Origin of the sequence: Mesorhizobium sp. LNHC209A00 (assembly GCF_000502915.1) — a bacterium.
GTDB lineage: Bacteria > Pseudomonadota > Alphaproteobacteria > Rhizobiales > Rhizobiaceae > Mesorhizobium.
Genome location: NZ_AYWT01000002.1, coordinates 793,205 through 886,153, shown reverse-complemented (window position 1 = coordinate 886,153; position 92,949 = coordinate 793,205). Strand labels below are relative to the sequence as shown.

The 92,949-nt window shown below is 64.3% G+C and carries 100 protein-coding genes, 1 tRNA gene and 4 pseudogenes (1 of these 105 running past the window's edge); 47 read left to right on the top strand and 58 right to left on the bottom strand.

Annotation, left to right across the window (positions count from 1 at the left end; genetic code table 11):
- The 6 genes and pseudogenes from X739_RS1000000167055 to X739_RS158305 form a co-directional block, all read right to left on the bottom strand.
- Positions 1 to 480: pseudogene (locus tag X739_RS1000000167055) on the bottom strand (signal recognition particle-docking protein FtsY); the annotation flags it as partial.
- A 12-nt stretch (positions 481 to 492) separates the two neighbouring features.
- A complete protein-coding gene (gene mtaB, locus X739_RS158290) occupies positions 493 to 1,818 on the bottom strand; it encodes a tRNA (N(6)-L-threonylcarbamoyladenosine(37)-C(2))-methylthiotransferase MtaB (RefSeq protein WP_023793615.1) in 1,326 nt (441 codons plus the stop codon).
- Positions 1,818 to 2,702 carry a diaminopimelate epimerase gene (gene dapF / locus X739_RS158295; protein ID WP_023782135.1) on the bottom strand — a complete coding sequence of 295 codons (885 nt, stop codon included), beginning with the start codon at positions 2,700 to 2,702 and terminating at the stop codon, positions 1,818 to 1,820. Before dapF ends, mtaB begins: the two co-directional genes overlap by 1 nt.
- A gap of 93 nt (positions 2,703 to 2,795) precedes the next feature.
- Positions 2,796 to 2,957 (bottom strand): DUF1328 family protein, encoded by a 162-nt coding sequence (locus X739_RS1000000167730; protein ID WP_015315001.1) that lies wholly within the window; start codon positions 2,955 to 2,957, stop codon positions 2,796 to 2,798.
- 232 nt (positions 2,958 to 3,189) lie between these two features.
- Positions 3,190 to 3,777: a hypothetical protein gene (locus tag X739_RS0133885; protein WP_051410566.1), complete on the bottom strand. Its 588-nt coding sequence runs from the start codon at positions 3,775 to 3,777 to the stop codon at positions 3,190 to 3,192.
- 80 nt (positions 3,778 to 3,857) lie between these two features.
- Positions 3,858 to 4,868, bottom strand: a complete 1,011-nt coding sequence (locus X739_RS158305) for an MBL fold metallo-hydrolase (protein ID WP_023793612.1) — start codon at positions 4,866 to 4,868, stop codon at positions 3,858 to 3,860.
- A 206-nt stretch (positions 4,869 to 5,074) separates the two neighbouring features.
- Here X739_RS158305 and X739_RS158310 point away from each other — a divergent pair, with 206 nt between their 5' ends.
- From X739_RS158310 to zapE, 3 genes are all read left to right on the top strand, one after another.
- Positions 5,075 to 5,518, top strand: a complete 444-nt coding sequence (locus tag X739_RS158310) for a hypothetical protein (RefSeq protein WP_023774511.1) — start codon at positions 5,075 to 5,077, stop codon at positions 5,516 to 5,518.
- 138 nt (positions 5,519 to 5,656) lie between these two features.
- Entirely contained in the window at positions 5,657 to 6,196 is a 540-nt protein-coding gene (locus X739_RS158315) for a protease inhibitor Inh/omp19 family protein (RefSeq protein WP_023774510.1), read from the top strand.
- 91 nt (positions 6,197 to 6,287) lie between these two features.
- Positions 6,288 to 7,496, top strand: coding sequence for a cell division protein ZapE (gene zapE, locus X739_RS158320; RefSeq protein WP_023774509.1), 1,209 nt, complete (start codon positions 6,288 to 6,290; stop codon positions 7,494 to 7,496).
- 38 nt (positions 7,497 to 7,534) lie between these two features.
- Here the strand turns inward: zapE and X739_RS158325 are convergent, their stop codons facing one another.
- Positions 7,535 to 7,744, bottom strand: a complete 210-nt coding sequence (locus X739_RS158325) for a 4-oxalocrotonate tautomerase family protein (protein ID WP_023774508.1) — start codon at positions 7,742 to 7,744, stop codon at positions 7,535 to 7,537.
- Between the two features lie 162 nt (positions 7,745 to 7,906).
- On the bottom strand, positions 7,907 to 8,827 hold the full coding sequence (locus tag X739_RS158330; protein WP_023774507.1) for an SMP-30/gluconolactonase/LRE family protein: 921 nt from the start codon (positions 8,825 to 8,827) through the stop codon (positions 7,907 to 7,909).
- A 281-nt stretch (positions 8,828 to 9,108) separates the two neighbouring features.
- Between X739_RS158330 and X739_RS1000000167725 the strand changes: the two genes are divergently transcribed.
- The gene (locus tag X739_RS1000000167725; protein ID WP_023774506.1) at positions 9,109 to 9,276 is read left to right on the top strand and encodes a hypothetical protein; all 168 of its coding nucleotides are present in this window, start codon (positions 9,109 to 9,111) and stop codon (positions 9,274 to 9,276) included.
- Between the two features lie 84 nt (positions 9,277 to 9,360).
- Here X739_RS1000000167725 and X739_RS158335 read toward each other — a convergent pair whose 3' ends face one another.
- Genes X739_RS158335 through X739_RS1000000170300 form a run of 3 tightly spaced genes read right to left on the bottom strand, consistent with a single transcriptional unit; the run spans position 9,361 to position 15,156 of the window.
- Positions 9,361 to 12,696, bottom strand: a complete 3,336-nt coding sequence (locus tag X739_RS158335) for an error-prone DNA polymerase (RefSeq protein ID WP_023774505.1) — start codon at positions 12,694 to 12,696, stop codon at positions 9,361 to 9,363.
- Positions 12,693 to 14,171, bottom strand: a complete 1,479-nt coding sequence (locus X739_RS158340) for a DUF6504 family protein (protein WP_023774504.1) — start codon at positions 14,169 to 14,171, stop codon at positions 12,693 to 12,695. Before X739_RS158340 ends, X739_RS158335 begins: the two co-directional genes overlap by 4 nt.
- Positions 14,113 to 15,156, bottom strand: coding sequence for a RecA protein (locus X739_RS1000000170300; protein ID WP_023774503.1), 1,044 nt, complete (start codon positions 15,154 to 15,156; stop codon positions 14,113 to 14,115). Before X739_RS1000000170300 ends, X739_RS158340 begins: the two co-directional genes overlap by 59 nt.
- Positions 15,157 to 15,333: 177 nt before the next feature.
- On the opposite strand from X739_RS1000000170300, the gene X739_RS158350 reads away from it, so the two are divergent.
- Positions 15,334 to 15,756, top strand: a complete 423-nt coding sequence (locus X739_RS158350; RefSeq protein WP_023774502.1) for a metallopeptidase family protein — start codon at positions 15,334 to 15,336, stop codon at positions 15,754 to 15,756.
- A 16-nt stretch (positions 15,757 to 15,772) separates the two neighbouring features.
- On the opposite strand, the gene X739_RS158355 is transcribed toward X739_RS158350, so the two are convergent.
- On the bottom strand, positions 15,773 to 15,979 hold the full coding sequence (locus X739_RS158355; RefSeq protein ID WP_015314987.1) for a DUF1737 domain-containing protein: 207 nt from the start codon (positions 15,977 to 15,979) through the stop codon (positions 15,773 to 15,775).
- Between the two features lie 37 nt (positions 15,980 to 16,016).
- A complete protein-coding gene (locus X739_RS158360) occupies positions 16,017 to 16,904 on the bottom strand; it encodes a CoA ester lyase (RefSeq protein WP_023774501.1) in 888 nt (295 codons plus the stop codon).
- A gap of 282 nt (positions 16,905 to 17,186) precedes the next feature.
- Here X739_RS158360 and X739_RS158365 point away from each other — a divergent pair, with 282 nt between their 5' ends.
- Genes X739_RS158365 through X739_RS158380 form a run of 4 tightly spaced genes read left to right on the top strand, consistent with a single transcriptional unit; the run spans position 17,187 to position 22,219 of the window.
- On the top strand, positions 17,187 to 18,722 hold the full coding sequence (locus tag X739_RS158365; protein ID WP_023782128.1) for a DUF4173 domain-containing protein: 1,536 nt from the start codon (positions 17,187 to 17,189) through the stop codon (positions 18,720 to 18,722).
- 3 nt (positions 18,723 to 18,725) lie between these two features.
- Complete coding sequence (locus X739_RS158370; protein ID WP_023774499.1) at positions 18,726 to 19,418, top strand: response regulator transcription factor; 693 nt, start codon at positions 18,726 to 18,728, stop codon at positions 19,416 to 19,418.
- On the top strand, positions 19,409 to 21,025 hold the full coding sequence (locus X739_RS158375) for an ATP-binding protein (protein WP_023774498.1): 1,617 nt from the start codon (positions 19,409 to 19,411) through the stop codon (positions 21,023 to 21,025). Before X739_RS158370 ends, X739_RS158375 begins: the two co-directional genes overlap by 10 nt.
- A 27-nt stretch (positions 21,026 to 21,052) precedes the next feature.
- Positions 21,053 to 22,219 (top strand): FAD-binding oxidoreductase, encoded by a 1,167-nt coding sequence (locus X739_RS158380; protein ID WP_023774497.1) that lies wholly within the window; start codon positions 21,053 to 21,055, stop codon positions 22,217 to 22,219.
- Positions 22,220 to 22,258: 39 nt separating this feature from the next.
- On the opposite strand, the gene X739_RS158385 is transcribed toward X739_RS158380, so the two are convergent.
- The 5 genes from X739_RS158385 to X739_RS158400 form a co-directional block, all read right to left on the bottom strand.
- Positions 22,259 to 22,990, bottom strand: a complete 732-nt coding sequence (locus tag X739_RS158385) for a DUF72 domain-containing protein (protein WP_023793606.1) — start codon at positions 22,988 to 22,990, stop codon at positions 22,259 to 22,261.
- A gap of 73 nt (positions 22,991 to 23,063) precedes the next feature.
- Complete coding sequence (locus tag X739_RS01000000165855) at positions 23,064 to 23,396, bottom strand: SRPBCC domain-containing protein (RefSeq protein ID WP_023774494.1); 333 nt, start codon at positions 23,394 to 23,396, stop codon at positions 23,064 to 23,066.
- Positions 23,397 to 23,593: 197 nt separating this feature from the next.
- Positions 23,594 to 24,040 carry an SRPBCC family protein gene (locus X739_RS158390; RefSeq protein ID WP_023774493.1) on the bottom strand — a complete coding sequence of 149 codons (447 nt, stop codon included), beginning with the start codon at positions 24,038 to 24,040 and terminating at the stop codon, positions 23,594 to 23,596.
- Complete coding sequence (locus X739_RS158395; protein ID WP_015314978.1) at positions 24,040 to 24,357, bottom strand: metalloregulator ArsR/SmtB family transcription factor; 318 nt, start codon at positions 24,355 to 24,357, stop codon at positions 24,040 to 24,042. The genes X739_RS158390 and X739_RS158395 overlap by 1 nt, the downstream gene beginning before the upstream one ends.
- An 80-nt stretch (positions 24,358 to 24,437) precedes the next feature.
- Positions 24,438 to 24,893 (bottom strand): GNAT family N-acetyltransferase, encoded by a 456-nt coding sequence (locus X739_RS158400; RefSeq protein WP_023793601.1) that lies wholly within the window; start codon positions 24,891 to 24,893, stop codon positions 24,438 to 24,440.
- Between the two features lie 152 nt (positions 24,894 to 25,045).
- Here X739_RS158400 and leuD point away from each other — a divergent pair, with 152 nt between their 5' ends.
- The 6 genes from leuD (at position 25,046) to leuB (ending at position 30,006) form a co-directional block, all read left to right on the top strand.
- The gene (gene leuD / locus X739_RS158405) at positions 25,046 to 25,651 is read left to right on the top strand and encodes a 3-isopropylmalate dehydratase small subunit (protein ID WP_015314976.1); all 606 of its coding nucleotides are present in this window, start codon (positions 25,046 to 25,048) and stop codon (positions 25,649 to 25,651) included.
- A gap of 51 nt (positions 25,652 to 25,702) precedes the next feature.
- Positions 25,703 to 26,638 (top strand): hypothetical protein, encoded by a 936-nt coding sequence (locus tag X739_RS158410; protein ID WP_023774490.1) that lies wholly within the window; start codon positions 25,703 to 25,705, stop codon positions 26,636 to 26,638.
- A 156-nt stretch (positions 26,639 to 26,794) separates the two neighbouring features.
- Positions 26,795 to 27,799 (top strand): L,D-transpeptidase, encoded by a 1,005-nt coding sequence (locus X739_RS158415; protein WP_023793598.1) that lies wholly within the window; start codon positions 26,795 to 26,797, stop codon positions 27,797 to 27,799.
- Between the two features lie 125 nt (positions 27,800 to 27,924).
- The gene (locus tag X739_RS158420; protein ID WP_023774488.1) at positions 27,925 to 28,308 is read left to right on the top strand and encodes a RidA family protein; all 384 of its coding nucleotides are present in this window, start codon (positions 27,925 to 27,927) and stop codon (positions 28,306 to 28,308) included.
- A gap of 13 nt (positions 28,309 to 28,321) precedes the next feature.
- Complete coding sequence (locus X739_RS158425) at positions 28,322 to 28,672, top strand: VOC family protein (protein WP_023774487.1); 351 nt, start codon at positions 28,322 to 28,324, stop codon at positions 28,670 to 28,672.
- 230 nt (positions 28,673 to 28,902) lie between these two features.
- The gene (leuB, locus tag X739_RS158430; RefSeq protein ID WP_023793595.1) at positions 28,903 to 30,006 is read left to right on the top strand and encodes a 3-isopropylmalate dehydrogenase; all 1,104 of its coding nucleotides are present in this window, start codon (positions 28,903 to 28,905) and stop codon (positions 30,004 to 30,006) included.
- Here the strand turns inward: leuB and X739_RS158435 are convergent, their stop codons facing one another.
- The 3 genes from X739_RS158435 to X739_RS158445 form a co-directional block, all read right to left on the bottom strand.
- Complete coding sequence (locus X739_RS158435; protein ID WP_023774485.1) at positions 30,007 to 30,456, bottom strand: MarR family winged helix-turn-helix transcriptional regulator; 450 nt, start codon at positions 30,454 to 30,456, stop codon at positions 30,007 to 30,009.
- The gene (locus X739_RS158440; RefSeq protein WP_023774484.1) at positions 30,449 to 30,877 is read right to left on the bottom strand and encodes a polyketide cyclase; all 429 of its coding nucleotides are present in this window, start codon (positions 30,875 to 30,877) and stop codon (positions 30,449 to 30,451) included. The genes X739_RS158435 and X739_RS158440 overlap by 8 nt, the downstream gene beginning before the upstream one ends.
- Before the next feature lie 136 nt (positions 30,878 to 31,013).
- Positions 31,014 to 31,742 carry a DUF805 domain-containing protein gene (locus tag X739_RS158445; RefSeq protein ID WP_023774483.1) on the bottom strand — a complete coding sequence of 243 codons (729 nt, stop codon included), beginning with the start codon at positions 31,740 to 31,742 and terminating at the stop codon, positions 31,014 to 31,016.
- Between the two features lie 316 nt (positions 31,743 to 32,058).
- Between X739_RS158445 and X739_RS158455 the strand changes: the two genes are divergently transcribed.
- Together X739_RS158455 and X739_RS158460 are read left to right on the top strand one after the other, a co-directional pair.
- The gene (locus tag X739_RS158455) at positions 32,059 to 32,799 is read left to right on the top strand and encodes a glycosyltransferase (RefSeq protein WP_023793589.1); all 741 of its coding nucleotides are present in this window, start codon (positions 32,059 to 32,061) and stop codon (positions 32,797 to 32,799) included.
- The gene (locus X739_RS158460) at positions 32,774 to 32,962 is read left to right on the top strand and encodes a hypothetical protein (RefSeq protein WP_023793587.1); all 189 of its coding nucleotides are present in this window, start codon (positions 32,774 to 32,776) and stop codon (positions 32,960 to 32,962) included. The genes X739_RS158455 and X739_RS158460 overlap by 26 nt, the downstream gene beginning before the upstream one ends.
- A gap of 3 nt (positions 32,963 to 32,965) precedes the next feature.
- Here the strand turns inward: X739_RS158460 and X739_RS158465 are convergent, their stop codons facing one another.
- Complete coding sequence (locus tag X739_RS158465) at positions 32,966 to 34,930, bottom strand: DEAD/DEAH box helicase (protein WP_023793585.1); 1,965 nt, start codon at positions 34,928 to 34,930, stop codon at positions 32,966 to 32,968.
- A gap of 149 nt (positions 34,931 to 35,079) precedes the next feature.
- On the opposite strand from X739_RS158465, the gene X739_RS1000000169160 reads away from it, so the two are divergent.
- From X739_RS1000000169160 to X739_RS158475, 3 genes are all read left to right on the top strand, one after another.
- Positions 35,080 to 35,283, top strand: a complete 204-nt coding sequence (locus X739_RS1000000169160) for a hypothetical protein (protein ID WP_156939825.1) — start codon at positions 35,080 to 35,082, stop codon at positions 35,281 to 35,283.
- A gap of 108 nt (positions 35,284 to 35,391) precedes the next feature.
- The gene (locus X739_RS158470) at positions 35,392 to 36,426 is read left to right on the top strand and encodes an aspartate-semialdehyde dehydrogenase (protein ID WP_023774477.1); all 1,035 of its coding nucleotides are present in this window, start codon (positions 35,392 to 35,394) and stop codon (positions 36,424 to 36,426) included.
- Positions 36,427 to 36,603: 177 nt separating this feature from the next.
- Positions 36,604 to 37,056, top strand: coding sequence for a GNAT family N-acetyltransferase (locus tag X739_RS158475; RefSeq protein ID WP_023774476.1), 453 nt, complete (start codon positions 36,604 to 36,606; stop codon positions 37,054 to 37,056).
- Positions 37,057 to 37,058: 2 nt separating this feature from the next.
- Here the strand turns inward: X739_RS158475 and X739_RS158480 are convergent, their stop codons facing one another.
- Positions 37,059 to 37,466: an ACT domain-containing protein gene (locus tag X739_RS158480; RefSeq protein WP_023782110.1), complete on the bottom strand. Its 408-nt coding sequence runs from the start codon at positions 37,464 to 37,466 to the stop codon at positions 37,059 to 37,061.
- Positions 37,467 to 37,655: 189 nt separating this feature from the next.
- On the opposite strand from X739_RS158480, the gene X739_RS158485 reads away from it, so the two are divergent.
- Entirely contained in the window at positions 37,656 to 38,066 is a 411-nt protein-coding gene (locus X739_RS158485; protein ID WP_023782109.1) for a DoxX family protein, read from the top strand.
- A 166-nt stretch (positions 38,067 to 38,232) separates the two neighbouring features.
- The gene (locus X739_RS158490; RefSeq protein WP_023774473.1) at positions 38,233 to 38,496 is read left to right on the top strand and encodes a YMGG-like glycine zipper-containing protein; all 264 of its coding nucleotides are present in this window, start codon (positions 38,233 to 38,235) and stop codon (positions 38,494 to 38,496) included.
- Positions 38,497 to 38,595: 99 nt separating this feature from the next.
- On the opposite strand, the gene X739_RS158495 is transcribed toward X739_RS158490, so the two are convergent.
- From X739_RS158495 to X739_RS158525, 7 genes are all read right to left on the bottom strand, one after another.
- On the bottom strand, positions 38,596 to 39,441 hold the full coding sequence (locus X739_RS158495) for an acyl-CoA thioester hydrolase/BAAT C-terminal domain-containing protein (protein ID WP_023782108.1): 846 nt from the start codon (positions 39,439 to 39,441) through the stop codon (positions 38,596 to 38,598).
- A 126-nt stretch (positions 39,442 to 39,567) separates the two neighbouring features.
- Positions 39,568 to 39,969, bottom strand: coding sequence for a 30S ribosomal protein S16 (gene rpsP / locus X739_RS158500; protein ID WP_023774471.1), 402 nt, complete (start codon positions 39,967 to 39,969; stop codon positions 39,568 to 39,570).
- A gap of 48 nt (positions 39,970 to 40,017) precedes the next feature.
- A complete protein-coding gene (locus X739_RS158505) occupies positions 40,018 to 40,344 on the bottom strand; it encodes a chorismate mutase (protein WP_023782107.1) in 327 nt (108 codons plus the stop codon).
- A gap of 7 nt (positions 40,345 to 40,351) precedes the next feature.
- On the bottom strand, positions 40,352 to 41,941 hold the full coding sequence (ffh, locus tag X739_RS158510; protein ID WP_023782106.1) for a signal recognition particle protein: 1,590 nt from the start codon (positions 41,939 to 41,941) through the stop codon (positions 40,352 to 40,354).
- A 331-nt stretch (positions 41,942 to 42,272) separates the two neighbouring features.
- A complete protein-coding gene (locus X739_RS158515; RefSeq protein ID WP_023793578.1) occupies positions 42,273 to 43,307 on the bottom strand; it encodes a type II CAAX endopeptidase family protein in 1,035 nt (344 codons plus the stop codon).
- A 175-nt stretch (positions 43,308 to 43,482) separates the two neighbouring features.
- Positions 43,483 to 44,082: a DUF1236 domain-containing protein gene (locus X739_RS158520; RefSeq protein ID WP_023782104.1), complete on the bottom strand. Its 600-nt coding sequence runs from the start codon at positions 44,080 to 44,082 to the stop codon at positions 43,483 to 43,485.
- A 62-nt stretch (positions 44,083 to 44,144) separates the two neighbouring features.
- Positions 44,145 to 45,242, bottom strand: a complete 1,098-nt coding sequence (locus X739_RS158525) for a putative zinc-binding metallopeptidase (RefSeq protein ID WP_023774467.1) — start codon at positions 45,240 to 45,242, stop codon at positions 44,145 to 44,147.
- A 287-nt stretch (positions 45,243 to 45,529) separates the two neighbouring features.
- On the opposite strand from X739_RS158525, the gene X739_RS158530 reads away from it, so the two are divergent.
- Positions 45,530 to 46,327, top strand: coding sequence for a lytic transglycosylase domain-containing protein (locus X739_RS158530; RefSeq protein ID WP_023793574.1), 798 nt, complete (start codon positions 45,530 to 45,532; stop codon positions 46,325 to 46,327).
- Positions 46,328 to 46,376: 49 nt separating this feature from the next.
- On the opposite strand, the gene X739_RS158535 is transcribed toward X739_RS158530, so the two are convergent.
- The 3 genes from X739_RS158535 to X739_RS158545 all read right to left on the bottom strand — a co-directional run bounded on the left by X739_RS158535 (position 46,377) and on the right by X739_RS158545 (position 48,750).
- Positions 46,377 to 46,913, bottom strand: a complete 537-nt coding sequence (locus X739_RS158535) for a hypothetical protein (protein WP_245273789.1) — start codon at positions 46,911 to 46,913, stop codon at positions 46,377 to 46,379.
- Positions 46,914 to 46,920: 7 nt separating this feature from the next.
- A complete protein-coding gene (locus X739_RS158540; RefSeq protein WP_023793570.1) occupies positions 46,921 to 47,355 on the bottom strand; it encodes a hypothetical protein in 435 nt (144 codons plus the stop codon).
- Between the two features lie 171 nt (positions 47,356 to 47,526).
- Entirely contained in the window at positions 47,527 to 48,750 is a 1,224-nt protein-coding gene (locus X739_RS158545) for an argininosuccinate synthase (RefSeq protein ID WP_023774462.1), read from the bottom strand.
- Positions 48,751 to 49,064: 314 nt separating this feature from the next.
- On the opposite strand from X739_RS158545, the gene X739_RS158550 reads away from it, so the two are divergent.
- Positions 49,065 to 49,706 (top strand): LysE family translocator, encoded by a 642-nt coding sequence (locus X739_RS158550; protein WP_023793567.1) that lies wholly within the window; start codon positions 49,065 to 49,067, stop codon positions 49,704 to 49,706.
- Here the strand turns inward: X739_RS158550 and X739_RS1000000167720 are convergent.
- From X739_RS1000000167720 to rlmN, 3 genes and pseudogenes are all read right to left on the bottom strand, one after another.
- A pseudogene (locus X739_RS1000000167720) lies at positions 49,678 to 50,227 on the bottom strand (hypothetical protein). The gene X739_RS158550 and the pseudogene X739_RS1000000167720 sit on opposite strands and share 29 nt — an antisense overlap.
- The gene (locus X739_RS158555; protein WP_023782097.1) at positions 50,224 to 50,673 is read right to left on the bottom strand and encodes a hypothetical protein; all 450 of its coding nucleotides are present in this window, start codon (positions 50,671 to 50,673) and stop codon (positions 50,224 to 50,226) included. The pseudogene X739_RS1000000167720 and the gene X739_RS158555 overlap by 4 nt, the downstream one beginning before the upstream one ends.
- The gene (rlmN, locus tag X739_RS158560) at positions 50,670 to 51,905 is read right to left on the bottom strand and encodes a 23S rRNA (adenine(2503)-C(2))-methyltransferase RlmN (protein WP_023793562.1); all 1,236 of its coding nucleotides are present in this window, start codon (positions 51,903 to 51,905) and stop codon (positions 50,670 to 50,672) included. Before rlmN ends, X739_RS158555 begins: the two co-directional genes overlap by 4 nt.
- Before the next feature lie 277 nt (positions 51,906 to 52,182).
- Here rlmN and X739_RS158565 point away from each other — a divergent pair, with 277 nt between their 5' ends.
- Entirely contained in the window at positions 52,183 to 52,482 is a 300-nt protein-coding gene (locus X739_RS158565; protein ID WP_023774457.1) for a hypothetical protein, read from the top strand.
- A gap of 82 nt (positions 52,483 to 52,564) precedes the next feature.
- Here X739_RS158565 and X739_RS01000000165850 read toward each other — a convergent pair whose 3' ends face one another.
- Entirely contained in the window at positions 52,565 to 53,062 is a 498-nt protein-coding gene (locus X739_RS01000000165850) for a DUF305 domain-containing protein (RefSeq protein ID WP_051410565.1), read from the bottom strand.
- A 182-nt stretch (positions 53,063 to 53,244) separates the two neighbouring features.
- On the opposite strand from X739_RS01000000165850, the gene X739_RS158570 reads away from it, so the two are divergent.
- Positions 53,245 to 54,600: a chloride channel protein gene (locus X739_RS158570; RefSeq protein WP_023793559.1), complete on the top strand. Its 1,356-nt coding sequence runs from the start codon at positions 53,245 to 53,247 to the stop codon at positions 54,598 to 54,600.
- A gap of 53 nt (positions 54,601 to 54,653) precedes the next feature.
- Here the strand turns inward: X739_RS158570 and X739_RS158575 are convergent, their stop codons facing one another.
- The 3 genes from X739_RS158575 to X739_RS158585 form a co-directional block, all read right to left on the bottom strand.
- Complete coding sequence (locus tag X739_RS158575) at positions 54,654 to 55,157, bottom strand: invasion associated locus B family protein (protein ID WP_015314944.1); 504 nt, start codon at positions 55,155 to 55,157, stop codon at positions 54,654 to 54,656.
- Between the two features lie 286 nt (positions 55,158 to 55,443).
- Positions 55,444 to 55,806 carry a YkvA family protein gene (locus X739_RS158580; protein ID WP_023793556.1) on the bottom strand — a complete coding sequence of 121 codons (363 nt, stop codon included), beginning with the start codon at positions 55,804 to 55,806 and terminating at the stop codon, positions 55,444 to 55,446.
- 138 nt (positions 55,807 to 55,944) lie between these two features.
- Complete coding sequence (locus X739_RS158585) at positions 55,945 to 56,241, bottom strand: 4a-hydroxytetrahydrobiopterin dehydratase (RefSeq protein WP_023793554.1); 297 nt, start codon at positions 56,239 to 56,241, stop codon at positions 55,945 to 55,947.
- Between the two features lie 50 nt (positions 56,242 to 56,291).
- Here X739_RS158585 and X739_RS158590 point away from each other — a divergent pair, with 50 nt between their 5' ends.
- Positions 56,292 to 56,810 (top strand): low molecular weight protein-tyrosine-phosphatase, encoded by a 519-nt coding sequence (locus tag X739_RS158590; RefSeq protein ID WP_023793552.1) that lies wholly within the window; start codon positions 56,292 to 56,294, stop codon positions 56,808 to 56,810.
- Here the strand turns inward: X739_RS158590 and thpR are convergent.
- Positions 56,714 to 57,215, bottom strand: a pseudogene (thpR, locus tag X739_RS1000000167715) (RNA 2',3'-cyclic phosphodiesterase). The gene X739_RS158590 and the pseudogene thpR overlap by 97 nt on opposite strands.
- 128 nt (positions 57,216 to 57,343) lie before the next feature.
- Positions 57,344 to 57,979: an arylesterase gene (locus X739_RS158600; RefSeq protein WP_023793547.1), complete on the bottom strand. Its 636-nt coding sequence runs from the start codon at positions 57,977 to 57,979 to the stop codon at positions 57,344 to 57,346.
- A gap of 83 nt (positions 57,980 to 58,062) precedes the next feature.
- On the opposite strand from X739_RS158600, the gene X739_RS158605 reads away from it, so the two are divergent.
- The 4 genes from X739_RS158605 to X739_RS158620 all read left to right on the top strand — a co-directional run bounded on the left by X739_RS158605 (position 58,063) and on the right by X739_RS158620 (position 62,992).
- Positions 58,063 to 58,758: an ABC transporter ATP-binding protein gene (locus X739_RS158605; RefSeq protein WP_023774450.1), complete on the top strand. Its 696-nt coding sequence runs from the start codon at positions 58,063 to 58,065 to the stop codon at positions 58,756 to 58,758.
- A complete protein-coding gene (locus tag X739_RS158610) occupies positions 58,758 to 61,307 on the top strand; it encodes an ABC transporter permease (protein ID WP_023793544.1) in 2,550 nt (849 codons plus the stop codon). Before X739_RS158605 ends, X739_RS158610 begins: the two co-directional genes overlap by 1 nt.
- A 227-nt stretch (positions 61,308 to 61,534) precedes the next feature.
- The gene (locus tag X739_RS158615; protein ID WP_023774447.1) at positions 61,535 to 62,308 is read left to right on the top strand and encodes a Bax inhibitor-1/YccA family protein; all 774 of its coding nucleotides are present in this window, start codon (positions 61,535 to 61,537) and stop codon (positions 62,306 to 62,308) included.
- Positions 62,309 to 62,413: 105 nt separating this feature from the next.
- Complete coding sequence (locus X739_RS158620; protein ID WP_023782087.1) at positions 62,414 to 62,992, top strand: GNAT family N-acetyltransferase; 579 nt, start codon at positions 62,414 to 62,416, stop codon at positions 62,990 to 62,992.
- 75 nt (positions 62,993 to 63,067) lie between these two features.
- Here the strand turns inward: X739_RS158620 and X739_RS158625 are convergent, their stop codons facing one another.
- Positions 63,068 to 63,448 carry a DUF2794 domain-containing protein gene (locus tag X739_RS158625; protein ID WP_023782086.1) on the bottom strand — a complete coding sequence of 127 codons (381 nt, stop codon included), beginning with the start codon at positions 63,446 to 63,448 and terminating at the stop codon, positions 63,068 to 63,070.
- 525 nt (positions 63,449 to 63,973) lie between these two features.
- Between X739_RS158625 and X739_RS158630 the strand changes: the two genes are divergently transcribed.
- The 6 genes from X739_RS158630 to X739_RS158655 are packed head-to-tail and all read left to right on the top strand — an operon-like array spanning position 63,974 to position 69,939.
- Positions 63,974 to 64,633: an XRE family transcriptional regulator gene (locus X739_RS158630; RefSeq protein ID WP_023793541.1), complete on the top strand. Its 660-nt coding sequence runs from the start codon at positions 63,974 to 63,976 to the stop codon at positions 64,631 to 64,633.
- A gap of 35 nt (positions 64,634 to 64,668) precedes the next feature.
- Entirely contained in the window at positions 64,669 to 65,739 is a 1,071-nt protein-coding gene (locus X739_RS158635) for an extracellular solute-binding protein (protein WP_031248376.1), read from the top strand.
- 22 nt (positions 65,740 to 65,761) lie between these two features.
- On the top strand, positions 65,762 to 66,625 hold the full coding sequence (locus X739_RS158640; RefSeq protein ID WP_023793536.1) for an ABC transporter permease: 864 nt from the start codon (positions 65,762 to 65,764) through the stop codon (positions 66,623 to 66,625).
- Positions 66,625 to 67,422, top strand: coding sequence for an ABC transporter permease (locus X739_RS158645; RefSeq protein WP_023782082.1), 798 nt, complete (start codon positions 66,625 to 66,627; stop codon positions 67,420 to 67,422). The genes X739_RS158640 and X739_RS158645 overlap by 1 nt, the downstream gene beginning before the upstream one ends.
- The gene (locus X739_RS158650; RefSeq protein ID WP_023782081.1) at positions 67,419 to 68,531 is read left to right on the top strand and encodes an ABC transporter ATP-binding protein; all 1,113 of its coding nucleotides are present in this window, start codon (positions 67,419 to 67,421) and stop codon (positions 68,529 to 68,531) included. The genes X739_RS158645 and X739_RS158650 overlap by 4 nt, the downstream gene beginning before the upstream one ends.
- Before the next feature lie 22 nt (positions 68,532 to 68,553).
- Entirely contained in the window at positions 68,554 to 69,939 is a 1,386-nt protein-coding gene (locus tag X739_RS158655) for an FAD-binding oxidoreductase (protein ID WP_023782080.1), read from the top strand.
- 54 nt (positions 69,940 to 69,993) lie between these two features.
- Here the strand turns inward: X739_RS158655 and X739_RS158660 are convergent, their stop codons facing one another.
- Entirely contained in the window at positions 69,994 to 70,803 is an 810-nt protein-coding gene (locus tag X739_RS158660; protein WP_023774438.1) for a thioredoxin family protein, read from the bottom strand.
- Between the two features lie 392 nt (positions 70,804 to 71,195).
- Entirely contained in the window at positions 71,196 to 73,886 is a 2,691-nt protein-coding gene (acnA, locus tag X739_RS158665; RefSeq protein ID WP_023774437.1) for an aconitate hydratase AcnA, read from the bottom strand.
- 284 nt (positions 73,887 to 74,170) lie between these two features.
- On the opposite strand from acnA, the gene ccmA reads away from it, so the two are divergent.
- The 4 genes from ccmA to X739_RS158685 all read left to right on the top strand — a co-directional run bounded on the left by ccmA (position 74,171) and on the right by X739_RS158685 (position 76,364).
- Positions 74,171 to 74,779 (top strand): heme ABC exporter ATP-binding protein CcmA, encoded by a 609-nt coding sequence (gene ccmA / locus X739_RS158670; protein ID WP_023793531.1) that lies wholly within the window; start codon positions 74,171 to 74,173, stop codon positions 74,777 to 74,779.
- Positions 74,780 to 74,828: 49 nt separating this feature from the next.
- A complete protein-coding gene (gene ccmB, locus X739_RS158675; RefSeq protein ID WP_023782077.1) occupies positions 74,829 to 75,494 on the top strand; it encodes a heme exporter protein CcmB in 666 nt (221 codons plus the stop codon).
- 124 nt (positions 75,495 to 75,618) lie between these two features.
- Entirely contained in the window at positions 75,619 to 75,786 is a 168-nt protein-coding gene (ccmD, locus tag X739_RS158680; protein ID WP_023774434.1) for a heme exporter protein CcmD, read from the top strand.
- Entirely contained in the window at positions 75,783 to 76,364 is a 582-nt protein-coding gene (locus X739_RS158685) for a DsbE family thiol:disulfide interchange protein (protein WP_023793528.1), read from the top strand. The genes ccmD and X739_RS158685 overlap by 4 nt, the downstream gene beginning before the upstream one ends.
- An 81-nt stretch (positions 76,365 to 76,445) precedes the next feature.
- Here the strand turns inward: X739_RS158685 and X739_RS158690 are convergent, their stop codons facing one another.
- From X739_RS158690 to X739_RS158700, 4 genes and pseudogenes are all read right to left on the bottom strand, one after another.
- Positions 76,446 to 76,685, bottom strand: coding sequence for a Trm112 family protein (locus tag X739_RS158690; RefSeq protein ID WP_023793525.1), 240 nt, complete (start codon positions 76,683 to 76,685; stop codon positions 76,446 to 76,448).
- A gap of 84 nt (positions 76,686 to 76,769) precedes the next feature.
- The gene (locus tag X739_RS158695; RefSeq protein WP_023782074.1) at positions 76,770 to 77,441 is read right to left on the bottom strand and encodes an LON peptidase substrate-binding domain-containing protein; all 672 of its coding nucleotides are present in this window, start codon (positions 77,439 to 77,441) and stop codon (positions 76,770 to 76,772) included.
- 106 nt (positions 77,442 to 77,547) lie between these two features.
- Positions 77,548 to 78,517: pseudogene (locus X739_RS01000000165845) on the bottom strand (co-chaperone YbbN).
- An 84-nt stretch (positions 78,518 to 78,601) separates the two neighbouring features.
- On the bottom strand, positions 78,602 to 79,099 hold the full coding sequence (locus X739_RS158700) for a prolyl-tRNA synthetase associated domain-containing protein (protein WP_023771907.1): 498 nt from the start codon (positions 79,097 to 79,099) through the stop codon (positions 78,602 to 78,604).
- Positions 79,100 to 79,310: 211 nt separating this feature from the next.
- On the opposite strand from X739_RS158700, the gene X739_RS158705 reads away from it, so the two are divergent.
- Positions 79,311 to 79,385: transfer RNA gene (locus tag X739_RS158705), tRNA-Gly, on the top strand.
- Between the two features lie 94 nt (positions 79,386 to 79,479).
- Here X739_RS158705 and X739_RS158710 read toward each other — a convergent pair.
- From X739_RS158710 to X739_RS158720, 3 genes are all read right to left on the bottom strand, one after another.
- A complete protein-coding gene (locus X739_RS158710; protein WP_198026130.1) occupies positions 79,480 to 79,773 on the bottom strand; it encodes an adenylate cyclase in 294 nt (97 codons plus the stop codon).
- A gap of 200 nt (positions 79,774 to 79,973) precedes the next feature.
- Positions 79,974 to 80,519, bottom strand: a complete 546-nt coding sequence (locus X739_RS158715; RefSeq protein WP_023793520.1) for an outer membrane beta-barrel protein — start codon at positions 80,517 to 80,519, stop codon at positions 79,974 to 79,976.
- 79 nt (positions 80,520 to 80,598) lie between these two features.
- On the bottom strand, positions 80,599 to 80,799 hold the full coding sequence (locus tag X739_RS158720) for a DUF2934 domain-containing protein (protein ID WP_031240359.1): 201 nt from the start codon (positions 80,797 to 80,799) through the stop codon (positions 80,599 to 80,601).
- Between the two features lie 176 nt (positions 80,800 to 80,975).
- On the opposite strand from X739_RS158720, the gene X739_RS158725 reads away from it, so the two are divergent.
- Positions 80,976 to 81,191, top strand: a complete 216-nt coding sequence (locus X739_RS158725; protein ID WP_023782066.1) for an invasion associated locus B family protein — start codon at positions 80,976 to 80,978, stop codon at positions 81,189 to 81,191.
- A gap of 69 nt (positions 81,192 to 81,260) precedes the next feature.
- Positions 81,261 to 82,505 carry a Xaa-Pro peptidase family protein gene (locus tag X739_RS158730; protein WP_023793516.1) on the top strand — a complete coding sequence of 415 codons (1,245 nt, stop codon included), beginning with the start codon at positions 81,261 to 81,263 and terminating at the stop codon, positions 82,503 to 82,505.
- A gap of 41 nt (positions 82,506 to 82,546) precedes the next feature.
- Here the strand turns inward: X739_RS158730 and X739_RS158735 are convergent, their stop codons facing one another.
- From X739_RS158735 to X739_RS158755, 5 genes are all read right to left on the bottom strand, one after another.
- On the bottom strand, positions 82,547 to 83,983 hold the full coding sequence (locus X739_RS158735; RefSeq protein ID WP_023793514.1) for an amidase: 1,437 nt from the start codon (positions 83,981 to 83,983) through the stop codon (positions 82,547 to 82,549).
- Between the two features lie 359 nt (positions 83,984 to 84,342).
- The gene (locus tag X739_RS158740; protein WP_023771914.1) at positions 84,343 to 85,434 is read right to left on the bottom strand and encodes a Gfo/Idh/MocA family oxidoreductase; all 1,092 of its coding nucleotides are present in this window, start codon (positions 85,432 to 85,434) and stop codon (positions 84,343 to 84,345) included.
- A 288-nt stretch (positions 85,435 to 85,722) separates the two neighbouring features.
- Positions 85,723 to 86,886: an ABC transporter substrate-binding protein gene (locus X739_RS158745; protein ID WP_023793511.1), complete on the bottom strand. Its 1,164-nt coding sequence runs from the start codon at positions 86,884 to 86,886 to the stop codon at positions 85,723 to 85,725.
- 63 nt (positions 86,887 to 86,949) lie between these two features.
- Positions 86,950 to 87,792, bottom strand: coding sequence for an ABC transporter permease (locus X739_RS158750; protein WP_023771916.1), 843 nt, complete (start codon positions 87,790 to 87,792; stop codon positions 86,950 to 86,952).
- A complete protein-coding gene (locus X739_RS158755; RefSeq protein WP_023793508.1) occupies positions 87,789 to 88,616 on the bottom strand; it encodes an ABC transporter ATP-binding protein in 828 nt (275 codons plus the stop codon). Before X739_RS158755 ends, X739_RS158750 begins: the two co-directional genes overlap by 4 nt.
- 313 nt (positions 88,617 to 88,929) lie before the next feature.
- Between X739_RS158755 and X739_RS158760 the strand changes: the two genes are divergently transcribed.
- The 3 genes from X739_RS158760 (at position 88,930) to X739_RS1000000171130 (ending at position 92,450) form a co-directional block, all read left to right on the top strand.
- Complete coding sequence (locus X739_RS158760; RefSeq protein WP_023782060.1) at positions 88,930 to 89,868, top strand: MurR/RpiR family transcriptional regulator; 939 nt, start codon at positions 88,930 to 88,932, stop codon at positions 89,866 to 89,868.
- Between the two features lie 79 nt (positions 89,869 to 89,947).
- On the top strand, positions 89,948 to 91,732 hold the full coding sequence (locus X739_RS158765) for an NAD(P)/FAD-dependent oxidoreductase (protein ID WP_023793506.1): 1,785 nt from the start codon (positions 89,948 to 89,950) through the stop codon (positions 91,730 to 91,732).
- Between the two features lie 106 nt (positions 91,733 to 91,838).
- The gene (locus X739_RS1000000171130) at positions 91,839 to 92,450 is read left to right on the top strand and encodes a CatB-related O-acetyltransferase (RefSeq protein WP_280940057.1); all 612 of its coding nucleotides are present in this window, start codon (positions 91,839 to 91,841) and stop codon (positions 92,448 to 92,450) included.
- Positions 92,451 to 92,464: 14 nt separating this feature from the next.
- Here X739_RS1000000171130 and X739_RS158775 read toward each other — a convergent pair whose 3' ends face one another.
- Positions 92,465 to 92,949, bottom strand: partial view of an amidohydrolase/deacetylase family metallohydrolase gene (locus tag X739_RS158775; RefSeq protein WP_023793501.1) — the 3' portion only. 751 nt of this gene lie beyond the right edge of the window; the window shows 485 of its 1,236 coding nt (coding positions 752-1,236); the start codon falls outside the window, past its right edge; its stop codon occupies positions 92,465 to 92,467.

Below are 92,949 nucleotides of genomic sequence, written 5' to 3'. Positions count from 1 at the left end.
TCGCCTCTCGGGACGCGAAGGAACGATCTCCGGCTCCGACGGCGCCGGCGGGATCTCCGGCGGCCGCGGCTCGGGCGTGGGCTCCGGAACCACGGCCGGCGGGACCTCGTCCGGCGCAGGCGGCTCGGCAGGCGCCTCGGGCGCGGGTTCTTCGTGCGGCTGGGGTTCTGGCAAAGGTTCCGGCTCAGCTGGAACGGTCGGCTCCGGCGTAGGCGGAATGGTCGGGGCAGGCTCTGGCGTCGGCTCCTCGGCGGGCGCTGGCCTTACCTCCTCACGGGGAGGGTGGGGCACGGTCGCCGGCGCGGCTTCCGCCGCAGGCTGCTCGCGCTTCAAAAACTCCGGCACGGCCTGCTCGGCCGCCGGTTTCAGCGCGTCGAGTTGGTCCCATTTGATCGGGGGCAGCGGAGCGGTCTCGTCGATGCGCTCCTCGACGACCTCCTTCTTGCCGAACGAAAATATCTTCTTGAAAAAACCAGCCATGCTTTTGTGTTCTCAGGCGGCGCGGGCGGGAAGGGGGGCGGCTAACAGCCTGATCCCGTCGTGGCCGGTTATATCAGCCTCGACAATCTCTCCGGGCGCGCCGGTGCCGAGTGCGGCAAGCGTGAACCCTTCGGTGCGGCCAAGGCCGTCGCGCTCGATCAGGACCGACTGACGGCTGCCGGCGAGCGAGGATAGGTGGCGCTGGTAGGCCGCTTCGCCGGCGGCGCGCAGCCGGGCGGCGCGCTGCTTGACCAGCTCTCGACGCAGCTGCGGCATGCGCGCGGCGGGGGNGCCTTCGCGCGGCGAAAACGGGAAGACGTGGAGATGGGTCAGGCCGCACTCCTCGACGATTTTTTCCGAGTTCTCGAACATGGCGTCGGTCTCGGTCGGGAAACCCGCGATAATGTCGGCGCCGAAAACAATGCCGGGCCGCAGTTTGCGCACATCCTCGCAAAAGCGGATCGACTGATCGCGCAGATGCCGGCGCTTCATGCGCTTTAGGATCATGTCGTCGCCCGACTGCAGCGACAGATGCAGATGCGGCATCAGCCTGGGTTCTGTGGCCAGCGCATCGAGCAAGTCGTCGTCGGCCTCGATCGAATCGATGGAGGACAGCCTGAGCCGCTGTACGTCGGGCACCTGACGCAGGATGGTCTTCACCAGCTTGCCGAGCTTCGGCGCGCCTGGGAGGTCGGCGCCGAAAGACGTCATGTCGACGCCGGTCAGCACGATCTCGGCGTAGCCATTGCCCGCCAGTCGCTTGACCTGCTCGACCACGGCGCCCATCGGCACCGAACGAGAATTGCCGCGGCCATAGGGGATGATGCAGAAGGTGCAGCGGTGGTCGCAGCCATTCTGCACCTGCACGAACGCACGGGCCCGGCCCTCGATGGCGTCGACCATGTGGCCGGCGGTCTCACGCACCGAGAAGATGTCGTTGACGCGCGCCTTCTCGGTGTCGTTGACGCCGAAATCCGGCAGCGCGCGATAGGAATTGGCCTTCAGCTTCTCCTCATTGCCAAGCACGAGATCGACCTCGTCCATGGCGGCGAATCTTTCGGGCTCGGTCTGCGCGGCACAGCCGGTGACGATGATGCGCGCGGCCGGGTTGTCGCGGCGCGCCTTGCGGATCGCCTGCCTGGCCTGGCGCACCGCTTCGCCGGTGACGGCGCAGGTGTTGAAGATGACGGCGCCGCCGCCCAGTGCGCTGAGGCCCGCATTTTCGGCCTCGCGCCGCATCACTTCGGACTCGTAGGTGTTGAGACGGCAGCCGAAAGTCACCACGTCGATGCGGCCGGGCTGCTTCGCCACGTCGACGTCCTTGGCCAGAGCTGACATCACGCCGCGCTTTCGGTGTCGCGGGCCCATTGTCCGGTCGACGGATCGAAGCTGCCGGAGAATTCCCACTCGGCCGCGCCGGTCAGGATGACGTGGTCGTCCTCGCGCCACTCGACATGCAGCGTCCCGCCGCCGGGGGTCAAAAGGTTGACGCTGCGGCCCGTGCGCCTGGTGCGCGCGGCGGCAACGACAGCCGCGCAGGAGGCGGAGCCGCAGGCCTTGGTCAGGCCGGCGCCACGCTCCCAGGTGCGGATGATCATGCTGTCGGGCGAGGTCACCTGCGCGATGGTTATGTTGGCGCGCTCGGGAAAGATCGGATGGTTTTCGAGCAGCGGGCCGAAACGGTCGAGTTCATAGGTCCAGACATCGGCGTCGACCCAGAAGATGGCGTGTGGGTTGCCCATCGAGACGGCCGAAGGCGAATGCAGCACCGGAGCGTCGATCGGGCCGACCTGCAATTCGATCATGCGGGTGTCGCGGAACTCCTCGGCCAGCGGAATGTCGCGCCAGCCGAAGCGCGGCGTGCCCATGTCGACCGAAATCGAGCCGTCCGCGTGTTCGCGGGCATTCAAGATCCCGGCCACGGTTTCGAAGGTGAAGGTCTTCTCGCCGGTCTCGGCGGCCAGCGCCTGGACGACACAGCGCATGCCGTTGCCGCAGGCCTGCGCACCCGAGCCGTCGGAATTCAGGATGTCGACGAAATAGGCGGTGCCCGGCGTCCTGGCGTCGTGGATCGCCATGATCTGGTCGAACCGCGTCGAGGCATCGGCATTGAGCGCGACGGCAGCCGCGGCCGTCACCCGATCCGCACGGCCACGCATGTCGGCAACGATGATCTCGTTGCCGATGCCGTTCATCTTGGCGAAAGGGGCCGTGCCTGCCATTGCTCCGAAATTTCCATGTCCGTTCGGCGCTATATGGCGGAAACGGGCAGGAATTACCAGTGCGCAGCCTCTTTCACGACGAAGGCGACGGACTTACGTCACCGCAAAGACCCCAAGCAAGATCAACAGGAAGATGATGAGCACGATGCCGATGAGAATGCGCGCGCCCGTGGCGGCCGCGCCCGCCAGCGCCGGCATGCCGAGCAGGCTCGCCGCGGCGGCGATGATCAGGAGAATGATGATCCATTTGAGCATGGGAACGCCTCGCAAGCCGGACACATTGAAACCGATTGAAAAACGCGGCTGTCGTGCTTTGGGTTCCCGGGGCCGGGAGATAGCGCTTGCAGGTGTGGTTTCAGTCGGCGCCAATCGAACGTATGACCCCGCGCCGGAGCCGTCTCCATTGGACATCGTGGTTTTCCCGGCATCGCCTCAGCCGGCGATCTCGATATCCGTGTTGAAGGGAGCCGTCTTGCTCGAATTCTCGTCATGCATGACGAAGTCGCACCGGTATTTGCCGGCCGGCAGGCCGTCGAGGGAGAGGNGTCTTGCTCGAATTCTCGTCATGCATGACGAAGTCGCACCGGTATTTGCCGGCCGGCAGGCCGTCGAGGGAGAGGTCGAGTTTGAAGAACAGTTCGCGATTGTGCGAGCGAGAGGCGATCTGAACACGGCCGACCTTCTCCATTGTGCCGAGCTTTTCGCCGGCTGCCGACACGACGGTGATGTCGACAGAAAGCGCGATCATGCTGTTGCCGAGGCCGTCCTTGCCGTAGCCGTAGCCGACCGGCTCCATGTACAGCACGATTTTCTCCCCGGGCTTGTATATGTGGTTTGCGCGCTCGCTGTAGATACCGAAGCCAGAGGCGGTGTCGACCTGCTTGACGTTCAGGACGCCAAGCGGCATCGCTTGCCAGAGCGCTTCCTGGGCGCTGCTGAATTTCTCCAGCGCACCGGCGCCATCACCCGACTGGAGCAGCTTCTCGGCCTCGGCCGCCCGATCGCTGATCTCGCCCGCGAAAGCCGCCGGCACCGAGACCGCCAGCGCCAAAAGACCTGCCATGATTGACTTCATCTGATTCCCCTATCCTGTCCGGGGATGACCATCAGCGAAAACCATGGCAGCGTAAACGGTCATTCCAGCCATCGAGGCGATCATATCCGGGGCACTTCCCAGATCTCGCCGGGCCGCAAGGCGCGAAAGCGCTCCTGTGGGATGCCTCGGCCGTCCAGCGCCTCGGCCAGCTTCCGGGCAGGCTCGTCGAACGGCTCGTCGGTGAGCTGGAACGTGCCCCAATGGCAGCCGGCGGCGAAGGCCGCGTTGCACAACGCCATGCCCTGGACCGCTTCCTCGGGGTTCTGGTGCTGCGGCGCCATGAACCAGCGCGGCTCGTAGGCGCCGATCGGCAGTATGGCGAAGCGGAAGCCGCCATGCCTGTCCGCCATCAGCCGGTAGTTGATGCCGCCGTGGAAGCCTGTATCGCCGGCGAAATAGATTTTTCCACCCGGCGTCTCGATGACGAAGCCTGCCCACAGCGCCATGCGCCGGTCGCGAGCCCCGCGCGCCGACCAGTGATGCGCTGGTTCGACGTGGATCGCGGTGCCGTTGGAGACATCGACCCTGTCGCCCCAGTCATGCGCGGAAAGCCGCGTGCCGGGCACCGCGGCGGCGATGATGGCATCATTGCCGAGCGGCGTCACCACCAGCGGATCGTGCTTCTCCTGCAACTGCCTCAGCGTGGCAAGGTCGAGATGGTCATAGTGGTTGTGGCTGACCAGCACGAGGTCGATCGCCGGCAGATCGCCAAGGGCGATACCCGGCGGATTGACGCGCCTGGGTCCGGCAAAGGAGAACGGCGACGTGCGCTCCGACCAAACCGGATCGGTAAGGATGTTCAGCCCGGCGGTCTGGATCAGCAAGGTCGAATGGCCGACCATGGTCACGCTCAGATCGGCGCCTTCGACAGTCGCGGCCGGCTTTGCCTGCGCAAAGGGGCTCGGGCTGGCAGCAGGCCATTTCGAGCGTTGGCCGCTGAACTGCCATTTCAGCAGATCCTTGAAGGGGCCGGGCATCCGGCCGCCGGGATTGAAGAACAGGCTGCCGTCGAAATGGTCGCTAGGCGGGCCACTGTAGTAGCGGTTGGCGGCTTTCTTTCTGGCGGCCAAGGTCTGCGCTCCGGGGGGTTTCGGTGAATTCTTTGTTTTCACGCAATTCCCAGGGGAAAGGGCTGCGCGTTTTTCCCGGTAAACACCTTTCCGGGAATTGGCCATAGACATAAGCGCTGACGCGGCTGGCGCAAGCGTTTGCCGGCCGAAGGCCAAGGGCGGCAAGGCGGTCTCGGCTAGGATCGCGGCATCAGGAGGAAGACGCCATGGCGATGAAGCGGACGAAGACACCCTGGATGAAGGCCGAGGATTTCGGTCGCTCGCTGCCGCGCGGCATCGGCGTCAATCTGCTGGTATCGGACATGGCGGCGATGGTAGCCTTCTGCGGTGACGTGCTTGGCGCCCGCATCGTCTATGCCGACGAGGATTTCGCCGCGATCGAGCTTCTGGGATCTGTGTTCATGCTGCATGCGGACCATTCTTATCTCGACAATCCCATGACGGGCTCCATCGCGGGTGCGGAGACGCGCGGTGCCGGCATCGAACTGCGTCTCCATGGCGCGGAGCCCGACGCGATCGAGGCGGCGGCGCTGGAGCATGGCCACATCGTGCTGGCCGGCGCGATCGACAAGCCGCATGGTCTGCGCGAGTGCTATATCGTCGGACCGGACGGATATGTGTTCGTGCCAAGCGCGCCGCTCGCCGGGTGAGTGCGACAAATTTGCAACAATTCATACCGCAAACCCTATTTTAACCATATCGGGTTGAAATTTCGCCACCTTCTCCATCTTGGTGGAGGTGAGATTGCGCGGACGGCTTCCCCCCAGCCGGATCCGACGGAGGTTGTAATGAATTTTTCGAAAGGCGGCCTGGTGGCCGTATCCCTGGCGGCAATCGTTGCGAGCGGCTGCTCAACCTCACGCTTCTCGTCGATGGACGACCAGCAACCGGCGCCGCTGCAGCCAGCCCCCGCTGGCCAGGTGAGTTCCAACCAGCTGCCGCCGCCGGCCTCGCCCGGCACCACCGACCCGTCGCAGTTCCCGACCGCGCCGGCCAACACGCAGGTTGCTTCGCTGCCGCCGGACGGCGCGGCGCCAGCGGGTGCCGCCGATCTCAGCGCGGCGGCCGTCGCCGGTGTCTGGAATGTCAGCGTCTCCGGCCAGAGCTGCAAGGTGGCGACGCCGCAGACCAAGTTCGGCGCCGGTTTCCGCGCCGGGCCGCTGCATTGCCCGGCGCCGATCGACGGCATCAAGTCGTGGAACGTCGCCGGCAAGCAGCTGACGCTTTATGACGAGAATGGCGGTTCGCTGGCGCGGCTTTATTCGTCGGGCGGCTCGAAATTCGACGGCCAGACTTCCAACGGGCAACCGATCTCGCTTACGAGGTAGGACATGCCGATATCCAGGTGATGCCGGCGGCGTGACCTCAATCTCGGCACCCCCTTCCCTGGGTATCCTGCTCTGAATAATGACGTGATCGATGCATCTGCGTGACGGCCTCCAGACCCATCCGACCGTCCGGCAGCGCTACGACCATCTGGTGGTATCAGGCGCGATCGAGCGCGATGCCGCGCAGGAAGAGATCGCCGCCGCGCTCGACCGGCTGACCGTCGAGATCTCGGCCAAGCGGCTGGCGCACAAGTCCAGTGCACTGGGCTGGCTGTTTGCCCGCAAGCGCGAGACGCACGAAGCGGTCAAGGGCCTCTACATCCACGGCGGCGTCGGCCGCGGCAAGACCATGCTGATGGACATGTTCTTCGAGCTCCTGCCGGTCAGGCGCAAGCGCCGTGTGCATTTCAACGACTTCATGGCCGACGTGCAGGACCGTATCCAGAAACACCGGCAGGCACGCAAGGAAGGCACGGTCAGGGAAGACGATCCGATCCCGCCGGTGGCCAAGGCGCTCGCCGAGCAGGCCTGGGTGCTGTGTTTCGACGAGTTCTCGGTCACCGACATAGCCGACGCCATGATCCTGTCCAGGCTGTTCTCGGCACTGTTTGCCAATGGGGTCGTACTGGTCGCCACCTCGAACGTGGCGCCGCAAGATCTTTACCGTGACGGGTTGAACCGCCAGCTTTTCCTACCGTTCATCGCCATATTGGAACGCCACGCGCAGGTGCTGTCGCTGGACGGGGACAAGGATTACCGGCTGGAAAAGCTCGCCCGTACGCCGGTCTATGTCACGCCGGCCGATGCGGCGGCCGACCAGGCGCTCAACGAGGCCTGGCAGGCGATGACGCGCGGGGCGCCGACGGCCGAGACCTCGCTGACGCTGAAGGGACGCAAGGTGGTGGTGCCGGCCGCCGCTGGTGACGCGGCGCGTTTCACCTTCGCCGACCTCTGCGAAAAGCCGCTCGGCGCGCGCGATTACCTGGCGATCGCCGGGCGGTTTTCAACTGTTTTCATCGACCGTGTGCCGGTGCTGGGCGAAGGCAAGCGCAACGAGGCCAAACGCTTCATCCTGTTGATCGACACGCTCTACGACCATCATACGCGGCTGGTGGTGAGCGCCGACGCGCTACCGCACGCGCTTTATGTGGCCAAGCGCGGCGTCGAGGTGTTCGAATTCGAGCGAACCGCATCGCGGCTGATCGAGATGCAAAGCCGCGACTGGCTGGAGAGCTGGGCGAAGCGCCGGACGGGTGAAAGTAGGGTCGGCGGAGGCACGGCCGCACCTTCACCTTCCTGAGCAGAGCCCAGGATTTGCAGCGCTCATCGCGCCTTGGATTACTTCTTGGCTCTCAACGTCTCGACGTCGGTCTTGCCGACGTACCAGTCGCGGGCGTTGACCTCCTCGAAGACGACCCAAACGTCGTCATTGCCCAGCCCGGTGGCGTCCATGATGGCCGCCGTGACTTTCCTGGCGATGTCAGCCTTCTTGCCTGCCGGATCGGCGGCGATCACTTCCTTGACGATGCGGATGTTGACGAATGGCATGACGCCCTCCTCTTGAATTGTGTCTGATACCGCCGAGAGCCGGCTTCGAACTCCGCTCCGGTGAACCGCAGGATGGTGGCTCCGGAAGCCGCGGCGAAGCGGGCGCAGCGGCTAGCCGCAAAACGGCCAATAAGGGCCGCCAGAGAAGCGTTTCCAGCAGGCTCAATAGGTCTTGGCCCCGTTCACCATCAGCCGCACCGAATAAAGCGAGGTGGTGCCGGCGATGTAGAGACAGTTCAGCTTGGCGCCGCCGAAAACGCAATTGGCGGTCACCTCCGGTACCTTGACCTTGCCGATCAGCGTGCCGTCGGGATCGTAGCAATGGATGCCATCGGCGGCACTCGTCCAGATACGTCCATCGGCGTCGAGCCGGAAGCCGTCGAACAGTCCGGCCGTGCAGTCGGCGAACACCTTGCCTCCGGAAACCTTCTTGCCGTGCTTGCCGACGTTGAACACCCGCATATGTGCCGGGTTCTCGGCGCCATGCGTGCGGCCGGTGTCGACGACATAGAGCAGGCTTTCGTCGAGCGAGAAGGCAAGGCCGTTCGGCCTGACCATGTCGGTGATGACAGCCTCGATATCGCCCGTGTCGGGATCGACCCGGTAGACATGGCAGGCACCGATTTCACTCTCGGCTTTATCACCCTCATAGTCGGTGTCGATGCCGTAGGTCGGATCGGTGAACCAGATCGAGCCGTCGGACTTCACCACCGCGTCGTTGGGCGAGTTCAGCGGCTTGCCCTTCCATTTGGCGGCGATGGTGGTGATCGAGCCGTCATGCTCCGTGCGGCTGACGCGGCGGCCCGAATGCTCGCAGGTGACCAGCCGGCCTTGCCGGTCGACGGTGTTGCCGTTGGAATTGCCGGACGGCTGCCGGAAGACACTGACGCTGCCGTCCGTCTCGTCGTAACGCAGCATGCGGTTGTTCGGAATGTCCGACCAGACGACATAGCGGCCGGCGGCGAACCAGGCCGGCCCTTCCGCCCACCGGCAGCCGGTGAACAGCTTCTCCACCTGCGCGTTGCCGTTGAACAGGCGCCCGAAACGTGGATCGAGAACCTCATAATAGTCTGCGGCCGCCATGCATTTCCTCCCAGTCATCGGTGACACCGGATCAAGCCAGCCCGCAATCGATCTGGCAAGACAGGGTAACGCTAATTTGTAAGACAAAACGGAAGGCGGCTCGCCGGCCGGCCAGGCCGCGTCTTGCCAGACCTTAGGGAGCCATTAACCGGCTATGCGCTGGCTGCAATGGTGCATTGCAACATCTTCTTTTTGCAACGCACCATTCCTATGTCATGATCCGTACCGATCAAGGGAGGAATAAACGGCCGCGCCGAATGCGGCACAGAAGGAACCTTGCTATGATCTTCAACGACCTCATGACCCGCGCTCGCAGCAGCATCGCCAAGCGCAAGCACTACAATCGTCTCGTCGCCGAAATCGACAGCTTCTCCAGCCGCGATCTGGCCGATATGCGCGCCGACCGCTCGGAAATGCTCTACCAGATCCACAAGCAGATCTACGGCTGAGCAACCCATAGCGTTTGTCGTCTCGGGTAGCCGCCACGGAGCTTCGCTCCTGCTTTGCCCGTGGATGACGAAGGTGGGTCGGGCCTACTGAAAATTACGCCCTTTGGGCATGACCCTCTCCGCCTCTTCGGACAGCATTGCGAGATCCTGTCCGTCTTTCAGCATCGCGGGCCGTATTTCGGGTTGGCCGGAGCGGTCTGAAGGATCGGCGGCCGGCAGTGCGGTCGCACCGACCTTTTCCAGCAGCACGGTCAGCCAGGGCGTCAGGTCCTCGATCTTTTCGGCGACGATATGGACGACACCTGATTCCGACTGCAGTTTCCCGGTGACCTTCACAAACCGGGCACCCATGACGATGGGCCGGAAACGGATGAAGGTCCTTTCCCAGAAGATGACATTGGCGACGGCCTTGTCGTCTTCGAGCGTGAGAAAGATCGCGTTGCCCTTGCCGGGGCGCTGGCGCACCAGCACCAGTCCGGCAACGCAGACCCGCCTGCCGTCGCGCACGGAAGGCAGGCTCGCATTGGGAGTGATGCCGGCGTGGTCGAGCCGCTCGCGCAGGAAGGCGACCGGATGCGCCTTCAGCGACAGGCCGAGCGAGCGGTAGTCATGGATGACATGCTCGCCGAGAGGCATTTTCGGCAGCCTCGTTTCAGGCTCCAACTCGCGCAGGCTGAGCGCCGGCTGGTCGAACAGCGGCAGCTTCTCGGCGGCACTCCTGCCGTCGAGCGCGCGGACCTCCCAAAGTGCCGCGCGGCGGTCGAGGCCGATGGAGCGGAAGGCGTCGGCCTGCGCCAATTTCTCGATCTCGTCGACATTGAGGCCGGAGCGCAGCCAGACATCCCGGACCGTCGAGTAGCCGGCGCCGCGCCGCTCGACGAAAATCTCCATGCGTTCCCTGGAAAGTCCCTTGATCTGCCGGAAGCCGAGCCGCACCGCATGCCTCGTCTCGATGACACCGCGCATTTCCGCATGGCGCGGCAGGATGCGGGCCGGGTCGAAAAGCGCCTTTTCCAAAGTGCAGTCCCAGACGGAGAAATTGACGTCGACCTCGCGGATGTCGACGCCATGGTCGCGGGCGTCGCGCACCAGCTGCGCCGGCTGATAGAAGCCCATCGGCTGCGAATTCAGGATCGCGGCGCAGAACACGTCCGGATAGAAGGTCTTGAACCAGCAGGAGGCGTAGACGAGCAGCGCGAAGGAAGCGGCGTGGCTTTCGGGAAAGCCATACTCGCCAAAGCCCTCGATCTGCTTGAAACAGCGCTCGGCGAAGTCCTTTTCGTAGCCTCGACCTGTCATGCCGTCGATCATCTGCTGGCGATAATTGCCGATCGTGCCGGTGCGCTTGAAGGTGGCCATGGCACGGCGCAGTTCATCGGCCTTGCCCGGCTTGAAGCCGCCGGCGACGATGGCGATCTTCATCGCCTGCTCCTGAAACAGCGGCACGCCCAGCGTCTTGCCGAGAATCTCTTTCAGCTCCGCCTTGGGATATTCGGGCTTTTCCTTGCCCTGCCGCCGGCGCAGATAGGGGTGCACCATGTCGCCCTGGATCGGGCCCGGTCGTACGATCGCCACCTCGATGACGAGGTCGTAGAATTCGCGCGGCTTGAGACGCGGTAGCATCGACATCTGAGCACGCGATTCGATCTGGAAGACGCCGAGCGTATCGGCACGGCAGATCATGTCGTAGACACGGGAATCCTCCTTGGCGATCGTATCCAGGGTCAATGGCCTGCCATAATCGTCTCTCACGCCGTAATGGGTCTCGAGCAAGGTGAAAGCGCGCTGGAGGCAGGTCAGCATGCCGAGCGCCAGAATATCCACCTTGAGGATTTTCACCGAATCGAGATCGTCCTTGTCCCATTCGACCATCTTGCGCTCGTCCATCGCCGTCTTGACGATGGGGACGATCTCGTCGAGCCGGTCCTTGGTGATGACGAAGCCGCCGACATGCTGGGAGAGGTGGCGGGGAAAGCCCATGATCTCGTTGGCGCGTTCCATCACATGCCGTGATACCGGATCCCTGCTGTCGAGGCCGCCGGCCCTGGCTTCCTTCTCGCCGAGTTCCGAGGTCGACCAGCCCCAGATCGAGCCGGAGAGAGACGCCCTGACATCCTCCGAAAGGCCCATCGCTTTCGACACTTCGCGCAGCGCCGAGCGGCCGCGATAGCTGATGACGGCGGCGGCGAGTGCCGTGCGCTTGGAGCTGTATTTTGTATAGATGTACTGCATCACCTCTTCGCGCCGTTCATGCTCGAAGTCGACGTCGATATCCGGCGGCTCGTTGCGTTCCTCGGAAATGAAACGCTCGAACAGCGTGTCGATCTTGTCCGGCCCGACCTCGGTAATGCCAATGCAGAAGCAGATGATCGAATTGGCCGCGGAGCCGCGGCCCTGGCAGAGAATGCCTTCGCCTCGGGCGAATTTGATGATGTCATGGACGGTCAGGAAATAACGGGCGTAATTCAGCCGCTCGATCAGGACGAGCTCTTCCTGGATTCGTTTTATCACGCTGGCGGGGATACCGCCGGGAAAGCGCCGGGCTGCACCTTCCCGAGCCAGCCGCTCCAGCTCCGCCTGCGGCCCGAGACCCGATTCCGTCGGCTCGTCGGGATAATTGTACTGAAGATCGCCGAGCGAGAAGGTCAGCTCTTCGCCGAAACGCAGCGTCTCCGCCAGCGCTTGCGGATACCGGCGGAACAGGCGCGCCATTTCCTGCGGCGGCTTCAGATGGCGTTCGGCATTGGCGGACAGCTCCAGCCCCACCTCGGCGACCGGAACATTGAGGCGGATCGCGGTCAGCACATCCTGCAGCGGGCGCCGTTCGGCCGTGTGGTAGAGCACATCGTTGGTCGCCATCAGCGGGATGCCGCTGCTCTCGGCGAACGCCGCCGCCTGCTCGATCCGGAAGCGATCATGGCCGGCATAACAGGGTGAGACGCCGAGCCGCGGGGCCCTGCCGAAGCGATCCTTGAGTTCACGGAGCAAAGCCAGACTGTCTTGCGCGCCGGCCGCCAGATCGGGCAGGACCGCCAGCGACATCCGGTCCCCCCATTCGAGCAGGTCGTCGCGCCGGAGCAGGGTGGCGCCCTTTTCGGTCTCGTCACGCAGATTGGCCTGGGTGAGCATGCGGCACAGATGGCCCCAGCCCGCGCGGTCCCTGGGATAGGCGAGAATGTCCGGCGTGCCGTCGCCAAAAACCAGCCGGCAGCCGGGATGGTAGGCAAGCTTTTCGACCTTGGCCTGCTGCCAGGCGCGCACCACGCCGGCGACGCTATTGCGGTCGGCGAGCCCGATCGCGGAGAAGCCCATGAGCTTGGCCGCGACCACCAGCTCCTCGGGCTTGGAGGCGCCCCGCAGGAAGGAGAAATTCGACTGGATGCCGAACTCGGCATAGGGGATGACGGTCAGCGCGTTCATGCGAAGACCCCATGCATGAACCAGCGCGGCGGGATCTGCGAGACGCCGCCGTAAAGGCCTTGCCGGTACAGCCAGTAGCGGCGGCCACCGGCATCCTCGATGCGGAAATAGTCGCGTGTCGATGCCGCCGCATCGCCCGGCGCCTCGCGCCACCATTCGGCGGCGATGCGCTCCGGACCTTCGGCGCGCGTCACACGATAAAGCGCGCGGCGCCAGCGGAAATGCAGCGGCGGTCCCTCCGGCATTTCGGTGGTCGGCACCTCGATGGGCTCGGGCGAACGGAACAGCCGGATCGGTCGTTCCGGCGGGAAGATGGTCATCGGCGCCTGCATCCTGTCCGGCTTCTTGGGTGGCGTGGTCCGGCGCGGGGCTTCGGTGAAGGGAATGATGGCGACGGCGCGTTCCGGCAGATGGCTTTCCACGGGAACCTGCTGCAGAACCGCGCCCTCACCGAGGCGGGCGCGGATACGGTCGGCGAACAAGGCGATGTCGGCGCCGTCATCGGCCGCTTCGCCGGTCAGATCGGCCTGCTGCATGTCGAAAGCGGCGACGGCCAGCACCGAGAGGCGCACCAGGTCGAAGCCATATCCGGCATCGATATGCTGCTCGAGTGCCGCCAGCCTTTCATGGAACAATTTCCGGACCAGCAAGGGTTCGCGCATCGGCCGCGAGGTGCCGAGCGCGATGCGGCTGACGGCGCCGTCGACGCGAAAAAGCAGCAGTGCCAGGCTCCTTGCGCCTTCGCCGCGGCGTTCGAGGTCGGTCTTCAAGGTCGTCGCCAGCATGCCCACCAGCCGTTCTATTTCCTCCGTCAGCGTGACGGGCTCGGCGAGATGACGTTCGACCGAAAGCGGCGCGACGGGAAGACGCGGTGAGATCGCCTCGTCGAGACGGCCAAGCGCCTGGTCGAGGCGCTGGAGCAGCAGGGCGCCGAACCGGCGGGCGAGCGGCGCGCGCGGCGCCGCCATGACGGCGCCCGCCGTGCGCAGCCCCACACTTTCCAGGCTGGTACGGGTTTCCGGCGCTATGCGAACGGCGGCCAGCGGCAAGGGGGCAAGCAAGGCTTCCTCCTCGCCTGATGGAACGATGCGGTCGCCGCAAAACCGGGCCGCCGCCCAGGCCGCTCCGGGCGTGCCGGCAAGCCCGCCGCGGACGTCGAAACCCTGCTGGAAGAAGCGCGACAGGATTTCGTCCAGCATGGCGCGTTCGCCGCCGAACAGATGGGTGCAGCCGGTGACGTCGAGGAACAGGCCGTCGATGCCGTCCAGCGCCACCAGCGGCGTGTAGCGGTCGCACCAGTCGGCGAGGCCCTCGAGCAGGCGCCGGTCGGCCTCCGGATCGGCTTCGACGATGTCGATCGACGGATGCATGGCGCGCGCATCGGCAATCCCCATGTCGCGCTTCAGGTGCAGCGCCTCAGCCCGCGCGTCGAGGGCCGAGATGCGCTGCGCGTTGCCCTGGCGATGGCTGATCACGAGCGGTGGGTGAGATAGCTGCGGATGATCCGACGGCCGGGAACGCCAGGATTTCCCCAGACGCTGCCGCAGGATCCTTTCTGTCGCGAGATAGGGAAACCATAGGGACAGGATTCTCTGCCCATTCGTTGCTCGCCCTGCGCCTTTCCTCGCCCCTTCTTTCATCGAATTTGCGTTCATCGGGGTTCCACTCCAGTGTGAATTGTCCAGGCAGGGCCGTGCGGCTCTTGCCGATGCTGATGGTGAAGGCCGGGTGGCCGATCGAGCCGGCGAGCGGCCCGGCGACTGTTTCGCGCGGCACGGCCGGCGCCGACGCGACAATCAGACGAACAGGCGCCGCCGTCGGTTCGGGCTCGGCCGCTTGCCGCAGCAGGAACACCGGCCGGCCGGCACCTTGCGCCCGCGCATGCAGGCGGCGTGTCGCGGTCAGGTCCAGCCGCTGCGGATTGCCGCGGATCTCTAGGATGACGGCGGCAAGCGCGGTCATCCGGGCCGCCTCCTCGGCGATCCACAGCGCATCGACAAGCCGGGGCGCCTCGGAAAACAGCAATTGCCCGGGCTCGATGCCGAACGAGGCATGCAGCCCCCTGGCATAGGGAAAGCCGGCCTCGTGGAAAATTTCCGATGTCCCGATCCACAGGATGGGCAGCCCCTGCGCCTGGTTGAGGATCAGGCTGACGATCGACAGGGCGAAACCGGCGACGGCTCCTGCATCGCGGGTTTCCAGGCCATGGATTTCGGTCAGGGCGGCTTTCGGCAGGCCGCCGCTGAGCGCGGCATCGAGCCGCTCGATGCCAATGGGCAGGAAAGCATCCGGCAAGGCCGCGGCAAGGCCGCGCCGGACGATCGTCAGATCGCTGCCGGCGTCAGCATCAAGGGGCGCGCCAGCCGGTGCCTGCAGGCGCTCGGGCAGTGTTCCCTCGATCTTCGCGATCTGGCGGCGCAGGGCAAAAACAGTCTCCCGCGCCACGGCGGTCATCGCCATGACGGTCAGCTTTCACTCACAATTGTTCCTGTTATGTTCCTATAGATTCCAGAGGGGATCGGAAGAGTCAAGCAGAGTCATCAAGGAATTTATTCCTCTTCCTGCGCGACACCGGCGTACAGGCGTCATTTGCCTCGACCAGCGCGAACGCCTATATCCGGGATCAAAGGACAAAGCATGGCCCGCATCTACAAGACCCGCACCTGGCATGGTGAACTTGCGCCCTCGATGGAGGAATTGGAGTTCCTGGCCCTGGAGGCCTATGCCCACCTGCCGGAGGATTTTCGCAAGCTGACCGGCGAGATCGTCATCCAGATCGCTGAGTTCCCGACCGACGAGATCATGGACGACCTGTCGCTGGAAACGCCGTTCGACCTGCTCGGCCTGTTCGAGGGGCGCGGCATCGCCGAACGCTGGAACCCACAAACAGGCGAAGGCCCGAACCGCATCACGCTCTACCGCCGCGCCATGCTCGACTACTGGGCCGAAAACGAGGAAACGCTGGGCGACATCGTCACCCACGTGCTGATCCACGAGATCGGCCACCATTTCGGCCTGTCGGACGATGATATGGAGAAGATCGAAGAGGCGGCGGAGTAGCTCTCGGCGTTTTCCCCTACCAGTCGCTGAGCTTCGTATCCGGTCCGTATTCCTGGCCATCGACATCCTTCACCACGGCCTGGCCGCAGCGCATGGTCTTGGTCTTCTTGTCGTAGGCGTAGGTCGGCGAGCCGAACAGGTGCCAGCCCTTGTTCAGCGCCGCCGTCACCTTATGGCAGAAGCTGGCGTCGTCCGGGGCGGTGAGAAAGCGGTAGAGTTTCATCGTCCAATTCCTGTCGTGTATCCCAAATCGGCGAATATCATGCGCCGATGGCGGCCGCTTTCGCCAGAAGTTTTTCGGCCTGCGCCAAGTGCAACCGCTCGACCATCCTGCCATTCAGCGCGATGACGCCCTTGCCGCTGTTTTGAGCAAGCGCGAAGGCATCCTTCACCGCGCGCGCCTCGGCCAGCGCCTGCGCCGACGGGGCGAAGGCACGGTTGGCGGCCTCAATCTGCGATGGATGGATCAGCGTCTTGCCGTCAAAGCCCATGGCGGCGGCCTGCGTGCACTCACGCGCGAACGCGTCCGGGTCGCGAAAATCGTTGAACACGCCATCGAGCATGTCGATCCCGCCGGCGCGTGCCGCCAGCAGCATCTGCATCAGCCATGGCAGAAGATAGGCGCGATCCGGCGTCGCCAGCACGCCGGTATCCTTGATCAGGTCATTTGTTCCGGCGATGAAACAATCCAGGCGCGAGGCGGGGTCGCGGCCGAGTTCGGCAATGGCGCCGATGTTGAGCATGGCCTTGGGTGTCTCGATCATCGCCCATAGTTTCACGCTGTCCGGGGCAAAATTATCGTCCAGCACATCGCCAACTTCGAGCACGTCACGCGGCGTGTCGACCTTTGGCAGCAGGATGCCGTCCGGCTCCGCCTTGGCCACGGCCGCAAGATCGTCAGTGCCCCATTCGCTGGACAGCGCATTGACGCGCACCACCATCTCGCAGCGCCGGCCATTGGCATCAGGGCGGTTGGCGAAAATGCCGGTCAGTTTTTCGCGCGCGGCGATCTTGTCGGCGGGGGCGACGGCGTCCTCGAGGTCGATGATGACCGCGTCGCAGGCAAGCTGCGCGATCTTGGCCAGCGCCTTGTCGTTGGAGGCCGGGACATAGAGCACGGAGCGGCGCGGGCGGTAGGTTTCAGTCATGCCAGATCTATGCCGTGTGTGGTCGGGCGAGGCAAGCCGATAGCCCTGCACGAAAACTGCACGCGCCTGCGGAAAACCTCCTCCGATCCGCCGCATCGCTTTCCTGCATGCCTGCGAGACAGTCGGCATGCACAAGCGAGCAAAACCCCGTCTACCTTACCGGCTGCGCAGCGAAGGCTGGTGGCTGGTCGACCCGCAACGCGCCAACCCCGCTGCAATTCCCCGGTTTGTCCGCAAGAGTCCGCCGCCATGGCGATGGGACGCCATCAGGAAAATCAGGCCGTGACCTCCTTCTTCCGCGCCGCGCCAAGCTATTGCAGCCGCTTGGGCGTCGCCGTGCTGCTGGTCGCGCTCGCCGATTTCCTGTTCTACGGCCAGCCCGCCGGGATCACGGTTCTGCTGTTCGCCATCCTGATTGCCGCCGCTGTGGTTGCCGTGCATCCCGCCGCCTTCAGCGACGGCAAGGTATGGCTCAAGTCGGCCGCCTTGCTTGTCGCGCTGTTGCCGCTCGCCGAGACTGTCAGTCCCTTGTCCGTCTCGATCGCCCTTGCCGCGCTGGTGGCGTTCGCGCTTTCGCTGAGCGGCCGGCTGCGACACCGCACGGCGCGCGTTGCAGGCCAGATCGTGCTGTTCGCACTGGCGGCGCCGGTCCGGTTCCTCAGCGATTTTCTCAAGTGGCGAAGAGTGGCGCGGCGGTTCGGCGGGCATCGCATAAGGCTGGCGGCGATCGCGGTCTGGGTGATGCCGCTGACGCTGGGCGCGGTCTTCGTCGCCCTTTTCGGCGCCGCCAATCCGGTCATCGAATACTGGCTGTCGCTGATCGATCTGATGAAGCTGCTCGACCTCGTCCAGTTGACGCGGATTGCCTTCTGGCTGTTCGTGCTTGCCGGCGTCTGGGCCTTTCTACGGCCGCGCCTGCCGCGCTTTCAGCGCCGCATCGCCAGGCCAAATCACCCTGCTGCCGATGCCCAGCCAGCGGCGGACAGGCACGCCGTCGAGGACATCGTCTTCGGCAAGGCCGCCATCCTGCGCGCGTTGATCGTCTTCAACGTTTTGTTTTCGCTGCAGAGCGGGCTCGACGCCACCTATCTGTGGGGCGGGGTCGCGCTTCCCGATGGTTTGAGCTACGCCGCCTACGCGCATCGCGGCGCCTATCCCTTGATCGTCACCGCGCTGCTAGCCGCCGGTTTTGTCCTTGCGGCGTTGAGGCCCGGCAGCGAGACATCGGCCGACCCGCTCATCCGCCGGCTGGTCTATGCCTGGGTGGCGCAGAACATCATGCTGGTCGTCTCATCGATCCTGCGGCTCGATCTCTATGTCGGCATCTATGCGCTGACCTACTGGCGCGTCGCGGCTTTCGTCTGGATGGGACTGGTGGCGGCCGGCCTTGCGCTGATCATCGCCCGTATCGCGCTCGGAAAATCCAGTGAATGGCTGCTCTCCGCCAATCTTCTGACGTTATCCCTGGCGCTTTATGTCTGCTGTTTCATCAACTTCGCAGCAACGATCGCCGATTACAATGTCGACCACTCTCTTGAAATGACCGGCCAGGGCATTCCCCTCGACGCCTGGTATCTCCGCTCGCTCGGGCCGGACGCGTTTCCAGCGCTCGATCGCTTCCTCGACCGTCGGCGCGGGACGGCCAATGCCGGTGCCGTCGGCGAACTGGCAAGGTTGCGCGGTGTCGATGAAGGCTGGTATCGCAGCCTGCAGGAAAACTGGCGAAGCTGGAGCTTTCGCGACTGGCGCCTGCTTCGCTATCTCGACAAAAGGCGGCCTATTGTTCCCAGCGTCGCAGAACCCGTGCCGGATCGCTAATCCATGCCGCATCACATCCTCGTCGCCGACGATGACCCGCATATCCGCGAAGTGATCTGCTTCGCGCTGGAAAAGGCCGGCATGAAAACGGCCGCCGTGTCCGATGGCGCCGCCGCTCTGCAGGCAATCGAACGGCGCACGCCCGACCTTGTCGTGCTCGACATCGGCATGCCAGAGATGGACGGGCTGGAGGTCTGCCGGCGGCTGCGTCACACATCAGACGTGCCGGTGTTGTTCCTGTCCGCGCGCGACGAGGAGATAGACCGCATCCTCGGGCTCGAAATGGGTGGGGACGACTACGTCACCAAACCGTTCAGCCCGCGCGAACTCGTCGCCCGCGTCAACGTCATCCTGCGCCGCGCCCGTCCGGCGGCGCTCGAACCGGCCGACGACAGGCAGTTCGCGCAGGGAAAACTCACCCTGGCGCCGGCCAGCCACGCGGCCGCCTTCGACGGCAAGCCGCTCGCCCTGACGGCGATCGAGTTCTCGATCCTGAAAGGGTTTCTGGCGCGGCCCACCCATGTGCTCGATCGCGACGCGGTGATGGCCAATGCCTATGCCGGCAAGATCCATGTGGCCGACCGCACCGTCGACAGCCATATCCGCAACATCCGCGCCAAGCTGGCGGCGATGGGTTGCCCGGAGGTCATCGAAACCGTGCACGGCGTCGGCTTCCGGCTCGGCCGATGCGGCTGACGACATCAAGCAAGTCGATTGGCAGCAAGTGGATCGGCCGCAAATGGCGGCCGCGCCTTGCCACGGTCGTCGTCGCCATCCTGATCCTGGTGATGTCCCTGCCGCTGGTCGGCCTGTTCTTCTTCCGCCTCTATGAGAACCAGCTGATCCGTCAGACCGAAGCGGAACTGATCGCACAGGGCGCCGCCATCGCCGCTATCTATGCCCAGGAGGTGCGCGACGCCGGCATTTCACCGGAAAAGCTTGGCGTGGCGATGCCGCTGGCGAATGGCACCAGGAGCCGAGGCGCCAATCTCGATTCGCCCTATCGGCCGATCGAGCCGCAGCTCGATCTCGCCTCGGATTACGTGCTTCAGACCAGGCCGGTAGGGATTCCTGCCACGGTCGATCCAGCTTTCGCCGCGATCGGCGCGCGGCTGGCTGGGATTCTCGATGCGACGCAGAAGACCACGCTGGCCGGCTTCCGGCTGCTCGATCCCAGGGGCGTCGTGATTGCCGGGCGCGACGAGATCGGCCAGTCGCTCGCCGAGGTCGAGGAGGTGCGTGAGGCACTCGCCGGGCGCTATGCCAGCGCGCTCAGGCTGCGCATCCCCAACCAGCCGCCGCCGCCGCTCTATTCGGTCAGCCGCGGCACCAGGGTGCGCGTGTTCGTCGCCCTGCCGGTGGCCGTCGACGGCAAGGTCGCCGGCGTGGTCTTTGTCTCGCGGACGCCTAACAACATCATAAAACATCTCTATGGCGAGCGCGGCAAGGTGACGGCGGCAGCGATCGCCATTCTCGGCGGCACGCTGCTCATCGGCCTCGTTTTCCTGCGCACCGTCAGCCGGCCGATCTACGCGCTCATCGACCGCACCCAGCGCATCGCCGCCGGTGAGCGCAGCGCGATCCGGCCTCTCGACCACCATGGCACGCGCGAAATGGCGGAGCTTTCCGCCGCCTTTCTCGATATGGCCGAAAGACTACAGGCGCGCTCGGACGCCATCCAGACCTTCGCCACCCATGTCTCGCATGAACTCAAATCGCCGCTGACGGCGATCCAGGGTGCGGCCGAATTGCTGCGCGATTCAGGCAGCGGGATGGCCGATGAAGAGCGGCGGCGCTTCTCCGACAATATCGTCACAGATGCAGGGCGGCTCAACCTTTTGGTCCGGCGGCTTCTCGACCTGGCGCGGGCCGAAAACCTCGCGCCCAGCGGCGAAAGCACCTCGGTCGGCGCCGCGCTGGCGCTGCTCCCCGTCGACGCGAGGCTGGCGGTTGAGGTCGAGGCCGGCGGCGACCTGGCCTTCCGCATCTCGTCCGAGAACGCTGCCATCGTGCTTGCCAATCTCATCGACAATTCGGCCAGGCACGGCGCGACCCTAATTTCCATCACCGCCGCAAGCGCGAGCGGCAGGGTTTCCGTTCTGGTCAGCGACGACGGCGCCGGCATTTCGCCGAGCAACCAAGGGCGGATCTTTGAGCCGTTCTTCACCACGCGGCGCTCTACCGGCGGCACCGGCATGGGTCTGGGCATCGTGCTGGCCCTCCTGAAAGCGCATGATGGTACGATCCGGCTGGTTGACTCCGAGCGCGGCACGCGCTTCGAGATCACTTTGCCGGTCGCGTAGATTGCGGACGGGGGATCGGAGAAAAAAGTGCGCTACGACATCGTCATCATCGGCGGGGCCATCGTCGGATCCTCGGTCGCCTACTATCTGCGCGAGGAAGGGTTTTCCGGCTCGATCGCGCTGATCGAGCGCGACCCGCAATTCGCCCATTCGGCGACGACGCTGTCCATGGCCTCGATCCGCCAGCAATTCTCCATTCCGCAAAACATCCGCCTGTCGCAGTTCACGCTAAAACTGTTTCGGCGGCTGAAGGAAGAATTCGGCACCGACGCCGATATCGGTTTTCGCGAGGGCGGCTATCTCATCCTTGCCGGCGAGGCCGGGCTGCCGATCCTGAAAGCCAACCACGAAGCGCAGGTCGCCGAGGGCGCTGACATCCTGCTTGAGGACGCCGAACAGCTGACGCGCCGCTTCCCCTGGCTGTCGGCCGAAGGCATCACCGCCGGCGCCTATGGCCGGACCGGCGAGGGCTGGTTCGACGCGCATGCGATGCTGATGCTGTTTCGCAAGGCGCTGCGGCAGAAGAAGATCGACTTTATCAGCGCGTCGGTCACCGGCGTCGAGCGGCAGGGTGACCGCGTCACCGGCGTCAGCCTCGACAATGGCGATCGGCTCGAGGCCGATACCGTCATCAATGCCGCCGGGCCGAATGCCGGCAAGGTCGCTGCCCTTGCCCAGCTTTCGCTGCCGGTCGAGCCACGCAAGCGCAACGTCTTCGTCTTCGAGGCGCGCGAGAAATATGCCGACATGCCGCTGCTGGTCGATCCCTCCGGCATCTATGTCAGGCCGGAAGGCTCGGTCTACCTCACCGGCGGTGCCGAGCCGGAGGAGGGCGACGGCCCGGCCGATCCCGGGGATTTCGACGTCGACTGGCCGCTGTTCGAAGAGGTGATCTGGCCGGTGCTGGCAACCCGCATCCCGGCCTTCGAAGCGATCAAGCCGACGCGCGCCTGGGCGGGGCATTACGACTACAACACGCTCGACCAGAACGCCGTCATCGGCCCCCACCCCGAGGTGACGAATTTCCTGTTCGCCAACGGATTCTCCGGCCATGGGCTGCAACAGGCGCCGGCGGTCGGCAAGGCGCTGGCCGAACTGATCGTGCATGGCGGCTACCGGACGATCGACTGCTCGGCATTTGGCTACGCGCGTGTCGCCGAAGGGCGGGCCTTCCGGGAATTGAATGTGATTTGAGGCGGCAAGAACGATCGACGTTAGCTGCCTCTCCAGGGTCTATGCCATCATCGCGTCAATCTTGAGCGCGTTGCCCAGCGCATTGCCTCCGGCCGTGTTGTCGAAAATTCCCCAGACCTCGGCACCCGAAGCGGCCGCTGCCTCGACTTGCCGGCTGAAGCGGTCGAGACTTTCGGCATCGTAATCGGAATAATAGACGCGCGGCGCGCCATGCCAACGGAAATAGGCGAGGCCGGGCCAGCCGCCCGGCACCGCGGCAGGTGGCGCCGGAGCCGGATCGGCGGCAACGCGCGCGATCCGGCGAGCCGCCAGAAGTGCTTCAGCCTCTGCATCGAACCAGCTGGGATGGCGCGGCTCGCAGACCAGCCTGGCTTGCGTTCGCTCGCCCAGCATGTCGAAGAAATCGCTCGCGACATCTGGCTCGAACGACAGGCTCGGCGGCAACTGCACCAGAAGCACGCTCAGCTTTCCACCGAGACCTTCGACCTCTTGGAGAAAGCTTTGCAAAAGATCGTTGCAGTCCACGAGACGGCGCTCATGGGTGATCGCCTTCGGCATCTTGGCGGCGAAGCGGAAGTGCTCCGGCACGGCGCGTGCCCAGCGCTCATAGGTCTCGCGGCGGTGCGGCTTGTAGAAGGACGTGTCGATCTCGACGATCGGAAAGTGCCTGGAATAGCGCTCTAGATGCGATCCGGGTTGCGGGAAATTATCCTTGTATCGTGTCGGAATGCCCCAGCCAGCCGTGCCTATGAAGCATGCCTGTTTTCCCATGCATGGGGATGTGGACCAGAACAGACGTGGGTCAAGGCGTGCGGAGGGCGCGTGACGACGCTCCACACGCCGATCAGGCCCCGGCCAGCTTTCCAGTCTCGATATGAGCTTGCAGCCAGGCCAGCACTCGTGCCCAGCCCTTGGCATGTTCAGCCGCCGCCTCTCGCAGCCCGCCAAAGCCGGCATGGCAGATGGTGACGCGCGTGCCGTCGGCGATAGGCTCCAGCAGCCATGCGACCCTGGTTTGCCGCCGGCCAAGCGTGGGATGGTCCCGACCATATGCCCACGTCTGCACGATCCGGCGCGGTGTTTCGATTTCGAGGAATTCGCCGCTGGCCGGCAGGTCCCTACCGCCGGCCAGCGCACGACCACGGTCCAGCGGCCGCCGACGCGAAGGTCGGCCCACCAGCCGACCATCCTGTAGGTATCGGCTGACCCCCACCATTGCTCGACTTCCTTGCAGACCAGCGCCCCGAAGACGCGTTCGGGAGGCGCGCCAATCTCGGCCGATGCCATGATCGTCTCGCCATTGGTCATGCTCCGCACCCTGAGAGCTTGCATGATCTATGCCTCCATGGAATTTGTTCCGCCAGCGAAACGAGCTCAAGCTTTCGACGGCGGACGCTCGAATCCCTTGCCCGTCTCGAGCAGGCTCTTCAGGCTGGCCAGCACCAGCGGCCAGCCCTTGGCGACATTGTCGATCAGCCTGTGCGGGCCGTCCGCCTCATGGGTCACGGCAAGTTTCATCAGCTCGCCGTCGGGCTCGATGGTGAAGGTGCAGCGCGTGTAGCCGTCCTCCCTGATCTCGGGCATCCATTCATTGCGCCATTTGATGACCAGGCGGCGTGGCGGGTCGATCTCGAGAATCTCGCCACTGTCGGCGACACGGCCGTCCGGGAAGATCAGCTTCCAGCTGGAGCCCACCTTCCACTCGCTCTCCTGATAGGAGCAGAGGAAGAACTGCCGGTTGAACCCCGGGTCGGTCAACGCCTCCCAGAGTTTCTCCGGCGTGGTGCGGATGTAGGTTACATAAACGAAGCTGTTGCTCATCAGTCTTCCCTTTCGAGGCGTTTCTTCAGGTCACTCAACGCATCAAGCCGATGGCGCTCGAACTTGCCGATCCAGCGCTCGGCGATCTCGTTGATTGGAACCGGGTTGAGGTAGTGCTCCTTCTCTCGGCCCCGGCGGATGGTGGTAACGAGGTTCGCTTCTTCCAGGATCGCCAGGTGCTTGGTCACCGCCTGGCGGGTCATGGCCATCTCTGCGCAAAGCGCATTCAGCGTCTGTCCGTTCCTGGCATGGAGGCTGTCCAGCAATTGCCGGCGTGTCGGGTCGGCCAGGGCGCGAAAAACGGCATCCATGCTCATGGCTTAATATGCAACCATTTAGTTGCATGTCAAGCGGCAAGATCGCGCACCATTGACGATGGATAGATCACAGAAGAAAGTCAGCGCTTGCGGGAGATCCAGAAGGCGTCGGGTATGCGCTTCATGCCGATGCGTTCATGGAATCCGACAGCGTCGGGCATGGAAACCAGGCTGATGGCGACCGACGGTCCGAGCTGCCGGGCCACCTCGTCCATCAGCCCCTTGCCGATACCCAGGCCTTGCGCCTTGGCCGAGACGGCAAGATCGCTGATGTAGCAGACCCAGGAAAAGTCGGTCAGGCAGCGGGCAACGCCAATCAGCGGCGTGGCTTCCATGTCGAGATGGGCCATGTCGAGGCGGGCCATGTCGAGACGGGCGGTCACGATCAGGTTGGCGCCCTCCAACATCGCCTTCAGCCTTGCCTCGTCATCGACAGGCCGGACTTCGCCGAGACCGGACTCCACCAGCACGCGGCGGAATTCGGAAATGCCGAGCGCCGGTTCACGCGTATAGAGGACGTGGGAGTTTTCCGCCATGGGACCAGACTGCACCATCGGGCGGTGAATTCGAAGCTGTTTTGCGCAGCGCCCTTATGCGTGCGCGCACGAACAGTGCCTTTTATTTGCCCCCGGCTTTGTGTAAACCGGGCCCCAGCAAATCCCCCCCAACGAAAACACGGGCCAAAGCCATGGAAAAATTCACCAAGCTCACCGGCGTCGCCGCTCCCATGCCGATCGTCAATGTCGACACCGACATGATCATCCCGAAGGATTATCTCAAGACGATCAAGCGCACCGGGCTTGGCACCGGCCTGTTCGCCGAGATGCGCTACAAGGACGACGGCTCCGAAAATCCGGATTTCGTGCTCAACAAGCCCGCCTACCGCAAGGCGCAGATCCTCGTCGCCGGCGACAATTTCGGCTGCGGCTCGAGCAGGGAACACGCGCCATGGGCGCTGCTCGATTTCGGCATACGCTGCGTCATCTCGACCTCGTTCGCCGACATCTTCTACAACAACTGCTTCAAGAACGGCGTGCTGCCGATCACCGTCAGCCCCGAGGACCTGGAGAAGCTGATGGATGACGCATCGCGCGGCTCCAACGCCACCCTGTCGGTCGATCTCGAAGCCAAGGAAATCCGTGGTCCGGACGGCGGCGTGGTCACCTTCGACCTCGACGACTTCAAGCGGCACTGCCTGCTCAATGGGCTCGACGACATCGGCCTGACCATGGAAAAGGCAGGCGCCATCGCCTCGTTCGAGAAGAAGAACGCCGAACTGCGCCCCTGGGCCTGAGCGGCCGCCAGGACCGGCCCCTTTCCGGGCTGGGTCGAGGGAGGGACAGTCATGAGACATCAGCTTCTTGCCGGCGTTTGCGGGCTGGCCTTGTTGCTGGGGCCCGCCGCGAGCGTGCTCGCGCAGACTCAGACGCCCGCCGCGCAACAGCCGCCGGCGGTGGAAAAGCCGGCCACCGATCAGGATGCGGGAACCGACGCCGCCGACGCCGCTGACGACGACAAACAGGCGCCGGTGCCGTTCGAAGGCGGCCACCTCACCATCACGCAGCCGGAGCAGGACGGCGAGAAGGTGCTTGCTTATGACGGTAAGCAGCTGGCCAGCAATTACGATGTCTTCTTCGACAAAATTGTGGAAGTTGGCGGCGTCAAGGTGGCCCTGTTCGATGTTGGCGATGGCGGCAATCAATGCGGCCCGGCGACGGTGATCGTCTGGAAGCCGGAAGGCGGCGCCATCCAGAGCACCAAGGTCGAGCAGGACGATTGCGGAGCGCCGCCCGCGGGAGTGTCCGACAGCGCCATCTATTTCGTGCCCTATCTCCTGCCGGGGGACCAGAAGCCGGCCCTGCAGTGGTCGCCGACGGATGGGCTGACGATTTCGGGCAATCTCACCTACATGCCGGAACCCGGCACCGACTGGAAAGACATCGATCCGGAAAAGTACCAGAACATCATCGACGCCTTCCACAATGAGGCTGTCTACAAGGAAGCCGAAAAGCTGCTGGGCAAGGACATGCCCGACATGGCGACCAGCCTGCTGGTTGGCGGCGGCACGGAAAAGACCGCGTCCGGCGCCTTCTTCGCCAGCGGCTGCGTGCCGCACGATTGTGGCGGCAATGACGGCTTCATGGCCGTCGACCCGGCCAAGCACCAGATCTATTTCGCCCGCCGCGGCGACAATGGCCAACCGAACGCCTGGCCGGCGCTGGCGACATGGCCGGCCGATGTGAAGGAAGCGCTGGACAAGGCGCTGGGGTCGGCGAACTAGCCAGGGCATTTCCGGCGAAAGGGCGGCGCCTCCAGGGCTCTGCCCCTTTTTCACGCAGGACCGCGTCAACGGCGATATTCGCCGGGACAATGGAACCAGATGGGCCGCGCGGCGTCATAGAAGCAGTTTCGCTCGGCAGTGCCTGGAGTAACATCGATGGTCAGGCTCGTTCTTCTGGCGCTTGTTCTGTTCGCCCTCTCAACTGGCGCCACAGAGGCGGCAAAGCTGGACGCAGCCGCCGTCAACAACGCCCAATTCACCGACGCCGCAACGAAGGGCGTCGACGCGACCGTGTTGAAGGCACAGGTCCTTTTGGATCGGGCGCGCTTCTCGCCTGGCCTGATTGACGGCCGCCAGGCGGCGAACTTCACCAAGGCGGTCCGGGCATTCCAGGCGGCCAACGCTCTGCCCGCCGATGGCAGGCTCAACCGGGAGACCTGGGACAAGCTGGTCGCAACCTCGCCAGACGCGGTTCTTGTGAATTACGAGTTGACGCGCAAGGACGTGCGTGGACCGTTTGCCAAGCGCATTCCGGCCAGTATGGAAAGAATGGCTCGCCTGCGCAGGCTCGGCTACCGCGGTTCGCTGGAACGGATCGCGGAGCACTTCCACATCAGCGAACAATTGCTGCGAAGGCTCAATCCGGGCATCAGCTTCAGGAAGGCGGGCGCAAAGGTGCTGGTGCCGGCTATCGACCGAGGCGATCCGCCCTCAGCCGCTGTCAGCGTCGAGGTCGACAAGGCCGCGCGCCAGGTTCGCGTTCTCGACGATTCCGGCAAAGTGGTTTCGGTCTACCCCGCCTCGATTGGAAGCGAAGAGAAGCCGGCGCCGAGCGGCGAGGCACAAGTCACACGCGTGGTCCACAATCCCACCTATCACTACGATCCCCGCTTCGCCTTCAAGGGGGTGAAAACCAAACGGCCCTTCACCATCGCTGCCGGACCCAACAATCCTGTCGGATCGATCTGGATCGATCTGTCCATTGAAAGTTACGGAATTCACGGCACGCCCGAACCAGGCAAGATCGGGAAGACCTTTTCGCATGGTTGCATCAGACTGACCAATTGGGATGCCGAAGACCTCGCCCTTGAGGTGCACAAAGGCACAAAGGTTGTCTTCATCGGAGAAACGGCTGAATCGGCCGCGGGCCAACCCGGCTGACGCATCGCGTGAAAGAGAGCCGGCCCGTCGAGGCCACGGATTCTGCACCGCCGATCCATCCGTATTGGCCCATGGCAGGATCGGTTTTTCCCCGCAAAGTAGCTGCGACAATGCGAGGCTCCCCCATGCGCAAGCTCATCTCAACCGGCTCGCCGTTCGAAAAGACCGCCGGCTATTCACGTGCCGTGGTGCAGGGCGACTGGTGCTTCGTGTCCGGGACGACCGGCTACGATTACGCCACCATGACGATGCCGGACAGTGTCGAGGCGCAGACGCGCAATTGCCTGGCGACGATCGGCAAGGCGTTGCAGGACGGCGGCTTCGAGATGTCCGACGTGGTGCGCGCGCACTACTACATCACCGACCAGGCCTTCGTGGATGTCGTCTTCCCGATTCTTGGCGAGACATTCGGCGACATCAGGCCCGCGGCGACGATGATCGTCTGCCAACTCAACAAGCCGGAAATGAAGATCGAGATCGAGGTGACGGCGCTGCGGCGTACGGTGTGAGGAGACTTCCGCCATGAAGGTCCGGCGTATCGTGGCCAATATCGAAACACCGGACGCCGCGGCGGCCAGCCGTTTCTACCATGATGTGCTTGGCCTCGACATCCTGATGGATCAGGGCTGGATCGTAACCTACGGTTCCGAGGACTCGATGCAGCTCCAGGTCAGCTTCATGGCGCAGGGCGGATCCGGTACGCCGGTGCCGGATCTGTCGATCGAGGTCGACGATGTCGATGCGGCATTCAAAGCCATGAAGGACGCCGGCTTCGCCGTCGAATACGGGCCCGCCGACGAACCGTGGGGCGTGCGGCGCTTCTATGTGCGCGATCCGCTGGGACGGCTGGTCAACATTCTCTCGCACCGGTGAGCGCATCTTCCGCGGGCCAGGTAACTTGGACATGCCGGCGGCACAGCCCCCCCCTCTGCCCCGCCGAGCAGAGGGAGGCGTGAAGGAATCGCGGCGATAGGTTCTTCGTCCTCCCCTTGCGCTGCAACCGCTTGGCGTTTAGCAAGGCCGCGTCGCACAGCGCCGCGCGCCTCTTTGGCGCGCAAAGGACGCTGTGCAAACCGAACGCATTCTTTCTGGGACAACTCACCATGGCAACGAAGCATCTTTTCCTGCTCCCCGGCGACGGCATCGGCCCCGAGGCGATGGCCGAGGTCAAGAAGCTGATCGCGGCCATGAACGCAAAGCTCGGCAGTGGCTTCGTCACCGACGAGGGCCTGGTCGGCGGCTGCGCCTACGATGCGCACGGTGCGGCGATTTCCGATGCGGACATGGAAAAGGCTATGACGGCGGACGCCGTGCTGTTCGGCGCCGTCGGCGGGCCGAAATGGGATGCCGTGCCTTACGAGGTGCGCCCCGAGGCCGGCCTGCTGCGCCTGCGCAAGGACATGGAGCTGTTCGCCAATCTCAGGCCCGCCATCTGCTATCCGGCGCTGGCCGCATCGTCCTCGCTGAAGCAGGAAGTCGTCGAAGGCCTCGACATCCTCATCGTGCGTGAGCTGACCGGCGGCGTCTATTTCGGCGAGCCCAAGCAGATCATCGATCTCGGCAACGGCCAGAAGCGCGGCATCGACACGCAGGTCTACGACACGTTCGAGATCGAGCGCATTTCAGGTGTCGCTTTCGAGCTCGCGCGGACGCGCAAGAACCATGTGACGTCTATGGAAAAGCGCAACGTCATGAAGTCGGGCGTGCTGTGGAACGAGGTCGTCACCCAGACCCACAAGGCACGCTATTCCGACGTCAAGCTCGACCATATGCTGGCCGACGCCGGCGGCATGCAGCTGGTGCGCTGGCCAAAACAATTCGACGTCATCGTCACCGACAATCTGTTCGGCGACATGCTGTCCGACATCGCCGCCATGCTGACCGGCTCGATCGGCATGCTGCCGTCGGCCTCGCTCGGCGCGCCTGATGCCAAGACCAAGAAGCGCAAGGCGCTGTACGAGCCGGTGCACGGCTCGGCACCCGACATTGCCGGCAAGGGCATCGCCAACCCGATCGCCATGATCGCCTCCTTCGCCATGTGCCTGCGCTATTCCTTCGGCATGGTCGATGAAGCCGACAAGCTCGAAGCCTCAATCGCCGCCGTGCTCGACCAGGGCCTGCGCACCAAGGATATTTTCTCCCCCGGCATGACCGAGGTTGGTACGGTCGAAATGGGCGACGCGATCATCGCCAAGTTCCTGGGATAATCAGCGGATCTCGCCGGCAAGCTGCTGCAGCAGACCGACGAGCTGCGTCTCGTCCACCGGCTCGAAAAACACTGAGTCGGCGGCCTCGACGGCGACGATCGCTTGCTGGGCGGCGGCCGCCCCGGCGGCTGTGACGCGGATCACCTTGGCCCGGGAGTCCCGGGGATCCGCTTCGCGTACGATCAAGCCCTTGGCCTCCAGCCGGGCGACGACGTCGGAGGTCATCTTCACCTCGGTGCCGGCCTGGGCGGCGAGTTGCACCTGGTTGGGCGGTTCGCCATTGCGGCCAAGCCACATCGCCGAGGCGAGCAGCACGAACTGGACATGCGTCAGGTCGAGCGGCGCCAGCGCCGCCGTCATGACGCGCTGCCAGCGCATGGTGGTTCGCCAGAGCAGCAAGCCGGGGCTCTCCGATGCCCCGCCCTTGAAGCGCGTGTGGGGTTCAGCCATGATTCGCCAACGCCTCCGCCTGCTCGAACAACTTGGCCATCGACACGTCGAAATCGCCACTGATCTGGGGCCCGAGTTCCGGGCCGACCTCTTCGGCCGAAGGGCCTGAGATATCGAGCCGGTGCGTCACCTGCGTGCCGCCTTCGACAGGCACCAGAGTGTGCCGGAACAGCAGCTTGGTATCGCCGAACGAAGTTTCATCGGCATAGGTCACGTTTTCGACGAGATCGACGATGGTCGATTCGAACGTGTCCTGACCGACCGGCGTCACCGAGACGCGGGTGCCCTTGGCGAATGGCCCATGCAGCACGAAGGTATCGGAGCCTTCATAAGTCAGGCGGCCTTCATGCAAGGCCTTGAGCGCGTTCCAGATGGCTTGCGCAGGAAGGGGGGAAGTCGCGGTGTATTCATTGGTCCACATCGTTTTGCTCCATTCAACGATTTAATCTGCGCATAGATTATCCGCGCGCGGATTAAATTGCAAGCGGAATCTTCATCTGCCACGAAGATCGGCTGAACCGTCGTTTTTTGGAGTGACTTTTCTCGGGACCTGGCTCCTAAACTCTGACTCCCGCCGGCACCGGTCCCCACTGGTTTTCACGCGCCTGGGTCGGGATCAGCGCGAAGACCAGGATGATCAGGCTGCCTATGCTGGGGACCAGGATCACCAGATAGAGCCAGCCCGACAAGCCGATATCGTGCAGCCGGCGCACGGTCATGCCGAGGCTGGGCAGGAGCGTCGCCAGGAGGAAAGTGCCGCAGAGGCCGACCGTCACCGCCGCCGAGACATCTGTGTCGAAATTGCCCATTTCGATATCGGTGAAGATGCCGATGCCGCCGACGATCAGCAGGCAGACCACCCAGAAAAGGCAATAGCCCCAATATTCCTTGCGGCGGGCGCGGCCGGCGAAGTTGAAGTAGTTCTGCGTCAGTCCACGCCAGAAATAGCCCCAGAGATCACTGGGTTCGGCGGTTGCGCTCTCGCTGGATCGGCCGAAATGCCGCGCCTGCCCGCGCGCCGTGGATGCGGTGCCGGCTTGGGCCGGTGCCGCACTTATGCCGGCGCCAACCGTCGAGTTCACGGCCGGGCTCGGGTTGGGTTGGCCAGCGATCGAAAAGACGTCGCGCGCCTGGCCGCCGCCCGGCTGGAACTCGACCGTCGTCCCGTTAGGCATGGCGGTTTGCCGGCGCAGGTTCTCGCGGGTGAAAGTGTAGCTGTTGCCGTCGGCTCCGGTGATGAAGCCGAAGCCCTGGTCTTCGTCATAGTGAAGCACTTCGCCGCGCATCCGCCCGCCCCTTATAGCCCGTTCCCGGCCAAGATGTGGCACAGGCCCAAGCCCATGGGCAAGCCGCCCATAGCTACCGTCTTCGCGGCGAATGAAGCATAAGACACCGAGTGCAACCGTTTTGGCCAAAGCAGACCATGACAGTGGAATATTCCAATGCCAGCGTGTTGACCGAGGATGGCGAGGTGACGGTGCCGCCCGGGCGGGTCACCTTGGCCATCTGCCACCGGGCTGATGCTCTGGCCGCCCGGCAAGGGCCTGGCTGGCATTCCACGGGTAGGGAGCTTTCTCGTGAACGCGGCTCTGGCGGATCCGGTTGGACGCGAAACCCGAGGCGCCGGGCCAGAGCACCGGGGCGGAGCCAGGCCTCGTGCTGATCAGCCATCACATCCTGACCCAACAACACCGATCCGCGGTATCGGCTACCACCAGCAAGCTTGCCTTTCTTTGCCACGATCTCATCCCGACACTGCGTCCGGACCTGGTCGGTGCGGGCATCGGCGAGACCCGATACGGCTCTTATCTCGAACACTTCGTGCGCATCGGCGCGCCGGCGTTCTGCGCTTCCGCCGAGGTTGGCGCGACGTTGAGCGATGACATGCGCAAGGCCGGCGTCGCCGCGCCCGTGGTGTACCGGTTTCCGATGCCCTCCATCCTCCACGAGACCGCTTCGCGCATGGGCGCGACCTCCCGCATAGAGACCGGCGAACCGTTTGTAATCTATTGTTCCACCATCCAAGTACGCAAGAACCACATCCTCTTGGCGCGCACTGGCGGCAGGCGCTGGACGAAGGCGTCAAGCTGTCGAAGCTTGTCTGGCTGGGCGCTGGGGCTGGATCCGGAGCTATCCGAATCGGTCACGTTCACCGGCCTGGTCAGCGATGAGGAGCTAATCCAGTATTATCGAAGCGCCTCTTTCGGCGTCTTTCCCTCGCATATTGAGGGCTGGGGCTACGGCGCCTCGGAATGTCTCGATTTCGGCATTCCGGTGATCGTCTCGACCGCGCCGTCGCTGATCGAGGAGCGGCGGCATGATGCCGGCGATCGACCCCAATGACCAGGCCGGCTGGTACGCTGCGATCCGCAAAATGGCGGAAGACCACGCCTGGCGATCCTCGCTGGCGGATCGCATCGCCCAGAACCACCGCCCGACGCCGGCATGGGCAAGCTGGGCCGCGATCAAGGCCGGCCTGAAGGAGAGCGCGGCCGGCCGTCTCTAGATTTTACGAAGGCCGCTTCTTCGTCTTCTTGTTTTTTGGCGGACCGGCGTTGTCGAATTTCGGCTTGCCCGGCTTCTTCGCCCACGGCTTTGCCTCATGCGTGGTGGCCGGACGCTGGTCGGCTGAAGCCGGTGCACGCTTCTCGAATTTGCGCTTCGGCGCGTTCGGGTCGAACGGCGCCTTGCCGCGATGCGGTTTCTTGTCCGGGCTCGGCGGCTGATAGCCGGCCCGCGACAGGTCCGGCGTGCCGTCCAGCCGCTTGACCACGATGTTCCCCTGCAATTTGCGGTCAGGCCCGATCGCGGCGAGAAAGCGCTCCGCCCAGAGATCGGAAGAGCACACGTCTNCCAGCCGCTTGACCACGATGTTCCCCTGCAATTTGCGGTCAGGCCCGATCGCGGCGAGAAAGCGCTCCGCCCAGTCGGCGGCGATCTGCACGAACGTCTCTTCCGGCTGCATCTTAATGGCGCCGATCTCGCGCTTGCTGATGCTGCCGGCGCGGCACAGCATCGGGATCAGCCAGCGCGGCTCGGCATTCTGGCGGCGACCAACCGACAACGAGAACCAGACGCTGGCGCCGAAATCGTCGCGGCGGCTGGGCGCCTCGTCGCGATGGGCGAATTTTTCGCCCGCCGCTCTTTCACGCGATGGTGTGAAAGGCGCGACGTCCATGAGATCCTCGGGCGCCGAGCGGCTGGCGCGGCACTGGCGCACGAAAGCGGCCGCCACCTGTTCGGCGCCATGACGGCTAAGAAGCGCATCGATGAACTCGCGCTCGTCATCCTTCAGCGGTTCGTCGAAAGCCGGGTCGGCAAGAATGCGCTCGTCGTCGCGCCGTATCACGTCGTCGGCCGAGGGCGGGCTCGCCCATGTCGCAGTCAGCTTGGCGCTTTGCAGCAGTCGCTCGGTACGCCTGCGGGCGCTGTTGGGCACGATCAGCGCGCTGACGCCCTTGCGCCCGGCACGTCCCGTGCGGCCGCTGCGGTGCAGCAGCGTTTCGGGATTGGTCGGCAGGTCGGCGTGGATCACCAGCTCGAGATTGGGCAAGTCGATGCCCCGCGCCGCGACGTCGGTGGCGATGCAGACTTTCGCACGGCCGTCGCGCATCGCCTGCAGCGCATGGCTGCGTTCGTTCTGGCTGAGTTCGCCCGAAAGCGCGACGACGGAAAAATTGCGGTTGTTGAAGCGTGCCGTCAGATGATTGACGGCGGCGCGCGTGTTGCAGAACACCAGCGCGTTCTTGGCCTCATAGAAGCGAAGCACGTTGATGATGGCGTTCTCGCGGTCGGCGTGGGCGACATTCAGCGCCCGATATTCGATGTCGAGATGCTGCTTTTCCTCGCCGGCGGCCGAGATGCGTACGGCATCGCGCTGATAGCCCTGGGCGAGCGTGGCGATGGAGCGCGGCACGGTGGCCGAGAACATCAGCGTCCGGCGCTCGGCCGGTGCGGCATCGAGGATGAATTCGAGGTCCTCGCGAAAGCCGAGATCGAGCATCTCGTCGGCCTCGTCGAGAACCACGGCCTTGAGCGTCGACATGTCGAGCGAATGGCGCGTGATGTGGTCGCGTAGCCGGCCTGGCGTGCCGACGACGATGTGGGCGCCGCGCTCCAGCGCGCGCCGCTCGGTGCGCATGTCCATGCCGCCGACGCAGGACGCCACCGTGGCGCCGGTCGGCTCATAGAGCCATTCGAGTTCGCGCGTCACCTGCAGCGCCAGTTCGCGTGTCGGCGCCACCGCCAATGCCAGCGGCGCCGCTGCCGGGCCGAAACGTTCCGCGCCGTCGAGCAGCGTCGGCGCCATGGCAAGGCCGAAGGCGACGGTCTTCCCCGAGCCGGTCTGCGCAGACACCAGCGCATCGGCCTGGCCGAGCTCCAGCACCGCCTTCTGCACCGGTGTCAGGTCGGAATAACCGCGTTTTTCCAGCGCTTGTGCCAGCGCGGGAACAATACCATCGAAGTTGGACATCTCGTTCTTTCGGAATTCAGGGGTTCTGCGCTCATCATGGAGCACATGCCGGGGGGGCTGGCGGCGCCAGCCAGACAATCTTTGCCGTTCGTACTTCCTGCCGCCCTTCTTGTACAGGGTGCCATGAAGGCTATGCGTGGTGTCGCCAATTGACTCCTGCCGCAAACCGCGTAAAAGCCCGCTTCGAACGGGATCGTTTTTCGATGCGCGGCCTTTTGATGGCTCTTCTTGCATTCGATGCCCCCAGCCTCAATGCGAACCATTGGGCCGGGCGCGTCGCCGCGTCGCCTGGTTCTGGCAAAACCCCATTCTTGGCCAAGAAAACCACCAAAACCACCACCAAAACGGTGTGATTCCCTTGGCCTAACCACCCTCTCCCGGGTCCGGCCTGGGGGACGGAACCCGCACTTGGCCGGCGGGTTTTCTCCAAAAACCAAGCGGAGAGGGACAGGAGATCTCAGATGAGTTTCAAGGTTGCGATAGTCGGCGCCACGGGCAATGTGGGCCGGGAGATGCTCAACATTTTGGAAGAGCGCGGCTTTCCAGTGAGCGAAGTCGTGGCGCTCGCCTCGCGGCGCAGCATGGGCACGGAAGTATCGTTCGGCGACCGCACGCTGAAGGTCAGGCCGCTCGATCAGTATGATTTTTCCGACACGGACATCTGCATCATGTCGGCCGGCGGCAATGTCTCCAAGGAATGGTCGCCGAAGATCGGCAAACAGGGCTGCGTCGTCATCGATAATTCGTCGGCCTTCCGCTACGACCAGGACGTGCCGCTGATCGTGCCCGAGGTTAACCCGGACGCGATCTCGCTGTTCACACGCAAGAACATCATCGCCAACCCGAATTGCTCGACGGCGCAGCTCGTCGTGGCGCTGAAGCCGCTGCATGATTTCGCCACCATCAAGCGCGTCGTCGTCGCCACCTACCAATCGGTGTCGGGCGCCGGCAAGGAAGGCATGGACGAGCTGTTCACACAGACCCGTGCGGTGTTCGTCGCCGACAGCGTCGACGTCAAGAAGTTCACCAAGCGCATCGCCTTCAACGTCATCCCGCATATCGACGTCTTCCTCGATGACGGTTTTACCAAGGAAGAATGGAAGATGGTCGCCGAGACCAAGAAGATGCTCGATCCCAAGATCAAGCTGACGGCGACCTGCGTGCGCGTGCCGGTGTTCATCGGCCATTCGGAAGCGGTCAACATCGAGTTCGAGAAGCCGATCACCGCCGATGAGGCGCGCGACATCCTGCGCGATGCCCCCGGCTGCCAGGTCTTGGATAAGCGCGAGGATGGCGGCTACATCACGCCGCTGGAATCGGCCGGCGAGGACGCCACCTTCATCTCGCGTATCCGCGAGGATTCGACCATCGACAACGGGCTGTCGATGTGGATCGTCTCCGACAATCTGCGCAAGGGCGCGGCGCTGAACGCCGTGCAGATCGCCGAGCTCCTGGTCGAGCGCGGCCTTATCCAGCCGAAGAAGAAGGCGGCCTGACGTAGGTTTGTTTTCGCTCACGGGCCGTATCGCCGCTGCCGCGGCGGGCCCTCCGCGAGGGCGCCGGACGACCGGCGGCCCGCGGTCGCCGGGCTCGGCCTTCGGCCGTTAGCTCTCTTCTCCCCGTCACTATACGGGGAGAAGGTGCCGGCAGGCGGATGAGGGGCAGCGCCGACTATGAGCGATCGCACCAAAATCACTCTGCGCCCGGCCATCGATTCGGATGCCGCCGCAATCGCGACCATGATGCGTGCGTCGCTCAACGCTTTCGACTGGATGCCAGTGCTGCATACGCCGGAGGAAGACCTTTTCTTCATCCGCGACGTCATGCTGCCACGGCAGCAGGTGACAGTCGCCGAGGCTGGCGAAGAGATTATCGGCTTCATCGCCGTGAACGGCGATTGGGTGGAACAGCTCTATCTCGATCCGACCTGGACAGGACAAGGCGTCGGCAGCCGGCTGCTGACGGACGCCACTGCCGCCCTGCCGGTCGTGAACCTCCATTGCTTCCAATCCAACACCGGCGCCCGGCGTTTTTACGAGCGCCATGGGTTCCGTGCGGAAGCATCCGGCGACGGCACGGCTAACGAGGAAGGCCTGCCTGATATTTTGTATGTCCGCCGGCGTTGATTTCAGCCACCGCTGTCCGTAGCCAGCTGGCGCAGCAACCCCATCGCCTCCTCCGCCCGCCCAGCCGGCACAAACAGATGGTCGTGGTAAAAACCCGAGACCGGATTGACGCCCATGCCGGCGGCGGCCAGTCGCGCGGTGATGGCGGCGAGAAAGCCGACGGCTTCCAGCGATGAGTGGATGTCCAGCGTGATCATCCGGCAGCGGAATGAAACGGTGAGTCCGGCTTTCCTTGCCGCCGCCTCGGTCACGATCAATGTCGTGCCCTCGCGCTCGCCAAACACCATGACCGGCTCCAGGCCTTCCGGCTGGGGAGCCCCAGGCGGCAGCGTGGCGAAGACATGAATGCCGTCGAGCAAGTCCGGCGTCATCGATGCCAGCAATGTCTTCAGGTCGGTGTCGCCGGTCATTCTTCGTCTCTCTTGTCGCAACGGATCGCCCGCTCCTCAATAGCCGCCATGGGCGAATGCCGATAGCCGGGCCCGCGTCGCGGGGCGCACCGGCGCCAAAATGAATCCGGCCCGTGTAGGATTGCCGGCCCATGCCGCGTCCTTGGCTTGACCCCTGCAAAGGGCTCAAACCAACCGGAGGGAACACCAATGAGCATTTCCGAAACCGCGCCCGTTTCGTCCGGCGCCCTGTGGACCGGCCGCGTGTTGAGCGGCGTCATCATCCTGTTCATGATATTCGACGGCGCCATCAAGCTGCCGCCGCTCGATATCGTCATCCAGGCGATGGTGCCGCTGGGCTGGCCGGCAGATCCGAATGTCGCGCGCATGCTCGGCGTCATCGGCCTGGTCTCGACCGCGCTCTACGCGCTGCCGCGCACCTCCGTGCTCGGCGCCATCCTGCTCACCGCCTATATGGGCGGCGCCATCGCCACCAATGCGCGCATCGGCAATCCGCTGTTCTCGCACACGCTGTTCGGCGTCTATCTCGGCATCATCCTGTGGGGCGGCCTCTATCTGCGCGACCCCAGGGTGCGCGCGCTGATCCCGTTCAGCCGATAGCCAAGAACAACGTCGCTTCATCTTCACGCCATCGGGTGGCAATACCACCGATGCGGTCTGTCTGAGCGAGCGGCGTCGCGATCTTCGTTTTCCTCGGGATCAAATTAGCCGTCTGAGAGTTAAGCACTTGGCGGCGAGACGGCGATCCGCGTGAGAGGAACGACAAATGAAGAAAATCCTGGCCATTCTGGTGCTGACGACGGCACTGGGTGCATGTTCGCAAACGGAAAAAGGGGCTGCCGTGGGCGGCCTAGGTGGTGCTGCGGTTGGCGCGGCCGTGGCTGGAGATCCGGTGCAGGGCGCTGTTGTCGGCGGTGCGGTCGGCGCCGTGGCTGGCGCGCTGATCGGCCATGCCAGCGAAAGCGGCCAATGCCGGTACCGCGATCGCCATGGTCGGGTCTATGTCGATCGCTGCCCAAGCGGTTATTGATCGGCCGCATTTCAGACATGAACAGCAAAACGGCGGGCTTGACCCGCCGTTTTCGATCGATGAATTGGCTGCGCTCGCTTGAGACAGCCGCGGGCAGCGCTACAGCAGCTCCCGGATGTATCGCCAGGCGACCCGCCCCAGATCCGCATCAGCGCGGTCATTGCCGCCATGCGCATGCGAGCTTGAGCGCGGTGTGGTTTCGCCAGGCAGGAGAATGCGATGGCTGGCGCCTGGGCCCGAAACCAGGCGCGTGGCCTTTCCGGCATCTTGCCGACGTCGGACAATCGAGCGGGCAAATCCCAGGGATGGCCACAGCGCATCGTCGCCGCCCGCGACCAGCATGACCGTCGCCGAAATGTCCTCGACCGGAATGGCGGCCTTGCCGGCCTCCTCCTTGAAAGCGGTCAGGCAGTGTTCGAAAAGCCCGCGGTAGGACACAAGGCCGTCGACGCAGCTTGCTTTCCAATTTGGGTCGGTTGGAACAAACGGGAACGGCAGTCCCTTGAGCGTCCACGACGACCGCTCGGGCCAGCTGACGCCGTCGGCGCCCGGCCCGATATTTCCCCAGACCGCCGATGTCGGGCTGATCGCGACAACGGCGTCGATGCGCGGGTCATGCGCCGCAACGAGCAAGGCCGCCTCGGCGCCTTTGGACGTGCCGACATAGACGATACGCCGGCATCCCAAACCGACAAGACGGTCGGTCGCGGCGAAAAAAATCCCCAAGGGGATTTCGCAAATGCCTGGGATCTGGCCTTGGCCGCCAAACCACCGGAGGGCAAGGGCAGAGACGCCCACATCGGCAAACAGCCTGGCGCGCCCGACGTCGACGCGGCCGCTCGATCCGCTCAGCACCACGACGCCTGCCGTGGCCTCGGGGCATCGCAACAGGGTTCCGGCGACGACGCCGGACAGGCTCTCCTCCGCGACTGCCCGTTGGTCCATCCGATCCTCAGCCGGAAATCAGAAGCTTTCCAATGAAACAACAAAGGGCAGGTGAGCGGCAAATGCAAACAGCAAAACCGGCGGGCACAGGCCCGCCGTTCTGTTCCCGCAAGGAATAGGAAGCGATTACTCGGCGGTAGCGGCTTCCGCTTCGGCCGGTGCGGCAGCGGCCGAGGCGACGGCGGCAGCGGCGTCTTCCTGGGCCTTCTTCAGCAGGGCGGCGCGTTCCTGCGCCTTCTTGCCGGGCTCGGCCTTCTTCGGGTTGGAGCGGGCCTCGCGCTTGGCAAGGCCGGCCTCATCGAGGAAGCGCAGCACGCGGTCGGTCGGCTGGGCGCCGTGCGACAGCCAATGCTTGACGCGGTCGGCATCGACCTTGATGCGCTCGCCGTCCTTCGGCAGCAGCGGGTTCCACGAGCCGAGCGACTCGATGAACCGGCCGTCGCGAGGCGAACGGGCATCGGCGACGACGACGTGGTAGTAAGGACGCTTCTTCGAGCCCGCACGGGCCAGTCTGATCTTCAGTGCCATTTCTTTTCTCCTAAAAGCTTTGATTTCGTTTGATAAGTCAGGGTTTCTTCAACCCGTTTTCGTCACGCCGTTGGCAGCGGCGATCTGTTCGTGGTGCCGGATCACTTCGCGGACGACGAAGTTGAGGAATTTCTCCGCGAAATCCGGGTCGAGATGCGCGTCATGCGCCAGCTGGCGCAGGCGGGCGATCTGCTGCAGCTCGCGCGCCGGGTCGGCCGGCGGCAGGCCATGCTCGGCCTTGAGCACGCCAACCGCCTTGGTGCAGCGGAAGCGCTCGGCCAGCATGTGGATGAGGGCCGCGTCGATGTTGTCGATCGAGGCGCGGTAGCCGGCCAGGATGGTGCGGGCGTCGGCCATGTCCTTTTCTTCGTTCATAGCGTCCTCACTTCTTCTTGCCGAGACCGGGCAGGCCGCCACCGCCGCCAAGGCCGGGAAGCTTCATGCCGCCGGGCAAGCCGCCGCCGGGTAGGCCGGGCAAGCCCTTCATGCCGCCGAGGCCGGCGGCCTGCGCCTGCTTCTGCAAGGCTTCGAGCTGCTTGGGGTCCATCTTCGATAGATCGGGCATGCCGCCGCCCATCATGCCGCCCATGCCACCACCGGGCATCATGCCGCCGAGGCCCATCTTGGAGGCAAGGCCTCCCATCATGCCGCGCATCAGGCCGCCGCCTTTGCCCTTGCCGCCCATCGCCTTCATCATGTCGGCCATGCCGCGATGCATCTTCAAGAGCTTGTTGATTTCGGCGGCATCGGTGCCGGAGCCGGCGGCGATGCGCTTCTTGCGCGAGTGCTTGAGGATATCCGGATTGGCGCGCTCGGCCTTGGTCATCGAGGAGATAATGGCGAGCTGGCGGCCGAACATCTTGTCGTCCAGGCCGGCGGCGGCCATCTGGTCCTTCATCTTGCCCATGCCGGGCATCATGCCCATGATGCCGCCCATGCCGCCCATCTTCGACATCTGCTGAAGCTGCTGGGCGAGATCGTTCAGGTCGAACTTGCCCGACTGCATCTTCTTGGCCATCGCCGCCGCCTGCTCGGCGTCGATGTTTTCGGCGGCTTTTTCGACCAGGCTGACGATGTCGCCCATGCCCAGGATGCGGTCGGCGATGCGCTTGGGGTGGAATTCCTCCAGCCCGTCCATCTTTTCGCCGGTGCCGATCAGCTTGATCGGCTTGCCGGTGACGGCGCGCATCGACAGCGCGGCACCGCCACGGCCGTCGCCGTCCATGCGGGTCAGCACAAGGCCGGTGATGCCGACTCGCTCGTCGAAGCTTTTCGCCAGGTTGACGGCGTCCTGACCGGTCAGCGAATCGGCGACCAGCAGGATTTCGTGCGGGCCCGACACCTTCTTGATGTCGGCCATCTCGACCATCAGCGGCTCGTCGATGTGGGTGCGGCCGGCGGTATCGAGGATGACGACGTCATGTCCGCCGAGCTTGGCCGCCTGCACGGCGCGCTTGGCGATATCGACCGGGTTCTGGCCTGCGATAACAGGCAGCGTCGCCACCTTGACCTGCTCGCCGAGCTGGCGCAGCTGCTCCTGCGCTGCCGGACGCCGCGTGTCGAGCGAGGCCATCAGGACCTTTTTGTTCTGACGCTCGGTCAGCCGCTTGGCGATCTTGGCCGAAGTGGTGGTCTTGCCGGAGCCCTGCAGGCCGACCATCATGATGACGACCGGGGCAGGCGCGTTGAGGTCGATGGCGACACCCTCGGCGCCGAGCATGTCGACCAGCTCGTCATGGACGATCTTGACGACCATCTGCCCCGGCTTGATCGACTTCAGCACCGCGGCGCCGACGGCCTTCTCGCGCACCTTGTCGGTGAAGGACCGCACCACTTCCAACGCCACGTCGGCCTCGAGCAGCGCACGGCGCACCTCGCGCAGCGCTGCCGAGACATCCGCCTCCGACAACGCGCCGCGACCGGTCAGGCCGTTCAGGATGGAGCCAAGACGCTCCTGCAGCGATTCAAACATTCGTTTTCCTTTTCCCAGGCACCCGGATGGTGCCCGAGAGGTAATGCGTTCGCGCCCAGTCTCCTAGCAAAAGCCAGTCTCCTAGCAAAAGCCAGTCTCCTAGCAAAAGCCACTCCAAGCAAAAGCCCAAAACCAAAAAGCACCCGGGGGCGCACAGCGCTGCCGGGTGTTGGCCTCCAGGATCTGTTTACAGCACTCGGCCTCAAAGAGGTTTCGGCGTCCTGGTCGGCTTGCTCGGAGGAATACTCGTCGCGGAATTCGTGGGCTGTAGACAGGAAATCGGCGAGAGAGTCAAGGCAAAGCCGGTGTCGCGCTGTTTCCAGGGCCGCGATCAGGCCGCATCCACGGCGTTTGGAACCTCAGCCGTGACCTTGAGTGGCGACCGCGGATGCAGCAGCAAGACAATCGTCAGCAGGCTGCAGGCAATGCCGATGAGGGCAATGAGGATGGCATCCGATATCATCCAGCCCGGTCCTTCGAGCGGCTTTGCAGTGAACAAGGCGAAGGAATTGTAGCTCTGCTGATGCGAGATCAGCAGGAAGCCGGTCAAATTGTTGCCGAGATGGGCGCCAAGTGCGGCGCCGAGATTGCCGGTGNGCTGATGCGAGATCAGCAGGAAGCCGGTCAAATTGTTGCCGAGATGGGCGCCAAGTGCGGCGCCGAGATTGCCGGTGGCGTAGACCACGAGGGTCAGAAGCAGCGCGAAGGCAGCGATCGAGACCAGCACGCTGGCGTTGATGGCGGCCGTCGAACCGCCGCTCCAGTGCAGCGAGGTGAACAGCAGGCCGGGCAGCAGCGCCCAGACGAACGGGCTTCTGAACCGATTGGCCAAGCCGCGCGGCAAGTAGCCGCGGAACAGCACCTCCTCCGACGAGGTCTGCAGCAGGGTGAGCGCGGCGATCGGGATCGCGAACAGCAGCCATGACGGCAGGCTGATCATGCCGCGCGCGATGCCGGGCTGCAGCAGATAGAGCAGGATTTCGGACAAGGACGAGGTGATCAGCACCGCGATCAGCCCCTTGAGGAAGTCCAGTCGCGCTACGCGGCGGCCGGCGCCAAGCAGCGCCGACAGCGGCTCGCCATGCACCCAGCGCATGACGATCCACAGGCCGATCCAGATCCCGGCGAAAGAGGCGAGCGCACAGAGGATGCCGACGGGCGAGGCGAGAAAACCCTCCATGTCGTGTGGCGAAGCCGCCGCCCCACGCCAGGCGAAGTAAACACGGGTGCCACCGAACAGCACGGCCGCGGTGGTGGCGCCCCAGAACAGGACGACGATCAGCGTTCCCAGCAACAGGCGCGGCAAAGTCATCCTGGCGTTCGGCGTGTTGCGATAGCGCTCGAAGGCAGTGTCGTCTATCGTCACGCTTGTCCTCGATCCCAATCCACCGCTGCTTGATCTGGCTGATGGTTTCGGGAACCGGGCGCGATGTCAGCAGAATACGCAAACCCGGATTGGCACGGAACACAGGCGTGGGCCAGCCTACGCGGTCGCCTATCAGGTTTCGCCGGCGGCCGCTTCGGCGACCGCCGGCATCGCATCAACGCACGACGTACATGATGCGCCGTGTCTGCGGATCGATCAGCGCCCGCTGGCCGTTCACATAGACATAGCGGTAGTTGTAATCAGGAATTTCGCGCAGCTCGACCGTATCGGGCAGGGTCGCGCCGGTGACCACCTCGCCGTCGAGATAGACGGGGTCGAGGCGGTGGGTGTCGACATAGGTCCGTACCGCGGCCGGCGGCGCTGGAAAGTCGCCAACCACCGGATCGCTGGAAATGATTGCACCGGTATAGTCGGTCGAATAGTTGCCGATGTCCGCCGGCGGCGTGACCACGGCAACGGCGGAGCGGCGCTGCGTCAGCACGACGCGGCTGCCGCCGAAATCGGCCGTGACGTAGTCGGAATAGACCCAGCCCTGGCCACCCGCTTCGGCGATGGTGCACCATTTGCTATTTTCGATGCAGCCGTTGAGCGTCGCCGACTGGCCTGCGGCGAGCACGCCGATCACTGGATACTGCGGACCAGGGCCGGCGCGCACGTTGAGATCGGTGACTGCCGAGACCGCGGTATCGGCCAGCGCCGCGCCGGACATTGCGGTCAGCATCCCCGCTATTGCGGGAAACAATAAGGATTTCATGGGTTCTCTCCGTTTCACAGTCCCTCGGCGGTGACAACGGGGCAGCAGCGCATGCGTTCCGGCTAAAATGCGCGAGCCAACTCACGATTTGTTCCGCCGTCCACCGGCAAGCCGGTCAGAAGATCGTGTACGAACGCCAGTTTCCGCGCCGTCGCGTCCGAAATGACGAAGGGGTAGAGGTCGGGGAGGCCCATGCAGCGGTTGATCGAATTGGAGGCTTCCGACAGCACCAGCCAGCGGGCAAGGATCTTGTCGAAGGGCTCGGGCGTGTTGGCGGGCTCCGAGGGTGCTGCCCGCGGCTCGCCCCCGGTATCGCCCCGCGGCAGTTCGTTCGCCTCCACCGTCTCCAGCCGGCCGAGCGGAAAGTTCAGCGCATGCACCATTTCCAGCGTGTCGGTGATGTGCAGGTGGTGGGCCCAGGTCTCGGCCCAGTCCTCCCACGGATGCGAGGTGGCGTAGGCCGAGATGTGGTCTTGCTGCCAATCGGGCGCCGCGCCATTGGCGTAATAAGCTTTCAGCGCCTGTTCGTAGTCGGCACGCTCGTCGCCGAACAAGGCGCGGAACGCTTCCAGCCTTCGCGGATCGTCGCGGATCAGGCGGTCCCAGTAATAGTGGCCTAGCTCGTGGCGGAAATGGCCGAGCAGCGTGCGATAATTCTCACCCATCTGGACGCGACGTTTTTCGCGCTCGGCTGAATCGGCTTCGGCGACATTCAGCGTGATCAGGCCGTTGTCGTGACCAGTGAGAATCCGTTCGCCGCCCGGGCCGCCGCCGATCGGATCGGCGAGGAAGTCGAAGGCCAGCCCGATCTCGTCCGTCGGGCTCTGCTTGGGCGCCACCGGCAGGCCGAAGGCGAGCAGCGAATAGATGGCGCGCTTCTTCGCCGCCTCGACGCGAATCCAGCGGCGGCGATTGCCGTCGACCGAGAGATCGGGGATCAGCTGGTTCAGCACGCAGGCACGGCAGAAGACCTGTTCCGGCTCGGCCATCCAGTTGCAGGCGCATTCGTCGGCATTGGTGCACTGGATCGCGCCGTCGACGCCTGACAAGACAAAGCGCGCGTCCTCGGGATCATAGAGCACGAGACTGCTGCAGTTCAGGCACTGGGCATTCTCGAAATAGAGACGGTGGCCGCAATGCGGGCAGTCGAAAAGTTTCATTTCGATCTCAATTCATCAGAAGGGATGCATGGCGGCCCGTGCCCAAACGCGAACCACCGGCCGGTGTTCCGCGCTCCATCGCGACTATTTTGCTTCCCCGGTCCAGGCGCGCCTGCCCGGTCCATGGGCGGCATCAGAGTCTTCATGCCTGACACTCGCCATAATAATCACTTGATCGTAGGCAAATTCCCCGCCATTCGCCAGCATCGCGCCACAGACGGTGACAAATGCGCGTTTCGCTGGCAAATTCGCAAACGGGACGTGAATCAGGCAACCAGGAGAACAACATGGCATTTCTTGCCAAGGGTAGGATTTTAGCGGCGGCGGTGGTGGCGGCGCTGGGGCTGGCAACCGGTGCGCAAGCGGCGGCCAGCTGCGGCAAGACCGGCGCCGGCTTCGACGCCTGGAAGCAGGACTTCGCCGCTGAGGCCAAGTCCGAAGGTGTCGAGTCGAGGGGTCTGGCCGCTCTGGCCGGCGCCACCTACGCAACAAGGACGATCTCCGCCGACCGCGCCATCCACAAGGCTTTCAGCGGATCGGTGGACGATTTCATGAAACGCCGCGGCGGGTCGGCGATCATCTCCAAGGGCCGTTCGCTGAAGAAGTCGAACGCGGCGCTGTTCAACCAGATCGAAGCCAACTACGGCGTGTCGCCGGGCGTGCTGCTCGCCATCTGGGGCATGGAAACCGGCTTCGGTGCTTCCATGGGCAACCAGAACACGGTCTCCGCCATTGTGACGCTTGCCTATGATTGCCGCCGTCCCGACTATTTTCACCCGCACGCCATCGCGGCTCTGAAGCTGGTTGATCGCGGAGCGTTGACCGCCTCGTCGGTCGGCGCCATGCATGGCGAGATCGGCCACACGCAGTTCCTGCCGGGAAATGTCTTGAAGTATGCGGTCGGTAGCGGAAACCTGCGCGACAAGGCCACCGCTTTGGCCTCCACCGCCAACTTCCTCAAGGGTCACGGCTGGCGGGCTGGCGCCAGCGCCCAGTCGAACATGGGCGCGATCGCCGGCTGGAATTCCGCAAGCGTCTATCAGCAGGCCATCGCCCGCATCGCCACCGCGATCGACGCCGATTGATCGAACCGCACGGCATTGAACGAAAAACCCGGCCTCCGCGCCGGGTTTTTCATTTCACGTCGAGCGTATAGGAGCAGCCGGCCAGCGTCCTGCCCCCGTGGGACTCGACGGTCGAGACGTTGAGCGTGATGCGAGTGGCAAGGCTCACACCGCTGGCGTCCTCGCTGCTTTCGGCCACGACCTTCTCGCCGAGGAACTTGTCCGGCGTCGAAACCGTCGCCGGAACGTCGAGCTGGCGAGCGAGGTCCGGCGCGGCGATCCCGTCGAGCACCGCCATCGGCCCGGTCGCGGTAAAGACGATTGTCCCCGTATCGCGTCCGAAGACATGGATCGGAGCGGGCAGCTCATACTGCCGCAGGAAGGGATTGCCGGAAGCGGCCTCCTTCCAGCCGAGGGTCTGCCCCACATCCGGCTCGCCGGCCAGCCAGAGGGCAAGACCATGATACGCTGGCACATTGGCCCTGCATTCTATGAGGGCGGCGAGGTCCAGGGAGGCGAGGTCGAAATCCCCAGCGGCGACCGGCGTCGCGAAAAGCACCAGCGGCACCAGCCATTCCCGTGGAATGACCGGCTTCGATCCCGTCACGTCGCTCTCAATGATTTGCCCAGCCGCTCAACGGGCATTTCTGGGAAATGGGAACCTGGAAGGCGCCGTCAACACCGCTGCAGTTGCGAAATTTGAGGGACCGCGGCGCGGGGGCTTGCGTGACTTTAGCAGGCTTCGGCTTGCCCTTGATGACCATCCAGATTTCTGTCGGTTGGTCGAGTTGCAGCCTGTTGATGTCGGAATAGCTGACCCGGCCGCTGCGTACGCCATCGGCGAGGCGCTGGCAGAACAAAGTCGGCATGCGCTCCTGCGATGTGCCCATGAAAGAAGCCATATCGTGCTTGAATGAAATGTTCCATACGCGGACGGCGCCAAGGCACCCTTCCAACCCCGCGTCAGGGGCGCGTTTCGCGGCCGCTTGTGATGACTGGCACCCGATGAGAGCGACGGTTGCCGCAAGCAGAAGAACATTGTTTTTCATGTCAAAGCCCCTTGATCCCGTGCAAGAACCTAAATGAAGCCGCTCAGAGATCAAGGACCAACTTGTCTGGAGCGTTTTTGACTTCCAGTATATTAGACAGATAAAATAAAACCCGACGTCTCCGTCGGGTTTCGTAAGCGTGAGTTGGCGAAAGCCAGGCCGCTGCCCGGTTCAGCCTCGGCGGTTGCGTGCGGCCAATGTCCGCAGCCTCAGCGCATTGAGGCGGATGAAGCCGGCGGCGTCCTTCTGGTCATAGGCGCCACGGTCGTCCTCGAAGGTGACCAGCGCGTCGGAATAGAGCGTCTTCCCAGACTTGCGGCCGGTGACCATGACATTGCCCTTGTAGAGCTTCAGCCGCACCGTGCCTTCGACGTCTTCCTGGCTCTTGTCGATCATCGCCTGCAGCATCAGGCGCTCGGGCGAGAACCAGAAGCCGTTGTAGATGAGCTCCGCGTAGCGCGGCATGAACTCGTCCTTGAGGTGCGCGGCGCCGCGGTCGAGCGTGATCGATTCAATGGCGCGATGGGCCACGATCAGGATGGCGCCTCCCGGCGTTTCATACACGCCTCGCGATTTCATGCCGACGAAACGGTTCTCGACCAGGTCGAGCCGGCCGATGCCATTGTCGCGGCCGAGATCGTTGAGCGCGGCCAGCATGGTGGCCGGCGACAGCTTCTTGCCGTTGAGCGCGACCGGGTCGCCCTTCAGGAATTCGATCTCGATCTCGGTGACGGCATCCGGCGCGTCCATCGGCGACACGGTGCGCTGATGCACGAATTCCGGCGGCTCGCTCCACGGGTCTTCCAGCACCTTGCCCTCGGAGGACGAGTGCAGCAGATTTGCGTCGACGGAGAACGGTGCGTCGCCCCTCTTGTCCTTGGGCACCGGGATCTGGTGCTGTTCGGCGAAGTTCATCAGGTCTGTGCGCGATTTGAACGACCAGTCGCGCCACGGCGCGATGACCTTGATGTCGGGGTTCAGCGCGTAGGCCGAAAGCTCGAAACGGACCTGGTCGTTGCCCTTGCCGGTGGCGCCATGCGCGATGGCGTCGGCGCCGGTTTCCCTGGCGATCTCGACCAGGTGCTTGGAGATCAGCGGCCGCGCGATCGAGGTTCCCAGGAGATAGGTGCCTTCGTAGACGGTATTGGCGCGGAACATCGGGAACACGAAGTCGGCGACGAATTCCTCGCGTACGTCGACGACACGAATGTCCTTGATACCCATCATCTCGGCCTTGCGGCGCGCCGGCTCCAGCTCGCCGCCCTGGCCGAGATCGGCGGTGAAGGTGACGACTTCGGCGCCGAGTTCGGTTTGCAGCCATTTCAGAATGATGGATGTGTCGAGGCCGCCGGAATAGGCGAGCACGACCTTCTGCACGTCTTTGGTCTTGGACATTTCTGCTCCGTCGAAAAGCGGACGCTTGAGGCAAGGCGTCAGGGATTGTCGGAGCGCCTTTTAGCAGGAACGGCAAAGCGAGCAAGCGCACGCGGCGCCAGCCTTCTGATCCAGCGCGGCAGTGCGACGCCCGGCTTGATCGGGAGCAACGATCTCGGGGCCATGCCGCCGGCCACCAGGCGCTCAAGAGCGCCGCCTTGAAGCGCGGCGAAAACTGGCCGAACCGCTCCAGCTCCACCGGAGGATGCGCCGGCCCCATCTGGCGTCGGCGCGATGCATCCTGTATACGCCCCGAATCTTCCCGGGGCCTTGCCATGTCCTTCATTCCCGACACCACCACGCTGATCCAGTTCGCCATCGCCACCGTTATCCTGGCGATCACGCCAGGCCCCGACATGACGCTGTTCGTGTCGCGCACACTGAGCCAGGGCCGCGCCACCGGCTTCGCCTCGATGGCCGGCGCGCTGTGCGGCACGCTGATCCACACCACGCTGGTGGTGGTCGGCGTCTCGGCGCTGATCGTCGCCTCGCCGATGGCTTTCTTCGTGCTGAAGATCTTCGGCGCCGGCTATCTCGTCTTCCTCGCTTGGCAGGCGATCACCGAGGGCTCGGCGTTTTCGCCCGAGAAGAAGACCGGCCCGCAAATCTCACTGTTGCGCAGCTGGGCGGCGGGGCTCGGCGTCAATTTGCTCAACCCGAAAATCATCCTCTTCTTCATGACCTTCCTGCCGCAATTCGTCTCCGCGCACGATCCGAACGCGCCGGGCAAGCTGTTCTTCCTCGGCTCCATGTTTATCGTGCTGTCGATCCCGGTGACGGTACCGATGGTGCTGGCGGCTGAAAAATTCGCGGCGGCAATGAAAGCCAGCCCCCGTGTGACGCGGGTGGTCGACTATCTCTTCGCCGGCGTGTTCTCGGCGTTCGCGCTCAAGATTCTGACGGCCCAGGCGAAGTAGAGACCTTCCACCAGCTTCCTGCCCAGCGCCCGGCGGCAAGCCAATAGAAGATGCCGCCGACCATGCCGCCACCGAGCACCGCCATGATGGCGCTGGCTTCGGTGACCGCGAAAGCGGAATCGCGGACATTGTCGACGAGGCCGNCCACCGAGCACCGCCATGATGGCGCTGGCTTCGGTGACCGCGAAAGCGGAATCGCGGACATTGTCGACGAGGCCGAGGAAAGCCCCCGCCACCACCGCGCCGGCGAGGGCGTAGAACAACCAGTCGCGCCGACCGAGGATTTCGGCAATCAGGATGACGATCGCCGCCGGCATGAAGCCGAAATAGGCGACGAACAGGGCGACGAAAGGAATTGAAAAATAGAGCGACGCCGTCGCCGCCGGATGCGCTTGCGCCGGCCCGTAGCCGAGCGAGGCCAGGAACAGGATGTTGAGGAAGGCGCTCGCCGCCAGCGAGGCTACGGCATAGCCGAACAGGATGATGGCGAAGCGCACGATGTACGCGACGAGACGGTTCATTGGGGATCACGGCCCCTGAGACGACCGGAGCTGCGTCCAGCCAGAAGCCAGTAGACCCAGCCTGCGGCAATGCCGGCGGCGGCCAGAAAACCCAGGAAGCCCGGATTGAAAACGAAGCCTCCGGCCGAGCCCGGCACAAAAACACCGAAGGCGATCGACGTGACCGCGCCCGTGACCGCGAAGTAGAACCATCCTCGCAGCGCCAGCCGTTCGGCGACGAAGATCGCCGGGCCGACGATCAGCAGCGCGCAGATGGCCACGGTCAGCACGGCGAGCGGGAAGGAGGCCAGCCAGTCGAACGTGAAAATGATTGACCAGTTGCCGTCCTCGATCCCGGCCAGCAGAACGATCAGCAGCACAGGCACCAGGATCGAGGTCAGCACGGCGGCGAGGTAGCCGACTGCTATCACCGCGAAACGTGTGAGGCCGGCGACGAGACGGCTCACACCTCGCCGTGCCCCGCGATCATCATGGCTTCCATCGCCAGCCGGTCGACCTTGCGCATGCGTTCCGATTCCGACTTCAGCTGGCCGCAGGCGGCCAGGATGTCGCGGCCGCGGGGCGTGCGGATCGGCGAGGCATAGCCGGCATTGTTGATGTAGTCGGCGAACTTCTCGATCGTCTCCCAGTCCGAGCATTGGTAGTTGGTACCCGGCCACGGGTTGAACGGGATCAGGTTTATCTTGGCCGGAATCCCCTTGAGCAGCTTGATCAGCCCCTTGGCGTCCTCGATGGAATCGTTGACGTCCTTCAGCATCACATATTCGAAGGTGATGCGCTTGGCGTTGGAGAGGCCGGGATAGGCGCGGCAGGCGGCGATCAGTTCCTTCAGCGGATATTTCTTGTTGATCGGCACCAGAAGGTCGCGCAGATCGTCGTTGGTCGCGTGCAGCGAGATCGCCAGCATGACGCCGATCTCCTCGCCGGTGCGGAAAATCTCGGGCACGACGCCCGAGGTCGACAGCGTGATGCGACGCTTGGACAGGGACAGGCCGTCGCCGTCGGAGGCGATCAGCAGCGCCTTCTTCACCGCCTCGAAATTATAGAGCGGCTCGCCCATGCCCATCATGACGACGTTGGACACTTTCCGGCCCTCGGCCGGCACGATGGCGCCATCCGGCGTGTCGCGATCGGGGAAGTCGCCGAGCCGGTCGCGCGCGGTGAGCAACTGCGCCAGGATTTCTTCGGCGGTCAGGTTGCGCACCAGCTTCTGCGTGCCGGTGTGGCAGAACGAACAGGTCAGCGTGCAACCGACCTGCGAGGAGATGCAGAGCGTGCCGCGGCCTTCCTCGGGGATATAGACCGTCTCGATCTCCACCGGCCGGCCGGCGCCGCGCGGCGGAAAGCGGAATAGCCACTTTCGCGTGCCGTCGGCGGAAATCTGCTCCTCGACGATCTCGGGCCGGGCAACGGTGAAATGCTTGTCGAGTTCGGCGCGCAGATCCTTGGAGATGTTGAACATGCCGGCGAAGTCGGAAACGCCGCGCACATACATCCAGTGCCAGAGTTGCTGGGCGCGCATCTTTGCCTGACGCTCCGGCACGGTGCCGGATTCGACAAGAGCGGCGGCGAGTTCCGTCCGCGTGAGGCCGATCAGCGATGGCTTTTCGGTCCGCGCGGCACGGCCGCGCAAGGCGTCACGGGCGCCGTCGGCGGTAAGATCGAGTGAAAGGGTCATGGTTGCACAGATATAAGCGGTTTGCGGCCGATTTCATCCATCGGCCCGATATGAAGGGCGGCGCATAGCACAGGTTGAGCGCGAAGTCATGCGGTGCACGCCAAACCGGGTCTGCCGTCGGTGTCCCGATCGCGACCGTCCCCGTGAAGGACGATCGAGGCCGGCCGAGGGAATGTCGTTGGCGGCGATCACTTAGTCGTGTTGGCGTAACGATCCCCCTCGCGGCTTCGAACCCTGAACGGGGCAACTGTGCCCCTACAGAATGGGAGAATGCAGGATGAAATCGATCAAGCTCGCCGTCATTGCCGGCCTCGCCGCGCTTTGCGCCTCGCAGGCGTTTGCCGAGGACACGATGGGCACCATGAGCATGATGAAAGGCGGACAAGTGACGGCGATCATGCCCGACGGGCATATGGGCACCATGACGCCGGACGCGAAGATGGGCGCCGACATGATGAAGATGGCCAAGCCGATCAAGCACTGCATGATGATGATGACCGACGCCAAGGGCAAAGCCTACATGATCGACACCTCGACCAAGAAGGCCCAGGCCGAATGTGAAAAAATGGCCATGTGACCATCTCGCAAGGACTTGCCCGCCGGCTTTGAGGCCGGCGGGACGGGCAGCTTTCATATTGTCCGCGCGTCCATCCCCGCGCCTACCGGTCGATGGACACCGTATCGATCCCGGTGCTCTGGTCGGTTTCCGGCGGTGGCGGCGCGGCCTCGCGGGCTCGGTAGGACGGCAGGTCGGGAGCGCCGGCCGCTACGGGATTGGCTTCGAGCCGCGCGATCAGACGCTTCATTTGCGTGATCTCGGGCACCTGTGCGTCGATGATGCCGTCCGCGAGCTTTCGCACCTCCGGATCGTGGATATGGGCGCGTTCGCTGGTCATGATCGCGATCGAGTGGTGCGGGATCATGGCCTTCATGTAAGAGACGTCGCTCACGGTTTCCTGGCTTCTGACCAGCCACAAGGCACCAGCGAATACGAGCATGCCACCGATGACGATGCCGACATTCGCGGCCACGCTCTCGTACATCCCCCACATGAAGCCGATCATGACGATGGCCATGGCGGCGCCCATCACGATGGCCATCCACACCCGGGTCTGGCTGAAGAAAACATGATCCAGCGCATAGGTGTTCAGGTACATGAGCCCCTACATGAGGACCGTGGAAACCAGGATCATCGCGGCGAATCTAACATAGCGCATGACCGCGGGCTCCTTGCTCAAAGGCACCGCGACTGTGGCCTTTTGATCCCGTCCGACCGGCAGACTCGCGCTTGATCGGCGTCATGCCTGTGTTAGGGCTGGGTTTTCCCCCGAGGACAGACATGGCCGGCCAATCGCGAAAACACCCCATGCTGCGGCGTTCGCGCGCCATGTGGGCCTCGCGCCGCGTCTGGCAGCCGCGTCTGGTGTTCTGGGCGGGAGCCATCTCCATCGGCCTGATCAGTGTGCTGTTCGCCGTGCTGGCCGACAAGGCGCAGGCTCTGTTTCATGTCGTGATCGGCAATGACGGCGGCTGGCGCTTCTATCTGCCGCTGGCGATCACGCCGCTCGGCTTTGTGCTGTGCGCCTGGCTGGCGCACGCCGTCTTCCCGGGCTCGCAAGGCAGCGGCATTCCGCAGGCGATCGCCGCCCGCCACCTTCGCGACGACGACGACCGCAGCCATATCCTGTCGCTCAGGCTGGTGGTGGGCAAGATCGCGCTCACCCTTGTCGGCCTGTTCTGCGGCGCTTCGATCGGCCGCGAGGGACCGACCGTGCAGGTCGGCGCATCGCTGATGCTGCAGGCGGCGCGCTGGGGCGGCATGGCGCAGGCGCGCGGCCTGATCCTGGCGGGGTCGGCCGCCGGCATCGCCGCTGCCTTCAACACGCCGCTCGCCGGCATCGTCTTCGCCATCGAGGAGATGGGCCGCACCTATGAGGCGCGCACCAACGGGCTGGTGCTGACGGCGGTCATCCTGGCCGGCCTCGCCTCGCTCGGCGTGCTCGGCAACTACACCTATTTCGGCGTGTCCAAGGAGACGATCTCGTTTGCCGTCGACTGGCCGCTTGTAATCGCCTGCGGCGTCATCGGTGGCGGCTTTGGCGCCTTGTTCTCGTTGCTGGCCCTCAAGGCGACGCGGCGTATCCGACGCTGGAACGCGCTGCAGCCGCTGTGGCGCGCGCTGCTGGTGGCCGCGATCTGCGGACTGGGGGTCGCGGTGATCGGCATCGCCTCGGGCGGGCTGACCTTCGGCACCGGCTACGCGCAGGCGCGCAGCGCGGTCGAAGGCACGCCGCTGCCCTGGTTCTTCTTTGCCGAGAAATTCGGGGCCGGCCTGCTGTCGATGATCTCAGGCATTCCCGGCGGCATCTTCGCGCCCTCGCTGGCGGTCGGCGCCGGCATCGGCAGCTCGCTCGGCCTGATGTTCGGGAGCAGCGCCGGCGTCGCGGCCCTGCTCGGCATGGCAGGCTATTTCGCCGGCGTCGTGCAGGCGCCGATGACGGCTTTCGTCATCATCCTGGAAATGACCGGCAATCACGACAATGTCATCGGCCTGATGCTGGCTTCGATGCTGGGCTACGGCACCGCGCGGCTGATCTCGCACGAGCCGCTTTATCACGCCCTGTCGCGGGTGTTCATCGCCGAGGCGATCCGGCGGCGGCGGGCGGAGGCAGCACCGGAATCAGGGCTGGGCTGAAAAAGCAAAGGCCGGGCGTTACGGCCCGGCCTTCGGTTCAAAAACGAAGATAGCTATTTGCACTTGGCGATCGAGGACAACGCCGCCGAAATGCCCTTAAGCGAGAAGACATAGTTCGTGGGATTGCCGCGGCCCGACTTCGCCGACACCTTCATGTCGGTTCCGGTCTTCATCGCCGCGATCAGCACTGGCTCTTCCGCCGCGTTCTCGACCCAGGCCGATTTGCCGCGCGTGAACATCGAGAAGCTCTTCTTGTCGATGGTGACGGTGGCCTTGGAACCTTCCTGGAAATTGTAGCCGGCGATGAACTGCGGTTCATAGGACACCTGCTGGCCGGGTCGCTGGCTGACGAAGAAGAACATGTCGCCATGGTCGAGCGTCGGCGGCTGCTTGTCGGTCGGCACTGTCAGCACGTAGCAGACCTTGCCGCCCGAAGCCTGGTAGCTGTAGGTTCCCCAGGCATTGTGCTGGCCGATCTTGGTCGCCTGCTGCGCCAGCGCCGGCGCCGCCGAGGCCGCCAGGACCAGGCTCGAAACTAGTGCAATCAATCCGCGCATCGTTTTTCCCGTATTCCAAATGGTGCGGAGGCGGGCCGCGTGGCGTCCTGCCGTCGCTTCATTTTGATTTAATCTGGGTTACCAAACGGTGAATTCCCCAAGAGAAAAGGACCTTCACCCCAGGAAACCGCCGCCATTTCCGCGCCGCCGCCTTGTCAGCGGCCGGCTCGGTGTCCCTTTGGCGACTTGGAGGCCACGAAAACGGCAAGAGTTTGACTTTTAACCCGCCGCTGAACGCCCCTGTCCAGAGGTCGAGCCGTCGCGGCGGAATTCGGCCGGCGGGACTTCAGCCCTTGTCGGCGATGGCGTCCTTGGCGGCTTGCCGGTGCGCGGGCGTGATATGGGCGCTGACGGCGGTGATCGCGGCGGTCAGCACGGCGATGTCGTCGGTGAAGCCGAGACCGAGGATGAAGTCGGGGATGAGGTCGACCGGCAGGACGAAATAGCCGAGCGCTGCCACCAATATGCCCTTGGCGCGCAGCGGCGTCTTCTTGTCCATGGCGCAGTAATAGGCGGCGACGACATCTTCCATGAACGGAATCTGCCGAGCGGCCTTCCTGGCCGTGCGCCAGAACTTTTCGCGCACTTCGCCCTCGCCGGCCAGCTTGTCGCCAAAGCCGAAAAAATCAAAACCGGATTCTCGCGCCATCTATCTCTCTCCTTGCGGATCCCATGCGCATACCGGCGCATGCCGCCGATCAAAATGTGGTGAAAGCCGAACCGGGCTGCAAGATGCCGGCGCCGATTTGCGGGCCCGCGCCCGGCCTGGACGCTGGACAGCCCGCGTTCAGCCGCCGAAATAGCGGTTCATCTTCTTGGCGAGGTCTATGTCGAGCGCCGTCACGCCGCCGGCGTCATGCGTGTTCAAGGTCACATTGACTGTCTTGTAGACATTCGACCAATCGGGATGGTGGTCCATCTTCTCGGCGGCCAGCGCCACCCTGGTCATGAAGGCGAAGGCTTCGGAGAAATTGACGAAGGTGAAGGTGCGGCCGATCGAGGCGCCATCCTGTGCCAGTGTCCAGCCCTCAAGCCCTGTGAGCGCCGCTTCGGCGGCCTCCCTGCCCAGTGTCTCTCTCGTCATGTCCGCTTCCCGTGCTAATGCGCTGAAGTCGTCACCATAGCGCCGGATCCATGATCGCGAAGCCCATAAATTCCATTCTTTTCGTCTGCCTCGGCAACATCTGCCGGTCGCCGCTGGCCGAAGGCGTCCTTCGCGCCGTGCTGGCGGAGCGCGGATATGGCGGCGATATCGTGCTCGATTCGGCCGCGACCGGCGGCTGGGAGGTCGGCTCCGCTCCCGACCCACGCTCGATCGCCATCGCGTCTCACCCCGGCATCGACATCTCGCGGCAGCGGGCGCGCAAGATCATGGCGGAGGATTTTCACCGCTTCGACCTGATCTTCGGCATGGACCGGTCCAACGTCGCCGACCTGAAGGCGCTGGCGCCGGCGGCGGTGCGCGACCGTATCCACCTGTTCCTGGAATTCGCCGAGGGAAGGCCGCGCGATGTACCGGATCCCTACTATGAGGACCAGCAAGCGTTTGCCGAGGTCTATCGCATGATCCGGGAGGCGTCGGAGGTGTTGGCGACACGGCTGGCGGCACGCGTATCGACGCCGGACAGCGGCCATGCCTCCTCGACGATATAGGGGCCGCCACCGACCGAANGAATTGCGCAGCCGCGCCAGCGTCACGTGCGGCATGAACCTGCGCGGATCGGCGGGGATGCCGAGCCGTTGGCAGATGCGCTCGATTTCGGCCTGGAGAGCCGCCAGATCGGGCGAGGGCGAAGCGCCGGCCCACACCGCATGCGGCTTCTTCTGGCCGAACGCGCCGACACCCGACAGCGTCAGCGAAAAGGACGGGCGATGCACCCGGTCGAGCGCGTTGGCGATCTCGTCGGCGACATGGCCCTGAACGTCGCCGATGAAGCGTAGCGTCAGATGGTAGTTTTCGACGTCGATCCAGCGGGCCCCGGGCAGGCCGCCCCGGAGCAGGGACAGCGAAAGGGCGGCATCACGCGGAATTTCGAGGGCGGTGAAAAGACGCGGCATGAAGAGCCTCCCTTCCTCGAATCGAAACTGTCATCCCTAGCGAATCATCGATAATCAAATGGAGCAAGTGGTTTGTTGGTCGCGGATGCAATCTAAAGCTTCCGCAACGGAACCGGTTCCATCCGACGTCACGATCCGCCTGGCATGGCCTTCTCGACGGTGGGCAGGATGCGTTCGACCATCAGGTCGACGCCGCGAGCACTCGGATGCAGGCCGTCCTCGAGTTGCAGGCCGGGCTGGCCGGCGACGCCGTCGAGGAAGAACGGATAGAGCGGAACATCGTATTTGCCGGCCAGGTCAGCAAAAACTGCGTCGAAGGCGCTCTGGTAGTCGGCGCCGAGATTGGGCGCCGCCCGCATGCCGGCCAGCAGCACGGCAATCTTTCGCTCTTTGAGCTTGCCCAGCATCTCGTCCAGATTCCTTTTCGTGATGTCGGGCGCGACACCCCGCAGCATGTCGTTGGCGCCGAGTTCGAGGATCACCAGCTGCGTGCCGTCAGGCACCGACCAGTCGAGCCGCGCCAGGCCGCCGCTGGAGGTGTCGCCGGAGACGCCGGCATTGGCGACGATGACGTCATGGCCCTTCGCACGAAGTGCTGCCTGCAATTTATCGGTAAAGCCCTCGCCCGGGCCAAGGCCGTACCCCGCCATCAGGCTGTCACCGAAGCCGACGATCTTGAAAGGCTCGGCGCGCACCGACGAGATGCCGCCGCAGATGGCGAGGAAAACGATCAGGCCTGCGGCAAAGCGGCGTTTGAAAGACATGCGGCAGGTCCCATATGACAGAGAATTCTTCCGGCGATGGCTTCCGACAGGCAGAGCCTCCCTTCATATAGGACGCTTTCATTTTGACAGAAGCCGTCATCGCGCTGAAAGACGTATCCCTGACACTCGGCGAAGGCGCTTCGTCGGTTCATGTATTGAAGGGTGTCAGCCTCGACGTCGCGCGCGGCGAGGCGACTGGCATCGTCGGCCCGTCGGGGTCCGGCAAGTCGACATTACTGATGGTGCTGGCAGGGCTGGAGCGGGTCGATTCCGGTACGGTGCGCATTGCCGGCGAAATCCTCAACGGTAAAAGCGAGGACCAGATCGCTTCGTTTCGCGGCCGAAACATTGGCATCGTGTTCCAGTCCTTCCACCTCATCCCCAATATGACGGCGCTCGAAAATGTCGCGGTGCCGCTGGAACTGGCCGGCCGTGCCGATCCCTTCTCGGTGGCGGAGCGGGAACTGGCGGCCGTCGGCCTCAGCGACCGCGTCACCCATTATCCCGGCGAGCTCTCCGGCGGCGAGCAGCAGCGCGTGGCGATCGCCCGGGCGCTGGCACCATCGCCGCGCATCCTGATCGCCGACGAGCCGACCGGCAACCTCGATCAGGCGACGGGGCGGCAGGTCGCCGATCTGCTGTTCGCCAAGGCCGCCGAACGCGGCATGACGCTGGTGCTGGTGACCCATGATCCGGCGCTCGCGGCGCGCTGCTCGCGCCAGGTTTCGATGCGCTCCGGCCGGATCGAGGCGCCGCCGCCGGTCAGGGTCAGCGCCTGATGCCGCTGGCGCGGACCTTGAAGCTTGCCATCCGCTTCTCGCTGCGCGAGATGCGCGGCGGCCTGTCCGGCTTCCTCATCTTCCTCGCCTGCATCGCGCTCGGCGTGGCGGCTATCGGCGGCGTCAATTCGGTGGCCCGCTCCATCACCGCCGGTGTCGCCGATCAGGGCCAGACGCTGCTCGGCGGCGATCTTCGCTTCCAGATCAACCAGCGCGACGCCAGCCAGGCAGAACTCGGCTTTCTCGACGGGCTGGGCGTGGTTTCGCATACCGCCGGCATGCGCTCGATGGCGCGCCTGGCTGACGGGTCCGACCAGGCGCTGGTCGAGGCCAAGGCTGTCGACGAGGCCTATCCGCTCTATGGCGCGCTGGAAACCGAACCGGTGCTGACGAAGCAAGAACTGTTCGGCGGGCAGTTCGGCGTTTTCGGCGCCGCGGCACCCGACCTCTTGTTCGAACGGCTGCATCTCAAGATCGGCGACCGGCTTAAGCTCGGCACCGCCACGTTCGAACTGCGCGCCAGGCTGGTGGCCGAGCCTGACGCGGTCTCCGACGGGTTCGGCTTCGCGCCAAGGCTGATGATCTCGACCGAGGGCCTGGCCGCCACCGGGCTGATCCAACCGGGCAGCCTGGTCGAGAACGCCTACAAGGTCCGGCTGCCCGCCGGTGCCGACGAGGCTCGGCTCAAGGCCATCCAGGACCAGGCGGCCAAGGATTTTCCGGAGGCCGGCTGGTCGATCCGCACGCGCAGCAACGCCGCACCGGCGCTTTCCTCCAACATCGAACGCTTCTCGCAGTTCCTAACGCTGGTCGGGCTCACCGCGCTGGTGGTCGGCGGCGTCGGCGTCGCCAACGCGGTGCGCGCCTATCTCGACGGCAAGCGCGGCGTCATCGCCACCTTCAAGAGCCTGGGGGCATCCGGCGGCTTCGTCTTTGCCGTCTACCTCGTGCAGATCCTGATCATCGCCGCGCTTGGCATCGTGCTCGGCCTCGTGCTCGCGGCGCTGATGCCGTTCGCGGCGAGTGCCGCGCTTCGGTCGGTCATTCCCGTGCCGGCGCAAGGCGGCTTCTATCCCGGCGCGCTCGCCATGGCGGCGCTGTTCGGCCTGCTGGTGACGCTGGCCTTCGCGCTGCTGCCGCTCGGCCGCGCCCGTGACGTGCCGGCAACCGCGCTGTTTCGGGAGATGGGGCTGGAAGGCCGGGGTCTCCCGCGCCCCGTCTATGTCGTTAGCGCGCTCGGGATCGCGCTTTTCCTGGCAGCGCTGGCGATCCTGTTTTCGGGCGACCAGCGCATCGCCTCGATCTTCGTCGGCGCCACCGTTTTTGCTTTCCTGGTGCTGCGTCTCGTCGGCGGTCTGGTGCAATGGGCAGCCAGGAAAAGCCCGCGCGTGCGCTTTGTCGCGCTGAGACTTGCCATCGGCAACATCCACCGGCCCGGGGCGCTGACGCCCTCGGTGGTGCTCTCGCTGGGGCTTGGGCTGACGCTCTTGGTGACACTGGCGCTGATCGACGGGAATCTCAGGCGCCAGATCTCCGGCAGCCTGCCGGAGCGGGCGCCGAACTTCTTCTTCGTCGACATCCAGGGCAGCGAAGTCGATGCGTTCTCCTCGCTGATCGCGGACGAGGCGCCGCGGGGAACGCTGGCCAAGGTGCCGATGCTGCGCGGCCGGGTCATGGCGCTCAACGGCGTCGCCGTCGACAAGGTTAAGGTGCCGGCCGAGGGCGCCTGGGTGCTGAAGGGAGATCGCGGCCTGACTTACGACACCAAGCAGCCGGAAAACGCGACGCTGACCGAAGGCAAGTGGTGGCCCGACACCTATACCGGCGAGCCGCTGGTTTCGTTTTCAGACAAGGAAGGCAAGGAAATCGGGCTGAAGCTCGGGGACACGATCACCGTCAATGTGCTCGGCCGCAATGTCACCGCCCGCATCGCCAATTTCCGCCAGGTCGAATGGGAAACGATGGGCATCAATTTCGTCATGGTGTTCTCGCCCAACACATTCGCCGGCGCCCCGCATGGCTGGATAGCCACGCTCACCGAAAAGAACGCCTCGACGGCCGACGACGCGCGCGTCCTCAACGCCGTCACCCGCGCCTTCCCCGCCGTGACGACGGTGCGGGTCAAGGACGCACTCGACATCGTCAACCGGCTGGTCGGCCAGCTCGGCACGGCGATCCGGGCGGCGGCCGGCGTGGCGCTGATCGCCTCGGTTCTGGTGCTTGCCGGCGCGCTTGCCGCCGGCAACCGGGCGCGCATCCATGACGCGGTGGTGCTGAAGACGCTGGGCGCCACCAGGCGAACGCTGATCACGGCATTCTCTTTGGAATACATGCTGATCGGACTGGCCACCGCGATTTTCGCGCTCGCCGCCGGCAGCGCCGCCGCCTGGTTCGTGGTCGCACGCATCATGACACTGCCATCGCATTTCATGCCCGAGGTGGCGGTGGCGACGATTGCCTTTTCGCTGGTGATCACGGTCGGCATCGGCCTTGCCGGCACCTGGCGGGTGCTCGGCCACAAGGCCGCACCCGTGCTGCGAAACCTCTGATTCGCCGGCCGGCGCCCGCCTGCCCGGGTTAAATCTTGGTAAGAATGCCGTCCGAAACGGCCGGCGAAGCCGCATTTTGACCCGTCACGAACCGTTACACCCGGTTACGGTCTTGTTCTCGAGGCGAATAACCATCATATTCCGCGCAGGCATGCTGGAGCCCCCCAGCGGCGCCTGGGTCCGCAAGAGGCCCGACACCGGACGGGGCAGAAGCAACGAGGATTCCAATGGCTGATCCCATTCGCAACTATCAGACGTCGGCGGTGCCCGGCGTCCGCGCCGACATCGACCAGGGTTTGCGCGCCTACATGATCAAGGTCTACAATCTGATGGGGCTTGGGCTGCTCATCACAGGCCTTGCCGCCATCGGCACGATCATGCTGGCCACCACCACCGATCCGGCTTCGGCCGTCGCGACGCTGCCGAGCGGCGAGATGCTGACCTCCTTCGGCTACGCGATCTTCGGTTCGCCGCTGCGCTGGGTTGTCATGCTGGCGCCGCTGGCCGCCGTGTTCTTCCTGTCGTTCAGGATCCAGTCGATGAGCGTCGCCGCCGCGCAGACCACCTTCTGGGTCTATGCCGGTCTGGTCGGCCTGTCGCTGTCGTCGATCTTCCTGGTCTACACCACGGCCAGCATCTCGCAGACCTTCTTCGCCACCGCCGCGGCCTTCGGCGCGCTGTCGCTGTTCGGCTACACCACCAAGCGCGACCTGTCGGCGATGGGCTCGTTCCTGATCATGGGCGTGTTCGGCATCATTATCGCGTCGGTGATCAACATCTTCCTGCAGTCGTCGGCACTGACCTTCGCCGTCTCGGCGATAGGCGTGTTGGTCTTCGCCGGCCTCACCGCCTATGACACGCAGAAGATCAAGGAGATGTATTTCGAGGGCGACACTTCCGATGTCGCGGGCCGCAAGGCCATCATGGGCGCGCTGTCGCTCTACCTCGATTTCATCAACCTGTTCATGTTCCTGCTCCAGTTCATGGGCGACCGCCGCTAAGCGGCATTGGACCATCGACTCCTGGAAGGGCGGCCCAACGGCCGCCCTTTTCTTTTGCGCAGGCCTCTGCTGTTATCGAAAGCACAGGAGAGGCTTGCATAAAGAATGAGCAATATCGTGATCAGGCCTGCGACCCCCGCCGACCTCGACGCCATAACCGAAATCTACGCCGACGCGGTTGCCAACGGCACGGCGAGCTATGAACTGGAGCCCCCCAGCCGCACCGAGATGGGGACGCGATTCGCCGCACTCGCGGCCGGCGGCTTTCCCTATCTGGTGGCTCAAAAGGCAGGCGCCGTGCTTGGCTATGCCTATGCCGGCGCGTTCCGGCCGCGCCCGGCCTATCGCTTCATCGTCGAGGATTCGGTCTATGTCGCGCCTGACGCGAAGGGCCAGGGTGTCGGCCTTACACTAATGCAAAGCCTGGTCGCGGCGGTCGAGGCGGCAGGCTTCCGCCAGATCGTCGCGGTGATCGGCGATGGCCGCGCCGACAGCGCCTCGGTGAGGCTGCACGAAAAGCTCGGCTTCCGTCATTCCGGCCGCCTCGAGGGCTCCGGTTACAAGCACGGGCGCTGGTTGGACACGGTATTCATGCAGCTATCGCTCAACGGCGGGGCATCGCTGCCACCTGATTCGGATTCGCTGCCGGAGCGGAAGTTCCGGAAGGGAGAACTGAAGAATTGAGGAATAAGACACTCGGCGCCTGACGTAAGCGGCTCTTTTCCTTCGCTCCTCAATTCTTCAATTCGCCATTCACCCCTATACCAGCTTCAGCTTGCTGTCGAAGACGCCGAGCACGCGGCCAAGCTCCTGGCCGCGTTTGAGGATGCGCCCGCCCGCCGCGATGACGGCGAAGGCGCCTTGCTTGCGCGCCAGTTTCGGGTCCTTGACGATCTGGAACAGCGGCACTTCGCTGGCACGGCGGAAGACGGAAAAGACAGCGCGGTCGGTGAGGTGATCGATGGCGTAGTCGCGCCATTCATTGGCCGCGACCATGCGTCCGTAAAGCCTGAGGATCTGGTCCAGTTCGCGCCGGTCGAAGCGGACCGGCTGGTCGAGGCGTGCGCTGCGCGCCTCGTGTAGCGGGATCAATATCGCGGATGCGTCTCCATCCCCCATCCCGCCGCCGTCATCGGTCATGCCTGCCTCGATCCTCAAAAATGAATCTTTGCCAACCAAAGTTGGCCCCTTCGCATCGCAATTGCAAGAGCCGGAGAAGCGAAGCAGCGGCGCGCCGTTTCCGCCGCGTCCAGTCACGTTTGTGAAACGCGTGTTGGAATTGGTGATGGTTCGCCACATTTCTGCCTTTTTTTATCCGCGCTCATGCCCCAATGTCCGACGAATTTACCGGCGTTGCCTGAGACGGTTCGGTCCGGCACCGGCTCGTAAACCCCAAGCCCCCCGCCCACGGGTCTGCGTCGGATCGAACCAACCTCGGCCTTTTCCTCGGAAAAGCCGGGTGCGACGATCCCAAAACCTAAATGACCGACGTCAGAAGCAAGCTGACGTCGGTTTTTTCGTTTTTGAGCCTTGCACCTGGGACTGCGCGGGCCGAGCATCGGCGTAGGGCCGAGGTCGCCAGCCCACGTCGCTATTCAATTCTGCCGACCATGCTTGCCATTTTCCGTATCACTTAATAGGGTGTTAAGTGGAACGGAGACGACAATGCCACACGCATCGGACTCCCCACTGAAACAGTTGAATGGCCGGGCGGCCGTGTCGGAGGCCGGCGGCGTCGGCCCTCGTATCAAAGCATTGCGCACGGCCCGGCGCGTCTCGCTACGCCAGCTTGCCGACATGACGGGCACCACGGCGAGCTTCATCAGCCAGCTCGAGCGCAATCTGTGCGGCGCCAACACGGGCACGCTGCTCAAGATCGCCGCCGCTCTCGATCTCGGCATCAACGATCTGTTCGAGGACAATGCCCGTCCCCTGCACAAGGTGTTGAGGCGCGAGGAGCGGCCGGTCGTTCCGGTCGGCCTCCAAGGCCGCAAGATGCTCCTGTCGCGGCGGCCGATCCATCAATTCGAAGTCTATGCCGGCCATTTCGAGGTTGGCGGCTCGACCGGCGACGAGACCTATGTGCATGGCGGCGAGCACGAAATGTTCATGGTGCTCAGGGGCACCGTCGAGCTGACGCTTGCCGACGAGCGCCATCTGATGCGCGAAGGCGACAGCGTCGAATACGCAACCTCGGTGCCGCACCGGACCGTCAATGTCGGCGACACGCCGGCCGAGGTCCTCTGGATCATCGCACCGCCGACCGCCGGCGCGCTCGAACTCGATCGATACAGGCCCGGAAACCGCTCGCATCCGGGTGAATGAAAACAATGCGAGTTCTGCAAATGGGAGAGATGATCATGAAACTGAGATTTGGACATGCGGCGGCCGTCGCCTTGCTTCTGGCGGCCACCGCCGCGCTCGCGCAATCCAAGCCGGTGGCGGGAGAGGTCGCTGAAGGCTCGCTGAAGGGCAAGACGCTGACCCTGGTTTCCTATGGCGGCATCTACCAGGACGGCCAGGCGGCCGCGCTCAAGGAGTTCGTCGACAAGTCCGGCGTCAAGCTCCTCAATGACGGCCCGACGGAGATCGCCAAACTGCAGGCGCAGGTCGAGTCCGGCAATGTGACCTGGGACGTCGTCGATACCGACGACCTGCCGCCCTATGTCTATTGCGGCAAGCTGTTCCAGAAGCTCGATCTGACGAAGCTCGACGTCTCGAAAATCCCGGAAGGCCAGGTCGGCGAATGCTCGGTGCCGGCGATGAACTACGGTGTCGTGCTGATGTATAACAAGGAAAAGTACGGGGATAATCCGCCCAAGAGCTGGGCCGACTTCTTCGATACTCAAAAATTCCCCGGCGTGCGTGGCATCGACGGCTCCGGCAGCCCGACCGGTGGCCTGCTGGAACAGGCTTTCAAGGTTGCCGGCGGCGACCCGAAGGCGATGACGGTGGCCGATATCGACAAGGCGATAGATGTGGTCCGCAAGCTCGGCCCCGACACGATCTTCTGGAAGACGGGTGCAGAATCGCAGCAACTCGCCGAATCCGGCGAGGCCGACATGCTGATGATGTGGACGGGCCGCGCCATGACGGCGGTCAAGAACGGCGCCAAGTACGCGCCCGCCTGGCAGGACTGGCTGGTGGTGATGGACCAGATGACAATCCCCGTCGGCGTCAAGGATACGGATGCGTCCTATGCGTTGCTCAATGCCTATCTCGGCAAGCATGCCCAGGAGATATTGGCGGAGAAGACCTCCTACACGCCGATCAACAACGACGCGCAGCCCAAGGTCGACGCTTCCGTCGCCGCCTACCTGACCAATACGCCTGAACGCCAGAAGCAGGGCTACAAGCAGAACTTCAAGTTCTGGGTTCCGAACTTCGCGGTGGCGCAGGAGAAGTGGGCGGCGCTGATGGCCGGGAACTGACCGGCTGACGGGAAGCAAGGCCGTGAGCGCGTCCGAGCCAACCATTCCGGCCGCCGAAAGGCGCTGGGCATGGCGGCCGTTCGCGTTCGCGTTGCCGGCCCTGGTCCTGCTTTTCGGGGTGATCGGCTATCCGCTACTGACCATCGTGCTGCGCAGCCTGTCGGAACCGGAGTGGGGAGCGCAGAACTATGTCTGGTTCTTCAGTGCGCCGATCAACCTTGTCGTGCTCCAGCGGACCTTCGTCATTTCGGCTTGGGTCACGCTGGTGTGCGTGGTTTGCGCTTATCCCTACGCCTATCTGATGACCGCGGTCGGTCCTCGCGTCCGGCTGGTGCTGCTCTTGTGTGTGCTGATCCCGTTTTGGGTGAGCGGCGTGGTTCGCACCTTGTCCTGGGTGATCCTGCTCCAGGATTCAGGCGTCATCAACTCGATCCTCAGGTCGCTCGGGCTCGGTGGCATCAAGCTGATCCGCACCCAGACGGGCGTGGTCATCGGCATGGCGCAGGTGCTTTTGCCGTTCATGATCCTGCCGCTCTATTCGGTCATGAAAGGTATCGATCTCAGGCTGATGCGCGCGGCGCAAAGCCTTGGCGCGCGGCCGTCCCGCGCCTTCTTCACCATCTACCTGCCGCTGTCGCTGCCGGGCGTCTATGCCGGGGCGATCATCGTCTTCATCCTGGCGCTCGGCTTCTACATCACGCCGGCTTTGCTCGGCGGCCCGCGTTCGACCATGCTGTCCACCCTGGTGCAGACACAGGTGCTCAGCCTGCTGCAATGGGGCCGTGGCGGCGCCATGGGCGTGGTGCTGCTGGTCACGACCTTCGTGTTGCTGGCGCTCGCCGCGCCCGTGATGCGATCCCGGTACCGGGAAGCGGAGCGGCGCTGATGGAGATGAAGCCGCTCACCCGCGTCGTCCTCGGCCTTGTCTGCCTGTTGGTGGCCATATGGCTGGTGGCCCCCACGCTGGTCGTGGTGCCGATGTCGTTCAACGAGAACAAGTCGCTGGCGTTTCCGCCGCAGGGCTTTTCCTGGCAATGGTACCAGAATTTCGCCACCAATCCGGACTGGTCGAACAGCTTCCTCAATTCGCTGAAGGTCGCCTCGATCGTTGCCGTGCTGGCAACGGTGCTCGGCACGCTTGCCGCCTTCGGCCTCGACCGCATGAAGGCACGGCCGGCAAACCTGCTGCGCATGCTGATGTTGACGCCTATGGTGGTGCCGGGCGTGGTGCTGGCCATCGGCATCTACGCGGTCTATCTCGATACACGGCTTGTCGGCACGCTGCTCGGCTTCGTGCTCGCTCACACCATCCTTGCGCTGCCCTTCGTGCTGATTGCCGTCTCGGCCAATCTCGAAGTGTTCGACAGGCGGCTCGAGACAGCCGCGGCGAGCCTCGGCGCCAGCGCGCTCACCGCTTTCCGCACGGTGACGCTGCCGCTGATTGCACCCGGCGTGCTGTCGGGCCTGCTGTTCGCCTTCGCCACCTCCTTCGATGAGATCGTCGTGTCGCTGTTCATCACCAATCCCTACCTCAAGACATTGCCGGTGCAGATCTTCGCTTCCATCACGCGCGACGCCGACCCGACGGTCGCGGCCGTCGGCACGATCCTGTTGTTTGCCACCACGATCCTGATCGGCGGCGGCATGCTTCTTCTTGGCCGCGAGCGGAAAGGACGCCAATGACCTTGGGGCAAGAGAGCAGGGGCGCGGCGATCGATCTCAGGTCGATCAGCAAGGCCTATGGCAGCTTCAAGGCGCTGGACGGCGTGTCGCTGCACATCGAGGCCGGCGAGTTCATGACGCTGCTGGGACCAAGCGGCTCCGGCAAGACGACGACACTCAACGTCGTCGCCGGCTTCACCGAGGCCAGTTCCGGCGCGCTGGAAGTGGGGGGCAAGAGCGTCGTCGGCGTGCCGGCGCACAAGCGCAACATCGGCGTGGTCTTCCAGCATTACGCGTTGTTTCCCCATATGACGGTGAGCCGCAACGTCGCCTATCCGCTCGCCTTGCGCGGCGTGGCGGGAGCCGAGCGCGAACGACGGGTGCGCCAAGCGCTCGACATGGTCAAGATGGCGGATTTCGGCCATCGCTTCCCCAGCGAGCTTTCGGGCGGCCAGCAGCAGCGCGTGGCGCTGGCCCGCGCCATCGTCTTCGACCCGCCGCTGCTGTTGATGGACGAGCCGCTCGGCGCGCTCGACAAGAAGCTGCGCGAATGGCTGCAGCTCGAGATCAAGCGCATTCACCGCGAACTCGGCACCACCTTCGTCTATGTGACGCACGACCAGGAAGAGGCGCTGGTGCTGTCGGATCGCATCGCCGTGTTCAACCGGGGCCGGATCGAACAGATCGGTACCGGGCGCGAGCTGTATGACGAGCCGGCGACACTGTTCGTCGGCAAGTTCATCGGCGATTCCACCGTCTTGCGCGGGGCCGCCGCCACCTCGGGCCAGGAGACGGCGATCGAGATATCAGGCCAGACGGTGACGACCGCCAAGCGTCTCCCCAATGGCGGCAGGCCGGTCATGCTGCTGCGTCCCGAAAAGCTGGCGCTCGCCCGCCCTGGCGCAGGCGGCGATGGCCGCAACCGGCTCACGGGGCGCATCGGCGAAGCCATCTATCTCGGCTCCGGCTCAAAATACGAAGTCGATCTGGCCGACGGCTCGAAAGCCATCGTGCGCTCGACGCTGGAAGCAGACAGTTTCGTCATCGGGGACGAGGTCGAGGTGCTGTTCGCCGGCGCCGACGTGAAGCTGCTCCCCGACGACGACAAGGCTGACCTGACGCTCACCTGATTTCGGGACGGATTTCAAAAAAATGCAAGCCAAGCACAATGGCGACGTGTCGTTCTGGTATGCGGATATCGGCGGGGTGCCGGCCTATCGGCCGGCCTTGCCCGGCGACATCGAGGCCGATGTCTGCATCGTCGGCGCCGGTTACACCGGCCTGTGGACCGCCTATTATTTGAAGAAGGCGCGGCCTGCGCTGCGCATCGCCATCGTCGAGAAGGAGTTCGCCGGCTACGGCGCGTCGGGCCGCAATGGTGGCTGGCTGTCGGGCGGCTTCAGCTGGTCGCGTGAGAAATACGCAAAGACCTCCTCGCGCGGCGCGGTGATCGACATGCAGCGCGCCATGTCCGGAACGGTCGATGAGGTGATCGCGGTGACGGAAGCCGAAGGCATCGACGCAGATATCCGCCGTGTCGACAACATCACCGTCGCCACCAACACAGCACAATTGCAGCGCGCCAAGGCCGAATACGAGGAGCTGCTGGGCTGGGAGATGCCGCCGGAGCGGCTGGCCTTCCTCGATGCGCGGGAGGCGCGCCAGCGGATCGCCATAGACAAGGTGCTGGGCGCCTTCGTCGTACGCAACGTCGCGCGTGTCCAGCCGGCCAAGCTGGTGCAAGGCCTGGCGGCGGCTGTCGCGCGGCTTGGCGTGCCGATTTACGAGCAGACGCAGGTGCTGGCGATCGAGAAGGGCAAGGTCACCACCAGCAGAGGCATCGTGCGGGCAGGGAAGATCGTCCGCGCCACCGAAGGCTTCACGGCTGGCATCCCCGGCTACGAGCGTCTCTGGCTGCCGCTGAACAGCGCCATCGTGGTGACCGAGAAGCTGCCGCAAGAACTGTGGGATCAGATCGGCTGGAACGGTTACGAGGTGCTGGGCGATGCCGCCCACACTTATTGCTACGCGCAGCGCACGCGCGAAGGCCGCATAGCCATGGGCGGCCGTGGCGTGCCCTACCGCTTCGGTTCGCGCACCGATGTGCGCGGCCGGACCCAGCAAGCGACCATCGACCAGTTGCACGAGGTGCTGACCAGGTTGCTGCCGCGGACCAAGGGCGTGCGCCTCGACCATGCCTGGTGCGGGACGCTTGGCGTACCGCGCGACTGGTGCACCACTTCAGGCTTCGACCGGGAAAGCGGCATTGGCTGGGCCGGCGGCTATGTCGGGCTCGGGGTTTCCAGTTCCAACCTGTCAGGCCGCACCTTGCGCGACCTCGTGCTCGGCCACGACACCGAGCTGACCCGGCTGCCCTGGGTCAACCGCACGGTCAAGAAATGGGAACCGGAACCACTGCGCTGGCTCGGCGTGCATACAATGTACCAGCTCTATCGCATCGCCGACCGGCGTGAAGCAAACGGCTTGGACCGGACCTCACGCCTTGCGGCTTTCGCCGATCGCCTGACCGGACACTGAGCATCCGGGCGAGCTGGGTCACAGGTGCCCGGCATTGCGCCGAACCGCGTGACGTTACAGCTTACGATCGAGGGAGGTCTCGGATCCGGGTTTGTGGATGAAAGCCGCACCCAGAATGGGGCCTGGCAGGCCATCCTTGCCGACCGACTGCAAAAGCACGGCGCAGCCGCCTTTCTTGGTGATCTCGCTCAGCGGCAATTCGTATCGCTGCGCCATGCCATGCCACATGCCGGCGGTCTGGATCCCGGTGACCGCGTTCCAATAGGTCATCTTACGGCCGGAGTTCTCGCCCTGGCCGATCTTGACAGTCTGCGGCGCGTCGAAATAGACGATGACGACATGGGCGTCGTTCGGGCCGGCGCCGGCGTCACCTGCGTCGATGATCACCCGGTCGCCGGTGCGGCTGACCTTGATGGGCACACGCATGCCTTCGCCGACACGGGCCATGCGGGCAAGCGCGCCGTCGACCTCACCGCGATTGGCGCCGTTGACATGCATGCGGCCGTTCAGGACGGCCTGCGGCGTATAGACCGAACGGCTGCTGAAATAGCGCATATAGTCATATTGCCGCTCGGTGTTTTCCTTGTGGCTCAGCGTGTCCTTCCAGCCGAGATAGTCCCAGTAGTCGACGTGATAGGCGAGCGCGACAAGGTCTTGCCTCGTGGCGAGTTCGGCGAAGAACGCGTCCGCCGGGGGGCAGGAACTGCAGCCCTGGCTGGTGAACAGTTCGACCACGCCGAGCGGCCTGTCGGGTTTCTCGGCCTGGGCCGTTTCGGGCTCGCTGGCACGGCCAGCGCCGGCATAAACCGAGAAGGCCAGCGCAAAGGCTGCCAGCCACAATGATCGTCGCGAGGCCATGACCATTCCAATTCCCACCGGTGATGCCGGCTTTGTTCTGCTTTGCCGAAATATGTGGCAGAACGGGAAGTCAACGGGAAGTCACGTTGCGGTGAAATTTACCGCTGCAATCGTGAGGTAAGGCCGCAATAGGAGCAGCCGCTGCATTTCAAGGCGTGGTTCGATTGTGCGGCGGCATCATCGCCATGCGGCAAGTTCTCCTCACCGCCATCTATCTCTATTGCCAACGCACCGGCCCTGGACTTTGGTCCTGGCCGGTCAATGCTTTGACGACCTTGCCTTCATCCCGGCAGGACTGTGCGGCATGCTGGTCCGCGCCGCGGCAGGGGTATAGCGAGTAGTGAGTAGTGAGTAGTGAGTAGGAGCGTCCCTGCGTCCTACTCACCACTCACTGTTTTCTAGGCCGCCAGATCGCGCAGCACGTACTGCAGGATGCCGCCGTTCTTGAAGTAGTCGAGCTCATCCAGCGTATCGATGCGGCAGATGATCGGCACGTTCTTCACCGTGCCGTCGCCATAGGTGATCTTGGCGGTCATCGTCTGGCGCGGCTTGATGGCGCTCAATCCGTCGATCTCGACCAGCTCGTCGCCCTTGAGGTTGAGGGAAGCCCATGAGGTGCCTTCCTCGAAGACGAAGGGGATGACGCCCATGCCGACCAGGTTCGAACGATGGATGCGCTCGAAGGACTGGGCGATGACGGCGCGGACACCAAGCAGGTTGGTGCCCTTTGCCGCCCAGTCGCGCGACGAGCCGTTGCCGTATTCGACGCCGGCGAAGATGACCAGCGGCACCCCTTCCTTTTTGTATTCCATCGCCGCGTCGTAGATCGATTCCTCTTCCTTGCTGGGATAGTGGATGGTGTAGCCGCCCTCGCGGCCGTTCTCGCCCAGCATGTGGTTGCGGATGCGGATGTTGGCGAAGGTGCCGCGCATCATCACCTCATGGTTGCCGCGCCGCGTGCCGTACTGATTGAAATCGGCAACGCCGACGCCATGGTCGGTCAGGTATTTGCCGGCCGGCGAGGCGGCCTTGATCGAACCCGCCGGCGAGATGTGGTCGGTGGTGATCTTGTCGCCGAACAGGCCGAGCACGCGGGCGCCCTTGATGTCGCCGATCTTGCCGAAACCCGTGGTCATGCCGGCGAAGTAGGGCGGGTTCTGCACATAGGTCGAATTGTTGTCCCAGGCATAGGTCTGACCTTCCGGCGCCTTGACGTTCTGCCAGTACTCGTCGCCCTTGAAGACGTCGGCATATTTGCGGGCGAACAGCTCGCGGGTGACGTTCTTCTCGATGAACTCCTGGATCTCCGCCGAGCTCGGCCAGATATCCTTGAGATAGACCGGATTGCCGTTCCTGTCGTCGCCGAGCGGCTCCGTGGTCAGGTCCCTGGTGACTGTTCCAGCCAAGGCGTGGGCGACGACCAGCGGCGGCGACGCCAGGTAGTTCGCCTGCACGTCGGGCGAGACGCGGCCTTCGAAGTTGCGGTTGCCGGAGAGCACCGCGGCAGCGATCAGACCCTTGTCGTTGATGGTTTTGGAGATCGGCGCCGGCAGCGGGCCGGAATTGCCAATGCAGGTGGTGCAGCCGAAGCCGACTAGGTTGAAGCCGATCTGGTCGAGCTCCTTCTGCAGGCCCGACTTTTCCAGATATTCCGCCACCACCTGGCTGCCGGGGGCCAGCGAGGTTTTTACCCACGGCTTCTGCTTCAAACCGAGGCGGTTGGCGTTGCGGGCAAGCAAGCCCGCACCGATCAGCACTGATGGGTTCGAGGTGTTGGTGCACGAGGTGATGGCGGCGATGACGACGTCGCCATGGCCAAGGTCATGGTCGGTGCCTTCGACGGCGTAGCGCTTGGAGATTTCCGCCGCCTTCTTGTATTCGGTGTCCATCGCCTTGGCGAAACCGGCCGGAATGCCTTCCAGCGCGACACGGCCCTCGGGGCGCTTGGGACCGGCCATCGACGGCACGACGCTGTCCAGTTCCAGTTCCAGCAGGTCGGTGAAGACCGGATCGGCGGAGCCGGACTCGCGCCACATGCCTTGCGCCTTGGAATAGGCCTCGACCAGGGCGATGCGGTCCTCGCTGCGGCCCGACATTGTGAGATAGCGGATGGTTTCCTGGTCGACCGGGAAGAAACCGCAGGTGGCGCCATATTCGGGCGCCATGTTGCCGATGGTGGCACGGTCGGCCAGCGTCATGTTGGACAGGCCAGGACCGAAGAACTCGACGAACTTGCCGACGACGCCCTTCTTGCGCAGCATCTGGGTGACGGTGAGCACGAGGTCGGTGGCGGTGACGCCCTCCTTGAGCTTGCCGGTGAGGCGGAAGCCGATGACTTCCGGCAGCAGCATGGAAACCGGCTGGCCGAGCATGGCCGCCTCGGCCTCGATGCCGCCGACGCCCCAGCCGAGCACGCCAAGGCCGTTGATCATGGTGGTGTGCGAATCGGTGCCGACGCAGGTGTCGGGATAGGCGGTGGTTTCGCCGTCCTCGGTGTTGGTCCACACCACCTGGCCGAGATATTCTAGATTGACCTGGTGGCAGATGCCGGTGCCGGGCGGCACGACGCGGAAGTTGCGGAATGCCTGCTGGCCCCATTTCAGGAACTTGTAGCGCTCTTCGTTGCGCTCATATTCGAGCTCGACATTGCGGGCGAAGGCCATCGGCGTGCCGAACTCGTCGACGATGACGGAATGGTCGATGACGAGGTCGACCGGCACCAGCGGGTTGATCTTCTGCGGATCGCCCCCAAGCGAAGCCATGGCGTCGCGCATGGCGGCGAGATCGACCACGGCCGGGACGCCGGTGAAATCCTGCATCAGCACGCGGGCCGGGCGGTAGGCGATCTCGACGCCGGCGGTGCCCTTGTCGGTCAGCCAGCCGGCCACCGCCTGGATGCTCTCCTTGGTGACGGACCGGCCGTCCTCGTTGCGCAGCAGGTTTTCCAGCAGCACCTTCATCGAATAGGGCAACTGGGCAATGCCGGTGAGGCCGTTCTTCTCGGCTTCGACGAGGTCGAAATAGACATACTCGGCGTCGCCCGCTTTCAGCGTGCGGCGGCAATTGAAACTGTCGAGGGATTTTGACACGTGCGATCCGTCCTGTCTGTTCAGCCTGAAAGGGAACGGACGCCGATGGCATGCAATCACGCGCAAAGGTGCGGGTACGGCCATTTCCGCTGTCCGTTCCCAAGCAACCCGAGCCGTTCAAGGCGGCGCGTGCGCTGGTTCGGCGCTAATTCTGTTCCCGCGCCGACCGCTGGCACGGATGCCCCGCATATAGAGAATTTTGTGGAATAGTTCTAGACAGTTGCAGAGCAAATTTGTGCGATGCGGCAGCGTTCGCGAAACATTGATTTCAGGGCAGGCGAGGGATGCGGCTTATCGCCGAAAATCTGGGCGGCGAACGCGGCGGCGAGCCGGTTTTCTCCGGCATCGGCATTGTGCTCGATCAGGGCCAAGCCCTGGTCGTCACCGGGCCGAACGGCTCGGGCAAATCGACCTTGCTCATGGTGGTCGCCGGCCTGCTGCCGAAAACCGAAGGCCGTCTGCTGCTCGAGGGCGGCGGCGACGAGTTCCCCTCGATCGGCTCGGCCTGCCACTATCTCGGCCACCAGAACGCGATGAAGGCGGCGCTGAGCGTGACCGAGAATTTGCGCTTCTGGCGGGAGTTCCATGGCGAAGGCCGGCTCGATGTGGAGGAGGCTCTGGCAACGGTCGGGCTCAGCGGCATCGGCCATTTGCCGTTCGGCTATCTTTCGACCGGGCAAAGACGCCGCGCGGCGATCGCGAAACTCTTGGTCAGCCATCGGCCGCTGTGGCTGCTCGACGAGCCGACGGCAGGGCTGGACAAGGCTTCGGAGGCGCGATTTGCAAGGCTGATGCGCGAGCATTGCGAGGAAGGCGGGATGCTCGTGGCGGCGACGCATCTGCCGCTGGGATTGGCGGCGGCGAAAGAGTTGGTGATGGGGGAGGCCTTTTGATGACTGCCCCCTACGGCGCCCCCCTTCTTCAACAAGGGACCACATCGTAATGTGGTCGCTCTTCCTACGCGACATCCGCCTCTCGATCCGTGCCGGCGGCGGCGCGCTGACCGGCGTAATTTTCTTCCTCGCCGTCATCGCCACCATCCCTTTCGGCGTTGGGCCGGATCTCAAGCTTTTGGCCCGCATCGGTCCGGCGATCCTGTGGATCGGCGCGCTGCTTGCCTGCCTGCTCGGCCTCGACCGGCTGTTCCAGGCCGACCGCGAGGACGGTTCGCTCGATCTCCTGGTGCTCGGCAACGACCGGCACATGCTGGCGCTGACGGTGCTGGTGAAGTGCGTCGCGCATTGGGCGGGCAGCGTCCTGCCGCTGGTGGTCGCGGCCCCACTGCTCGGCCTGTTCATGAACATGGAACCGTTGGCCATGGGCGCCACGGCGCTGACGCTGCTGGTCGGCACGCCGGCCATCACCTTCATCGGTGCCGTGGGCGCCGCGGTGGCGGTGGCGCTGCCGCGTGGCGGCCTCTTGATCTCGGTGCTGGTGCTGCCGCTGACCATACCGGTGCTGATCTTCGGCGTTTCGGCGAGCTATGGCGCGACGGCCAATCCCGATCCGTTCCTGCAGCCCTTCCTCATTCTTGCCGCGCTGACGCTGTTTCTTGGCGTCCTGGGGCCGACCGCCGCGGCGCTGGCGCTGCGCCACGGCACGGATTGAGGCGCAAGAGCTCTGAAGGCTGCGGCGTGGCGGCCGATTGCGGAGCCGCCGGCGCGCGGCTAAGGGAAGACATGATCGAACGAGGCGGAAAGACCCGGCTGGAACTGGCGATGGAGCGGCGCGCATGAGCGCGCATGCGCTCTACGTCGCGGCGGCCTACGCGATCACCGCCGTGGCACTGGCCGGGCTGATCGGCTGGATACTCATCGACCAGCGGGCGCGCAAGCGCGAACTCGCCGAACTCGAGGCGGCCGGCGTGCGCCGCCGTTCCGACAAGGCAGCCAAGCCATGAGCACAGGGACGGAAACGCCGACGCCGCCCCGTCGCCGCCTTTTCGTATATTTGCCGCTGCTGGTCTTCCTCGGACTGGCCGGACTGTTCCTGTCGCAGCTTTTGTCGGGACGCGATGCCTCGGAAGTGCCGTCGGCGCTCATCGGCCTGCCGGCGCCGCGGACCAACCTGCCGCCCCTGGAGGGCAGCAATTTGCCCGGGCTCGATTCGAAAGCCTTCGCCGGCAAGGTCACGCTGGTCAACGTCTTTGCGTCCTGGTGCGCGCCGTGCCGGGAAGAGCACCCGGTGCTTCTCGCGCTGGCGCAGGACAAAAGGTTCGCGATGGCGGCACTAAACTACAAGGACCGGCCGGAAAACGCCCGCCGCTTCCTCGGCGACCTCGGCAATCCGTTCCAGGCGATCGGCGTCGACGAAGCCGGCCGCACGGCGATCGACTGGGGTGTCTATGGCGTGCCGGAAACCTTCGTCATCGGCAAGAATGGCAAGATAGCCTACAAGCATGTCGGCCCGCTGACGCCAGAGTCCACCAGGGAGCTTCTCCTGCCGCAGATCGACAAGGCGCTGGCCATGCCGAACTGAGGCGATGGCGCGAAAACCCCAGGATATCCCTTGGTTTGTATACGTTTATGGTTGAAGCGGAGCGGACCGCTCCGCGCCACCTCAATTCGGCCCACCTGATCGTGGCGGCGACAGCACATCCTCGGCCGAGAGCACCCTCGCTTCCGAGGGCAGCATGATCGGGATGCCGTCGCGCACCGGATAAGCGAGCTTGGCGACCCGCGAGACCAGCTCGCCGCGCTCGGGATCCCAGGCCAGCGGCCCCTTGGTCAGCGGGCAGGCCAGGAGTTCCAGCAGCTTGGGGTCAACATTGGTCTTCTTTCCGTCGCGCCCATCCGCCATTGGGTCCCCTTCCGGTTTCACGCCCAGCATGTCAGGAAATCAGTCAGGCCGTCATTTGCAGGGCGGCTGAATATCGACGCATCCCTACTGCAGGCTCGAGCCAAAATCCTCATTCTCGCGCGCCAGCGTCATCTCGGTGATGGCGATCAGCGTTTCGGCCCTGGTTTTCAGGTCCGCGGCCTCGAGCAATGCCTGCTTCTCGGCCGGTCCGTAGGGCGCCATCATCGACAGCGCGTTGACCAGCATGGCGTTTTCCGCGCGGCTGACGCTTTCCCAGTCGGCTTCCAGATCATTGGCCTGCAGATAGGCGCGAAAGGCTCTGAGCAGCGCCGGCCGGTCGATTTCATTAGCCGCCTGCTCCTCGTCGAGATCGGCGAGGAAGGGCGCCGGCTTCGCCTGGCGGAAGGGCGTCTTGACCGTCAGCTCGTGGGCGACGCGGAACCGGCACACGCCTTGCAACGAGATCAGGTAGCGACCGTCGCCGGTCTCGGAAAAGGCGATGATGCGACCGATGCAGCCGACGCTGCAAAGCTCCGGCTCGCCATCCTCGCGCAATGCGCCATTGAGGCCGGGCTGGATGACGCCGACGAGCCGCGAGCCGCCGACCGCCTCGTCCACCATCTGCAGGTAGCGCGGCTCGAAGATGTTGAGCGGCATGCGGCCGCCCGGCAGCAGCAGCGCGCCTTCGAGCGGAAAGAGCGGGATCGTCGACGGCAGATCCTTGGCGAGCCGGTAATGCGCGTTTCCCGCTTGCACCTCGTTCCTCCGATCGCTTCCCTCGCGAAGCGTCAATCCTGCCCTGTCCTATCTGGGGCTCAGGCCTTGCGCCGCAAGCCCTTGCGACAAAACAACCATGAGCGGCTCAGGAAAACAGCAATGCCGACAATTTGCGGCGCGCCGCAAGCGTCGCCTCGTCGGTCATGCCCCAGGCCTCGAACAGCTGCAGCAACTGCGTCCTGGCGCCATCCTCGTTCCAGCTCCGGTCGGCCTTGATGATGGCCAGCAGATTGTCGGCGGCTGCCGTGCGATCGCCCATGGCGTTCTGGATCATGGCCAGGTCGAAACGGGCTTGATGGTCCTTGGGGTTTTCCGCAAGCCGCCGCTCGAACTCGGCCGGATTGCCCAGCGCCGCCGCCTGCGCGGCCAGCGCGATCTTGGCACGCAGGGCGGCCAGCGGCGGTGCATCCTTCTTGGCCTCCGGCGCCGTTGCCAGGAGCGCCTCGGCACCCTCGGTGTCGCCGGCCTCGAACAACAGGTCGCCCAGCCCGCCAATCGCCTCGACCGTTTCCGGCGCCTGTGCCAGGATGGTATCGTAGATGTCGGCCGCGGTCTGCATGTCGCCGGCGTCGCGCGCCTCCGTCGCCGCGGCCAGCGCCTCGGCCACCGGCGGCGCGNATGGCGCCCATGAAGCCGTCGACCGGCTGGCCGTCCTTGAAGGCGATGACCGCCGGAATCGACTGAATGCCGAGCTGGCCGGCGATCGAGGGATGGTCGTCGATGTTCATCTTGACCAGCTTGACCCTGCCGCCGGCGGCCTTGACCGCCTTTTCCAGCTGCGGGGTGAGCTGCTTGCACGGTCCGCACCACGGCGCCCAGAAATCGACCAGCACGGGCTGGCGGCGCGATTCCTGGATGACGTCGGCGGCAAAGGCCGCGGTCGTCGTGTCCTTGATGACGTCGCCGGCGACGGGGCCGGCGTTGGGGGCGGCTGCTGGCGGCGCGGACGCCTGGCCGAGTCCGGCTTTGGGCTCGGTTCCGCCATACTGCACCGTGGTGGCATACTGGCCGCCCTTGTTTCCGAATGATCCGCCAAACGGATTGTTGTCGCTCATCTCGTCACCCTTTCGGTCGCGCCGCCGGCCCGTGGCCCGGCGCCCTGTCTCAATTGGAAATCGGCTTTGCCACCCATGTGGCGATCATGCCGAGACTTTCAAGATAGCAGCATCATGCCCGGTTGCCTCGACGAATCTGATGAGATCGGCGGCCGCGATCGATGTCGTCGCCTCGTTGGTCAGTGGATGCGCATTGATGACGGAATGGTCCATCAGATCCTTGTCGAGCACCAGCCTGACCCGGTTTTCCCTGTCGTTGATGATGCCGAAGACCGTGACCGCCCCCGGCGTGACGCCGAGCAGCTCGATCAGCATTTCCGGCTTGCCGAACGAAACCCGGCTGGCGGCGCCGATCAGCTGATGTATCTGCTTGAGATCGACGACCGCGTCCTCGCCGACGGTGACCAGGAAGAAATTGTCCTTCTTGTCCTTCAGGAACAGGTTCTTGGTGTGCCCGCCGGCGATCTCCCCGCGCAGCGCCTGCGAATCGGCAACCGTATAGAGCGGCGGGTGGCGTATCGTCGAAACCGCGATGCCGAGTTCGGCAAGAAAGGCCATCAGGTCAGCTTCGGTCTTCGGCATGGGTCTCTTCTTCGTCGGTTTCTTGGCCTTGCCGTTTACGGCCAATGAGGCGGCCGACACAAGACCGTCGCGCAAGCGGCGATCAAATCGGCGCGTCGCGGGCGGTTTGCCGGCATCGCTCGGAAGGTTGCAAAAAGCCTGCTATTTCCCTGTTGCAATCGCCGCGCTCTTCAGCCATATAGGCCCGGCTTGCGGCCAAGACGCCGTGTGAGCGGGTGTAGCTCAGGGGTAGAGCACAACCTTGCCAAGGTTGGGGTCGAGCGTTCGAATCGCTTCACCCGCTCCAGTTTCCTCCAGGAAATCAAGCACCGAAAAGCCGCGGTTCGCCGCGGCTTTTTCGTTTTTGACGGATTGAACCTCGACCGCCCAAGAGCCGGACGTCACTTATGGGACTGCTGGAAGCCGGCAACGTCGTACTGAGATACGCTCTTCGGGTTCTTGGAGTTCTGCGGCTGGGTACCTGCGTAATGTGTTCCCGCATTTCCGTCCGGGTTGAAGGCTGAACCCGGCGCGGTGCTGGCATTGCCCGGCGTAACACTTCCTGTCTGAGCGGTGCCGATCGTTTGATCGGGTTGGCCTTTCGTCCCCGTTACCGAGTGGACGTTGGCAGCCGAAGCCAGGCCGGCGGAGGTCATCAGCAAGCCCAGTACCATGGGGAAGAGGTGATGTTTCATCATTGTTCTCCCAAAATCGGTTTGATTTCAGGGCGCTCGCGGTCTCGGGAGCACCCGGCGAACAAGACTGAAACGCTTTTCGGGACGCCGTTCATCCCGAGCATCACGGATCTGTGATGTCGGGCGCCGCCGGCCTGTCGCACAGGCTAACCCACGCCTTCCGTTGGGTGCACGGGAAATTCCTGCGCCGCTCGACTGGGCTACTGACCCGTCCCGAATTTGTATGTGACGCGGGCCATGACGGCATCCACTTTGGCGTCGGTCCGATACGTCTCTGGGTTCACTCCGATTGTGCCATCATCAAATACGTTATTGCCGCTGCTGGTCTTGGACCCAAGATCGATGTGGGTGTAATCGACGCCGAGAGATAGGTTGTCGGTAATGGCATAGTCGATCCCGGCGCCGAGGGCATAGCCGCTTTGCCAGTCGTTCTTCTCGTATGTGACCAAAGCATCATTGTCCCAAGTCGTGAACTTGACCTTGCCGCCGGCATACCCGGCCTTTGCATAGATCAACACACGATCGAAGGCATAACCAATGCGTCCAACGGCTGTAACGTAGTTGGAGATTTTACCGGTTTCAGTGTCGCTGTCTGGGAAATAGGGGCTGACGATGGTCTTTTTGATGCCCGTGGCAGTCCACGTCGCCTCGCCACCCAGGACGATCTGGTTCCACTGATACTGTGCGCCTATGTGAGCGTCGGTTGCCGTGATGTCGCCGTTTGCCGCGCCCTGCCGACGCACCACTTGCGTAAATGGCTCTCCTGGCGACCGGCACGTCACCAGCCGCAACCCCGGTGATCTCGTTCCGCGACAAAGCGGGGCGTCAGTATTTGGTACCCGAACTGTCGCCAGCGGCATCCGCGCCTGGTTGCTTTCGTCCGCCGGTCAGCCGACCGGACTCGAACTCCTCGACCGCCTTGTCCCAGCAGGCCTTCTCACGGTCGGGCATCAAGCCTTCCCGCTCCCAGAGTTCGCGGGCCCGCTTGCTGATATGCGCGACACGTTCTTCGTGGCTGATCACCATGGCCGTCTTCCTATGGATATCCAGAGGAAGCAACCGGACAGCGCCTGAAATGTTCCAATTGGACGCGTAGAGTCCCCGCCGGTTTGTTCTTCTCCACATGGATTGATGGGCCGGCTAACCATGCCTCGTCGATCTGATCGCGCAGCAGCGCCATGCCATAACCCTTGCGGCGATGGATGGACGAAAAGCGATGTCGCCTGTTCCTGCCGTCCGGCGCCAGCTACCAGATCGACCAGGGACAGAAGACGCTGCCGCCGGACCTCGTCAAGGCGATGAAGCCGGGAACCAATCTGAACATCGGCATGGAATCCGTCACCCGCAAGCCGGTCACCATGCCGGTGTCGCTGGCCGGCTTCAGCGCCGCGTTGACCAAGCTGGAATCGATCAAGTAGACCTTCGGTCGCTTGATTGTCGGCGCCCGCGATGCTCCGTTGCCGGTTCCATGCATACGGAGAAGCCTCATGACGGGTTTTGTCGACCGGCAGCGCGCCACGCAGTTGATGCAACGCGCCGGCATCGCGGCGCTGGTGCTCTCAGCGCCCGAGGCCTTCCATTATGCGACCGGCGCTTCGATCGGCCCGGCCGGCCTGTTCCGGCGCGCCGGCGCCGGCTTCGTCGTCGTCCCGGCCAGACAGGACCTGCCGATCGGCGTTGTGGTCGCGGACTTCAATGCCAGGCAACTGCGGACCGCCGCGCCCGAGATGGTCGTGCGCTCGCACCCGATCTGGATCGAAACCGCGCCGGTCGAGACAGGACCTGCAGGGCTGCCTTTGGCGGAGCGTATCGAGGCTGGCCAGGCTTCGCTCGGCCGCGCGCCGGATTTCGCGCGTCCCGCAACCTTCGACCTCGCCGGCTCGGTGCGCCAGTTGCAGGCAATCCTCACCGAGTTCGGGCTGCAGCGTGCCACGCTCGGCCTCGACCTCGACTTCATTCCCGCCGCCGATTTTGCCGCCATCCAGGCGCTGCTGCCGGATTGCCCTGCTGTGGACGGCTCGCCCGTGCTGGACCGGCTGCGCGCGGTCAAGTCGGAGCGCGAGATCGACCTGCTGCGGCAAGGCATCATCCTGTCGGAAGCAGGCCTGGAGCGGCTGCAGGTGGATGCCATGGCCGGCATGCGCCAGAGCGATCTCGTCGCGCTCTACCGGCAGGGCGTCGCCACGGCGGCTGCCGGCTTGTCCCATCCGGTCATCACGGCCGAATATGTGACGCTGGGCGCCCGGGCCAAGGGCGCCGACGCCAGGGCCGTGGCGGGCGATCCGCTGAAATGCGACATGGTCTGTACGGTCGGTGGCTACGCCTCCGACATGTCGCGCAACTTCACCTTCGGCCCGCCTTCGGCCGATCAAGCTGAACTGCACGCCATTGCCGAGCGCGCCTTCGACGACGGGCTGGCCGAGCTTGTTCCCGGGAACACGCTTGCCCATGTCCACCGCGTCGCCACCGACAGCCTGGCGCGCCAAGGCCTGCGCTCCTACCGCCGCGGCCACTTCGGCCACGGCGTCGGACAGTCGGTCTTTTCCGAGCAATGGCCGTTCATATCGGCTGGCAGCGAGGTCGTCATCGAGGCCGGCATGGTGCTGGCCTTCGAGATCCCGCTCTACATCGACGGCCTCGCCAGCTTCAACCTCGAGGACCAGTTCCTGATCACGCCGGAAGGCCCCGTGGCGATGAACCGGCTGCCGCGGCGGCTGGAAGTGATTGGGTAGGCCAGCACCATGCGGCGGTGGTCACCTGAGCGCGTGAAGAACTAAGCGCTCACGGCCGGCCGCCTGTCCTTCCATGGCATTTCCTGTTCCAGCCGCGCCGACGCCGCCAGTACCGTCGCCTCGTCGCCGTAGCGGCCGACAAGCTGCACGCCGACCGGCGCGCCGCCCTGCGACCAGCCGAGCGGCAGCGAGATCGCCGGCTGGCCGGAGATGTTGAAGGGGAAGGCAAAGACTGCATCCGCCCATTTGGCGTTGTAGCGGTCGATATCCGTCTCCGACATGTCGTAATAGCCGAACGGGCGCGGCAGTTGCGTCAAGGTGGGCGTGACGAAGAGATCATATGCCTCGAGGTCGCCGACAATATCGCGGCCGACTTGCCGGAGCTGCTCGACATCGGAGATGTGCCCGACCCCGCTGGTGGCGCGGCCGCGCTCGATGATTGCCCAGGTCACCGCCTCGACATCGCCTGACGTCACCGGCCGGCCGATCACCGTTTCGAGGTAGTCGAAGGTCGCCGCCGTCTGCACGCAGGTCATGTTGGTGTAGGTCGCCCATACGCCGTTGGCATCGAGCGGCATGTCGTGCTCCTCGACATGATGCCCCAACCGCTCGAGTGCGGCCACGGTCGCCAGCACCGCCGCCTTCACCTCCGGATCGATGGCGGTGCCGTTGGGCGGCGTGACTGTGAAGCCGATGCGCAGGTTTTTCGGCGCACTCCCCGACAGGCTAATCCAGGAGGCATCCGGCACCGGCGGCGTATAGGGCTCGCCGGGCAGGGCGCCGGCCACCGCATCGAGATAGGCCGCCGTGTCGCGCACCGTGCGCGAGCAGCAGAGGAAGTAGGCACCGCCGTACCAATAGTCGCCAAACGGCGCCAGGCTGACGCGGCCGCGTGACGGTTTCAGGCCCACGATCCCGCAGCAGGAGGCGGGGATGCGGATCGAGCCGGCGCCGTCGCTGGCCTCCGCGATCGGCACCATGCGCGAGGCGACAGCCGAGGCCGCGCCGCCGCTCGATCCGCCTGGCGTGATGCCCTCCTTCCACGGGTTTTTCGTCGTGCCGTAGAGTTTTGGTTCCGTCGTGATCGACCATCCATTTTCGGGCGCGTTCGACTTGCCGACCAGCACCAGTCCCGCCGCCTTCATGCGGCGGACGACTTCGGTGTCGAAATCGGCGACGACATCTCTGAGGTAGAAACAGGAATTGGTGTTGGGCGCACCTGTCCAGGACGAGGCCAGTTCCTTGAGCAGGAATGGTACGCCGGCAAAGGGTGCCGATCTGTCGACCGTCGCGGCCTGCGCGCGCGCCATGTCATAGAGGCGATGAATGACCGCATTGAGCGACGGGTTCAACCGCTCGACTAGCGTGATCGCCGCCTCGACCAGTTCCGCCGGCGAAACCTGGCCGCCGCGGACCAGCGCGGCGAGGCCAAGCGCGTCGGACTCGGCATAGGTTTTCAAAAGACTGTCGGTGACCATCTCTCTCTCTCCCTATTCTCCTGTCCTCGACACTCGTCGAGGCGACCGAGCCATCGCTTCGGTCATTTGCCAATGTTGGCACCGCCCCTCATCCGCCTGCCGGCACCTTCTCCCCGTATAGTGACGGGGAGAAGGGAGGACGGCCGCAACCCCGGCGCCACTCCTGTGGCCTTAAAGGTTGGCGAAGTCGTCGGTGACGGCGTCTTTCTCCCCGTCACTGTACGGGGAGAAATGCCCGGCAGGGCAATGAGGGGCAGGGCAAACTTGGGATGGTTGTCCTGCAGGGGCTCCAATCCCGCCAATGTTCTCACTGCCGACGTTCACTGCCGGCGCCCTCCAGCGCCGGCAACCGGATGACGTCAGGCCAGTTCCACCGTCCGTCCCAGCTCGATGCTCTGTTCGGCCGCGAGCACGATGCGCAGGCTGTTGACCGCGGCATCCATCTGCTCGGTCAGATCGAGGTCCTCGCTTATGGCGCGCAGGAAGAACGCCTGCTCGCGGTCGCACAGTTCCTGGTGGCCGGGCTCGTCCTCCATGCTGACGATCTCGTCGGGCTTTTTGAAATTCTTGTCGCCGTCGACGGCGGCATAATGGATCTTCAGCGCGTCGGTCTTGGTGTGGCGGTCGATGTCGGCGGAGTTCGACACTTCGGCCAACTCGGCGGCGCTGCTCGCCTGCTGGCCGGCGACGATCGAGACCGCGCCTTTCGGGCCGACGACATCCTTCACGAAATAGGCCGTCTCGCTCATCATCGGGCCCCAGCCGGCCTCGTACCAGCCGACCGAACCGTCATCGAAGGTGACATGCAGATGGCCGTAATTCTGCTTGTCGGCTTCGGCCCACAGTTTGGCGCCGATGCCATGCACGCGTACCGGCTTGGCGCCGGTCAGCTGGCACATGACGTCGACATAATGCACGCCGCAATCGACGATCGGGATCAGCGAATCGATCAGGTTCTTGTGCCAGTGCCAGGCGCTGCCGCTGCTTTGCTGGTTGAGGTTGAGCCGCATGACCAACGGCTTGCCCAGCGTCTTGCCGACCTCGATGAACTTGATCCACGAGGGGTGGACGCGCAGGATGTAGCCGAGCACCAGCTTGCGGTTTTTCGCACGCGCGGCCGCCACCACCTTTTCGGCGTCCTCGATGTTGGTGGCCAAAGGCTTTTCCATGAACACGTGGCAGTTCGCCGCGATCGCCTTCAGCGCGTATTGGGCATGCGTGTTTGGCCAGCTGTTGATCGAGACCGCGTCGGGCTTGGTCTCCTTCAGCGCCAGATCGAAATCCTCGTAGAGCGGATAACCGGCGAGTTCGGCCGGGATTTTCGTGTTGCTCTTGATCGAGCGGCTCATGATGCCGACGATCTCAAACCCCTCCGAGCGGTGATAGGCGCTGGCGTGCGACGCACCCATATTGCCGAGACCCACCACCAGTACTTTTACCTTGTCGGCCATGTCAGCCTCCCAAATTCTTGATTGGATCGTGTGGGCGGCGCGCTGCCGCCCTTGTTGGTCATCCCGCGTTTGCGCTGCCCCTCATCCGCCTGCCGGCACCTTCTCCCCGTATAGAGGCGGGGAGAAGGGAGCTTGCCGCAACCTCCGCGCCTTTCTGGAAACATTGGAGATGGGCGAAACCATTGATGACAGCATCTTTCTCCCCGTCGCTATACGGGGAGAAATGCCCGGCAGGGCAATGAGGGGCGGCGCCGCCATCGACAGATCTCGGATGCGATTTGCGCAGCCCTACTTCACCGCCGAATCGAACAGGTGCGCCTTGATCTTGTCGACATCGAGCGCGGCAAAGCCTTCCGACAGTTTGACGCCGTCGGCGTCGGCCTTGACCTTGGCCTTGTCGAAGTCGTTGGCGGCCGGGATCAGGTCGTTGGTGCAGACATCCTCGGCCTTCACCGGGTTGGTGATCTGGCCGATCTTGTGGATCTCGTCGAAGAAGCCCTGCCAGCTCGCCATGTCGTGAGAGCCCCAGCCGCCGCGCTTGTCCATGTCGCCGCGGAAGACGTTGATCTGCTGCAGGATCGAGGTGGTGCCGAGCTCCGGTCCGAGGTTCTTGGCCAGCGTCGGGAACTGCTCGAACACCGCTTCAACCGCCGCGCGTGGATTTTGATATCCAAACTCAAGGCCCATCGCCCAGCCGCGCAGATACTTTTCCAGGAACGCCTTCTTGTCGGGGTCCTCGAGGTCGGCGGCGCGCACGACGAAGGTGTTGGCCGGCAGCTTCGAGTTCTTCACGCCGAGCCAGTATTCGAAGTCGAGACCCTTGGCGATCCATTCGGCGCGCAGCCCTTCCCATGACAGCGCCGCGTCGCCCTGGCCGCCGGCAAGCGCGGTGCCCCAGGTCGGCCAGCCGGCCTCTACATATTTGACCTTCTTGATATCGACGCCTTGCGCGGCAAGCAGCGGATCGGTGATCGACTGCCAGGCGGCGGAGCCGAGCAGGATGGTCTTGCCTTCGAGCTTCTTCAGATCGTTCGAGCCCTCGCCCTTGCGGAAGGCAATGCTGAACGTGTCGCGCGCGCCCATGTGGAACACCGACTTCAGCTTCATGCCGTTCTGAATGGCGAAGGAAAACACGCCGGGCGAGGGAAAGCCCATATCGGCCTGGCCGACATCGACGAACTTCACCGTCGCCGTGCCGTCGGACGGTCCCGGCTGCATGTCGGTGTCCAGCCCGTCGAAATAGCCGGCCTTCTTGGCCGCCCAGTAGGGATAGTCGTCGAGCACTTCGAGCGTGCCGCGCGGCGAAATCCAGGTGAACTTTCCATAAGGCTCGGCCCTTGCCCTGAGGCCGGTGGCGCCGAGCGCGGTCGCCGTCACCAGCCCGGCGCCGGTCACCTGCAGGAAGGTGCGGCGGCTCATTCCCGCCTGTTGGATGAGATTATCCTTGGTCATGGCACTCCCCTTTGTTGATTGTTGGTCTGCCGCCCGCCTCCGGGCGTGCTCATTGCCTTCGCTTCAAGCCTCCCAGCTCGCCCATTTCTTGCCGATGAGGAAGAACAGCACGTAGATCAGAATGCCGAGCATCGACAGGATCAGCACCACGGCGAAGAATTGCGGCATCTGGATCATCGACGAATAGGTGGTGAGCCGGTTGCCGAGGCCGAAGCCACCGCCGACCATCTCGGCGCCGACGGCGGTGAGCAGGCCGAAAATGGCGCCGATCATCAGCCCGACCAGGATCATCGGCAGCGCCATCGGCGCGCGGATTTTCCAGAAGATCTGCAAGGTGCTGGCGCCATAGGACCGCGCCAGCGCGATCTTGGCGCTGTCGACGCGACGAAAGCCGGTGGCGGCATTGATCATCACCATCGGTCCGGCGGCCAGCGCCACCGCGATGATACGCGGCGTGTAGCCGAAACCGAAACGCAGGATGAGCAACGGCACCAGCGCCAGCATGGGCGTGGTGACAAGCAGCAATATATACGGCGCGACGATCTTTTCCGCGAACGGGAACTGGGTGATGACGGCGGCCAGCATAAGACCGACGGCGGCGCCGACGGCAAAGCCGGACACCAGCTCGACCAGCGTATAGCCGAGATGCGGCGCGATCAGCGGAAACTCGTCGAACAGGGCATACGCGATCGAGCTCGGCGGCGGCATGATGTAGAGCGGCACATGGAACAGCCGCAGCGCCAGTTCGATGCCGCCGATGATGATGACGGCGACGGCGAGGATGGCCGCCACCTCCTTGCCCGACTTGATGCCCGGGCCGCTGGCGAAGGCCGAGAGGTTGGTCAGGCTGACGTCTTGCCCATCACCTGATTTCGCCCTCGAAAATTCGGGAATGGCGTCGCTCATGGCCTGATCCTCACGATCTCGGCGCTCGGTCGCTCCAGCGCCTTCGGTCTGGTGCGCTCTCCGACAATGTCCATCTTGATCCGGTTGGTGAGGTCGAACACCTCCTTCATCGCCATGATTTCCAGGGAGCGCGGCCGCGGGAACGGCACGCGGTATTCCTTGGCGACGCGGCCCGGCCGCGCGCTCAGCACCACGACGCGGTCGGAGAGGAAAATCGCTTCCTCGATTGAGTGGGTGATGAAGACGATGGTGGTCTTGGTGTCGAGCCAGATCTCCTCGACCAGCCGGTTCATCTCCTCGCGGGTAAAACTGTCGAGCGCGCCGAACGGCTCGTCCATCAAAAGCACCGACGGTTTCAGCGCCAGCGCCCGCACGATCGCCGCACGCTGCTGCATGCCGCCCGAAAGCTCGCGCGGGAACTTGCCGCCGAAACCGTCGAGGCTGACCCGGTTAAGCAGATGCGCGATCCAGGCGCGGTCCGGTTTTTCGCCCTTGATCTCGAAGGGGAAGCGGATGTTGGCGTCGAGATTGCGCCAGGGCAGGAGGTTGGCTTCCTGGAAAACGATGCCGATATCGGGATGCGGCCCGGAAATCTCTTTGCCGTCGAGCTTGATCGCGCCGCTTGTCAGGCCGTGCAGACCCGACATCGACCACAACAGCGTGGTCTTGCCGCAACCGGACGGGCCGACGATTGAGACGATTTCATTGGCTCTGACGTCGAGGCTGCAGCGGTCCAGCGCCAAGAGGTCGCCGGACGCCGTGTGATAGATCTTGGTCGCTGCCTGCACGCCAAGCTTCGGCGTTGTTATCTCGCCCGCGTTCATCCGCCCCTCGGAGATTGCGTGATGATCCAATGGTCATCAGACTGCCAGAAATCAGTGTGTAACTATCCTACTTTGCTGTCAAGCGTCGACGATGACAAGCGCGGTACGAGAATCGCTGGCCTGGTATAACTATCTGTTTTGATGTGGTATTCTTTGCCTTGAAATCCGTGTTGCTTTCCTACATGATTTGTCAGGCGCACACGCAGCTGCCCTGGCGGCACGCATCGGTTGCAGCGGTGCCGTGCGCATGGAACGACAGCGTGCGAACATGATAAGAGGTCAGGTCGAAAACGGGCTAGGGAACACCGCCTTCATGACCGAAGCTGCCAGCCATCCGATCGCGGACGAAGAGGGAGCCGGGGGCGAACCCGTCCGGCGCATTCCCGACATCATCTCACTGGTCAAGGATTCCTACGGCGAATTGCGCCCGGCCGAACGCCGCGTCGCCGATGTCGTGCTCGAAAATGTCAAATATGCCGTCGACGCTTCCAACGCGGCGCTGGCCCAGCGAGCCGGGGTCAGCGAACCGACGGTGACCCGGTTCTGCCGGGCCATAGGCTGCGAGGGCGTGCGCGATTTCAAGCTGAAGCTGGCGCAGAGCCTCGTCGTCGGCGCACTCTACCTGGACACGTCGCCGGCCAGGGAGGGAGACGCCGCCATGCCGTTCTGGAACGCGGTGTTCGGCGAAGCGCGCCGGGCGCTGCAGGAAGCCGAGCGGCAACTCGATCCGGGTGAGCTGGAAAAGGCCGCCGAGCTGATCGCCCGGGCCCGCCAGGTCACCGTATTCGGGCTCGGCGGCAGCTCTTCGGCGCTGGCGCAGGAAACTCAGTACCGGCTGTTTCGCTATGGCATCTCGATCAGCGCCCAGTGCGACCCCTATTTGATGCGCATGACCGCCTCGACGCTGAAGCCCGGCGACCTGGTGGTCGCCATCTCGGCGACCGGGCGCACGCGCGAGGTGATCGAGGCGGTCGAACTCGCCAAGCACTATCGCGCCAACGCGATCGCCGTGACGGCACCCGATACCGAGCTCGCCCGCGCCTGCGACGTCAAGCTGACGGTTGCCGTGCCCGAATATCCCGACACGCTGAAGCCGACGGCCTCGCGCTTCGCCTTCCTGGCGATGATCGACCTCCTGGCGGTGGCCTCGGCCTACAAGCTCGACGGCCCGGCCCGCGAGACCGTGCGCCGCATCAAATACAACGCCCAGATCCACCGCACGGGCAAGGAAATGGAGCCGCTCGGGGATTAGGCAGGCGGATGAGGGGCAGCGCCGGGTTCAACAATTACCGTCCCAACTCAGGTTGGGCGGATGCAGCAAGAGGGAAGAAATGCTCGAAATGGCACCGACGAAACAGGCAGCCGCATGGCTCGCATCCCTGGCGCAAGCGCTCGAAGCCGGCGATGTTCCCGCCGCAAGCAACCTGTTCGTCGACGATTGCTATTGGCGCGACCTGCTGACCTTCACCTGGAACGTCACGACGATGGAAGGCCGCGAGGCCATCGCCGACATGCTGAAAGCGACGCTGGCGACGACCAAGCCTGCCGCGTGGCGGCTCACCGGCGAGGCGACCTCGGATGAAGGCACCATCGAGGCCTGGTTCACATTCGAAACGGCGGCGGCCACGGGCGAAGGCATCATGCGGCTGCGCGACGGCCGCTGCCGTACCCTGTTCACGGCGATGACCGACTTGAAAGGGTTCGAGGAGCGCAAGGGCGCGGCGCGGCCGCTGGGCGTGCGCCACAAGGCGGACCCGGAACGCGAGACCTGGTCGGAAGCGCGGGCGCGCGAGGCGCGCGAACTCGGCGTAACGGCGCAGCCCTATTGCCTGGTCATCGGCGGCGGCCAGGGCGGCATCATGCTCGGAGCACGGCTGCGGCAGCTCGGCGTGCCCACCATCGTCATCGAGAAGAACGCACGGCCGGGCGATTCTTGGCGCAACCGCTACCGCACGCTCGTGCTGCACGATCCGGTCTGGTACGACCATCTGCCCTACATTCCATTCCCCGACAATTGGCCCGTCTTTACGCCCAAGGACAAGATGGGCGACTGGCTGGAAATGTACACGCGCGTCATGGAGCTGAATTACTGGGTCGCCACCAGATGCCTTAGCGCCAGCTTCGACGAGGCGGAGAAGGAATGGACCGTTGTGGTCGACCGCGTCGGGCAGCGCATCACGCTGAAGCCGAAGCACATCGTCTTCGCCACCGGCGCCTACGGTCCGCCGCGCAAGATCGACCTGCCGGGTTCCGACCAGTTCAAGGGCGAGCTGCTGCACTCCAGCCAGTATGCCAGCGGCGAGAAATTCCGCGGCAAGAAAGTCGCCGTCATCGGCGCGGCCAGTTCCGGCCACGACGTCTGCGTCGACCTCTGGGAGAGCGGCGCCGACGTCACGATGATCCAGCGTTCGCCGACCACCGTGGTCAAGTCGGACACGCTGATGCAGGTCGGTTTCGAGATATTCTCCGAAGACGCGCTGAGGCGCGGCATCACCACCGAGAAGGCCGACATGATCGTTGCCTCGACGCCGTTCGCGCTGGTGCCCAAGGGCCAGCGCGCGCTCTACGACGTCATCCGCGCGCGCGACGCCGAATTCTACGAGCGTCTCGCCGCCTCCGGCTTCGCGCTCGATTTCGGCGACGACGAAACCGGCCTCCTGATGAAGGCCTACCGCACCGGCTCCGGCTACTACATCGACGTCGGCGCCTCGGACCTGATCATCGACGGCAAGGTCGGTATCCGCGGCGGCGTCGCGATAAAATCGCTGACGGCGAAAGGCATCCTGTTCGAGGACGGCAGCGAGCTCGAGGCTGACGCCATCATAGCGTGCACCGGCTACCAGTCGATGAACGAAAACGTGGCGGCGCTCGTCTCGCGCGAGGTCGCCGACAAGGTCGGCCCCTGCTGGGGCCTCGGCTCCGGCGTCAAGGGCGACCCCGGCCCCTGGCAAGGCGAATTGCGCAACATGTGGAAGCCGACGGCGCAGGAAGCACTGTGGTTCCACGGCGGCAACCTGGCGCTGTCGCGTTTTTACTCGAAATACGTGGCGCTGCAGATCAAGGCGCGGATGGAGGGTGTCGGGACGCCAGTCTACGGGAAGCCGAGCAATTCCTGACCGGGTAACGCAAGTAGCGGTGGGCACGTACTCGAAATTGCTTGCGAACTTTTCAGATAGGGTGAGTAGTCGCCCCTGTATGCCTGGCAATTCTGGGGGGAAGCCGGTGGGACTGTTGAGAGGGCTTCGCATAAAGCTGGGACTGAAGAAGGACCCGTTGCCGCCACTGCCAGGCGTCGAGATCGGTCGTCATACTTACGGCCTCAACAGGGAATCGTTCTTCAGTCCGCACAAGAACGTGCCGGTTCGCATAGGTTCGTTCTGCTCGGTTGGCCCGGGTGTTCTGTTCATCTGCGCGGCGAAGCATCGCCTCGACGCCGTGACCACCTATCCGATCCAGTTTGCGAACGGAAAAATCCGGAATGCGCCCGGCGACGAGGGCAACGGACCCATCACGGTCGGCCACGATGTCTGGATTGGCGCCCGCGGCATCATCCTTGGGGGTGTCACGATCGGCAATGGTGCTGTGCTGGGCGCCGGCAGCATCGTCACCAGGGACGTCCCGCCCTATGCCATCGCGGTCGGCAATCCCGCTCGTATCATCCGGTACAGATTCGCGCCTGAAATTATTGAGCGTTTGCAGTCGTCGCAATGGTGGAACTGGAGTGACGATCTTATCCGCGAGCGCGTTGAGCTTTTGACGACAGTAGGCGCCGAGAGTTTCGTCAACGCAGTGGATGCGGCGTACCCGTCCGATAGTCCTTCGACCGCTCACTGACTAACCGGCCTGGCTCAATCGTGGCTGTGGCCAAAGTGCCGGGCTGCGATATCGACATGGGTGTGCCGGGCATGCGCCTCGAAACCTTCGGTCTCGCCGACATCGTTTGCCGCCTCGTTCGGCCACCATGTGCCGCCGATGACGATGCCTTCCGACACCAGCCGCTGGTCGGTGACCAGCAATGCGCCGATCGCATCGACGAAGGTGAAGCGGCCCGACCGCTGGCGAAGCACGGCGACATCGCCGACGGTGCCGACCGCCAGCGTGCCGAGATCCGGCCTTGCGATCGCCCGCGCCGGCCCTTGCGTCGCCGCCCGCAGAACCTCGACCAGCGGCATGCCGAGGGCCATCAGCTTCGACATGCAGACCAGTATGTCGAAGGCCGGCCCGTCGACGCAGTAGAGATGCACGTCGCTCGAGATGACGTCGGGCGCCAACCCTTCGGCCAGCATGGCGCGGGCGACCTCGAAGTCGAACGAACCCATGCCATGGCCGAGAT

What these genes read in the sequence shown, in the direction of transcription:
- X739_RS158655 (WP_023782080.1), top strand. Translation starts at nt 68,554, where the DNA reads ATGCAAGCCAAGCACAATGGCGACGTGTCGTTCTGGTATGCGGATATC.
- X739_RS158620 (WP_023782087.1), top strand. Translation starts at nt 62,414, where the DNA reads ATGAGCAATATCGTGATCAGGCCTGCGACCCCCGCCGACCTCGACGCC.
- X739_RS158720 (WP_031240359.1), bottom strand. Translation starts at nt 80,799, where the DNA reads ATGGTGATCAGCCACGAAGAACGTGTCGCGCATATCAGCAAGCGGGCC.
- X739_RS158625 (WP_023782086.1), bottom strand. Translation starts at nt 63,448, where the DNA reads ATGACCGATGACGGCGGCGGGATGGGGGATGGAGACGCATCCGCGATA.
- X739_RS158600 (WP_023793547.1), bottom strand. Translation starts at nt 57,979, where the DNA reads ATGTCTTTCAAACGCCGCTTTGCCGCAGGCCTGATCGTTTTCCTCGCC.
- leuD (WP_015314976.1), top strand. Translation starts at nt 25,046, where the DNA reads ATGGAAAAATTCACCAAGCTCACCGGCGTCGCCGCTCCCATGCCGATC.
- X739_RS158570 (WP_023793559.1), top strand. Translation starts at nt 53,245, where the DNA reads ATGGCCGGCCAATCGCGAAAACACCCCATGCTGCGGCGTTCGCGCGCC.
- X739_RS158350 (WP_023774502.1), top strand. Translation starts at nt 15,334, where the DNA reads ATGGCCCGCATCTACAAGACCCGCACCTGGCATGGTGAACTTGCGCCC.
- X739_RS158415 (WP_023793598.1), top strand. Translation starts at nt 26,795, where the DNA reads ATGGTCAGGCTCGTTCTTCTGGCGCTTGTTCTGTTCGCCCTCTCAACT.
- ccmD (WP_023774434.1), top strand. Translation starts at nt 75,619, where the DNA reads ATGAGCGCGCATGCGCTCTACGTCGCGGCGGCCTACGCGATCACCGCC.
- X739_RS158585 (WP_023793554.1), bottom strand. Translation starts at nt 56,241, where the DNA reads ATGACGAGAGAGACACTGGGCAGGGAGGCCGCCGAAGCGGCGCTCACA.
- X739_RS158440 (WP_023774484.1), bottom strand. Translation starts at nt 30,877, where the DNA reads ATGTGGACCAATGAATACACCGCGACTTCCCCCCTTCCTGCGCAAGCC.
- X739_RS1000000167725 (WP_023774506.1), top strand. Translation starts at nt 9,109, where the DNA reads ATGATCTTCAACGACCTCATGACCCGCGCTCGCAGCAGCATCGCCAAG.
- X739_RS158470 (WP_023774477.1), top strand. Translation starts at nt 35,392, where the DNA reads ATGAGTTTCAAGGTTGCGATAGTCGGCGCCACGGGCAATGTGGGCCGG.
- X739_RS158545 (WP_023774462.1), bottom strand. Translation starts at nt 48,750, where the DNA reads ATGTCCAAGACCAAAGACGTGCAGAAGGTCGTGCTCGCCTATTCCGGC.
- X739_RS158685 (WP_023793528.1), top strand. Translation starts at nt 75,783, where the DNA reads ATGAGCACAGGGACGGAAACGCCGACGCCGCCCCGTCGCCGCCTTTTC.
- X739_RS158745 (WP_023793511.1), bottom strand. Translation starts at nt 86,886, where the DNA reads ATGACCAAGGATAATCTCATCCAACAGGCGGGAATGAGCCGCCGCACC.
- X739_RS158630 (WP_023793541.1), top strand. Translation starts at nt 63,974, where the DNA reads ATGCCACACGCATCGGACTCCCCACTGAAACAGTTGAATGGCCGGGCG.
- ffh (WP_023782106.1), bottom strand. Translation starts at nt 41,941, where the DNA reads ATGTTTGAATCGCTGCAGGAGCGTCTTGGCTCCATCCTGAACGGCCTG.
- X739_RS158490 (WP_023774473.1), top strand. Translation starts at nt 38,233, where the DNA reads ATGAAGAAAATCCTGGCCATTCTGGTGCTGACGACGGCACTGGGTGCA.
- X739_RS01000000165850 (WP_051410565.1), bottom strand. Translation starts at nt 53,062, where the DNA reads ATGTACCTGAACACCTATGCGCTGGATCATGTTTTCTTCAGCCAGACC.
- X739_RS1000000170300 (WP_023774503.1), bottom strand. Translation starts at nt 15,156, where the DNA reads ATGGCGATGACCGCCGTGGCGCGGGAGACTGTTTTTGCCCTGCGCCGC.
- X739_RS158385 (WP_023793606.1), bottom strand. Translation starts at nt 22,990, where the DNA reads ATGGGAAAACAGGCATGCTTCATAGGCACGGCTGGCTGGGGCATTCCG.
- ccmB (WP_023782077.1), top strand. Translation starts at nt 74,829, where the DNA reads ATGTGGTCGCTCTTCCTACGCGACATCCGCCTCTCGATCCGTGCCGGC.
- X739_RS158420 (WP_023774488.1), top strand. Translation starts at nt 27,925, where the DNA reads ATGCGCAAGCTCATCTCAACCGGCTCGCCGTTCGAAAAGACCGCCGGC.
- X739_RS158310 (WP_023774511.1), top strand. Translation starts at nt 5,075, where the DNA reads ATGGCGATGAAGCGGACGAAGACACCCTGGATGAAGGCCGAGGATTTC.
- X739_RS158485 (WP_023782109.1), top strand. Translation starts at nt 37,656, where the DNA reads ATGAGCATTTCCGAAACCGCGCCCGTTTCGTCCGGCGCCCTGTGGACC.
- leuB (WP_023793595.1), top strand. Translation starts at nt 28,903, where the DNA reads ATGGCAACGAAGCATCTTTTCCTGCTCCCCGGCGACGGCATCGGCCCC.
- X739_RS158725 (WP_023782066.1), top strand. Translation starts at nt 80,976, where the DNA reads ATGGACGAAAAGCGATGTCGCCTGTTCCTGCCGTCCGGCGCCAGCTAC.
- X739_RS158375 (WP_023774498.1), top strand. Translation starts at nt 19,409, where the DNA reads ATGCGGCTGACGACATCAAGCAAGTCGATTGGCAGCAAGTGGATCGGC.
- X739_RS158635 (WP_031248376.1), top strand. Translation starts at nt 64,669, where the DNA reads ATGAAACTGAGATTTGGACATGCGGCGGCCGTCGCCTTGCTTCTGGCG.
- X739_RS158645 (WP_023782082.1), top strand. Translation starts at nt 66,625, where the DNA reads ATGGAGATGAAGCCGCTCACCCGCGTCGTCCTCGGCCTTGTCTGCCTG.
- X739_RS158565 (WP_023774457.1), top strand. Translation starts at nt 52,183, where the DNA reads ATGAAATCGATCAAGCTCGCCGTCATTGCCGGCCTCGCCGCGCTTTGC.
- X739_RS158575 (WP_015314944.1), bottom strand. Translation starts at nt 55,157, where the DNA reads ATGCGCGGATTGATTGCACTAGTTTCGAGCCTGGTCCTGGCGGCCTCG.
- X739_RS158760 (WP_023782060.1), top strand. Translation starts at nt 88,930, where the DNA reads ATGACCGAAGCTGCCAGCCATCCGATCGCGGACGAAGAGGGAGCCGGG.
- X739_RS158690 (WP_023793525.1), bottom strand. Translation starts at nt 76,685, where the DNA reads ATGGCGGATGGGCGCGACGGAAAGAAGACCAATGTTGACCCCAAGCTG.
- X739_RS158480 (WP_023782110.1), bottom strand. Translation starts at nt 37,466, where the DNA reads ATGACCGGCGACACCGACCTGAAGACATTGCTGGCATCGATGACGCCG.
- X739_RS158650 (WP_023782081.1), top strand. Translation starts at nt 67,419, where the DNA reads ATGACCTTGGGGCAAGAGAGCAGGGGCGCGGCGATCGATCTCAGGTCG.
- X739_RS158370 (WP_023774499.1), top strand. Translation starts at nt 18,726, where the DNA reads ATGCCGCATCACATCCTCGTCGCCGACGATGACCCGCATATCCGCGAA.
- X739_RS158740 (WP_023771914.1), bottom strand. Translation starts at nt 85,434, where the DNA reads ATGGCCGACAAGGTAAAAGTACTGGTGGTGGGTCTCGGCAATATGGGT.
- X739_RS158700 (WP_023771907.1), bottom strand. Translation starts at nt 79,099, where the DNA reads ATGCCGAAGACCGAAGCTGACCTGATGGCCTTTCTTGCCGAACTCGGC.
- X739_RS158750 (WP_023771916.1), bottom strand. Translation starts at nt 87,792, where the DNA reads ATGAGCGACGCCATTCCCGAATTTTCGAGGGCGAAATCAGGTGATGGG.
- X739_RS158395 (WP_015314978.1), bottom strand. Translation starts at nt 24,357, where the DNA reads ATGAGCATGGATGCCGTTTTTCGCGCCCTGGCCGACCCGACACGCCGG.
- X739_RS158460 (WP_023793587.1), top strand. Translation starts at nt 32,774, where the DNA reads ATGATGCCGGCGATCGACCCCAATGACCAGGCCGGCTGGTACGCTGCG.
- X739_RS158335 (WP_023774505.1), bottom strand. Translation starts at nt 12,696, where the DNA reads ATGAACGCGCTGACCGTCATCCCCTATGCCGAGTTCGGCATCCAGTCG.
- ccmA (WP_023793531.1), top strand. Translation starts at nt 74,171, where the DNA reads ATGCGGCTTATCGCCGAAAATCTGGGCGGCGAACGCGGCGGCGAGCCG.
- X739_RS158755 (WP_023793508.1), bottom strand. Translation starts at nt 88,616, where the DNA reads ATGAACGCGGGCGAGATAACAACGCCGAAGCTTGGCGTGCAGGCAGCG.
- X739_RS158590 (WP_023793552.1), top strand. Translation starts at nt 56,292, where the DNA reads ATGATCGCGAAGCCCATAAATTCCATTCTTTTCGTCTGCCTCGGCAAC.
- X739_RS158710 (WP_198026130.1), bottom strand. Translation starts at nt 79,773, where the DNA reads ATGAAACATCACCTCTTCCCCATGGTACTGGGCTTGCTGATGACCTCC.
- X739_RS158530 (WP_023793574.1), top strand. Translation starts at nt 45,530, where the DNA reads ATGGCATTTCTTGCCAAGGGTAGGATTTTAGCGGCGGCGGTGGTGGCG.
- X739_RS158425 (WP_023774487.1), top strand. Translation starts at nt 28,322, where the DNA reads ATGAAGGTCCGGCGTATCGTGGCCAATATCGAAACACCGGACGCCGCG.
- X739_RS158525 (WP_023774467.1), bottom strand. Translation starts at nt 45,242, where the DNA reads ATGAAACTTTTCGACTGCCCGCATTGCGGCCACCGTCTCTATTTCGAG.
- X739_RS158410 (WP_023774490.1), top strand. Translation starts at nt 25,703, where the DNA reads ATGAGACATCAGCTTCTTGCCGGCGTTTGCGGGCTGGCCTTGTTGCTG.
- X739_RS158495 (WP_023782108.1), bottom strand. Translation starts at nt 39,441, where the DNA reads ATGGACCAACGGGCAGTCGCGGAGGAGAGCCTGTCCGGCGTCGTCGCC.
- X739_RS158325 (WP_023774508.1), bottom strand. Translation starts at nt 7,744, where the DNA reads ATGCCATTCGTCAACATCCGCATCGTCAAGGAAGTGATCGCCGCCGAT.
- X739_RS158505 (WP_023782107.1), bottom strand. Translation starts at nt 40,344, where the DNA reads ATGAACGAAGAAAAGGACATGGCCGACGCCCGCACCATCCTGGCCGGC.
- X739_RS158610 (WP_023793544.1), top strand. Translation starts at nt 58,758, where the DNA reads ATGCCGCTGGCGCGGACCTTGAAGCTTGCCATCCGCTTCTCGCTGCGC.
- rlmN (WP_023793562.1), bottom strand. Translation starts at nt 51,905, where the DNA reads ATGACCCTTTCACTCGATCTTACCGCCGACGGCGCCCGTGACGCCTTG.
- X739_RS158580 (WP_023793556.1), bottom strand. Translation starts at nt 55,806, where the DNA reads ATGGCGCGAGAATCCGGTTTTGATTTTTTCGGCTTTGGCGACAAGCTG.
- X739_RS158550 (WP_023793567.1), top strand. Translation starts at nt 49,065, where the DNA reads ATGTCCTTCATTCCCGACACCACCACGCTGATCCAGTTCGCCATCGCC.
- X739_RS158435 (WP_023774485.1), bottom strand. Translation starts at nt 30,456, where the DNA reads ATGGCTGAACCCCACACGCGCTTCAAGGGCGGGGCATCGGAGAGCCCC.
- X739_RS158315 (WP_023774510.1), top strand. Translation starts at nt 5,657, where the DNA reads ATGAATTTTTCGAAAGGCGGCCTGGTGGCCGTATCCCTGGCGGCAATC.
- X739_RS158390 (WP_023774493.1), bottom strand. Translation starts at nt 24,040, where the DNA reads ATGAGCAACAGCTTCGTTTATGTAACCTACATCCGCACCACGCCGGAG.
- rpsP (WP_023774471.1), bottom strand. Translation starts at nt 39,969, where the DNA reads ATGGCACTGAAGATCAGACTGGCCCGTGCGGGCTCGAAGAAGCGTCCT.
- X739_RS158540 (WP_023793570.1), bottom strand. Translation starts at nt 47,355, where the DNA reads ATGAAAAACAATGTTCTTCTGCTTGCGGCAACCGTCGCTCTCATCGGG.
- X739_RS158400 (WP_023793601.1), bottom strand. Translation starts at nt 24,893, where the DNA reads ATGGCGGAAAACTCCCACGTCCTCTATACGCGTGAACCGGCGCTCGGC.
- X739_RS158730 (WP_023793516.1), top strand. Translation starts at nt 81,261, where the DNA reads ATGACGGGTTTTGTCGACCGGCAGCGCGCCACGCAGTTGATGCAACGC.
- X739_RS158735 (WP_023793514.1), bottom strand. Translation starts at nt 83,983, where the DNA reads ATGGTCACCGACAGTCTTTTGAAAACCTATGCCGAGTCCGACGCGCTT.
- dapF (WP_023782135.1), bottom strand. Translation starts at nt 2,702, where the DNA reads ATGGCAGGCACGGCCCCTTTCGCCAAGATGAACGGCATCGGCAACGAG.
- X739_RS158660 (WP_023774438.1), bottom strand. Translation starts at nt 70,803, where the DNA reads ATGGTCATGGCCTCGCGACGATCATTGTGGCTGGCAGCCTTTGCGCTG.
- X739_RS158330 (WP_023774507.1), bottom strand. Translation starts at nt 8,827, where the DNA reads ATGGCGGCCGCAGACTATTATGAGGTTCTCGATCCACGTTTCGGGCGC.
- X739_RS158765 (WP_023793506.1), top strand. Translation starts at nt 89,948, where the DNA reads ATGCTCGAAATGGCACCGACGAAACAGGCAGCCGCATGGCTCGCATCC.
- zapE (WP_023774509.1), top strand. Translation starts at nt 6,288, where the DNA reads ATGCATCTGCGTGACGGCCTCCAGACCCATCCGACCGTCCGGCAGCGC.
- X739_RS158520 (WP_023782104.1), bottom strand. Translation starts at nt 44,082, where the DNA reads ATGAAATCCTTATTGTTTCCCGCAATAGCGGGGATGCTGACCGCAATG.
- X739_RS158360 (WP_023774501.1), bottom strand. Translation starts at nt 16,904, where the DNA reads ATGACTGAAACCTACCGCCCGCGCCGCTCCGTGCTCTATGTCCCGGCC.
- X739_RS158445 (WP_023774483.1), bottom strand. Translation starts at nt 31,742, where the DNA reads ATGCGCGGCGAAGTGCTTCACTATGACGAAGACCAGGGCTTCGGCTTC.
- X739_RS1000000167730 (WP_015315001.1), bottom strand. Translation starts at nt 2,957, where the DNA reads ATGCTCAAATGGATCATCATTCTCCTGATCATCGCCGCCGCGGCGAGC.
- X739_RS158475 (WP_023774476.1), top strand. Translation starts at nt 36,604, where the DNA reads ATGAGCGATCGCACCAAAATCACTCTGCGCCCGGCCATCGATTCGGAT.
- X739_RS158615 (WP_023774447.1), top strand. Translation starts at nt 61,535, where the DNA reads ATGGCTGATCCCATTCGCAACTATCAGACGTCGGCGGTGCCCGGCGTC.
- X739_RS158355 (WP_015314987.1), bottom strand. Translation starts at nt 15,979, where the DNA reads ATGAAACTCTACCGCTTTCTCACCGCCCCGGACGACGCCAGCTTCTGC.